Genomic DNA, 111,867 nt, shown 5'->3' on the forward strand with positions numbered 1-111,867 from the left:
CACCGGGCAAAAATGTGGCGCCTGGCGCCGGATGCCCATAACCGGGCAGCGCTGCGCATGCACCGGCCTGCAACTGCATGACCTGCAGTCCTTCCCCTTCCTGTCGAGTTCGTAGGCCCGGTAAGGCGCAGCCGCCACCGGGCAAAAATGTGGCGCCTGGCGCCGGATGTTCATTGCCGGGCGGCGCTGCGCTTGCACCGGCCTACCTTTCCGTGACCTTTGTCGCAGCCGCCACCGGGCAATGCGTTCAGCTTACCAGTCCTCCTCCTGGCCGAGGATGCGCAATATATCCTGACGATGCTGCAGCAGCTGCGGGTTATCGCGATGACGAGGAAAATCCAGCGGCAGCGCGAACTCGGCGATAATCCGCCCTGGACGCGGCGACATCACCAGTACCCGCTCGCACAGCAGCAGCGCCTCTTCGATATCGTGGGTCACCAGCAGGCTGGTATACCCCTGCTGCTGCCAGAGGGCGATCAGCTCCCGCTGCATGCTGATGCGAGTCAGGGAATCCAGCTTACCCAACGGCTCGTCGAGCAGCAGCAGGCGCGGTTCGTTCAATAAGGCGCGCGCCAGCGCCGCACGCTGCGCCATCCCCCCGGACAGCTGCCGCGGCCACGCCTCGCTGAAGGCCTGCAGCCCGATGCGGTCAATCAGCGCGTCGGCCTTCGCCTCCAGCCCCTTTTTGCCCTGTGCCTGCGGGCCCAGCAGCACGTTCTGCCGTACCGTCAGCCATGGGTAGAGCGTCGGATCCTGAAACACAAGGATCCGCTCCGGCCCCGGGGCGCCGGGCGCCGCGCCGTCGATCTGCATCTGTCCGCTCTGCGGCGCTTCCAGCCCCGCCAGCAGCCGCAGCAGGGTTGATTTACCGCAGCCGGAAGGGCCCAGCAGCGCCACGCTTTCCCCCGGGCGCAGCTGCAGACTGATATTCTCCAGCACCGGTACCGTCTGTTTGCCAAGTGTAAACGCATGATGAAGATGGCTGATGGATACCGCCGCGCCGCGCGCTATCGCCGGCGAATCTGGCGTCGCTGTTACCATTGCATTCCTCCTCGCTGCCAGCTCAGCAGCCGGTCACGCAGCATAAATAATCCGCTTATCAGGCCGGAGCATAACAACGCCATCACCAGCAGCGCGGCGTACATATTCGGATAGGCCGCCCAGCCCTGGGCCCACTGGAGGTAAAAGCCGATCCCTGACTTCACCCCGACCATTTCGGCGACAATCAGCACCGAAAACGACGCGCCGAGCCCCATAAACAGGCCGACAAAGACGTTCGGCAGCGCGGCGGGGATCGCCACCCGCAGGATCAGGAAACGCTGGCTGGCGCCGAGGGTCCGCGCCACGTCGTACCACGCCTTATCAATGCCCATCACTCCGGACCAGGTCAGCACCGTGACCGGGAACCAGGTGCTCAGCGCGATCAAAAACACGCTGGCGCCAAAGCTCGAGGGAAAAATAAACAGGCACAGCGGCAGCAGCGCGGTGGACGGCACCGGGCCCAGCAGACGTAACACCGGATGCACCCAGTAGCCAATCCGTTGCGACCAGCCGATGGCCAGACCGGTGATGAACCCGCTGCTGGTGCCCAGCAGCACGCCGAGCCCCAGCAGCCCCAGCGAGTGCAGCAGGCTGTCGAGCAGGCGCGGCCAGTCGTCGTGCAGTACTTCGATCAGCGCCTGCGGCGGCGCGAAAAACGGTACAGGCAGCACGGCACTCTTGGCGGTCAGCCCTTCCCAGACAGCAAACAGCACCGGCAACAGCGCCAGCCACTTGCCGGCATGCCGCACACGCGCGCCGCGCGCTCGCCAGTAGCGATAGCTCAGCGCCAGCAGCAGTAATCCACCGCCGAGGGTGAATTGCGCCAGCGCCCACCCTTCGCTAAACGGCCAGCGCCGCCCGGCATCGGGCCAGGCCAGGGTAAACAGACCGCCCAGCAGCCACAGCGCGGCGGCCAGCAGCCCTTCTCCCCACAGCGGCGCGCGGCCGGTGGAGCGCGCCAGAGCCTGCTCAGGCGAATACGTTGGCATAGATACTCTCCGCGAACTGATGGGGATCGGTACCCGGCTTGATCACCTGCACCCGCTGCAGGTCGACCGCGTACTGCGTCAGCTCTTTCACGAATGCTTCGCCCACCGCATGATGGCCGTGGCCCTGCCCGTGCAGGATGCCGCTCACCTCCGCTTCACTGGTGTTCAGGGCATGGGCGAGGAAGGATTGCGCCACGCTTTCCGGATGCGCAGCGGCATAGCTGTGCGCCTCAAGGATCGCCTGGGTGAGCGCGGCGGCGGCCGGTTTATGGTCCCGCGCCAGGCTCCCGCTCACCCCCAGCACGCAGCAGCTGAGGTTGGCATAATCCCCGGTCATATTGCTGGCGATCAGCTGATACTTGCCGGTCTCCAGCAGACGATAGCTGAATGGCTCGCTGCCGCTGATGGCGGCGATCTCGCGCTTGTCCAGCGCCACGCTGAGCAGATCCGCCGGGTAGACTTTCCACTGCACGTCGCTGATCGGGTCGATACCGTGGCGCTTAAGCAGAATGGCGAAGAAGTTTTTATCCGGCCCGGCCATGTCGGTGACGCCGATGGTTTGTCCCTTCAGGCTCTCGAGGCCGCCGAACGGCGAGTCTTTGGCCGTCAGCAGGTTCAGACAGCCGCCGTGGGTTCCGGCGGTGAGCTTGACGTCAAAGCCCTGCTCCAGCGCCTTCAGCCAGCGCAGCGCCATCCCCACCCCGGCGTCGGCCTTACCGGTGGCGATCGCCTCCAGCAGCACATCGGTGGAGTTGCCGAAGTTAACAAACTCAACGTCGAGGTTATATTTACTGAAAATCTTCTGCTGCTCGGCGACGGCGACCGGCGCGAGGCATACCGCGCTTTTATTGATCGCCAGCTTGATCTTGTAGGGCTCTGGCAGGCGCAGCGCCGGATGGGCATCGCCGCTGGCCATGTTCGCCATATCGTGAGCCCACAGCGGCAGAGAGACCCCGACCAGCGCCAGGCCGCCGCTGAGCTGTAAAAAACGGCGGCGGGAAAAAGTGTTTCTGGTCATGGTGTCACCTCGGCGGCGGGCACGCTAAAGCTGGGGTCAAAGGTCGGCTTCACGTCCAGCCGGGTGCGGATCAGGCCGTTGGCGAGATAAAAGTCCGCCGTTGCCTGCTGCTGGGTCACCGTTTCCTCTGCCAGCGGCTGCCACTGCGACTGGCGGTTGGCAAATTGCGCGCGGGCGATCTCCGCCGGGAAGCGGATGATCTCCCCCAGCGTTTTGCCGTAGCTGTCGAGATTGGCGTAGGCCCAGCGTTCGGCGCCGGCCAGGCGCTGGAGATAATCCTGCAGCGCGGCGCGTTTTTGCGGATCGTTCAGCGCGGAATCCGTTGCCGCGAGGAAGGTATTCCCCGGCAGCAGCCCTTTGCCGCTCACCAGAATCTGCCCCTCGTTGGTCTTCACCATCTGGGTGGTGTAGGGCTCCCAGGTCGCCCAGGCGTCCACCGAACCGTTAAGCAGCGCCACTTTGGCGTCCACCGGGCCGAGGAACACCCACTGCACCTCCTTCGGTGAAATCCCCGCCTGCTCCAGCGCTTTCAGCGCCACGAAATGACCAATCGACCCTTTACCGGTGGCGATGCGTTTGCCTTTTAAATCGGCGCCGCTTTTTAACGTGCTGCCGGGGGAAACGAGCACCGCGGTCCCCGCCGGGTTGCTTTTATCCACGGCAATGGCCTTGACCGGCGCACCGTTGGCCAGAGCAAACAGCAACGGCGCATCGCCGATAATCCCCGCGTCCACAGCGCCCGCGTTGAGGGCTTCCGCCAGCGGCGCGGCGGCCGGGAACTCGGCCCACTTAATGTCGTAAGGGAGATTTTGCAGGGCGTTGGCCGCCTCCAGCTGCGAACGCATGCCGCCTTTTTGATCGGCGATACGCAGGGTGATCCGCTCCTGCGCTGTCGCGTAGCCGCCCAGCGCCAGCAGCATCAGCGCTGCCGCCACCCGGCCTGAAAATGATAGACGCATCGTGATTATCCTTGTGATTGAAAGACGAAGTTGCCGGCTGCCAGCCAGGCGCTGTCGCTCTGTGGGGTATGTACCCGTCCGCAGAGCACGTTGCGGTAGTGGCGTTCCAGCGGGTTCTGTCGGCTCAGGCCATGATTGCCGGTCAGCTCGAGCGCAATATTCACCGCCTGAATGGCGTTGTCGGTGATGGTGACTTTCGCCAGATTGGCCTCGATAGCGGAAAAGCGCAGCGCGGCGGCCTGCTCCAGCAGGCTGCGGTTGACCAGCAGCAGCCCGGCGATCTGCCCGACTTTCTCCTGCACCCGTGGCAGACGAGAGAGCGGATGGCCGAGACCGGCGGGTACCCGTCCCGCCAGCCACCTCACCAGCCAGTCGTGAGCGGCGTGGGCAATGCTGTCATAGATCGCCGCCAGCAGCGCCGTCTGCCGGTTGGCGAACAGGCGAAACGGTTCGGCCTGGGCGGCGGGTGGCGCATCGGCCGGCCAGACATCCACCGCGTGCTCTGCCGCCACCCGCACGTGGTTAAAAATAACTTCATGGCTGCCGGTGGCCCGCATCCCGGCGTGATCCCAGCTTTTCACCACGCTGATGCCCGGGCTGTCGCCAGCCACCAGCCAGGTGCCCACCAGCGGCGGGTTATCATCGCTTCTGGCCCACACCGCCAGCCAGCGCAGCCCTTCAATGCCGGTGGTATAAATTTTATGGCCGCTGATGTCCCAGCCCTCCGCGCGACGGGTCGCCACGGTGTCCGGCAGGCCGCCCCGTGCCGGGGAGCCCAGCTCCGGCTCGACGCGCAGGCTGTTGATCAGGCCACCGTGTTCGACAGCATCGTGAAAAACCTGCTGGCGCAGCGGCGCGTGCCAGGCGTCATTTTCCGCCAGCCGCAAATGGTGCAGATACTGCATGCAGACAATCAGCGCTGTCGCCGGCTCTCCCCAGGCGATGGCGGCGATGACCTGCTGCAGCTGGGCCAGAGTGGCGCCCGCGCCGCCGCAGGATGACGGCACGGCGAGACTTAACCAGCCCCCCGCGCGCAGATGGTCGATATTACGCTGGGGAAAGTCGCCGCTGGCATCAAGGCTGGCCGCCTGCTCCGCCATCTGCTGGCGGAGCGCCGTCAGCTGCCGGGCCCAGTCGTCGCGCTCAGGATGGATCACGATGCGCGCTCCGCCACCGCACGCCGGGCAGCTTTTTCCCGGGCGATCGGCAGCAGCGCCCGGCCATAGTCGGCCGCGTCGTTCAGCGGATCGAAGCCGCGGATCAGGAAGTTACGCACGCCGAGGTCGTAGTAATCGAGCAGCGCATCCGCCACCTGCTCCGGGGTGCCCACCAGGGCGGTGGAGTTATGTCCGCCGCCCACCAGTTGGGCGATGCCGGTCCACAGACGTTTGTCCACCACCCTGCCCTGCGCCGCGGTGGCCCGCAGCCGCTGGGCGCCGATGCTGTCCGGTTTGGCTTTGAAACCCCCTCCGCGCTGTGCCGCCTGCTCGGTGGCGACGTGCAGGATATGCTCGGCTTTCTCCCAGGCTTCGGCTTCGCTGTCGGCGATAATCGGCCGGAACGAGACGCTGAAGCCGATATCACGCTGGTGTTTCGCCGCTTCGGCGCGCACGCGCTGGATGGTCTCTCCGGTTTGCGCCAGCGACTCGCCCCACAGAGCGAAGACGTCGGCATGTTTGCCGGCGACGGCGATTGCCGCTTCCGACGAGCCGCCGAAGTAGATCGGAAGATGCGGTTTTTGCAGCGGGCGAATGGCGGACCAGGCCTGCTCGGCCTGATAAAAATCGTTGTGAATATCCACCGGCTGCTCGCTGGTCCACACCTGGCGCACGGTGTCGAGGAAGGCGTCGGTGCGGGCGTAGCGCTGGTCGTGGTCGAGATAATCGCCATCCCGGCGCTGCTCGGCATCGTTGCCGCCGCTGATGATATGGACCGCCAGCCGGCCCCCCAACAGGTGCTCAAGGGTGGCGAATTTGCGCGCGGCGAGGGTTGGCGAAACAAAACCGGGGCGATGGGCCAGCAGGTAATGGATTTTCTGCGTCGACAGCCCGGCCAGGGCCGTCACCAGAAAGCCGTCGGGTTGATCGGACCAGTGGCCGACCAGCAGACGATCAAACCCGGCGGCTTCATGGGTTTGCGCAAAGCGAACGATATAGTCGCGGTCAAAGATCGGCCCCACCGGGGCAATCGTTTCGGAAGAGAGGCGGTGGCCAATCATGCCGAGAAACTGAATGCTCATGAACAACTCCTTGCGTCAGGGTAATGGAGTGGCCGCGACAGCGGCGCTGGTCATTACCCTATACAGAGTGTGTTAATGAGCAAAATGCATTTTTATCATATCTTAATATGCTTAATTAGCATTAAACAAAAATGCATAGTGCTTTCAGTCGGATACTGTCAGCTGCTGCACCACTTTGCTGGCGAAAAAGGTCAGCGGCGGCTGCAGGTTTGCCAGATACTGGGCGTGGATCAGCCACAGTGAGACCGCAGGCTGAAAATCGCTGAGATTGAGGACCGCGATCTCGTCCCGCCACGGGCTGCTGGCCAGCGCCGCCCGCGGCACCAGACCCAGCCCCTGTCCCTGCGCCACCAGCGCTATCTGCAGCTGCGCGCCCGCGCTTTCGACATTGAGCTTCAACCGCAATCCCTGACTCTGCAGCTGGCGAATAAGCCCGGCGCGCAGGCCACAGCCGTCGGGGTTAAGGATCCAGCCCTGTTCGGCGCACTCCCGCAGGGATGACGCGCGCAAATTCAAACGCCGGCCGACGATCGGCACCACCTCCAGGGGACACAGCAGCCGTCCGCTGTAGCCCTCGGCGAAGCTTTGCTGGGCGGGCCCCATCGCCAGCATGCCGTCCAGCTCGCCGTTTTCCAGCCGGCGCTGCAGCTGTCCGCTCCAGCCGCAGGTGATCTGCGGCGACAGTCCGGGAAACTGCTGGCTCAGCGCCGACAGCGCCGCCGGCAGGGCAATCTCGCTGAGACTCTGCGGCACGCCGAGACGCAGCGCGCCGCGCGGCTCGCCTTGCGGATCCAACAGGCTGTAGAGTTTTTTCGTCTCACGCTTAATGCTCAGACACTGCTCGTACACCCGGTGTCCGGCGGCGGTCAGGGTCAGCGGGCGGGTCTGGCGCTCCAACAGCGTCACGTTCAGCTCCTGTTCCAGACGCTGAAGACGCCGGGTGATGGCCGACTGGGTGATCCCCAGATATTCCGCGGCCTGATTGAGGGACGAAAACTGCACCGTGGCCAGCAAAGCGTCGATATCGTCAATGCGCATAGGATCCTTATGTGAAATTTGCATATTAATATATGCGTAAATTGCATTTAAATAATATTAACGCCTCTGTTAGCGTTTTGACCAGTCCCTCTCACAGGAACCGCACATGACTGCACCACGACTGGAAAAATTACGCCATTTCATTCATGAGGTAGACCGCCTGCACCGTGAGCACCACCAGACCGCCCCGCTGCTTGACGCCGTGGCGCAGCGGCTGGCGGCGCTGGTGCGTTACGACGACTGGCTGCCGGAAGAGTACACCCTGCCGCATCCGCACCATTACCAGCAGTATCTGCTGCATGCCGACTCCGGGGAGCGCTTCTCGATTGTCAGCTTCGTCTGGGGACCGGGGCAAGCGACGCCGATCCATGACCACCGGGTGTGGGGGGCCATTGGTATGCTGCGCGGCGCGGAGGAAAACCAGCGCTACCAGCTGGATGCCGATGGCATCCCGCGCGCGCTGGGCGCCGCCACGCTTCTGGAAGCAGGCCAGGTGGAGAAAGTCTCCGCTGACGATGGCGATATTCATCGCGTCAGCAATGCGCTGGCGGATCGCGTCTCCATCAGCATTCACATCTACGGCGGCAATATCGGCGCGGTGAAGCGCGCCGTGTATACCCCGGAAGGGCAGCAGAAACCGTTTATCTCCGGCTACTCTAACCGCCATTTACCCAATATCTGGGATTTGTCCCGCGAAAATCAAGGATAACCACTATGCCCACCTACGCTTATCGCCAGGCCGCCGGGATACGCCAGGCGCTGCTCGACCGTCGTGAACTGGCGCTGATCGACGTCCGTGAAGAGGCCGATTTCGCCACCGCTCATCCGCTGTTTGCCGTCAATCTGCCGCTCAGCAAACTGGAGCTGGAGGTCCGCCGGCGGATACCGCGCTTCACCACCCCGCTCACCGTCTACGACAACGGCGAAGGTCTGGCGGAGATCGCCGTCGAACGGCTACGGGCCTGGGGCTATCAGGATGTGGCCCTGCTGACAGAGGGGCTCGCCGGCTGGCGCCGCAGCGGCGGCGAGCTGTTTCAGGATGTCAACTCCGCCAGCAAAGCCTTTGGTGAACTGGTGGAAAGCGTGCGTCACACGCCGTCGCTCAGCGCCCAGGAGGTTCAGGCGCTCATCGACAGCCGGCAGGAGGTGGTGATCGTCGACGCCCGGCGCTTCGATGAGTACCAGACCATGAGCATCCCCGGCAGCATCAGCGTGCCCGGCGGCGAGCTGGCCCTGCGGGTGGAGAGCCTGACGCCCTCCCCGCAGACGCCGGTTATCGTCAACTGCGCCGGACGCACCCGCAGCATCATCGGCACCCAGTCGCTGATCAACGCCGGCGTGCCAAACCCGGTCCATGCCCTGCGCAATGGCACTATCGGCTGGACGCTGGCCGGCCAGACGCTGGCGCACCAGCAGCAGCGGCAATACGATCCCTCCGCCCGCGCCTCCGGCGTCCGGGCCGCTGAGGTGGCGCATCTTGCCGAACGGGCCGGGGTGGCGGTCATCGATGAGGCCACGCTGCAACGCTGGCTGCAGCAGAGCGACCGCACTACCTTCCTGTTTGATGTCCGCAGCCCCGAGGAGTACGCGGCGGGTCACTATCCCGGCAGCCTGAGCGCGCCAGGCGGCCAGCTGCTGCAGGAGACCGATCACTTCGCCAGCGTACGAGGGGCGCGAATTGTGCTGCTGGATGACGATGGCATCCGGGCGGCGATAACCGGCTCGTGGCTGGCGCAGATGGGCTGGGAGACGGCGCGGCTGAGCGCGCTGTCGGCCAGCCAGTTGAGCGAACGCGGGGTGCCGGCCGCCGAGGTGCCGCCCGGCCCGCAGGCGGAGGAGATAAGCCCGGCGCAGCTGGCGCAACAGCTGGACGAACCCGGTACGGTGGTGCTCGATTTTACCACCAGCGCCAACTTTGTCGCTCGCCATATCCCCGGCGCGTGGTGGCTAACGCGCTCGCAGCTGCGCCAGGCCCTGGATGTGATCCCTCCCGCACAGCGATACGTGGTGACCTGCGGCAGCAGTCTGCTGGCCCGCTACGCGGTGCCGGAGGTGGCGGCCTTGACCGGTAAACCGGTGCAGCTGCTTACCGGCGGGACGCTGGCGTGGATCGCCGCCGGTCTGCCGCTGGCGCATGGCGATAGCGGCCTCGCCGTCGAGCGCCGTGACCGCTATCGTCGTCCGTACGAAGGAACCGATAATTCCGCCGAGGCCATGCAGGCCTATCTGGAGTGGGAGTATGGCCTGGTGGATCAGCTGGCCCGCGACGGCACCCACGGTTTTCGGGTGCTCTAGCGCGAGCGCGCCTCAGGCCTCGCGCAGGATCCACGAATACTGAAAGCTCTTCGGCGCCGGAAAATGGGTCCGGCGTCGGTAGGAGCCCAGCGACTGCGGGGTGCAGTAGGTGCAACTCCCCAGCCATTCAACGCTCGCCGGCGACACTCCCGCCTCTGCGAAGATCGCTTCGGCAAAGGCGCGCAGATCAAACCACAGATTATCGCTGCCGCGTGCGGCGGCTTTGAGCGGATCGCTGACCGGGCCCGAACGGGAATGAAACAGCCGCTGGCGATGGCGGGCCACCCGATCACCGCCGGGCTGGTCCAGCAGTTGCTGATAAAATCCGGCGGAGACTTCGTAACAGCAAGGGTGAATATGCGGCCCCACGGCGATGACCAGATCGGCCAATGCCACCCCCTGCTGGCGAAAACAGGCCAGACTGTTGTCGACAATGCCGCTGACCAGCCCCTGCCAGCCGGCATGCACGCTGCAGACGAAGCGACCGTCGCGCGAGGCGATCAGCATCGGCAGACAGTCGGCGGTCACCACCCCCACCTTTTGCCCGGCCACCGCGGTAAACACCGCGTCGGCGTGCGGGCGCGTCGGCAGCGGCTGCTGATAATGATGAACCTCATTACCATGCACCAGCTTCACCGGAGCCAGCTCGGCATAGGGAAAGGCGGCGGTTTCGTGGACATCGAGAAAAGCGTGGCGGATGCCAGGGATAGCATTGAGCAAACGGGAGGTGTAAGCCATAGGGACGATAAGCGTCAGGGAATGATGTCTTACCATAGGCCAGGTGACGCGGACAGGCAAGGCGGCGGCCCGGCATTTTTTTGCCAGACCGCCGGATGCGTTTCAGACCATGGCCGCGCGCTGCTGGCGATGCATCAGCCAGAACACCGCCACGCCGGCCAGCACAATGCCGGGCGCCGAGGCCGCCATCACCCCGACGGTGCCGGTGCCGAGGGCCAGCATCTTGCCGGCCAGCAGCGGGCCGCTCATCGCCCCGAGACGGCCCACCGCCACGGCGGTGCCGACCCCGGTGGCGCGGATCGCTGCGGGGTAAAAAAGCGGCGCCAGGGCATAGAGTACGCTCTGGCCACCGGTGGCAAACAGCCCGGCGACAAACCCCGCCAGCAGCATTCCGTTCAGCGATGACGCGCTGCCCAGCGCCAGCAGGGAAGCCAGAATCCCGCTGTAGATCAGGAGCGACATCCGCAGCGGGGTGAGCTTATCCATTAGCGCTCCCAGCAGCAGCGTGCCGCAGGCGGCGCCGATCTGTAGAGAGAACATCACCCCCGCCGCCTGGCTGGCGCGGAATCCCTGGCCCACCAGCAGCATCGGCAGCCAGTTGATCAGCATATAGACCACCAGCAAGGTGAAAAAATAACCCAGCCACAACAGTAGGGTGGCGGCGGCATGCCCCGGGGCAAACAGGGTGCGCAGCGGCACGCTGGCCTCCGCGCGCTGAAACGCCTGTGACTCCGGTAGCCAGCGCATCAGCAGCGGGATCAGCAGTAACGGGACCACGCCGCCAATCCAGAAAATAGTCTGCCAGGCCGCGGCGAGACCGGAAAAGCCCAGCGCTGCCGCCAGCGCGGCGCCAATGGGCACGCCGCAGTACATCAGGCTTACCGCCCGGCCGCGGAAGCGTGAGCCAGCGGCTTCCGAGGTTAAGGCAATCAGGTTCGGCAATGCCGCCCCGAGCCCGACGCCGGTGAGCAGGCGCGCCAGCAGCAGCGTCGGGAAGCTCCATGCCACCGCGGTGGCCAGCGAGAACAGGCCAAACAGCAGCACCGACCCCAGCAGAATGCGCTTGCGCCCGTGGCGGTCCGCCAGCATGCCGCCCATCAGCGCGCCGGGCAACAGGCCGAGGATCCCGGCGCTGAAGATCCAGCCCATCTGCATTTTATCCAGCGCAAAGGCCTGCGCCATGCCGACGGCGGCGATCCCCGCCGCCTGCAGATCCAGCCCTTCCATCAGGGCCACCATAAAACAGAGCCCGATGGTAACCACCAGGCGCGAGGGGTTTGCAGTCGTTATCTTGGTCATAGGGTACCTTGGCGATAGCCGAACAAACGGAGCAGGTGACTGGCGGCTGATGCTTTGTCAGCCGCACGTTTTTCGTTATTTATTGCGGTTAAGCAGATCCAGTGCGACGTCGACGATCATATCCTCCTGACCGCCGACCATCCGCCGCTTGCCCAGCTCGACGAGAATATCCACCGCGCTGAGGCCATAGCGCTCGGCCGCCACTTCGCTGTGGCGCAGGAAGCTGGAGTAGACCCCGGCGTAGCCCAGCGCCAGCGTTTCGCGGTCGACACGCACCGGGCGGTCCTGCAGCGGCCGCACCAGCTCATCGGCCGCGTTCATCAGGGCGTAGAGATCAGTGCCATGCTGCCAGCCGAGCTTGTCGGCGGCGGCAATAAACACCTCCAGCGGCGCATTGCCCGCCCCCGCGCCCATCCCGGCCAGGCTGGCGTCAATGCGATCGCACCCCTCTTCCACCGCGGCGATAGAGTTCGCCACCCCGAGGCTCAGGTTATGGTGGGCATGCATCCCGGTGGCGGTCTCCGGCTTCAGTACCGCCTTCAGGGCACGGAAGCGGTCGCGAATGTCGTTCATGTTCATCGCCCCGCCGGAATCCACCACATAGATACAGGTCGCGCCATAAGATTCCATCTTCAGCGCCTGCTGCGCCAGTGCCTGCGGGGAGATCATATGGCTCATCATCAGAAAACCGACGGTGTCCATTCCCAGCTCGCGGGCATAGGCAATATGCTGCGCCGCGACGTCCGCTTCGCTGCAGTGGGTGGCGACCCGCACCACCCGCGCCCCGGCCTGATACGCCGCTTTCAGATCGTGCAGCGTGCCGATGCCCGGCAGCAGTAAGGTGGCGATTTTCGCCTGGCTGACCGCCGCCGCCGCCGCTTCAATCCAGGCGATGTCGCTGTGAGCGCCAAAGCCGTAGTTGAAGCTGGATCCCTGCAGGCCATCGCCATGGGCCACTTCGATGGAGTCGACCCCAGCCTTATCCAGCGCGCCGGCGATCTGCTGCACCTGCGCCAGGGAATACTGGTGACGAATGGCGTGCATGCCATCGCGCAGCGTCACGTCCGAGATATAAAGTTTTTTACCGTTCATGCTGTCGCTCCCGCCGCGCTGTGCATTGCCCCGGCCATTTGCTCCGCCGTCGCCAGCGCCGCCGAGGTCATAATATCGAGGTTGCCCGCGTACGCTGGCAGATAGTGCGCCGCCCCTTCCACTTCGAGGTAAACCGCGGTTTTCAGGCCGGAAAAACAGCCGACGCCGGGCAGGTTGACCGGCTTATCCTCGGGGATAACCTCAAACTGCACCTGCTGCTTCAGCCGGTAGCCTGGGACGTAAGCCTGCACTGCCGCCGCCATTTCGGCGATCGAGGCGGCAATCGCCTCCTGCGACGCCAGCTCGCTCAGGACGTAGACGGTATCGCGCATCATCAGCGGCGGCTCCGCCGGGTTCAGTACAATAATCGCTTTGCCCTTGCCCGCGCCGCCGACTTTTTCAATCGCCTGCGAGGTGGTTTCGGTAAATTCGTCAATATTGGCCCGCGTGCCCGGTCCGGCGGATTGGCTGGCGATCGAGGCCACGATCTCCGCGTAATGCACCTTCGCCACTCGCGAGACCGCGGCGACCATTGGGATGGTCGCCTGCCCGCCGCAGGTCACCATATTGACGTTGCCCTGATGGAGATTGGCCGCGAGGTTGACCACCGGTACGCAGTACGGGCCAATCGCCGCCGGCGTCAGGTCGATGACGCGGATCCCCGGCTTCGCTTCGCGCAGCGCGGCATCGTTTTTGATGTGCGCCCCGGCGCTGGTGGCGTCAAAAACAAAATCGATGTCGGCAAATTCCGCCATCTGCATCAGGCCGCCCACCCCTTCGTGGGTGGTCGCGACGCCCATGCGCCGGGCGCGGGCCAGGCCATCCGACTGCGGGTCGATGCCGACCATCACCGTCATCTCCAGATGCTGGCCGTGGCGCAGGATTTTAATCATTAAATCGGTGCCGATATTCCCGGAGCCGATAATGGCGACTTTACGTTTACGCATCACGATGTCCTTCTCCGGCGACGACGAAGCGTGCCGCAACTGAGCCAATACCTTCGATATGGGCGACAAAGCTGTCCCCCTCGTTAATCGCCACCATCGGGCCTAACGCCCCGGTCAGCACGATATCCCCCGCCCGCAGCGGTTCGCCGAGACTCGCCAGCTTGCGCGCCAGCCAGACTGCGGCGTTCAGCGGATGTCCCAGACACTCGCTGCCGCGACCGCTGGAGACCAGCTCCTGGTTGCGGGTCATGTGCATGGCGCACTGCTTCAGATCCAGTCCTGCCGGGCGCTGCGCTGGGCCGCCAATGACGTACAGGCCGCAGGAGGCGTTATCGGCGACGGTGTCGACAAAGCCGATTGACCAGTCGCGAATGCGGCTGCCCACCACCTCCAGCGCCGGCAGCACCCATTCGATGGCGTTATACAGCTCATCAAAGGTGGTATCGGCATGCGGCAGATCCTGCTTCAACACCAGGGCGATCTCGGCTTCCACTTTGGGCTGCAGCACGCGGCCAAACGGCACCTCGGCGTTGTCGCCGTAGCACATGTCGGCAAACAGAGTGCCGAAATCCGGCTGGTTGACCCCCAGCTGCTGCTGCACTTTGGGATGGGTCAGGCCCACCTTGCGGCCCACTACCCGCCGGCCATGGGCCACGTGGTGCTGGACGTTCAGACGCTGGATGGCATAGGCGGCGTCGGCATTGTCGACGCCGAGGATATCGCGCAGCGGGGCGATCGCCTGGCCGGTCTGTTCCGCGTCGCGCAGCTGCCGGGCCAGCGCGTCAAGAGAAAAAGTCATCATTTACTCCTTAAGCCCGTGCGAGGAAATTGAGCACCAGCTGATTAAAACTGTCGGCATGTTCCCACTGCGCCCAGTGGCCGCAGTCGCGGTAAATATGCAGTTCCGAACCGGCGATCCCAGCGAGCAGGCGCAGCCCGGCGTCCATCGGCACGAAGCGGTCGTTGCGTCCCCAGACGATCAGGGTTGGCGCGCTGATTTCGCCCAGCCGCGGGCCAAAGTCAGGAAACTGCTTCGGGTTGGCTTCGAGGCTCTTGACGAAGTTGTCCAGATGGTCGCGGCGCGACAGCATATTGTTGAGACGCGCCTCGAACAGCGCCTCGGTGAGGTCGCGGGTGTCGAAGACGAAGATGCTCATCATCTTCTTCAGGTTTTCTATGGTCGGCTCGCGGTACAGGGCGTTCAGCAGCTTGATGCCCTCCGTCGGCATCGGCGTAAACAGGCTCATGCCGCCGGTCCCCCCGCCCATCAGCACCAGCTTCGCCACCCGCTCCGGCCAGCTCAGAGTGAAGGCCACCGCGCTATGGCCGCCCATCGAGTTGCCCAGCAGATGGACTTTATCGATCCCCAGCTGATCGACCACGCTTTTCAGAATCCGGGCGTTGAGGTCCGAACGCGAGCCGCTGTTGACGATAGCATCGCTTTTGCCCCACCCCGGACAGTCGAGGAGCAGCACGCGATAGCCCGCCTCGACCAGCGGGTCAATGTTACGGCTGAAGTTGGCCCAGCCGGTGGCCCCCGGCCCGGATCCGTGCAGCATGACCACAGTCTCTTTCCCGTCGCCGCAGTCATTGATATGGATGCGCAGCGTGCGGCCCCCCTCGTCGACATTGAGGAATCGGCTGGTGGCGGCTTCGGTTTGCGGTTGATAGCTCATGTTAGTCTCCCGGTTAATCAAATCTCGGTGGTGGCGCTCAGCGAGCCGAACCCGGCGATCCACTCGGGGATCGGCCGGTAATAGCGGCCCTCACTGCGCCAGCGGCCAAAAGCGGATAGCGCGGCAAAAGCGGCCACCCAGGTCTTAATTTCGTGCGTCGATTTCCCGGCCATCGTCGACAGCTCGTCGTTGCCGATCGCATCCAGCTCCGCCAGCCGCCCCTGCTCCAGCAGGCTCATAAAGCGGTTGTCCCAGACCGGGTTGAGGGGATGGAGCGAGTGCGGATCTTCGGTAAACCGCCTGGCGGCGTTGATCACCCGCTGCTGGCGCAGTTCGCGTTCGTCCGGCGGCAGCTGTTTGCCACTGCCAAGCAGACGGTCACGCAGATGGGCGTCGGCTTTCGCCAGCTCCGGCACCGGCGGCTGGTGCGAGAGTCCGCCCGAGCCGAGGATCAGCACCCGCTTATTGAGGGTATTGAGAAAGCGGCCCATCGCCTCGCCCAGCAGCCGGGTACGTTGAAAACCCGGCAGCGGCGCGGCGACGCCGTTAATAAACACCGGCAGCACCGGCACACGGTCCAGGCCACCCAGCAGAAACTCCAGCGGCTGGGCGAAGCCATGGTCCACCTGCATGTTGTACGACACCGCCAGGTCGATACCGCTGTTGATCACGGCGTGGGCGCAGGCTTCCGCCAGCTCGGTCGGCACTGGCAGGTCGCCGGCGGCGCTGGCGAAGTCGCCGATGGCGGTGGCGCCGACGCCGAGGCAGAACGGCGGCATCACGTCATAGAAAAAACCGTTGTAGTGATCGGGAGCGAAGAGCACCACCAGCTCGGGCTCGAAAGCGGAGATCCGCCGCCGGGCGTCAGCAATCACCCCGTTCACTTCATCAAGGACCGCCTGCTCCGGGTCCACGAATCCCACCAGCGGAGTGTGGGAGAGACAGTGCAAATAGGCATCCATATCAGGCCACCTTCTCTTCAGTGCGGGCGGTATCCCCGGTTGCGAGGGTCATTTTTTCCGCCAGGGCGGTCAGCTGTGCGCCGAGGGTCTGCGGGATGGCGAGAGCGGCGACAAAGCGGTCCGGTCTGACCACGGCGATGGCGGTGTTATGCTGAGCAAACCAGCTCTTCAGGCGATTTTGCGTATCGCCTACCCGCAGCGTGCCGGGGGCGTTATCCTGCTCGCGATGGATCTGCACCGCCGGCACCACCTGGATAAAGCGCACGCCAATCGCGCGCCAGCGAGCGATCTGCCCGGCGTCGAGCCCCCACTGCGGGTTGCAGCCCCAGCCGATAATGGCGAAATTCGCGCCGATGACGTCGTCGAGCAGCACGCTCTCGCCGCTCTCCAGCGTCACCTGCGGTTGAATAAACATTTTGCCCACCGGCGAGGTCTTGCCGGCGGCGTCGATCAGCAGCGCCCCCTCGCGGTACTGCGGCATCGGCTTAAAGCGCATTTCGAGGAAGTAGCGCTTCACCGGCGGCAGGTAGTTCAGCAGCCAGGAGAGACCGTCGCGCACGGCCCCCTGCCAGCGCTTCGGCGGCGCCAGCACGTGGCCGGCGGTGACCGACAGATCAATCATCGCTTTCGCGTGGTCGCGGCGCTCCTGCTGATAGCTGTCGAGCAGCGCCTCTCCCGCTTTACCGTTGACCACCAGCGCCAGCTTCCACGCCAGGTTGAAGGCGTCGCGCATGCCGCTGTTGTATCCCTGCCCCTGCCAGACCGGCATGATGTGCGCCGCGTCGCCGGCCAGCAGCACCCGGTCAATGCGAAAGCGCTCGGCAAGGCGGGCATTATGGGTGTAGACCCGCTGGCGGATCAGCTCGACGCGGTCCGGGTCCGGCAGCACTTTGCTCAGCAGACGACGCATATTGTGCGGCTCGCTGAGCTGGGCTTCGGTTTCTCCGGGCATCACCATAAATTCAAAGCGGCGCACGCCATGGGGCAGCGCGGCGGAAACGTAGGGTCGCACCGGGTCGCAGCACAGGTAAACGTGCGGGGTGGCCAGCGGGTCGTTAGCGATATCGATGACGATCCACTGATTCGGCGCGGTCTTGCCTTCGAAGGGGACGTTCAGCGTACGACGAATAAAGCTGGCGCCGCCGTCGCAGGCCACCAGCCAGTCCGCGCGCACCGTCTCCCGCTCGCCGTCCGGTCCTTTAAGATTTAACGTGACACCGTCACCGTTCTGGCTAAAGGCTTCTACTTCGCGGGAGAAGAGGCAGCGGACCTGCGGGAAACGCTGCAGGCCGTTATACATCACCGCATCGACCTGCGGCTGAATGAAGGCGTTGCGCCGCGACCAGCCAAACTCATCGGTCATCGGTTGGATATCAGCAAAGCAGCGCCCCTTCGGGGTCAGAAAGCGCATGGCGTGCCACGGCGTGGTGTGCGGCAGCACGTCGTTCACCAGCCCTACCGCCTGCATCGCCCGCAGGGATTCATCGTCAATGCCGATGGCACGTGGGTAATCGATCAGTGTGTCGAGCTTTTCCACCAGCAGCACGCTGATGCCCATCTGGCCAAGGTAGTTGGCCATCATCAGGCCAACCGGACCGGCGCCGGCGATGGCGACCTGAGCGGTATGCTGCACGGCGGGTTGAATATCGGGTGTAGATGTTGTCATTTTCAGCGACCTCACGACTCGGAAACTGCCCGGCTGACAGGCAATTTGTTAATCATGTGTAAACGTATTTTTATAATGGGCTGAGTATAGGGCGGGGGTTTTCGGCTACAATCAAAACATCGCCGAATGTGCACCAGGTGCACAACACTGTTTATAAAGCATTTTAAGGAAGGATTTATGCGTGACGATGGGTCCACTGAGTACAAAACGGTGCGTGGGTTAAGCCGGGGTTTATTGTTATTAAAATTGTTAAATAAATTCGACGGCGGCGCGACGCCGGGCCTGCTGGCGGAGTTTAGCGGCCTGCATCGCACCACCGTGCGCCGGCTGCTGGAGACGCTGCAGGAGGAGGGTTTTGTCCGCCGCAGCCGCTCCGATGACAGCTTCCGGTTGACCATTAACGTCCGCCAGCTGAGCGATGGATTTCGTGACGAACATTGGATTTCTGCCCTCGCCACGCCGCTGCTCGGCGAGCTGCTGCGCGAGGTGCAATGGCCGACAGACATCACCACCCTCGACGTCGACGCCATGGTGGTGCGCGAGACTACCCACCGCTTCAGCCGACTGTCGTTTCACCGCGCGATGGTCGGACGGCGGCTGCCGCTGTTGCTCACCGCCTCCGGGCTGACGTGGCTGGCCTTTGCCCCCGACGCGGAGCGCGACGCCATCGTCAGCATGCTGGCCGCCCGTCCGGAAGCTGAGTATCAGCTGGCCCGCGAACCGGAACGGCTGGCGGCGATCCTCGCCCGCACCCGCCAGAACGGCTATGGCGAAAACTTCCGCGGCTGGCGGCAGGAGGAGAAAATCGCCTCCATCGCCGTGCCGGTCAGCAGCCAGCAGCGGGTTATCGGCTGCCTGAATCTGGTCTATATCGCCAGCGCAATGACCATTGAGCAGGCGGCGCAGAAGCATCTTTCCGCCCTGCAGAGGGTGGCGAGGCAGATAGAGGCCCGCATGGAAGAGGAAGAAGTGTGGTACGAAATGCCTTGATCGTGATGAGGGTAAATGCGATCACCCATTGCGCCCGGCTTCGTTATATAATTTAATACATAACGAATTTTTCACGCCATTCGGGCCACACCATGTCAAAACACCCCTTACTGCTGGGCCTGACGCTGCTCAGCGCCAGCCTGTTCACCGGCCAGTCCGTCGCCGACCGCACCGTCACCGACCAGCTGGGTCGCCAGGTCACGCTCCCCGACCACATCACCCGCGTCGTGGTTCTGCAACATCAGACGCTCAACCTGCTGGTGCAACTGCATGCCGCCGAGGATATCGTCGGCGTCTTAAGCAGCTGGCAGAAACAGCTCGGGCCGCAGTTCGCCCGCTTTATGCCTGAGATCGGGCAACTGGCGACCCCAGGCGATCTCACCCAGGTCAATATTGAAAGCCTGCTGGCGCTGCGTCCGCAGGTGGTTTTTGTCGCCAACTATGCGCCGCCGGCGATGATCGCGCAGATCCAACAGGCCGGGATCCCGGTGGTGGCCATCTCGCTGCGCCAGGACGCCGCGGGTGAAAAAAATAAAATGAACCCCACCATGGCAGACGAAGAGCAGGCCTATAACGCCGGGCTGGTGGAGGGGATCCGCCTTATCGGCGAGGTCGTCGAGCGCCAGCCCGAGGCCGAGGCGCTGATTCACTACACCTTTGCGGCGCGCAAACAAGCCAATGCGCCGGTGGCCGATATTCCGCCGAACCAGCGGGTGCGGGTGTATATGGCCAACCCCGATCTGAATACCTACGGCGCCGGTAAATACACCGGGCTGATGATGGCGCACGCCGGGGCGCTGAACGTGGCGGCCGCCAGCGTAAAAGGCGCCCGTCAGGTGTCGCTGGAGCAGGTGCTGGAGTGGAACCCGCAGGTGATCTTCGTCCAGGACCGTTATCCGCAGGTGGTCAAACAGATAGAGAACGACCCGCAGTGGCAGGCGATCGATGCGGTGAAACACCACCGCGTGTGGCTGATGCCGGAGTACGCCAAAGCCTGGGGTTACCCGATGCCGGAGGCCCTGGCGCTGGGCGAGCTATGGATGGCGAAAAAACTCTATCCTTCGCGCTACCAGAGCATCGATGTGGACAGTAAAGCCAGGGATTACTATCAGCGTTTTTACCGCGTGGCGTGGACGCCAGATGCGCGCTAACCACCATCCCTGGCGGTTGCAGGGTAGCCTGGCGCTGGCGACGCTGGCGATCGCGGTCGCCTCGCTCTGTTTCGGCCAGTACCCGTTAAGCCTGCGCGCCGTTGGCCACACCCTGGTCCATTTGCCGCCAGGTGAAGGGGTGATCGGGCAGATCGTCTGGTCGGTTCGCCTGCCGCGCGTGGTCATGGCTCTGCTGGCCGGGGGCGCGCTGGGGCTGTGCGGCGCCACCTTGCAGGGCGTGTTCCAGAACCCGCTGGTGGACCCGCACATCATCGGGGTGACCGCCGGCTCCGCCTTCGGCGGCACGCTGGCGATCCTGTTGGGCGTCGGCGGTCTGCTGATGATGGCCTCGACCTTTTTCTTCGGCCTCATCGCGCTGGGGCTGATTTACGCCCTCGCCGCCCTGCAGGGGCGGGACAGCACGCTGGGGCTGATTCTGTCCGGGATCATTCTCAGCGGCTTCTTCGCCGCGCTGGTCAGCCTGATGCAGTACCTCGCCGATAGCGAAGAGACGTTACCGAACATTGTTTTCTGGCTGCTCGGCAGCTTCGCGACCGCCAGCTGGCATAAGGTTCTGCTTATGTCCCTGCCCATGGCGCTAGCCGCCGGGGTGCTGTGGAAGCTGCGCTGGCGTATCAACCTGCTGGCGCTGGAGGAACGCGATGCCCGCAGTCTTGGCGTTCCGGTGGCCGCGCTGCGTCGCGGCGTGCTGGTGTGCTGTGCAGTGCTGGTGGCAGCCCAGGTGGCGGTCAGCGGCAGCATCGCCTGGATGGGGCTGGTGGTCCCGCACCTCGCCCGTCTGCTGGTGGGCGCTGACCATCGTCGCCTGCTGCCCACCGCCTTCTGGCTTGGCGCCGCGCTGATGCTGGTGGTGGACGATCTGGCGCGCACGCTGACCCAGGCGGAAATCCCGATCGGGATCATCACTGCCCTGCTCGGGGCGCCGCTATTTACCTTTTTACTGGTGCAATCCCGGCGCCGGAGTACCGCCCGATGAACAGCTCATTATCGCTGGAAGCGCTACGCTACGGCCACCGTCAGCCGCTCTTCGCCCCGCTCACGCTAACCTGCCGGCCCGGTGAGATCTGGGCGGTGCTGGGCGCCAATGGCCGGGGAAAAAGTACCCTGCTGGACACCCTGACCGGCGTGTTGCCGCCGCTGGGCGGCCAGGTGCAGTGCGAGGGGGGCGTCGCCCTGGTCCCGCAGTCGTTTCGTCCCGCTTTTCGCTGGCGCGTGAGCGATGTGGTGCTGATGGGCCGCGCCCGTCATGTGGATCTCTTTGCCCAGCCGGGCGAGGAGGATGCCCGGCGGGTTGAGAACGCGCTGGCGCAGCTGGGGATTGCCGCCCTGGCCGGGGATGACTTCGGCGCCCTCTCCGGCGGCCAGCAGCAGCTGGTGCTGATTGCCCGCGCGCTGGTCAGCGCCAGCCAGAATATCCTGCTGGATGAGCCCTGCTCGGCGCTGGACCTCGGTAACCAGCAGGTGGTATTGCAGCTGATCGGCGACCTCGCTCACCGCCAGGCACGCACCGTCCTGTTCACCACCCATGATCCAAACCATGCGCTGCAGGTGGCCAGCCATACGCTGCTGCTTCTGCCGGAGGGCCAGTGGCTGGCAGGCGAGACCGCCGACGTGCTGAGCGAAACGCACCTCCGGCAAGCGTACGGCCTGCCGGTACGTCTGATCTACCATCCAGCGTCCGCGTCCCCTCTGCTGGCGCCGGGGTTTACTCTGCGTCGCTGAACGGCATAAAACCCGCCTGCCGGAGATACCTCTGGCCAACGTCGCCGAGGATAAAGCGATACAGGGCCAGCGCGGCGGGATCCGCCCTGAGGCGCGCCAGCTGGTAATCGCAGCGAATATTCCACGGCGCCGGGATGGTCAGGGTACGCAGATCGTCGCAGGCGGCCAGCGCGGGGCCATAGTGCGCGTAGCCGATAAACAGATCCGCCAGATTCTGGCGAATAAGCCACGCGCCGGCTATCTCGCCCGGCGGCACGCTCAGTGAGTCTCTACCGCCGACCCGCGGCTGCGCCCGCCCGGCTATCGCGTTGCCCAACCCAGGATAGTGCGCCTCAATTCGGGCAAACAGTTGCCAGGTATAATCTCCCGACGGATCGCATCCCGGCGTGGAGGTCGCCAGCCGCAGGCGGGGCGTGCTGAGCAGCGCCAGCCAGTCCAGGCCATCGTTGTCCGGCGACCGCCGGGCGGTCAGCATCAGCTGGTTGCCGGCAAATCCCTGGCATTCCTGCGCCAGACCGGCCTGCAGCAGCGCCTGCGGGTGCGCCGCATTGGCGGACGCAAAAACCGCGCACGGCGCCCCGGCCTCGATCCGCTCGCGCAGCAAGCCGGCAGGGCCAAACTGCGCATCGACCGCCAGGCCAGTGTGCTGCTGAAAGTGCGCCACCAGCGGCAGGAAAGCGCTTCTCAGGCTTCCCGCCGCCAGCAGCGTGAGAGGAGTGGACATCATAGATAGTCGCTATAAACCGGATAATATAACGCTATATTACCCGGTTTGCCGTCGTGTCAGTAGCGAATTTCCGCCAGCGCGCGCAGCTGCTCAGGGGTGGCTACCGGCAGGTCGAAAAAGCGCAGATAGGCGGGGATCATTTCAAACAACATGTCGGTCCCGCGCTGGATGTGGCACTGTCGCGCCTGAGCGGCCCTCAGCAGCGGGGTGTACTCCTGGGTCATGACGACCTCCCCCACCCAGGTGCCTGGCGCCAGACGGTCAACGTCCAGCGGCAGCGGATCGCTGGCCTTCATCCCCAGCGGGGTGGCATTGACCACCAGCTCGTGTCCGACAGGATCGTGCTGCATCAGGGTGATATCGAGCTGCGGATAGTGCTGATGCAGCCGTCCGGCGAGGGCGTGCGCCACCTCGGGCCGGGTATCGTACAGGGTCAGGGCGCTGACTCCCGCCGCGGCGAGAGAGGCGGCGATAGCCGATCCCACCCCGCCGCTGCCGACCACCAGCGCCCGCGTCCCCTGCGGATTAAACCCTTTACGACGCAGGCCCAGCACAAAGCCGTCGCCATCGAACATATCCCCGGAGAGGCTGCCGTCGGCCTCGCGACGGATGGCATTGCAGGCGCCAGCGATGGCCGCCGTCGGGCTCAGGCGCTGGACCAGATCGCAGGTGGCGATTTTATGCGGCATCGTCACCAGCGCGCCGATGATGTTGGTCATCGTAAACAGCGGCGGAATAAACGCGGCGTAGTCCTCCGGCCTGACCCCCATCGGCACCACCTTTACGTCCACCTGCTGGTCGACGAACCACGGGTTATAGATCATCGGCGCCTTAAAACTGGCGGTCGGATAGCCAAGGTGCGCTATCAGCCGCGTATTTCCACTAATCACCATGCCTTGCTCCTTTGCTTACTGCGATAACTCGATACGTTTGACGTCGCCGAGGATAAACAGATAGGCCACCACGCCCAGCAGCGCGGCGCCGCCGATGTAGATCAACGCGTAGAAGAAATTGCCGAACCCGGCAACGATAAAGCCGATCACCAGCGGGGTGAGGATCCCCGCGAGGTTGGCGCAGAAGTTAAACAGGCCGCCGGTCAGGCCGCCCAGCCCCTTCGGGGCAATATCGGAGATCAGCGTCCAGCCAAGCCCCACCATTCCCTGACCAAAAAAGGCAAACGACATCACCAGGATCACCGCCAGGTCGCTCTGCAGCCAGTTGGCGGTGATAATGCAGCTGGCCATCAGCAGACCGGCGACGATCGGCAGCTTACGGCCAAGGTTGGCCGACCCGGTGGCCTTGAGCAGTTTGTCGGAGATCCAGCCGCCAAACATCACCCCGCCCGCGGCGGCGACAAACGGCAGGATGGAGAAGAAGCCGACCTTCAGCCAGGGCATATGCCGCTCGGTGGCCAGCCAGGTCGGGAACCAGGTGAGAAAGAACACCAGCACGGTATTGCCGGCAAACTGGCCGATGCTGGCGCCGATGATCTGCCGCTTGCTCAGCAGCTGGCGGACCAGCGGCCAGCTGAACGCCACCTGCTGGTCCGTCGGGGCGCTCAGGCCGCCGCCGTTTTCGATATGCTCGCGCTCCTGCTGGCTGAGGCGCGGATCTTCATGCGGTTCGCGGTAGCAGCGCCACCACACCAGGGCAAACAGAATACCGACCGCGCCGACGCTGACGAACAGCACCCGCCAGCCAAAGCCGTCCATGATCCAGAACAGCAGCGGCGCAAAGCAGGCCAGCCCGAGGTATTCCCCTACCGTGTACACCGCTGTGGCTTTCGCCCGCTCATGCTGCGGGAACCAGGCGCTGACCACCCGGCTGTTGACCGGAAAGCACGGCGCTTCGCTAATGCCGAGCCCGAAGCGGCACAGCAGCAGTGTTTTCAGCCCCACCGCCATGCCGTGGAACAGGGTAAACAGCGACCACAGGGTCAGCGACAGAAAATAGGTCACTTTGTTGCCAAAGCGGTCAAGAAACAGCCCGCCGGGGATCTGCGCCAGGGCATAGGTCCAGGCAAAGGCGGAAAAAAGGATACCCATGATCGCCGGGTCGATCCCCAGCTCACCGGTGAGCTTTGGGGCGGCGATCCCCAGCACGGTGCGATCGAGGTAGTTGATCATGGTACCAATGGCCAACAGCGCAAGGATGCCGATGCGCCGCCGGGAGCGGCGCACGGTGACGGCAGGCTGGGCGGCAGCCGTCGGGTTAGGGCTATATGAGCTCATAGTCAGTTCCTGTCTCGGGTACAGAGGATGTTGTTATTGTGTTTAAAGCATAATGAACCATTTGATTCGGGCTAACAATACTGCATCGCCGCCAGACGGACGGCGGCATTCGCCGCGCCATAGAGCGCGTAACCGGCCCGTCGTTCGGTTAACTCAAAGAAAAAGCGCCCGGCGGTAAAGGGGCGGGTATAAAGATGCAGGAAGGCCCCGCCCTGCGGATCGCGGTCGTAGAGGAGCTGCCGCCGCTGCAGTTGCCCAACGTCCAGCTCGCCGCCGAAGCGCGCCAGCAGATCCTCATAATAATTGGCCGGGATCGGCAGCGCATGGCGGGCAACGTCGGCAAGCTGGTCGCAGGTGGCCGGCAGATCGCGGCAGGCAAAGGCCGCATGCTGCAGCCCTGCCCCCTGGTAGCAGGCGACCGAGCGGGCAATCTGCGTCGCCCGGCTCTGCGAAATATTCAGCGCCAGACGGATATCGCCCTGCGGGCTGCGCACCGCCAGACTGCGCACCAGTCCATACGGGTCCGGCAGCGTCTGCTCATGCTCAAGGGTAAAACCAAACACCGTGCGGAAGAACATCACCCAGTTGTCGCGGCTGTCGGCCTCCATCCCCAGCGCCAGATGGTCGATACCGAGATAATCCTCGCGCACCGTCAGTCCGTCGCGCAGATGAAAATCGCGCTCATAGATCCCTTCCCCGGCCTCGATGAGATAGATAAGGCTACCGTCCGGGGCGCAGATCGCCGGGATCGGCGTTTCGTTCGGCCCGGCATCGCCCTGCCAGGTGGCATACCCCAGCGCCCGGGCGCGGGCCACAATCGGCGCACTGCGATCGACCCGCAGCGCCATGGCGCACAGCGATACGCCGTGGCGTTGATAGAAATGATCGGCCCAGCTGTGGGGCTGATGGTTGATGACGATCCGCGCCCCGCCGTTGCGCCACAGCGTCACCTGTTTGGAGCGGTGGCTTCCCTCGTGCTGAAAACCCAGCGCCTGCAGATGCTGCCCCAGGCGCTGCGCCTCGGCGGCGCTGGCGGCAAACTCGATAAACTCCAGCCCGTGATAGACCGGCAGCGGCGGCGGTGAAAACAGATCGGCATCGCACGTCGGGAGCCGACGGCGGGTTTGCTCCTCCAGCCACAGCAGCGAACGATAACCATCTTTGGCCGTCGCGCCGTTCGGCGAGGCGCGAAAACCGTCATTAAAGATCTCCAGCGACCAGGGGCCGCGATAGCCGCAGCGGGTGACCTGCTCGGCAAACGGCTCCAGCGGCAGCTCGCCCTGCCCGGGGAAGCAGCGGAAATGGCGACTCCATTCCAGGAGATCCATTTTCATGTACGGCGCATCGGCGAGCTGAACAAAGGTGATTTTCTCCACCGGCACCGACGGTAGCGCGTCCAGCGTGTCGCCGCGAGCCAGAATATGGAAGCTGTCGAGCACCAGGCCCAGCGCCGGGCTGTCCACCCGCCGCACCCGCTCCCAGGCCTGCTGCCAGCGGTTCACATGGGTTCCCCAGGCCAGGGCCTCATAGCCGATGGTGATCCCCTCTTCTTCCGCCAGCGTGGCCAGCGCCCGCAGATCCGCGACCTGCAATTCGCTATCCGCCGAGCAGTCCGGCTGCACATTGCTGCACAGCAGCAGCGTGTCGCAGCCCAGCTCGTGCATCAGGGCAAACTTGCGCCGAGCGCGGGCTATATTCGCCGCAAACTGCGCCCGGCTGGCGCCTTCAAAATCGCGAAAGGGTTGAAAAAGCGTGATTTTTAACCCTAAATCGGCGGCAAGCTGGCGGATTTCCGCCGGCGTCCCCGTATAATAGAGCAGATCGTTCTCGAAAATTTCCACACCCTGATAGCCCGCCGCCGCAATAGCGTGCAGCTTCTCAGGCAGGGTGCCGGAAATCGAAACGGTGGCGATAGAGCGCAGCATAAGGTCCTCGGGTCAACAACTGACGTGAGCCTTGAATATGTATCATTTGGTTCATTTGCGCCATACTAGGTTGCTAAATTGTGATCATTATGTGTATTTTTTGTCACCCAAGAAAAAGGAGTTGCCATGACCGTCGTTGCTCATGATGAAGCACAATCCCTGAAGGCGCGGATTTTCAGCGCCGCTATCGCTGTTTTTGCTGAACACGGGCTGTCAGGCGCCCGCATGGAGCAGATCGCCACCGAGGCGCAGACCACCAAGCGCATGGTGGTTTACTACTTCAAAAGCAAAGAGCAGCTCTATCAGGAGGTGCTGCAGTATGTGTATGCGCGGATCCGCGAAACCGAGCAGCAGCTGGGGCTGGAGAATGTGCCGCCGGTGGAGGCGCTGGTGCGGCTGGTGCGCTGGAGCGTGCGTTATCACGCCACCCACGCGGACTATATGCGGGTGATTTGCATGGAGAATATGCAGCGCGGCAAGTGGTTACAAACCTCGGGTGAACTGAAACCGCTGAATCGTACCGCCCTGTCGATTCTGGAAGACATTTTACAGCGCGGCCAGCAGCAAGGTGTCTTTCAGGCGGGGCTCGAAGCACGCGATGTGCACCGGTTAATCAGCAGCTTCAGCTTTTATCAGGTGTCGAATTTCTACACCTTCAGCAGCCTGTACCTGGACGACCCGTTGCCCGCCATCGACGACGAAGCGATGGTGGCCCACCACTGTGACATTGCCGTCCGGGCGGTGATCCGCTTCGTGATTTCCTGACCCGCCGGCGAAAGACGTTAATGCCCTGAAAGGGCGTGAATGACTTTCTCCATGGCCTCCACGGTGAGCGCCGAACGCTGAATTTTGGCGTTCGCCAGCGAGGTGCGCAGTACGCCGGCAATGACAATGTGTTTCGGCTCCTGGCCCAGGTCTCGCATTTCCAGCACCACTTTACCCACCACGCGGCACATTTCCTGGTACAGCTCGTCGTCTTTGGCTTTATTTCCCATCTGGTTTTGCTCGCACTTTATTATTATCAATCAATTCATTATTGATAGATTTTTTCCGCAACGCAAATTATCCCCGGCGGAATGGGCCAATGGCGCATTTTACTGGTTCATCACGCGAGAAAAAGCGCCTTCCGCTGCCCCTTTGCCTGCCCGGTGATGAAAAAATGTGTTGCGTACTTTTATGCATAACGTGCCGGTTTTGTTACGCGTTTTGTCCATAATTTGAAACGAGGTTTTTATTTTCCTTTTTGATTTCGGCAGCGTATAATGCGCTTCGATTCTTTCTTGAATGGTTTCAGCGCATTGGACTGCATGATAAAACGCATAACACCTTGCCACATTTCATGGGCTGAACCGCCAGCACACATTCTTCTGCACGCTCCGGGGTTGTCACCTATCCTTAGGGCGTGGCTTAGCAACTTTCGTAATACAGGTTTGGCTCCCCGGCAGTGCGCCCGCGGAGCGAGAATTCCATATCCTTCACAACTTAAAGACTAAAACTGTCATGAAAAAGACCAAAATTGTTTGCACCATCGGTCCGAAAACCGAATCTGAAGAGATGCTGACCAAAATGCTGGAAGCCGGCATGAACGTGATGCGTCTGAACTTCTCCCACGGTGACTATGCGGAACACGGTCAGCGCATCCAGAACCTGCGCAATGTGATGAGCAAAACCGGTAAGAAAGCCGCTATTCTGCTGGACACCAAAGGCCCGGAAATTCGTACCATCAAGCTGGAAGGCGGCAACGACGTCTCATTGAAAGCAGGCCAGACCTTCACCTTCACCACCGATAAATCCGTCGTCGGCAACAACGAAATCGTTGCAGTGACCTACGAAGGCTTCACGTCTGACCTCACCGTCGGCAACACCGTTCTGGTGGACGATGGCCTGATCGGCATGGAAGTGACGGCTATCGAAGGTAACAAAGTTATCTGTAAAGTGCTGAACAACGGCGACCTTGGCGAGAACAAAGGCGTAAACCTGCCGGGCGTCTCCATCGCCCTGCCGGCGCTGGCTGAGAAAGACAAACAGGATCTGATCTTCGGTTGCGAACAGGGCGTGGACTTTGTCGCGGCCTCCTTCATCCGTAAACGTTCCGACGTCGTCGAGATCCGTGAGCACCTGAAAGCCCACGGCGGCGAAAACATCCAGATCATCTCCAAAATCGAAAACCAGGAAGGCCTGAACAACTTCGACGAAATCCTCGAAGCTTCCGACGGCATCATGGTTGCTCGTGGCGACATGGGCGTTGAGATCCCGGTTGAAGAAGTTATCTTCGCCCAGAAAATGATCATCGAAAAATGTATCCGCGCGCGCAAAGTGGTTATCACCGCGACTCAGATGCTGGACTCCATGATCAAGAACCCGCGTCCGACCCGCGCTGAAGCCGGCGACGTGGCCAACGCCATCCTCGACGGTACCGATGCAGTGATGCTGTCCGGCGAATCCGCGAAAGGTAAATACCCGCTGGAAGCCGTCACCATCATGGCCACCATCTGCGAACGTACTGACCGCGTGATGACCAGCCGTCTGGACTTCAATAACGACAATCGTAAACTGCGCATCACCGAAGCGGTGTGCCGCGGCGCGGTAGAAACCGCTGAGAAACTGGAAGCGCCGCTGATCGTTGTCGCCACCCAGGGCGGTAAATCCGCACGCGCTGTGCGTAAATACTTCCCGGACGCCACCATCCTGGCCCTGACCACCAACGAAACCACCGCTCGCCAGCTGGTGCTGAGCAAAGGCGTTGTGCCGCAGCTGGTGGAAGAGATCGCCTCTACCGATGACTTCTATCATCTGGGCAAAGATCTGGCGCTGAAAAGCGGCCTCGCGCGTAAAGGCGACGTGGTGGTGATGGTTTCCGGCGCATTAGTGCCGAGCGGTACCACTAATACGGCTTCCGTACACGTGCTGTAATAATTTACAGGTTAATTGGTTTTTTTTAATAAAGCGCCTCTCGGGGCGCTTTTTTTATTCATTGATTAGCTCTTCCTATTAAAAATGCAAATCGGAATTTACTATTTAATAAGAGATTATCTAAGATGAATCCGATGGAAGCGCGCTGTTTTCACTCGCCTTTTTCAGCGATTTTGTCCAATTCGATGCTTCTTTGAGCGAACGATCAAAAATAAGTGCGTTCAGGTAAAAAAAATATTCTCATCCCAAAAAACTTTGTGTAATACTTGTAACGCTACATGGAGATTAACTCAATCTAGAGGGTATTAATAATGAATCGTACTAAACTGGTACTGGGCGCGGTAATCCTGGGTTCTACTCTGCTGGCTGGTTGCTCCAGCAATGCTAAAATCGATCAGCTGTCTTCTGACGTTCAGACTCTGAACGCTAAAGTTGACCAGCTGAGCAACGACGTGAACGCAATCCGTTCCGACGTTCAGGCTGCTAAAGACGACGCAGCTCGCGCTAACCAGCGTCTGGACAACCAGGCTCACTCTTACCGTAAGTAAGAGTTCTGGTAATAAAAATGGCGCACTCTGTGCGCCATTTTTTTTGCCCTCAGCATGAGGGCTACTGGGTAAGCAGGCTGTTGTCTGACGGCGTGTTCTGCGCCGACAGCGTAGCTGGCGCACTCCCCGTCCCCGTGGACACCACCACCGGATATCCCGCCCTTCTCGACATCGCTTTTTTCAGCTGTGCATCATCGACCGCTTTATCCTCTGCGAAGGCGTGAAACGCCGCAGGCAGCGTGTAGGCGATGGTCCGGGTGTTTTCCCCTTCCGTCTGCGAAAGCGGCCTGTGGACCTCGACATAGCGTTTACCATCCGGTTCGACGGCAAACTTCACCGGCTGATTGATAATCCGTACCGGCGTCCCGGTTTTCACCTGGTTGAACAGCGCTTTGATGTCATCGGCGTTCATTCGCATACAGCCTGAGCTGACGCGTAAACCGACGCTGTCCGGCGCGTTGGTGCCATGAATCAGATATTCGCCGTTGCCATAGGCCAGACGCAGCGCGTAGCGCCCCAGCGGGTTGTACGGCCCGGCCGGGACCACCGCCGGTAACGTCACCCCTTTCTCCAGCGAACGCGCGCGAATGCCCGCGGTGGGCGTCCAGGTCGGGTTGGGGATCTTCTGCCCGATGCGGGTGGTCATCTCAGGCGTTTCCAGCCCTAACTGGCCGATACCCAGCGGATAGACCTGCACCTGATTCTCTCCCGGCGGGAAGTAATACAGCCGCAGTTCCGCAAGGTTGACGACAATCCCCTCTCGCGGTACGTCGGGGAGCAGCATCTGGGAGGGGATCAGGACCTGAGTACCTGGCTTCGGCTGCACCGGCGCGATGGTATCGTTGGCTTCGAGGATCAGCATCGCCGCGGTATCGAAATGGCGGGCGATCGCCTGCAGGTTGCGGTCTCCCTCCTGTACGGTCCAGTACTGGTTCTGGCCAATCAGCCGGCTGTTGGCGGGAGGAAGCGGGTAGTCGACGGCCCAGGCGGCCGAGGAGGCGCCAAGCGCGCTGAGAAGGGCTAAGGTGATCATCGTTTTGCGTTTCATACTGAGATTCCTTCTTTCGCTGATAAAACGCCAGGAGACTGAACGGCGGCAGGAGCAGAACCCCTACCGGACGTAACAGAATGAAATCTGCCTGTTTATTCTAGCTAATATTTGCGGCTTTCGCGCGGATCGCACGGATCATGGCTTCAAGCCCTTGCGAGCGGGAAGGCGTCAGGTGTTGGGTGAGCGCCATTTTTTCAAACCACGGGCGCACATCGAACTCGATGATATCCTGGGCGGTCATCCGATCATAAAGGATAAACACCACCGCAATCAGCCCTTTGACGATCGCCGCATCGCTGTCACCGCGCAGGGTGATAACGCCGGAGGGGTCCTGCGCCATCACAATCCACACCTGGCTTTGGCAGCCCTGAATAATGTTCTGCACGCTATGTTCTTCCGGGCTTAGCGGCGCCAGCCGCTGGCCCAGCTCAATGATATAGAGATACTTCTCTTCCCAGTTGGCGCAACGGCTAAAATTGCGCAACAGTTTGTCTTTGTCTGGTAGTGCCGCCATCGTCACGTCCTTTACCCTAATAATTTGTGGATCCGCTGCAGGCCGGCCACCAGGCGGTCCACCTCTTCCGTGGTATTGTACATCGCCAGCGAGGCCCGACACATAGCCGGTACCTGATACCGGGCCATCAGCGGCATGGCGCAGTGGTGCCCGGTTCGCACCGCGATACCGTAGTTGTCGAGGAAGCTGCCGACGTCATAGGCGTGATGCTGGCCGAGGTTAAAGGCGATCACCCCTTTGCGCTGCGCCGGCCCGTAGAGGATCAGATCCGGCACGGCGCGCAGAGCCTCCAGCGCATAGCGCATCAGGGTCTGCTCGTACTCCGCGATCTGCGTCAGCCCCAGTTGGCTGACGTAGGTCAGCGCCGCGCCGAGGCCAATGATCCCCCCGGTATTCGGCGTACCGGCCTCAAAGCGCCACGGCGCCCGGTTCCAGGTGGTGCCTTCCGTCAGGCTGACGGTGGCGATCATCGACCCGCCGCCTTCCCATGGCGCCATCGCCTGCAGTAGCTCGGAACGGCCATAGAGCACGCCGATCCCGGTCGGGCCATACAGCTTGTGTCCGGAGAAGACGTAGAAATCGCACCCCAGCGCCTGCACATCTACCGGGTGGTGCATCACCGCCTGAGCGCCATCCACCAGCACTTTCGCGCCATGCTGATGCGCAAGGGCAATCAGCGCCGCCAGCGGGTTTTCCGTCCCCAGCACGTTGGAGACCTCGGTTATCGCCAGCAGGCGGGTGCGCGGGTCAAACAGTCCCGGGACAACATCCAGTTGCAGTGTGCCGTCCGGGTTCAGGGGGATCACCCGCAGCTCAGCCCCGACGCGGGCGCACAGCATCTGCCACGGCACAATGTTGGCGTGGTGCTCCATTTCGCTGATGATGATGTTATCCCCGGCGCCGACGTTGGCGTTTCCCCAGCTGTTGGCCACCAGGTTGATACCCTCGGTGGTGCCGCGGACGAACACCACTTCCTCCGCCGACCCGGCGTTAAGGAAGGTGGCCACCTGCTGACGCACGGCTTCCATCCGCGCGGTGGCTTCCGCGCTGAGGGTATGGATGCCGCGGTGCACCGCCGCGTAGCCGTGGCGATAGAATTCCGCTTCGGCGCCGATCACCGCCTCCGGCTTCTGGGCACTGGCGGCGCTGTCGAGATAGGCCAGTGGCTGACCGTTGACCTCCCGGTTCAGTACCGGAAAATCGGCGCGAACCCGTTCTACTGAAAATGTCATACAGTGCCTCCCGGCAAACGCTGTCCAATCCGCGCCAGCACCTGCTCTCTGAGCGCATCGCTGCGGATAGCCTCGGTGAGCTCGGCGGCGAAGGCGTAGAGGATCATCTGCTGCGCCGCCTGCTGTTCGATACCGCGCGAGCGCAGATAGAACAGCTGTTCTTCATCAATGCGCCCGACGGTCGCCCCGTGGCTGCATTTCACGTCATCGGCGTAAATCTCCAGCTGCGGTTTAGTGTCGACCTCCGCCAGCCGCCCAAGCAGCAGATTGTTATTGGTCATCTGGCCGTCGGTTTTCAGCGCGTGCGGCGCGACGTTGATCAGCCCGTTAAACACCGCCCGACCCTTATCGCTGACGATGGTTTTGTGCAGCTGGCGGCTGTTGCAGTAGCCGACCTGATGGTCGAGCCAGGTGCGGCTGTCGCAGACCTCATTTTTCACCGGCATCGCCAGCGAATTGAGGCGCAGGTTGCTGTTTTCACCGCCCAGGCGGGTGCTGGTGTGATGACGCAGCACCTGGCCGCCGAGCAGGAAACTGCTGCTGAAGGCCGAGGCGTCGCGGCCCAGCAGCAGGTCGTTATGGGCGAAGTGGTAGCTGAGCGCGTTCTCAAACGCCAGCTTGATATGCTGGAGGTGCGCGTTATCGGCCACCGTCATGGTCAGTCGCCCGCCGGTGAAGTGCGGCTGCTCATTAAAGCTGAGGTAATGTTCGACCACGGTCGCCTCCGCCCCGCTTTCCAGCGCCAGGTGATGGCGATAGTGGGCGGTATTCAGCGCATCGCCGGCCAGACCGCGGGTGATATGCATCAGCAGCAGCGGCTTATCCAGGCGGCGGTTGCGCGGTACGCGAAGGCGGGCCACCGTCTGCGCCAGGCTTTCGGTCAGATGGAGAAACACCTCCGGATGCAAAGCATCCGGCAGATGCTGGCGTTGGTTATCGACGCTGACCTCCACGCCGCTGGCGGCGAGATCGTCGCTCAGCTCAGGATGATAGCGGCCATCGATAAACACCAGCCGCCAGGCGTCCAGCGGCAGCGCCAGCGCATCACGCTGTTCAGCGCTGAGCGATGCCCCCTCGTCGGCGACAAAGTGACCGTTCAGTAGCGCATCCAGCGGGGTGTATTTCCAGTCCTCGTGCTTACGTGTCGGCAGCCCCAGGCGCAGCAGCTGCTGCAGATGCTGGGTGGCCTCCGCCGTACGCTGGCCGCCCTGCGCTTCAAACAGGTGGTGCCATTGCTGCAGCGCGTTACTGCTGTTCGGTAAGCCAGCCATAGCCCTGCTCCTCCAGCTGTTTGACGAGGGTGAAATCCCCCGACTTCACGATCCGCCCCTGATACAGAACATGGACGTAGTCCGGCTTGATATAGTCAAGAATGCGCTGATAGTGGGTGACAATGATGAAGGCGCGTTTGCCGTCGCGTAGCGAGTTGACACCTTCCGAGACAATCTTCAGTGCATCAATATCCAGCCCGGAATCTGACTCATCAAGAATGCACAGCTCCGGCTCCAGCACCGCCATTTGCAGAATATCGTTACGCTTTTTCTCACCGCCGGAGAAGCCAACGTTCACCGAGCGGGTCAGCAGATCTGCCGGCATCTGCAGCAGCCTGATTTTCTCTTCCATCAGATCCTGGAAGTCGAAGCGATCCAGCGGCTCCTGGCCGCGATAGTTGCGCACGGCATTCAGCGCGGTCTGCAGGAAGAACTGGTTGCTGACGCCGGGAATTTCCACCGGATACTGGAAGGCCATAAAGATACCTTCTCCGGCGCGATCTTCCGGGGCAAGTTCCAGCAGGTCTTTACCCTTAAATTCGACGCGGCCGCCGGTCACCTCGTAATCCTCACGCCCGGCCAGGGTGGCCGAAAGCGTACTTTTCCCCGAGCCGTTTGGCCCCATAATGGCGTGGACCTCCCCCGGGCGCACCTCAAGGTTCAGCCCGCGCAGGATCGCTTTATCTTCGACGGCGACGTGTAAATCTTGAATACTTAACATCTTTTTTCCTTAATTATCAGCCGACGCTATGTTCAAGGCTAATGGCCAGCAATTTTTGCGCTTCGACGGCGAACTCCAGCGGCAGTTCGGAGAAGACGTCTTTACAGAAACCGTTGACGATCATCGAGATGGCATCGTCTTCGCTGATCCCGCGCTGCAGGCAGTAGAACAGCTGATCTTCGCCAATCCGCGAAGTGGTCGCTTCATGTTCCAGCTGGGCGCTGTTGTTGCGGCATTCCACATACGGGAAGGTATGCGCCCCGCAGTCCGGGCCGATCAGCATCGAATCGCACTGGGTGAAGTTGCGGGCGTTAGTCGCGGTCGGCATGATTTTGACCAGCCCGCGATAGCTGTTCTGGCTGTGTCCGGCGGAGATCCCTTTCGAGATGATGGTCGAGCGGGTGTTCTTGCCGATATGGATCATTTTGGTGCCGGTGTCCGCCTGCTGGTGACCGCTGGTCAGCGCTACCGAGAAGAATTCGCCGATCGAGTTATCGCCGCGCAGGATGCAGCTGGGGTATTTCCAGGTGATGGCCGAGCCGGTTTCCGACTGGGTCCATGACATCTTGCTGTTCTCCCCTTCGCACAGCGCGCGCTTGGTGACGAAGTTGAGAATGCCGCCGGTGTTGTTGTCGCCGGGGAACCAGTTCTGCACTGTGGAGTATTTCACTTCCGCATCTTTATGAATGATGACTTCAACGACCGCCGCATGCAGCTGATAGCTGTCGCGCACGGGCGCCGAGCAGCCCTCAATATAGCTGACGTAGCTGCCTTCATCGGCCACCAGAATGGTGCGTTCAAACTGCCCGGTCTTTTCGGCGTTGATGCGGAAATAGGTCGACAGCTCCATCGGGCAGCGGACGCCCTTCGGCACATAGATAAAGGTGCCATCCGAAGCCACCGCGGCGTTCAGCGCGGCGAAGAAGTTGTCATTGCCTGGCACCACGGTACCCAGATACTTTTTCACCAGTTCCGGATGGTCGTGGATCGCCTCGCCGAAAGAACAGAAGATGATCCCCTGCCCCGCCAGCTTTTCGCGGTAGGTGGTCGCCACCGACACGGAGTCGAATATGGCGTCCACCGCCACCTCGCGCCCTTCACGTACCGGCACGCCCAGCTGGTTAAAGGCTTCTTCCACCTCGCTGGTCAGGAAGGTGTTGGCCCCGGTCTGCTGCACCGCGCCCGGCTCTGAAGCGCAGGTCTCATCGCAGTTGCCGCAGGAGGGGGCGGAATAGTAGCTGTAGTCCTGATAATTCAGCTTATCGTAATGCGCCTTCAGCCAGTGCGGCTCCTCCATCTCCAGCCATGCCCGGAAAGCATTGAGCCGAAACTCCAGCATCCACTGCGGCTCATTGCGACGGGCGGAAATGGCCCGGACCACCTCTTCATTAATCCCTTTGGCCAGCTCATCGGTCTGCAGCCGGGTGAAAAAGCCCTCTTTATAATTGAGCGGGCCGCCGGTCCAGGTTTTGACATCGTCAGTTGCTTCAGTATTACGCGACATAGTTACTCCGCCTGCACCCCAAAACTTTCGCCACAACCGCACTCGTGCTGTGCTTTCGGGTTATGAAATTTAAAGATTTCATTTAAACCTTCCCGGACGTAATCGAGCTCCGTACCGTCAATGAACGGCATCGCCTGCAGCGGCGCCCACAGTTTCGCCCCGTCATGTTCAAAGAGCAGATCGTCGGCTGCCGGCTCGGCAATCATTTCGAGCACATAGCCAAAACCGGCGCAGCCGCTGGTTTTTATCCCCAGCCGCAGCCCTTTTTTGTCCGGTTGCTTGCGCATCAGATCGCGAATATGCGCGGCAGCGGCCGGCGTCATGGTCAGTCCCTGCCAGCTAAAATCGGCGGGATTAAAGGTTCCTGCTTGTACTTCCATCGATAGACCTCCAGGTTGGCGCCATCAAGGCATACCGCCATGTTAGTGATAATGATTATCACTTCAACCCATCTGCAGCAGGGGTATTGCCCCATTTAGCGCTTTTTATAAGCATAGACCCTCGCCCGGGGATTATCAGGGTGTGCAGGGTGAACTTAATCTTTTGATTTATAATATGTTATTCTGAAATCGTTCTATATTCGCACGCAATGGTAAAGATGTATCGAAAATACCGATTTATGCAATAGCAGATGACCCGGTTCCTGTTTATCGCACAGCCTGGAGAAGGAAAAGTGACAGTGTCACCTAAAGGCCAACAAGGCCGAGAAGGCGCAGGTCCGGTGGTCAGGATAAGAAAGCGCCAGTCCGTGACGCTTTCGGAAAGCAACAATCGCCGCTCGCCAGGCCGCGATCCAGGGAATGAAAACTGTGATGAAACGGGTAAATGGATTGCCAGGCAGGGTCGCGGTTGGCTAGGTGCCTTTTCTGACCAGGCGGGCGGCCTGAACAAAAACCTCATCTTCCACCCCGTCCCCCTTCTGTCTGCCCAGTCTCACCAGTTCATCCACGATACTCCCCTGATTAATCTGCTTCTGTGTAGCCACTAAGCTAATGACCGCCGCGCCGATGGCCATGCCAATCAATGCCGTTTGTTCATCTTTATCTTTCATGGTGTCGCTCCGTCTGTCCTCCAGAGAAAGGCTAGCAAAAGATACCACCAGCTCAATTTCAAATTCATCTTCTTTACACCTCCCGGAAAACGCAGGCGCCGCGCTGACCTCTCCTTCCCCCTGGTGGCGATGGCGCAAAGCGCTGCCGCCTCATACCGGGTCTTTATTTTGCCAGCTTCACGTTGCGCGGAAATAAATAAAAATAACGCGCGCGCCGAAGAGTAAAAAAAGGAAATAACAGCCTCAGCGATAAAACCAGATTATTCCAGCAGGGAATAGCTGGGATGCTAATATTTCATTTCCCCACCGGTTTTTAGAAGCCTATAGTTTTTTTGCCTGCAGAACATCCACTTAGGTTAAAAGACATAAGGACATAATAATGATTGTTTCAGCCCCCAGCGATTATCGCGAAGCCGCTCGTCGCCGTCTGCCCCGCTTCCTTTTTGATTATATTGACGGTGGCGCGGTGGCGGAAAATACCATGAACGCCAACGCCACCGAGCTTGCTTCGGTAGCCCTTCGCCAGCGCGTGCTGTGCGGGGCGGGCGAACCGACGCTGGCCACCACGATCCTTGATGCCTCATGGGCGATGCCCGTGGCGCTGGGGCCCGTCGGCGCCACCGGGATGTACGCCCGCCGCGGCGAAGTTCAGGCGGCCCGCGCCGCCTCCCGCGCCGGGATCCCGTACACCCTGTCCACGGTGTCGGTCTGCTCGATTGAAGAGGTCGCGAGCCAGGCCAGCGGCGCGCTCTGGTCCCAGCTGTACGTGCTGAAAGATCGCGGCTACATGCGTAATGCGCTGGAGCGCGCGTGGGCCGCCGGCATGAAAACCCTGGTATTCACCGTCGATATGCCGATCCCCGGCTCGCGGTATCGGGATAATCGCTCAGGCATGTCCGGGCCGCACGCCACCCTGCGACAGTATCTCCAGGCCTGTACTCATCCACGCTGGGCAATGAACGTCGGGCTGGCGGGCAGGCCCCTGTCGTTCGGTAATATCGAAGCCTACACCGGACACAAAATGACCATGGACGACTATATGGGGTTCATCAGCAACAATTTCGACCCGTCCATCGCCTGGCACGATCTGGAGTGGATCCGCGACAGCTGGCAAGGGAAATTAATCATCAAAGGGATCCTCGATGCCGACGATGCGCGCAATGCCGTGCGCCTCGGCGCCGATGGCATTGTGGTGTCGAATCATGGCGGCAGACAGCTCGATGGCGCCATCCCCACTGCCCGGGCGCTACCAAGGGTGGTGGATGCGGTTGGCGACGATCTGACGGTGCTTGCTGATTCCGGGGTGCGCTCCGGCGTGGACGTCATTCGCCTGCTGGCCCTCGGCGCGAAGGGCGTACTGCTCGGACGGGCCTATATTTATGCCCTGGCCGCGGCGGGCGAAGCGGGCGTGGCGCATCTGCTGCGCTTATTTGCCGAGGATATGAAGGTCACCATGACCCTCACCGGCGCGACCTCGCCATCGGCCATCAGCCTCGATTGCCTTGACCGTCTCGAACAGGATCAACATCGCACTCATGCGGTGCCGGTATCCTTACCCGCCTGACGCTGCCCAGGGCCGGGCCTGACCGCGTTTATCGGCCAGGTCCGGCAAGAGGGAATTACCCCTGCGGGTGCAGCGCCGGGTGTTGCACAGCGTCAGCCGGGGGCTGAGGTCGGATGCGGAACCAGATCGCGTACATGGCCGGCAGGAAAATAAGGGTCATGATGGTTCCCCCCAGCGTCCCGCCAATCAGCGTATAGGCGAGCGTTCCCCAGAAGACCGAATGGGTGAGCGGAATGAACGCCAGGATCGCCGCCAGCGCGGTCAGCAGAACCGGGCGGGCGCGCTGCACCGTCGCCTCCACCACCGCGTGGAACGGATCGAGCCCTGCCTGTTCGTTGTGGTGGATTTGGCCAATCAGGATCAGCGTATTGCGCATCAGGATCCCCGACAGGGCGATCAGACCCACAAGGGCATTGATGCCAAACGGCTGATTGAACAGCAGCAGCGTCGGCACCACGCCAATCAGCCCCAGCGGCGCGGTCAGGAAAACCATGACCATCGCCGACAGCGAACGCACCTGCAGGATAATGATCAGCAGCGTGAGGGCGATCATGATGGGAAATAACGGCATCATCGCCCGGGTGGCTTTGCCTGACTCCTCGATCGACCCCGCCGTCTCGATGCGATACCCCGGCGGCAGCGAGTCGATAATGGGTTGCAGCGGTTTCATCAGCGCGCTGGAGACATCCGGCGGCTGCAGGGTATCCGCGACATCTCCGCGGACGGTGATGGTCGGCGTGCGATCGCGACGGCGAAGCAGCGGGTCCTCCATTCTGATCGACACGTCGCCAATCTGTGACAAGGGAACCCGCTGCCCGCCGCTGCCCACCAGGGTGAAGTCGGCGATTTTCGCCGGATCCAGACGGATATCGCCCGCCGCGCGGCCGATGACCTGCACGGCGCGAATATCTTCCCGAACGGTGGTGATGGGGATCCCTGACAGCAGGAACTGCAGCTGCTGGGCGACGGACTGGGAGCTGAGTCCGCTCGCCTGCAGCCGGTCCTGATTGAGGCTGAAATGCATCACCGGCACCCGCGAACCCCAGTCGGTATTGACGGTGCGCATCAGCGGACTGGTCTGCAGCACCGATTTAACCCGTTCGGCGATGTCGAGCAAGGTGTGCGGATCGGGCCCCATCACCCGCCAGGCAACCGGATAGGGCGAATAAGGGCCAAAGACCAGCTGAGTGACGCGCACCCGCGCTTCCGGCGCCAGGCCATTGGCCACCGCCTCCCGCAGCCGCCGCTTGAGCGCCTCGCGGGCGTCCTGACCGTCGGTCAACACCACCAGTTTGGCAAAGGAGGGATCGGGCAACTCCGGGGCCATCGCCAGGTAAAAGCGCGGCGCGCCCTGGCCAATATAGCTGGTGACAATCTTCGCCTCCGGCTGCTGCTGCAGCCAGTGCTCAATTTTCGCCGTCGCGGCGCTGGTCTGGATAATCGACGACCCGTAAGGCATCTGTACTTCAACCAGTACTTCCGGACGATCGGAGGTGGGGAAAAACTGCTTTTTCACCGCGCTCATTCCCAGTATCGCCACCATAAACAGCACCACCACGCTGGCGGCCACGCGCCATTTGCGGGCGATAACCCGGGTCAGCAGCCGACGGAAACGCTGATAGCGTGGGGTGTCATACAGCGCGGCGTGGCCTGCCGCCGCGGGCTTTCTGTCCGGCAACAGGTGCACCCCCAGCCAGGGGGTAAAAATCACCGCCACGATCCAGGAGGCAATCAGCGCGATACCGACGATCCAGAACACGTTGCTGGCGTACTCCCCGGCGGTGGACTGCGCAAATCCATTGGGCATAAAGCCCACGGCCGTCACCAGGGTACCGGCCAGCATGGGCGCCGCGGTATGGCTCCAGGCATAGGCGGAGGCTTTGAGGCGGTCGTACCCCTCCTCCATTTTGACCACCATCATTTCGATGGCAATGATGGCATCATCCACCAGCAGGCCCAGGGCGAGGATCAGCGAGCCGAGAGTGATGCGGTCGAAGTTTTTGCCGGTCGCCTCCATCACCACAAACACCACGGCCAGGGTTAAAGGCACCGCCGCCGCGACCACCACCCCCACGCGCCACCCCATGCTGACAAAGCACACCGCCATCACCACCAGCAGGGCGACAAAGAATTTGATCATGAACTCATCGACCGCGGCGCTGATATTCACCGACTGATCGGTCACCTTGGTCAACGACATGCCGAGCGGCAGGCTCTGATTGATGCTGGTCGTTTCGGCGTCCAGCGCTTTCCCCAGCGCCAGACCATTCCAGCCCTCGCGCATCACCACCCCCAGCAGCAGCGCCGGTTCGCCCTGATTGCGGATCAGGAAGGTCGCGGGATCTTCATACCCTCGCTCAACCGTGGCGACATCGGCCAGTTTCAGCGTTCTGCCCCCGGCAGTAATCGGCGTGTCGCGGATCTGCTGCAGGCGGTCGAACGCCCCGTCGAGGCGGATAAAGATCTGCCCGCCCCGGGTCTCAATGGCCCCGGCAGCGGTCAGCACATTCTGGCTGTTCAGCGCGGCAAAAATCGCCTCTGGCGAAAGGCCCAGGGTGGCGAGACGATCATGAGAAAAGGAGAGATAAATGCGCTCCGCCTGTTCGCCGAGGATATTCACTTTTTTCACTCCGGGTACATGCAGCAGCTGCTGGCGCAGGGCTTCAGCGTCACGCACCAGCTGCCGCGGCGGCTCTCCCCGCGCTTTCAGAGCAAAGAGGGCAAAGGTGACATCGGCGAATTCGTCATTCATCATCGGGCCGGAGACGCCGGCAGGCAGGTTTTTCGCCTCATCCCCGAGCTTTTTGCGCGCCTGATAAAACTGCTCCGGCACCTCGGACGGCGGGGTCTGATCCTGCAGCGATAACGTGATCAACGCCATACCAGGGCGGGTATAGGTCTCCGTGCGATCGTACCACTTCAGCTCCTGGAGCCGTTTTTCCAGCGGCTCGGCGACCTGATCCTGCATCTCCTGCGCGGTGGCGCCGGGCCAGACGGTAATGACCGTCATTTGCTTGACCGTGAAGGGCGGATCTTCCGCCCGCCCGAGTCCGAAGAACGCCACCAGCCCGGCGACGGAGATGAGGATAATCAAAAACAGGGTCACCGACCGCTCGCGGACGGCCAGCGCGGAGAGATTAAAACGCCCGGCGCTCATGGCTGGCTCCCGGCGGCATTATGCTCGCGTCGTTCCGCCAGACGCACCGCCTCGCCCTGGTGCAGAAGATGGGCGCCCAGGGCGACGATGGGCTCGCCGGGCTTCAGCGGGCCGGTCACCCGCGCCGTTTCATCATTCAGGCCGAGCACGGTCACCGGTTGCCAGGAGACGGTGGCCGGACGCGAGGCAATGCGCCAGACGCCAGGGCCGTTGCCCGGATCGTAGAGCGACGCCAGGGGCACCTCCAGCACCTGGCCTGGCGCCAGGTCGCTGCCGATACGTAGGGTCACGGTAGACCCCAGCGGCGCATTCGCCAGCGCCCCGTTCAGCACATAGCGCGCTTCAAAGGTGCGGGTGGTGGCGTCAGCCGCGTCCGAAAGCAGTCGCAGGGTCGCCGTGACCGGCTGAGATTCGCTGCCATAGCGTGTCGCCAGCGCCTCGCTGCCGACCGCCGGGCGCAGCGTCTCCGGAAGCTGCACCCGCGCTTCGCGCTGCCCCGCCCGCGCCAGGCGGATCACCACCTGTCCGGCGCTGACCACCTGCCCCGGTTCGGCAAGCGTTTCCACCACCACGCCGTCAGCGTCCGCCAGCAGTCCGGCATAGCCGGTGGCGTTTTGCGCCACATTGGCCTGCGCCTGGGCCGCGCTCAGGTCGGCTCTCGCCGCCTCTGCCGCTGCGTTAACCTGGTCGAATTCCGCGGCCGAGACGGCGCCACTCGCCACCAGGCCGCGATAGCGGGCCAGATCGTTGGTCGCCTTTTTGGCTCGCGCCCGCGCGGCATCCACGGCCCGCTGTTGAGACTGCGCCTGCAAGGTTAAATCAGCCGGATCCAGACGCAGCAGCAGTTGACCGCGCTTGACGCTCTGCCCGGTCTCCACCAGCCGGGCAAGGATTTTTCCCGATACCCGGAAGCCGAGATCGCTTTGGGTACGAGCGACCACCACGCCGGTAAAGGCCCGCGAGCTGGCCTCCGCGCGCTCGACGGTCGCCACCCGGACCAGCGGCGGCCGGGTGCGGGGATCGTCATGATCGGCAGGTTCGCCGCAGCCCGCGAGGGCCAGCGGCAGGAGGCAGACGGCAAGATGGACGGCATTGAGCCTGAGCATGGGTCACCTTAATGAAAAGACCGGACAGTGACCGCATTCTCAGACGAGTGACCAATAAAGTCAATAGTCACTAATCAGGGGGAGAGACTTCTCAGGATCAGGGAGGCAAGCAGCACCGCCGCGGTGGGCGCGGTGTCGAGATTGTATTGCAACTGCACCGGGTTGATGAAAGGACACATCACCATATAGACCGCCAGGGTCGCCTCATCCAGCGGGGTTTTGCGCTCGAACTCACCCGCCTGGCGGCCTTCGACAAGGATTTGACCAATCAGCTGCTGCAGATGACCGGCATACTGTTCCGTTGAAGGCCATTTATCGCGCGCTGCGACGGCGGCGATGTCGTACAGTTTGCGATCCTCGAAAAACAGTTCACTGCCGGCCTCGGTCAGTGCCCGGAACAGGCGGCGCAGTTTCTCGCTGGCGGACGGCGCATCGGCGATAGCCGCGCTGACGGCCACCATGATCTTCTCCAGCCGGCTGGCGCAAATCGCCTCGCCAATCGCCTGCTTGGAGTCAAAGAATTTATAGATATAGGCTTTGGAAAAGCCTATCGCTTTGGCGAGATCGGTGACCGTCGTTTTCTCATAGCCATAGCGACTAAAGTGCGCCATGGCCGCGTCAAGAATCTGGTCCCGAACGCTGTGGTCATGGGGACCACGGCTTGCAGGGGTGGGGGTATTTTTCGTCATCCGTTTAGCTTAATGCGATCGCTATCGTTTGACAACGAGTGACGTTATTATGATTTGGTCACAATAACGCCCCGCTCTGTGATCCTCTTGCCGCGTTACGCCTCGCGCACCTCGGTGTTTATCGCGCCGGCGGGCAGACAACCCAGGCCTTGCAGCGTCTGAAGCACCGCGCTGTCGAGTGGGGTATGCGGCTCCGCGCCTAAAAAATCAACCAGTTTATCGTTGCGCAGGCGTACCGGCAGACGCCAGAGATAGTGCATCTCGACCATTTCCCGCAGGGTGGCGTTGAAGGGCGCCGCCAGCTTTACCAGCCACCAGGGAAAAGACTTCACTGCCGCTCGGCCGCCATAGCGGGCGACCACCCGCTGGATCGCCTGACTCATTTCGCTGCCGTCCGGGTCCCAGTGGCCCTGCATATGAAAGCGAGCAAACGGCTCAAGCTCATGCCTGCGGGCCAGCAGCGCGGCGATGGTGTCGGCGACGTCGGGCAGATAAGCCCACTGATGCCCGACGCCGATCGCCCCCGGGCGGCTAATGACGCGGGGAAGCTGCCCGGGCTTGACCAGCCCCTGAGAAAACCAGTTATTTCCGGCGCGTGGACCAAAAAAATCGCCCGCCCGAACAATCAACGCCCGGCCACCACGCTGCACGTAATCCTCCAGCGCCTGCTCCATCTCTACCCGAATAGCGCCTTTACGGGTCACCGGTTGCTGAGGGGCCGCTTCATCAATCAGCGGAAAGGCATCCGGTCCATAGTTGTAGACCGTGCCGGGCAGAACAACTAACGCCCGCTGTTGTTCGGCGGCCTGCAGGGTGTTGTGCAGCATGGGCAGTACCTGCTGCCGCCAGTGCCGGTAGCCCGGCGGATTGACCGCATGGACGATAACGTCGCAACCGGCAGCCGCCGCGGCAACCTGCCCGGCATTCAGCGCGTCGCCGGCTATCCACTGCATGCCATCTGCGGGACCGCGAATCTGAGCGCCGCGCTTCAGCGCCCGAACCTGCCAGTTGTCCGCCACCAGCCGGCGCGCCACTTCCCCGCCAATCCCCCCGCTTGCTCCCAGAATAAGTACTTTGCCGCTGCTGTTCATCCTCTTTCCCCGTTCGCTAATGGATGCTTGACAGCCTACCTGCCGCTCATATCAAATGAAATTGCATACCATCATCGAGCAGCTATACATTTTTGTATGAATACCTCTATTCCCTGGGAGTGGTACCGAACCTTTCTCGCCGTCCTGCAGGAAGGTTCCTTATCGGGCGCATCACGCACCCTGAACATCACCCAGCCGACGGCGGGGCGCCATATTGCCGGGCTGGAGGCCGCGCTCGGCCAGGCCTTATTTACCCGCTCGCAGACCGGCCTGCTGGCGACCGACGCGGCGCTGGCGCTGCGGGTGCACGCCGAGGCGATGGACAATACCGCCCGGGCGCTGGAACGCACGGCGGCTAACTTTAGTCGCGACCGAACCGAACTGCGTGGCGTGGTGCGGGTGGCCGCCAGCGAGGTGGTCGGCGCCGAGGTGCTGCCGCCGCTGGTTGCCCGGCTCAGGCAGGCGTGCCCGAATATCGTCATCGAACTGATGCTCTCCAATCGGTTTCAGGATCTGCTTCACCGGGAGGCGGATATTGCGGTGCGGATGGTCGCCCCGCAGCAGGAGCAGCTTATCGCCCGCCGTCTCGGCAGGATCGAGCTTGGGTTACATGCCACCGCCGCCTACCTGACGCGCCAGGGCCTGCCCGCTACCCTCGACGATCTGGCCAGCCACGCGCTAATTGGTTTCGATAGCGCCACCCCACTTGTTCGCCGGGCCCTGCAGGCTTACCCCCGATTTCAGCGCGAAGCGTTCGCGATGCGGACCGATAGCGACCTCGCCCAGTTGAGCCTGATCCGCGCCGGGGCGGGGATCGGCATCTGCCAGGTGCCCCTTGCGGATGGCATTATTCCCCTGCAGCGAGTACTGGCGGCCGACTTTTCCCTGAATCTCGATACCTGGCTGGTAATGCATGAGGATCTGCGCCACAGCCCTGCCTGTAAGCGGGTATTTGATTTTCTCGCCCAGGGGTTGCAGGCGTATATTCGTGGCCCACTGGCGAGCTGACCCGCCCCATCGCGCGGGCATTTCATTGCCTGCCGAAATAGTCACTCATTGACACTGTAAATATGGCATTGTATAAAACCCCGCCCCAATAATGAGTTTCATTTGCATTACTCCCATTTGCTGGTCATCCACTCGCCTGTTTACAAGGATAGCGTTTAATGAAGAAGGTCCTCTGCGCGTTAGGCTTGATGTTCACCGCCGTCAGTTCCGCGCTGGCAACAACCTACCCCCTGACGATTGAAAACTGTGGCTATCAGGAGACCTTCACCCGGCCGCCGGAGCGCGTGGTCGCGCTGGGGCAAAATACGGTCGAAATTCTGCTGCTGCTCGGGCTGCAAAAGCAGGTGGTCGCCAGCGCCTTCTGGCCGACCAGCGTTTTACCGCAGCTGGCTGAGCAAAACGCGAAGATTAAAACCCTGACGGTGGAAATTCCGAGCCTGGAATCCGTGCTGGCGCAAAATCCCGATTTCGTTCCCGCCCAGTTGCCGCTGCTGCTGGGGCCGGAAAGCAAAGTCGCTAAGCGTGAAGATCTCGCTACCGTCGGCGTAAACAGCTACGTCTCACCGGGGATGTGCGCCACCAAAAAGGCCACCGGCGATATGTACGGCAGCCGGCAAAAGCTGTGGGATATGACCTGGCTGTATCAGGAAATTAGCGATTTTGCTCGCATTTTCAACGTCGAAGATCGTGGTCAGGCGCTGATTGCCGATTTCAAAAAACGTGAAGCCGACCTGCGCCAGGAGTTTGGTAAAAGCAAAAAGGATCTCTCCTTCGTCTTCTGGTTCTCCAGCGCCTCACCTTCGGCCGATGCCTATGTTGGCGGCAAAAACAGCGCCTCCGGATTTATCGCCAGCGTGCTGGGCGGACATAATGCGATTACCTCGGAAACCGAGTGGCCCACGGTGAGCTGGGAGAGCATTATTGCCGCCAACCCGGATGTGATCGTGGTCTCCAGCCTGGATCGTAACCGCTGGGCGCTGGATAAGGCCGAGGAGAAGATCAAATTCCTCAAAAGCGATCCCGCCGTCAGCCAGCTGGAGGCCGTGAAAAAAGGCCATATCGTGGTCATGGACGGTCAGGCGATGAATCCGACCATTCGCACGCTTTATGGCGCGGAACAGGTGGGCGAACAGCTGAGAAAAATGGGGCTGAACTGATGAGCGTCGCCGTGCTTCAGACGCGCCGCAGCATGCTGCTCACCGGCTGGTGTTTACTGGCCGTGATCGTGCTGGCGCTGGTGATAGCGGTGGGCGTCAGCGTCGGCGAGCTGGCCATCCCGCTGCAGAATGTCTTTTACGCTATCAGCAACAGAACCGGCTTAACCGCTGAGCCTCTCAACCGTATCTATGAGAGCGTGATCTGGGATTTCCGCCTCAGCCGCGCGCTGGTCGCCGCCTGCTGCGGCGCAGGCCTCGCTATCTGCGGCGTCGTGCTGCAAAGCCTGCTGAAAAATGCCCTCGCGGAACCCTACGTCCTCGGCGTCTCCGCCGGGGCCTCCACCGGCGCGGTGTCGATCGTGGTGCTGGGCCTTGGCGCTGGCGCGATTTCCCTCTCGGCAGGCGCCTTTGCCGGGGCCTTCGCCGCCTTCGCCTTTGTCGCCTTGCTGACTAATGGCGCGCGCGGCGGCAATGAGCGTACGATTCTGGCGGGCGTTGCCGCGTCACAGTTATTTAACGCCATCACGGCTTACACCATCAGCACCTCCGCCAGCGCGCAGCAGGCGCGCGATGTGATGTTCTGGCTGCTGGGCAGCTTCAGCGGCGTCCGCTGGCCCGAATTCCAGCTGGTCATCGTGGTGGTGCTCGCGGGCCTGGCGGTCTGCCTGTGGTATGCCCGGGCGCTGGATGCATTCACCTTCGGCGATGATGCCGCCGCCTCGCTGGGGATTGCCGTGCCACAGGTACGCCTGATCCTCTTCACCACCGCGGCGCTGATCACCGCCACCATCGTCAGTATGGCCGGCTCGATCGGCTTTGTCGGCCTGGTGGTGCCGCACGTGATGCGCTTCTTCTTTGGCCCGCTACACCGGACGTTGCTGATCGCCAGCGCGCTGGCAGGGGCGATATTGATGGTACTGGCGGACATTGCGTCGCGCCTGCTGATTGCCCCGCAGAGTCTGCCCGTTGGGGTGGTAACCGCCCTGGTTGGGGTGCCTTTCTTTGCCGTGATTATCTACCGCTCAAGGAATAAGTGATGAGTATTTGCGCTGAAAATATCACCTGGAAGGCAGGCAAAAAGGTCATCGTCAATAATGTCTCGCTGCGGGTGTCGCGCGGCGAAACGGTCGGACTGCTGGGGCCCAACGGCTGCGGCAAATCCTCGCTGCTGCGCGTTCTGGCGGGCCTGCGCCGCCCGGATGCGGGTCGCGTCACCCTCGACGGCCAGGACATCACCCGGATGGCGAAAAAGCAGCTCGCCCGCCGCGTGGCTTTCGTCGAGCAACACGGCATGACCGAGGCCAATATGCGGGTGCGCGACGTCGTGCGCCTGGGGCGCATTCCCCACCACTCCCCGTTTTCAAACTGGAGCGCTCAGGATGATGAGGCGATCACCGCCGCGCTGCAGCGGGTAGCGATGCTGGAGAAAAGCGAGCAGGGATGGTTAAGCCTCTCCGGCGGCGAGCGGCAGCGGGTGCATATCGCCCGCGCGCTGGCGCAGAGCCCGAGCGAAATCCTGCTGGATGAGCCTACCAACCATCTGGATATACACCATCAGATGCAGTTAATGCAGTTGATCAGCGAGCTGCCGGTGACCAGCATTGTGGCCATTCACGATCTTAACCATGCCGCGATGTTCTGCGATTCGCTGATCGTGATGCAGCAGGGGCAGATCCTCGCCAGCGGGACGCCGGAGGAGATTTTGTCCGAAGCGCTGCTGTGGGACGTTTTCCGGGTGAAAACCAAAATCGAGATCTCCCCTTACCACGGTAAAAAACACATTCATTTCATCGTTTAGGTTGGGCGGATATGCCTCTCTTCTCCCTGCGCCCTGCGGCAACCCTCTGGCCTCCCGTGTTACTGGGAAGCCAGTTCGTTTTTAATATTGGCTTTTACGCGGTCGTTCCTTTCCTCGCCCTCTTCCTGCGCGACGACATGCTGCTCTCGGGGGGACTTATCGGCCTGATCCTCGGGCTGCGCACCTTCTCTCAGCAGGGCATGTTTATCATCGGCGGGACGCTGGCCGACCGCTATGGCGCTAAGGCCATCATCCTCGCCGGCTGCGTCATTCGCGTCGCCGGTTATCTGCTGCTGGCGTGCGCTACGTCGCTGTGGCCCATTATCCTCGGCGCCTGCCTGACCGGCGTCGGCGGCGCTCTGTTTTCCCCGTCGATCGAGGCCCTGCTGGCGCGGACCGGTACCCACAGCCAGGCCAACGGGAAACGCAGCCGCGCCGAGTGGTTTGCGCTGTTTGCGGTGTGCGGTGAGCTGGGGGCGGTTATCGGCCCGGTGGCCGGAGGGCTGCTGAGCGGGATCGGCTTTCGGCATATCGCCCTCGCCGGCGCGGGAATCTTTCTCCTGGCGCTGCTGGTGCTCTTTTTCTGTCTGCCCGCCGACGGGCACACGACAACAACGCGCAGACGAGTCCCATGGTGGATGCCTTTGCGCCAGCCGCGCTTTGTCGCGTTTATTCTCGCCTACAGCTCCTGGCTGTTGAGCTACAACCAGCTGTACCTCGCCCTGCCGGTGGAGATCCAACGTTCCGGCGGTCGTGAGCAGGATCTGGCGCCGCTCTTTATGCTGGCCTCGCTGTTGATTATCACCCTGCAGCTCCCTCTCGCCCGCGTCGCCCGACGAATTGGCGCCGTGCGCATCCTGCCGGTGGGCTTTCTGCTGCTGTCGGCTTCTTTTGTCAGCGTGGCGTTATTTGCCGCCACCCCGCCCGCCGAAGGCTGGCTGCGATTATTGCCGTCGGCCTGCTTTGTCACGCTGCTCACCCTCGGCCAGATGCTGCTGGTGCCCTCAGCCAAGGATCTGATCCCGCTGTTCGCCGATGAGTCGACGCTGGGCGCCCACTACGGGGCGCTCGCCACCGCGGGGGGTTGCGCGGTGTTAGCCGGAAATTTACTGCTCGGTCATTTGCTTGACCAGGCGCTCACCCCCTCGCCGCAGGCGGTTTATCCCTGGCTTCTGCTGGCGCTGTTTCCGCTGTGCAGTGCCGTCGCCTTGCGGGCGATCTGCCGCCCGCTGGCGGCAACATGACGCTGAGCGGGCAACAGCCCGCTCAGGAGGTGAACCGGCGATGAGTGACACCGCCAGAGGAAGATAACGGGAATGCGCCCCGCCTTACTTTGCCGCCAGCTCGCGGCGAACGATCTCGGCGCCGGCGCTCAGGGCATGCAGTTTGCCGGTCGCGACATGGCGCGGCAGCGGCGCCATACCGCAGTTGGTGGACGGGTAGAGTTTGTCGGCATCGACGAACGCCAGCGCCTTGCGCAGGGTTTCAGCCACCTCTTCCGGGGTTTCGATAGCATGACTGGCGACATCGATCGCCCCGACCATCACCTTTTTACCGCGGATCAGTTCCAGCAGATCCATCGGCACCCGCGAGTTGTGGCACTCGAGAGAGATAATATCGAGGGAGGATTTCTGCAGCTGCGGGAAGGCCTCCTCATACTGTCGCCACTCAGAACCCAGCGTTTTTTTCCAGTCGGTATTCGCCTTGATGCCGTAGCCGTAGCAGATATGCACCGCCGTTTCACACTTCAGCCCTTCGGTCGCTCTTTCTAAGGCGGCGATCCCCCAGTCGTTGACTTCATCAAAGAAGACGTTGAAGGCCGGCTCATCGAACTGAATAATATCGACCCCGGCGGCCTCTAACTCTTTCGCTTCCTGATTAAGGATTTTGGCGAACTCCCAGGCCAGCTTTTCCCGGCTTTTATAGTGGTTGTCATACAGCGTGTCGATCATGGTCATTGGGCCTGGCAGCGCCCATTTGATCGGCTGACTGGTGAGCTGACGCAGATAGCGCGCGTCCTCCACGAAGACCGGTTTCTGGCGCTCCACGGCGCCCACCACGGTTGGAACACTGGCCTCATAGCGGTTACGAATTTTCACGATCTCGCGTTTGGCAAAATCAACGCCGCTGAGGTGCTCAATAAAGGTGGTGACAAAGTGCTGCCGCGTTTGCTCGCCGTCGCTGACAATATCGATCCCGGCACGCAGCTGGTCGTCGAGGGACAAACGCAGGGCATCGCGCTTGCCGGCCAGTAATTCCTCGCTGGACAGTTTCCAGGGCGACCACAGGGTCTCTGGCTGCGCCAGCCAGGACGGTTTCGGTAAACTGCCGGCGGTCGATGTCGGAAGCCATGTTTTCATAATAAGTAGCCTTTTATTTTGGTTTAGCAAAGCGCGAAGTTAGCAGACCATTGCTCAAGCAACGTCTTGTGCGGGTTGATAAAATGTTGTTGTGTAAATTTACCCTGCTCTATCGCCAACAGGCTGCGCTCTTCCCGGTCATAAACAATTTTTGTTAATGAATGATCCAGGTGGTTGAGATTGGGTTGATAGTATTGCCCCGCCGCGGAATTGGCATTGTAGATCTCCGGGCGGTATATTTTCTGGAACGTCTCCATCGTGCTGATGGTCGCGATCAGCTCCAGGCTGGTGTAATCGCTAAGCAGATCGCCGGTAAAATAAAAGGCTAACGGCGCGACACTGTGCTTCGGCATAAAATAGCGCACCTGCAGGCCCATTTTGCTGAAATAGCGCTCCGTCAGCGACACGCCATCCTGAGCATATTCAATGCCGAGGACCGGATGTTCATTACCGGTACGCCGGTAAACATCTTTGCTGGAGACGCTCAGGCAAATCACCGGCGCCTTGCTGAAGCTGGCCTTATAGGCGCTGGATTGCACGAAATCCTTAAAGATATTGCCATGCAGCTCGCCAAAGTTATCGGGCACGCTAAAGCTACCCCGGTTTTTATTATGTTCCAGCAGCAGCACGCTAAAATCATAATCCCGCACATAGGAGGAGAAGTTATTACCGGCGATACCGGCATGGCGCTCTCCGCTCTTTTTATCGACAATATGCGTTTGCAGGATCTCTATCACCGGGAAGCTGGCGCCATCCTGAGCAATATTCATCTCGACAGAAATAATATCCAGTTCCACCGCATAGCGATCGTTATGAGGATTATCCCAGTGCGCCAGGGTATTAAACCGGTTATTCATCATGATTAACGTATTGCGCAGATTTTCCTGACGGTTCTCCCCTCTGGCTAAATTGGCAAAGTTGGTGGTAATACGCGTATTTTCCGCGGGGTTATAGTTTTCATCAAAACGACTGCGCTTAATCGTATAGGTAAATTCGTTAGTCATGGCGATTGTCCATTCTGGTGTTGGGTATGAAGCTGAATGAGCAGATTGCCATTCCACAAGCAACGCGGGGTCAGGCCTGGCGCGCTTCAACCGATAAATGTTGTTGATTCGTTAATGAGTCTATTTTTGCCAGAGTCGGCGGTGGAGGGAAAGCGACTTAAATTCATTGCAACATGAGCCATCCTCATGTTGCTCCGCTGAACGCTGGTTGCAAGGTGTGGAACCGGTCGTGGTCATGGCGCTATGGTCAGGCGCGGGCAACTCAGGCAACGTCTGGCGAATAATCATTTGTCCAGTGAATATATGCCAGGGTACAATCTTTAACCACTATAATACGTGCTTTGACGTCGCCGCCGTGCCGTACCCGTTTGCTGGAGCTTTTGTCGTAAAGAATGATTGTTGATATCAGTATTATGTCGATGTGCATGGCCGTGCTGCTGATTATGAGCGTACTGCTGAACTAAAATGCTTCCCCAATGACACAAGCTCTCATCTGACCTTCACATTCGCGAAGAAAAAAGGAGATTCAGAGGATTCGCGTCGCATGGGATTGTCCCGCCTGCCGCCGCCCTCTACTCTTTTGGTACTTGCTAATCGAGGAATACCAGATGAAAAAAGCTTTGACTGCCCTGTTCGCCATCGCCGCGGTTGCCGCCGCCAGCGCCTTTGCGGCCGATAAAACCGACGTCCCGGCGCCCGCCGTTGATAACGGGGCCCGCCCCCCGCTGGAGATGGGCCGTGGCCCCCTGCCGCCGTTCCCGCCGCAGCTTCCGCCGCACAGACCGGTGCTGTTTTCGGCCACGGTAGCGACCGATACGCCGGCAGAAACCATTAACAAACTGACCGCGCTGATCCCGGCCAGCCCGGCGAAGCACTACGAAGTTCACGTTGAGGTGGTGCCCGTTACCGGGGATGCCGACGGGCAATAGCCCTTGCGCGGGTCGCCTGACCTGGGCACTGCAATAAAAAAAGCTGCCGCTTATCGCGGCAGCTTTGTTAACGAGAATGAAACAGAATGGCAGAGATTTAACTGCGCACTTTCCGGTAGATAAACAGCACGACCAGCGCGCCGATTACCGCGACCACAAAGCTGCCGAAATTAAACCCGTCGACCTTGCCAAAACCAAACAGGGTACTGATCCAGCCGCCAACCACGGCGCCGATGATCCCCAGAATAACGGTCACAATAAACCCGCCGCCGTCTTTCCCCGGCATAATCCACTTGGCTAAAATACCGGCAATAAGTCCAAAAATGATCCAGGAAAGAATACCCATGGTTAACCGTCCTCTTGTTACCTTTAAGCATTTAGTATTGAAAAGAGTAGCATATATAACGCGAGTGGATCGGCAATAATATATTTATTAGATAATTCCTTGCCGCTGCAGGGTGGTCCGTGCGACAAAATCTCTGGTCCTGACAAACCCGTTACCGTTTATTACCCTGAAAAAAGGGAGGCTACTCGCCTCCCGGTCATGGCTTATATTACTGCGGTGGTTAGCCGCGATGAACAGCATAATCGCGACTGTTCGTCGAAGATTTCGATTTGCCAGACCTGATGACGAGTGCCGACATGCAGCGCTTTACAGACCCCCCGCACCCGGCCCCCGCGCGCCGAACGAATGTGGTTGGCGTTAACCTCCAGCCCCACCACCTTCTGTTCGCCTTCGCTGCACAGATAACCCGCTACCGACCCCAGGGTCTCCGCCAGCACCACCGAGGCCCCGCCGTGCAGCAGGCCAAACGGCTGCTGCGTACGGCTATCCACCGGCATCGTGGCCTCCAGCGTATCGTCGGTAAAGGTCTCAAAGCGAATATCGAGCAGCCCTACCATGTTTCCCTCACCGAGCCGGTTGAGCTGCTCCAGCGTGGCCTGACGTTTCCAAATCATCCTATTATCTCCAGTAACGCCTGCAGCGGATGGCGAACGCCGCTGCCTTCAATGCGCTTCACCTGACTGCGGCAGGAGTAGCCCGTCACCAGACAACGGTTACGCGGCAGCCGCTGCATCGCCTGCTGCCAGGAGAGCGCGTAAATGGCCAGCGAGTTGGCATGGTTTTTCACTTCATGGCCATAGGTCCCTGCCATCCCGCAACACCCAACGCTGACGTTTTCCAGTTTCGCGCCAAAGTGGGCAAAAATCTCTGCCCACTGTTTTGTCGCCGCCGGTAGCGCGGTCACTTCCGTACAGTGACCGAACAGGTACCAGGGCTCGCCTCCCTGTTCGGGACGGGCGGCGGTCGTCAACGCCTTCGGCAACCACTCATGGACTAACAGCACCTGGAAATCGCCGCGCTTGTCGCCGAGGGTTTGCTTATACTCATCGCGGTAGCAGAGCACCAGCGCCGGATCGACGCCGACCAGCGGCATGCCAAGCTGCGCCACGCGATTGAGGAAGTCAGCCGTCTTCTGCGCGGTGCGAGCAAAGCGGGTGAGGAACCCTTTGATATGCTGCGCTTTGCCGTTCGGCGAGAATGGCAGCAGCACCGGCTGATAGCCTAGCGCTTCGACGAGGCGAATAAAGTCAGCCACCACCTGGGCGTCGTAGTAGCTGGTGAACGGATCCTGCACCACCAGCACCATCTTCGCTTTCTGCTCAGCGCTCAGCGCTTCGAGCTGCTCCAGCGTCATGTTGGCAGAGCGGTGGCCGGCCATCTGCTGCTTCAGCGACGGCGCCGAAAGCAGCGGCAGATCGACCATCCCGATGTGCTTCTCCGACAGCTTTTTCAGCCACGGCTGGTTAATAAAAAAGTTAAAGGTCTTCGGCGCCTGCGCCATCAGCGGCGCATAGGATTCGACCGAGGCCACCAGATGGTCGCGTACCGGGCGCAGGTAGCGGCTGTGATACAGCTGCAGGAAGCGCGAACGGAACTCGGGCACATCGATTTTGATCGGGCACTGGGTCGAACAGGCTTTGCAGGCCAGACAGCCGGACATCGCCTCTTTGACCTCGTGCGAGAAGTCATATTCCCCTTTACGCGCATGCCAGCTGTTCCGCGTGCGCGCCACCAGCGAACGCAGGCTGACGCCCTGCTCCGGCAGCGCCTTCTCCAGCTGGTTGGGATCGACGCCGCGGTCGGCCAGCAGGCGCAGCCATTCACGCACCAGCGTCGCGCGCCCTTTCGGCGAGTGGATGCGCTGGTTGCTGACTTTCATCGACGGACACATCGGACTCTTGACGTCAAAGTTGAAGCACAACCCGTTGCCATTACACTCCATCGCCCCGCGCCAGCTGCTGCGCACCGCGATGGGGATCTGCCGATCCCAGGTGCCGCGCTTCACCGCATCGACTTTTATCATCGGCGCGTCGACCCCTTCCGGAGGACAGATTTTCCCTGGGTTCAGGCGGTTATCGGGATCGAAGACTGCTTTGATCTTCCTAAGTTCGCCGTACAGCGCCTCGCCAAAGAAGGCCGGGCTGTACTCCGCGCGGAAGCCTTTGCCGTGTTCGCCCCACAGCAGGCCGCCATACTTCGCCGTCAGCGCCACCACGTCGTCAGAGATCTGCTTCATCAGCACCTCCTGCTGCGGATCGCACATATCCAGCGCCGGGCGCACGTGCAGCACCCCGGCATCAACATGGCCAAACATGCCGTAGCTCAGGCCGTGGCTGTCGAGCAGCGCGCGGAACTCGACGATATAATCCGCCAGATGCTCAGGCGGTACGCAGGTGTCTTCAGCGAAAGGAATAGGCTTGGCGGCGCCTTTGGCATTGCCCAACAGGCCGACGGCCTTCTTGCGCATGGCGTAGATCCGCTCTACGCCATCGAGATCGTGACAGACCTGCCAGCCGATGACGCCCGCCTCGCTGCCGGCCATCAGCTCATCCAGCCGCTGGCACAGGGTAGTGACCTGCTGGTCAATCAGCGTAGCGTCATCCCCGGCGAATTCGACGATATTGAGCCCGAGCATCTCTTTATCCGGCACGTCGGTGATCAGTTCGCTTACCGAGTGCCAGACGATATCCTCGCGCGCCAGATTCAGTACCTTGGAGTCGACAGTCTCCACCGACAGCGCTTTCGCCTGCACCATAAAGGGCGCATTACGCAACGCGGAGTCAAAGGAGTCATATTTAACGTTGACCAGACGGCGCACCTTCGGCAGGCGGGTGATATCCAGCCGCGCTTCGGTAATAAACGCCAGCGTGCCTTCCGAACCGGTTAAAATACGGGTCAGATCGAACTCGCTCATCTCATCGTTAAAGACATGGCGCAGATCGTACCCGGTGAGGAAGCGGTTAAGTTTAGGAAACTTATCAATGATCAGTTCACGCTGCGTCTTGCAGCGCTGGTAGACCGTGTTATAGATCCGGCCAATCGTCGATGGGGTGTTGCCCAGCGTCTCCGCCAGCGCTACTGGCACCGCCTGGGTGTCGAGGATATCGCCGCCCATCAGCACAGCTCGCAGACCGAGCACGTGATCCGACGTTTTACCGTACACCAGCGATCCCTGTCCGGACGCGTCGGTGTTTATCATCCCGCCCAGCGTGGCGCGGTTGCTGGTGGAAAGCTCAGGTGCAAAGAAGTAACCATAGGGTTTAAGAAACTGGTTCAGCTGATCTTTGATGACCCCGGCTTCAACGCGCACCCAGCCCTCTTCGGGGTTAATCTCGATGATGCGATTCATATAGCGGGACATATCGACAATAATCCCGCCGTTCAGCGCCTGGCCGTTGGTGCCGGTGCCGCCGCCGCGCGGCGTGAAGACCAGCGATGTAAAGCGCGGTTCGGCGGCGACGCGCGCCAGCAAGGCCACGTCCGCCGTAGAACGCGGGAAAAGGACCGCATCCGGCAGCAGCTGATAGACGCTGTTGTCGGTGGCCATCGTCAGCCTGTCGGCATAGCTGGTGGCGGTATCGCCGGTAAAACCCTGTTGCTCCAGTACCTGCAAAAAATTCAGCACCAGCTGAACTACCCCTGGTGCCTGAGAAATTTGTGGGATCATCACACTTGACCCTGCCTGACTATGTTGTGTTTGAAAATATTGTGTTGGTGCTAACTAAACGTTTGCGTAGCGCATTCAACTTTTTATCACATTTTTTTCATATGCGCCCACGTGTTTTCTGTGCAAAATCAGCCCGGCAATATTATTGATATTATTATCAGTACATGGATTTACGCGGCGCCAGCTTTTTGGCGCGACTGGAAAGGTAAAATTTCTCTATGATAAACCCCCATCAGCCTCGGGACATTCCGCAAATACTGCTGTCGGTGCTGTTCCTGGCCCTGATTATCATATCCTGCCTGTGGGTTGTGCAGCCGTTTATTCTGTCCTTCGCCTGGGCCGGTACGGTGGTGATCGCCACCTGGCCGGTGCTACTGCGTCTGCAGCGCGTGCTGTTCGGCAAACGGATGCTGGCGGTGCTGGCGATGACCCTGCTGCTGTTTTTGCTATTCGTTATTCCTATCGCTCTGCTGGTCAACAGCCTGGTGGATAACAGCGTCCCGCTGATCAAACTTATCAGCAGTGGAAATGTGACGCTGCCGGATTTCGCCTGGCTGAACAGCGTGCCGCTGGTCGGCGATAAGCTGTACTCCGCCTGGCATGGTCTGCTGGATATGGGCGGCTCGGCGATTATGGCCAAGGTTCGCCCCTATATTGGCACTACCACCAGCTGGTTTGTCGGGCAAGCGGCGCACATCGGCAAGCTGCTGGTCTACTGCGGTCTGATGCTGTTGTTCAGCGCGCTGCTCTACTGGCGCGGCGAGCAGGTGGCCTACGGTTTCCGCTACTTCGCTACACGCCTCGCAGCCAAACGCGGCGATGCGGCGGTGCTGCTGGCCGGCCAGGCCGTGCGCGCCGTGGCTCTGGGCGTGGTGGTGACGGCCCTCACTCAGGCGGTGCTGGGCGGGATCGGCCTTGCCATCTCCGGCGTCCCCTACGCCGCTCTGCTGACCGTGGTAATGATCTTTACCTGTCTGGTCCAGCTCGGCCCTTTGCTGGTTCTGGTGCCGTCGATTATCTGGCTTTACTGGAGCGGGGACACCACCTGGGGGACCGTGCTGCTGGTGTGGAGCTGCGTGGTTGGCACCATGGACAACGTCATTCGTCCGGTGCTTATCCGCATGGGCGCCGACCTGCCGATGATCCTCATTCTTACCGGCGTCATTGGCGGACTGATCGCCTTCGGCATGATCGGTCTGTTTATCGGTCCAGTGCTGCTGGCCGTCTCCTGGCGTCTGTATGACGCCTGGGTACACGAAGTGCCGCCGCCGCCGAAAGACCCCGATGTCGTCCTCGAAGAGCTTAGCGAGCTGGAGGCTGGGCGCAAGTAATGCCCTGGCAGGCGGGGAGACCCGCCTGTTTCCTTGCCCGCCTATTGTTAAGCAAAATTTATTGATCGCCGGCAAAGCGCTGGCCCTGAGCGCCATTCCCCTCGCTTTCCTCCCCCGGTCCTTCACAACAATTTAACTATTGAGAGGAATCTGATCGACGGCAAAGGCCCCGCTGCCTACTATTAGCTCACGGTTATAAATCAACACCTTGATTTATAAGCATGGAAATCCCCTGAGTGAAACAACGAATTGCTGTGTGTAGTCTTTGCCCATCTCCCACGATGGGCTTTTTTTTGTCCTGCGCATCGCCACACCGGACAGCCTGCAACAGGCAAAAAAAATCCCCGGCATCGCTGCCGGGGATCGGTGCTGTCAGGGCAAACTTATTTTTTCAGTTCCGCCAGACCTAACCAGGTTTGCACCACGGTATCCGGGTTGAGGGACAGACTGTCGATCCCTTCTTCCATCAGCCAGGCGGCAAAATCTTCATGGTCAGACGGCCCCTGGCCGCAGATGCCGACGTATTTGCCCTGTTTTTTCGCTGCGCGGATCGCCATCGACAGCAGGGCTTTCACCGCGTCGTTGCGCTCATCAAACAGCTCAGAGACCACGCCGGAGTCGCGATCCAGACCGAGCGCCAGCTGGGTCATGTCGTTCGAACCGATGGAGAAGCCGTCGAAGTACTCGAGGAACTGCTCGGCCAGCAAGGCGTTCGATGGGATCTCACACATCATAATGATCTTCAGCCCGTTCTCGCCGCGCTTCAGCCCCTGGCGCTCCAGCTCTTCGACCACCGCTTTCGCCTGGGCGACGGTACGCACAAACGGCACCATCACTTCAACGTTGGTCAGCCCCATGTCGTTACGCACGCGCTTCATCGCTTCACACTCCAGCGCGAAGCAGTCGCGGAAGCTTTCGGAAACGTAGCGTCCGGCGCCACGGAAGCCGAGCATCGGGTTCTCTTCTTCCGGCTCATAACGCTCGCCGCCCACCAGGTTGGCATATTCGTTCGACTTGAAGTCCGACAAACGCACGATGACGCGTTTCGGGTAGAAGGCGGCGCCAAGGGTAGCGATCCCTTCGGTCAGACGGCCGACGTAGAACTCTCTCGGCGAATCGTAGCCTTTCATCAGCTCACGGATTTCGTTCTGCAGGCCCGGCTCCTGGTCGTCAAACTCCAGCAGCGCGCGCGGGTGAACGCCAATCATGCGGTTGATGATAAATTCCAGCCGCGCCAGCCCCACGCCTTCGTTCGGCAGGCAGGCGAAGTCAAATGCACGATCCGGGTTGCCGACGTTCATCATCACCTTCAGCGGCAGATCCGGCATCTCGCCAACGCTGGAGCTCTTGACGCTGAAGTCCAGCAGCTCGGCGTAAACGTAGCCGGTGTCGCCTTCGGCGCAGGAGACGGTCACGTTCTGGTTTTCCTGAATGCGATCGGTGGCATCGCCGCAACCGACCACCGCCGGGATCCCCAGCTCACGGGCGATAATCGCCGCGTGGCAGGTACGTCCGCCGCGGTTGGTGACGATCGCCGAGGCTTTCTTCATGATCGGTTCCCAGTCCGGGTCGGTCATGTCGGTGACCAGCACGTCGCCAGGTTCGATGCGGTTCATCTCGCTGATATCGTGGATCACCTTCACCGGGCCGGCGCCAATGCGGTGGCCGATGGCGCGCCCTTCGGCGATGATCTGCCCCTGAGCGTGGAGGGTATAACGCTCCATCACCTGGCCGCGGGAACGCACGGTTTCCGGACGCGCCTGGACGATAAACAGCTTACCGGTGTGGCCATCTTTCGCCCACTCGATATCCATCGGACGGCCGTAGTGCTTCTCGATCTGCACCGCCTGCTTCGCCAGCTCCTGCACCTCCTCGTTAGTTAACGAGAAAACATCGCGCTGCGCCTGCGGCACATCTTCGATACGCACCTGCTTGCCGTGCTCCTGAGTCGGCGCGTATACCATGCGGATCTTTTTCGACCCCATGGTACGGCGCACGATGGCCGGGCGGCCAGCGGCCAGCGTCGGCTTGTGGACGTAGAATTCATCCGGGTTCACCGCGCCCTGCACCACCATCTCGCCGAGGCCCCACGCCGAGGTGATAAACACCACCTGGTCAAAACCGGACTCGGTATCGATAGAGAACATGACGCCGGAGGAGGCCAGATCGGAGCGGACCATCCTCTGCACCCCGGCGGAAAGCGCCACGCCGCGGTGATCGTAACCCTGATGCACGCGATAGGAGATCGCGCGATCGTTAAACAGTGAGGCAAACACGTGCTTCACGGCAACGAGCACGGCGTCAAAGCCCTGCACGTTGAGGAATGTCTCTTGCTGCCCGGCGAAGGAGGCGTCCGGCATATCTTCCGCAGTAGCGGAAGAGCGCACGGCAAATGAGGCCTCGGCGTCATCGGCGGACAGCAGGTCATAAGCATCGCGAATCGCGTTTTCCAGTTCGCTCTGGAAAGGGGTGTCGATGATCCACTGACGGATCTGCGCGCCCGCTTTCGCTAATGCGGAAACGTCGTCAATGTCGGTTTCATCCAGCAGTGCATAAATGCGCTGGTTAACACCGCTTTGGTCCAGGAACTGATCAAAAGCATCAGCGGTGGTGGCAAACCCGTTAGGCACGGAAACACCCATACCGGACAGGTTTGTAATCATTTCACCAAGGGAGGCATTTTTGCCCCCAACTCTGTCTACATCATTCATGCCGAGTTGGTTATACCAAAGCACCAGCGGTGACGAGCCATTGTTGGACATCGAGACAATCCTTTTGTGATTTAATACCAGTGAAAAAAATTTCACGATCGACTGCAGGATTATCCTGACATATTTATGGGGCTGAAAAAAACGGTGAATCGTTCAAGCAAATTATTTTTTCATTTTTCGGACTGTTCCCGCGATATAGCTAACTTGATGATTTTTAGGAATTATGACGAAAAACGCTGGAAATAACGGCAAAAAGAAGAAAATGAACCACCCTTTTCATAAAAAACAAAAATAGCGTTTCAATTTTAACAAGAGACAAATCAAACAGGGATATGCTTAAATTTAATATCCGTATTCAGGCAATTAAACTCATTATACCGGATGGTCAAAATGGAAAGTGCTGTAGATCGCCACGTATTTTATATTTCTGACGGTACCGCCATTACGGCAGAAGTGCTGGGGCATGCCGTGATGTCGCAATTCCCGGTTGCCATCAGCAGCGTGACTCTGCCGTTTGTCGAAAACATCAGCCGCGCGCGGGCGGTAAAGGAGCAGATCGACGCCATCTACCAGCAAACGGGTATTCGCCCGCTGGTGTTCTATTCCATCGTCATCCCGGAAATCCGCGACATTATTCTGCAAAGTGAAGGTTTTTGTCAGGACATCGTGCAGGCGCTGGTGGCCCCGCTGCAGCAGGAGCTCAACCTCGACCCGACGCCAGTGGCCCACCGTACTCACGGCCTGAACCCCGGGAACCTGATCAAATACGATGCGCGTATCGCCGCCATCGATTACACCCTCGCCCACGACGATGGCATCTCCCTGCGTAACCTCGATCAGGCCCAGGTGATCCTCCTCGGTGTGTCGCGCTGCGGCAAGACGCCCACCAGTCTGTACCTCGCCATGCAGTACGGCATTCGCGCCGCCAACTATCCGTTTATCGCCGACGATATGGACAATCTGGTGCTGCCGGCGTCGCTGAAGCCCCTGCAACATAAGATGTTCGGCCTGACCATCAACCCCGAACGGCTGGCGGCCATCCGCGAAGAGCGTCGGGAAAACAGCCGCTACGCCTCTCTGCGTCAGTGTCGGATGGAGGTGACCGAAGTGGAGGCCCTGTATCGCAAAAATAAAATCCCGTGCCTGAACAGTACCAATTATTCTGTTGAGGAAATTGCGACAAAAATCATGGACATCATGGGGCTGAATCGCAGAATGTACTAACACACTAGTACATTATTAAAAATTTGTTTATGCTATCACCCGTGGCCTATACAGGATCATGCCCTGCTCTTGCAATAAGCAGGGATTGGTTTATCGTGATGCGCATCACTTCCCGGCATTTTCGCCGCGGAAGAAACAGATTTTTGAGACCCCAATGAATAAAACAGACGAATTGCGTACCGCGCGCATTGAAAGCCTGGTAACGCCCGCGGAACTGGCCCAGCGCCATCCCGTCACGGCCGACGTGGCCGCCCACGTTTCGGCCTCCCGCCGCCGAATTGAAAAAATCCTCAACGGGGAAGACCGCCGCCTGCTGGTGATTATCGGCCCCTGCTCCATTCACGATACCGACGCGGCGCTGGAGTATGCCCGCCGCCTGCAGGGCATGCGCGAGCGCTACCAGCCGCAGCTGGAGATCGTGATGCGCACCTACTTTGAAAAACCGCGTACCGTGGTGGGCTGGAAAGGCTTAATCTCCGATCCGGACCTCAACGGCAGCTACCGGGTCAACCACGGAATTGAGCTGGCGCGGCGCCTGCTGCTGCAGGTTAATGAGCTGGGGGTACCGACGGCCACCGAGTTTCTCGATATGGTGACCGGTCAGTTTATCGCCGATCTCATCAGCTGGGGTGCCATCGGGGCGCGCACCACCGAAAGCCAGATCCACCGTGAGATGGCCTCAGCGCTCTCCTGCCCGGTCGGGTTTAAAAACGGCACCGATGGCAATACGCGCATCGCGGTGGACGCCATCCGCGCCTCCCGCGCCAGCCATATGTTCCTCTCCCCGGACAAGCAGGGGCAGATGACGATTTACCAGACCAGCGGCAACCCGTACGGGCATATCATTATGCGCGGCGGCAAACAGCCAAACTATCATGCCGAGGATATCGCTGCCGCCGGCGAGGCGCTGCGTGAATTCGATCTGCCGGAACAGCTGGTCGTTGATTTCAGCCATGGCAACTGCCAGAAGCAGCACCGCCGTCAGCTGGAGGTGTGCGCCGATATCTGTCAGCAAATTCGCGCGGGCTCCACCGCCATCGCCGGGATTATGGCAGAGAGCTTCCTGCAGGAAGGCACCCAGAAAGTGGTCCCCGGCCAGCCGCTGACCTGGGGCCAGTCGATCACCGACCCCTGCCTGAGCTGGGATGACAGCGAAAGGTTATTGAGCGAGCTGGCCGCCGCCGCCGCTACCCGTCTGTAACCGCTCCGCCCGTCGCGCCTGCGGCGGGCAATTTCCTTCGGTGACTCCCCTACCAAATCCGGTAACACGATAAATAACGCTTGCCGTCAAAAACAACATTATTGATAATGATTATCATTGTTGCTTTGATTTTTATTTTGAGAGCTATGACGCGTATGGATAACACTGCCACAGCTGAAAAACCAAAAGACAATGCCCCCTATCCCGTGGCGACGGACAGGCAGATTAGCAGTCGGGTGCTGTTAGGTAGCGAAGGACGGGTAGTCATTGAACATGGCGGCCAGCGCTATCTGCTGCGCCAGACCAACGCCGGGAAGTTAATTCTGACCAAGTAAGCGCCCCGCTGAGCGCGGGGCGAGGCGAGTTAGCTCGAGCAGCTGACTTCCAGACGTTTCCCCCAGTCCGGAGGGCGGCGGACGTAGTCGTCCTCGCGATCGGTAAAGGGGTCTGCCAGCGCGGCATGCAGGCGCTCCAGCTCGCCCATATCGCCCGCCTCGGCCTGCTCTATCGCCCGCTGCGCCAGCCAGTTGCGTAACACCAGCGCCGGATTAACGCCCTGCATCCGCTGCTGGCGCTGCGCGTCATCTACCTGTTCATCACGCAGGCGCGCACGATACCCGGCAAACCAGCTGTCGAAAGCCGCCCGATCGATAAACTCGTCGCGCAGCGGCGAGGCGGCGCTGAGCTGTTCGCTGTGGCTCAGCAGGCGGAACGTTCGGGTATAATCGCTCTTCTCACGGATCATCAGGGCAAACAGCCCGTCCAGCAGGTCATTATCCCCTTTCTGCTGGCTGAACAGGCCGAGTTTATCGCGCATCCGCTGGCCATAAGCGGTCAGCAAGGCGTGCTGATAATCATCCAGCGCCGCGTTCAGCGCTTCGGCGCTGATAAACGGCGACAGCGACTGGGCCAGACGCTGCAGATTCCACAGCCCCACCGCCGGCTGGTTTTCAAAACTGTAGCGCCCCTGATAATCGGAGTGGTTGCAGATGAAGTCCGGCTGAAAATCGTCAAGGAAGCCATACGGGCCGTAGTCGATGGTCAGACCGAGAATTGACATATTGTCGGTATTCATCACCCCATGGGCAAAGCCCACGGTTTGCCAGCTGGCGATGGTCTGCGCGGTGCGCGTGACAACGTCACGGAACCATAACAGATACTTGTCTGCCTCATCCTGCAGCTGCGGCCAGTGGTGGCGAATGACATAGTCGGCCAATTGCTGGACCTTCTGCGGCTCGCGACGATAGTAAAAATGTTCGAAATGGCCGAAGCGGACATGGCTCTCGGCCACCCGCATCAACATCGCGCCAGGCTCCACGCGTTCGCGGTAGACCGGGGTATCGCTGGTCACCATCGCCAGGGCGCGCGTCGTCGGGATCCCCAGGGCGTGCATCGCCTCTGACGCCAGACTTTCCCGGATCGTCGAGCGCAGTACAGCGCGCCCGTCCCCCATCCGCGAATAGGGGGTCAGGCCGGCGCCTTTCAGATGCCAGTCGTAACGGCGACCATCCGCCAGCTGCTGCTCACCGAGCAGGATCCCGCGTCCGTCGCCCAGCTGGCCGGCCCAGGCGCCAAACTGATGGCCGCTGTATACTTGCGCCAGCGGCGACATGCCCGGAAGCAGCGCTTCGCCGCCCCAGACACCGGCTCCATTTTCAGGCGCGAACAGGGCGTCGGGCACCCCCAACTGTTGCGCCAGCGGGGCGTTACGCCAGATGAGTCGGGCGTTATCCAGCGGCGTCGGTGACAGGGAAGTGTAAAAATCCGGCAGTTCATCCCGCCAGTGGGTGGTAAAAGAAAGGGTCATGGTTCCTCCTTCCTTCAGTGTAGTGCCTCAAACAGCGGATTAACACGGGCGGAGTGCAGGGTTATCGGCATAAAAAAGGGAAGCGCTCGCTTCCCTCTTGCTTCTGAATGACGTCAGATACGCCGCGCCTGCCAGAACTTTTTGTTCCAGTAGACGTTATCCAGCGAGGAACGGGTGACGCCCTGGCTGGTGGAGGCATGGATAAACTGGTTGTCGGTATCGTAGATGCCAACGTGCAAACCGCTCTCCCCTGAGCCGGTTTTGAAGAACACCAAATCGCCGGGCAGCAGATCGCGCTTATCGATACGGGTGCCGATTTCCGCCTGCTCGCGGGTTTCACGCGGCAGCTGGAGGGCAAATTTATCGCGAAACGTGCGCACCACGAAGCCGGAGCAGTCGACGCCGCGCGGCGTCATGCCGCCGTAGCGATACGGTGCGCCACGCCAGCTACGCAACTGCTCGTTCAGATTCGCCACCACCGTGATGGAGTCAGCCAGCCGTGGATTCGGCGGCGGTGCCCGATGGCTGCTGCAGCCGGCTAAAATTAACGCCGCCGCCAACATGAACCAGAAGCGCATTTCAGATGATCCCTCTGTCCCTAGTCTCTTTATCGCAATAATTTAGCTTGTTTATCAATACAGTGACAAGATAACTGCGTGCTACTGTGACGCGATGAGCATAATATGACCGGCCACCTCCACGCGCTGGAACGGGATCGCATAGGCAGCGGTTAAATTTTCCTCATTCAGCACCTCGGCGGTCTCTCCGCAGGCGATGGCTTCCCCCTGGCAGAGCAGCCAGCTTTGTCCGGCATGGCGCAGGGTATGGTTGAGATCGTGGCTGCTCATCACCACCGCAATCCCCGCCGCGCTCAGCTCACGTAACAGCCGATCCAGCGCCGCCTGCTGGGCCACATCCAGACTGTTCATCGGCTCATCCAGCAGCAGCAGTTGACCCGCGGGATGACTCAAGGGATCGATCTGCAGGATCACTGCCGCCAGCCGCACGCGCTGCCACTCACCGCCCGAAAGCTGATTAACCTGACGGTCCAGCTTATTGTCCAGACCAAGCCTGGCCGCGATATCGCTCAGACGGGCGCTATCGCCCTGCTGCTGCATATGCAGCGCCAGGTAGTGCCACACCGGCATGGCGAACGGCGGGGTCTGGTGTTGACATAGATATCCGCGACGGCGCGCCAGCTCCGTCGCCGGCCACTCGTCAAGCCGCCGTCCGTTAAAATGAACCGTGCCGGGGCCGTCGGACAGCCCCGCCATGCGGGTCAGCAGTGTGCTCTTCCCTGCGCCGTTCGGCCCCACCAGGTGGACGATCTCCCCGGCGCGAAAGGCCGCAGAAAACGGGGCCAGACGCCCCGCCGCTTCTACATCCTGTAGCTGCATCAGAAACGCCATTATTTCGCCAGCGCTCCTTTAATCGCCGCCACCAGCTGCGGATCGTCCGGCGTCATATCCGGAGAGAAGCGCTCAATAACGTTGCCCTGGCGATCGACGAGGAATTTTTCGAAATTCCACAGAATGTCGTCCACATACAGCGGCGCCCGGCCTTTGCTGGCCATCCGCTCATAAAAACCGCTGCCTTCCGGGGCCACCGCTTTCGGCGCGGCGGCAATCAGTTTTTGATACAGCGGCGCGCGATGTTCACCGTTGACGTCAATTTTGCTGAACAGCGGGAAGGTGACGCCGTAGGTGGTGCTACAGAAGGTCTTAATCTCTTCTTCACTGCCCGGCTCCTGGCCGAGGAACTGGTTGCAGGGGAACCCCAGTACGCTAAAGCCCTCGCCGGCAAATTGCTTTTGCAGATCCTCGAGTTGCTCATACTGCGGCGTCAGGCCGCATTTCGAGGCCACATTGACGATCAACAGCACCTTGCCGGCAAAGGATGCCAGGGTGGTTTTCTCGCCATCAATGGTCGTCACTTCGGTATTCAGAATGTCATGTTGCATAGCCTGTCCTCAATGGATAAACCGGTTTCCGGTGAAGGTGATCCCTATCTACTGTAGCGGATTCAGCGGCCGCCATTCTACTGCCAATCCCCCCGAGTTGTCGCATGATGTAACAGCGCTTCGCTGGCCGTCGGCAACATGAAATCCTCTCAATTGGGCAGTCGACCATTTCCGTGTACAGTGTCCCGGTAATGTAATATGGTTTCGTTACTTGTTAATTTAAGAGAGTTTTATTGATGAAGAAGTTGTTTAGCCTGGCGTTAATCGCCACCTCTGTCGCCCTGCTGAGCGCCTGCTCTCCGGATGAAGATAATAAAGTGAAAGTCGCAATCAATACCGGGCCGGACGAAGCCATCTGGAAAGTGGTGGAGCAGGTGGCGAAGGATAAATATCATCTCGACGTCGAAGTGGTCTCCTTCAATGATTATGTGCTGCCCAACGAAGCACTGAACAACAAAGATGTGGATGCCAACGCCTTCCAGACCCTGCCGTACCTTGAGGCGCAGTCGAAAGAGCGCGGCTATAAATTTGCGGTGGTCGGTAAAACCTTTGTCTTCCCTATCGCCGCCTATTCTCACCGGATCAAAAACATCAGCGAACTGCCCGAAGGGGCGACGGTGACCATTTCTAATGAAACCACCACCCTGGGCCGCAGCCTGCTGCTGCTCCAGGCGCAGGGGTTACTCAAGCTGAAACCGGGCGTCGGCTATTTACCCACCACGCTGGATATCATCGACAACCCGAAACAGCTGAAAATTGTTGAAGTGGATACTCCACAGCTGACCCGTACCCTTGATGATCCGAACGTTAGCTTGTCAATCATTAACACCAACTTCTCCGCCCAGGCGGGCCTGTCGGCCGCCCGCGACGGTCTGTTTATGGAGGGGCCGGATTCCCCTTACGTGAATGCGATTGTCGCCCGCGAGGATAATAAGGACAGCAAGAAAATTCAGGAGCTGAAAGCCGCCTTCCAGACCAGCGAAGTCGCGGAAAAAGCGAAGGAAGTCTACAAAGGCGACGCGATCAAAGGCTGGTAAGCCTGAACCGGCGCCGTCCCTGCCGACGGCGCCGCGCTATCCCCGCACCCGCGAACGCAGCAGCAACCAGATAAAGACCGGCGCGCCCAGCGTCGCCGTCACCACGCCAATCGGCAGCTCTGCGGCGGAAAGCGCCAGTCGGGCAATGATATCCGCCCCCAGCAAGGCGCTCGCTCCGGCCAGCATGCAGGCCGGGAGCAACACCCGGTGATCGCTTAAACCGCATAGCCGCAGAATGTGCGGGATCACCAGGCCGATAAAGCCAATTGCCCCCGCCAGCGCGACGCTAACGCCGACCAACCAGCCGGTCGCCACCACCAGCAGCTTGCGCCATAGCCACAGTGGCAGCCCGAGCTGACGAGCGGAGATCTCACCCAGCGCCAGTAAATTCAGGGGTTGCGACTGCAGACAAACCCAGCAAAGCACCGGCAGGAGGGCTATCATCAGCCACAGCTGCTGCCAGTCGACGCCGCCAAACCCGCCCATCATCCAGTACATCAGCTGACGCAGGTCAAAAGAGGTGGAGAAGTAGACCGCCCAGGTCATCAGGGCGCTGCAGATGATCCCCAGCGCCACCCCCGCCAGCAGCAGACGGCTGGTAGAGAGATGGCGGCGGGCAAAACGCAGCAAAATAAAGGTGATCAGCAGCGCGCCGAGGATCGCGCACAGCCCGAGCGCCCAGCCGGGCAAGACTCCTTTGCCCAGCAGGACGGCGGCAATCAGCCCGACGCCCGCCCCGTTGGAGACGCCCAGCAGACCCGGCTCCGCCAGCGGATTTTCAAACAGCGCCTGCATAATCGCCCCGGAGAGCGCCAGCGCCGCCCCCACCAGCACCACCGCCAGGGTTCGCGGCAGGCGGATCTGCCAGATGAACAACTGGCCTTTCGCGCTCAGCCATTCCCCAGGCGGGATCCATTGATCGCCCGCGCACAGGCTGATCAGTAGCGTAACCAGGAGCAACAGCGTTAATCCAAAGAGCCAACGCCGGCTGCGGCGCTGTTGAAGATGGGCGAGAGTCAGCATAGATTCCATTACGCAGTGGGAACAAGAGGCTGATTTTACGGTGGGTGTCGCGGTGAGAAAAGGAAAACCTCGCGCCCGAATGTCGACGCGGAGGAGGCCTCCCCCGCGTCTGCGGTCATTCGTTACACCAGGATCTGAAACAGCAGCGCAAAGAGAATGATATTCGCCACCACGATTGCCCAGCCGTTATAGAGCATATATTTCAGATGCGTGGACTGCGCCAGCCCCATCTGGCCGAACATGTCCGATGAGGGAAACGGACCGAACCAGTCCACCTGAGACGAGGCGAGCAGCACCGCGGTGGTCCCCTGCGGCGGCACGCCGGCGGCCATCAGCATCGGGCCAAAGATTTTATGGGTAAACGTCATTTGCGCCACCGCCGCACCGGGCACATGGCCGATAATATTGAACGCAAAGATGCTAAAGCACAGCCAGGCCGGGGAGATCCCCTCGAGCAGCGGTTGGGTATACTCCAGCAGCCCCTGATAGGCATGCAGACCATCCATCAGTTCAAGGATTGGGTTATACAGCCAGTAGAGGATAAACATCCACACCAGACGGCCGCAGCCGTGATACAGCGCCTGCAGGATCTGCGTCGGTCGCAGGCCGCCTACCAGCCCGGTCATCAGCGCCACCAGCAGCATCACGATAATCGCAAAGCTGAAGCCAGCTTTGATCACCACGCCAACCACCGCCATCACAATGATCGTCGCGGCGAAGGCCAGCGCGCTTAATTTACGCCGACGCTGCTGCGCGGCGCTGAGATCCTCTTTTGGCTTCTCCGAAAGATCGACGTCATAGCGCAGTTTGCCTTCAGTCATCTTCTGGATCCGCCCCGCCATTATCCAGCCGGCCAGCAGCGTCACCGCACTCATCGGCAGACCGACGTACAGCAGATAATCCGGATAGCTCAACCCGCCGAGGCTGAGGATTGTCACGGTGCTGGGGGTGAAGGGCCCGGTAAAGAGCCCAACGGAGCCGGCGGTCATCATCAGCGCGGCGACCGTCGGCGGCGTTAAGCGTACCGCTGCCGCCACCGGAATGATCACGGCCACGATAATGGCGTTACCACCGGCCATGGTGCCCAGCGAACCACAAATTAAAATCGATGACACCACAATGCCGAACTTAACCCGCGTCTGGCTCGACAGCCCAATACGATGAACCACGAATTTCACCAGCTCAACCGCTGCGCCGGTGCGGGTGGCCACTTCCCCCACGCCGGCGCCGAGCATAATGATAAGCCCTACCGTGGCGATAAATGACCCGGTGGATTTCGCCAGCATCGTGCCCATTTCCGGCAGGCCGGTCGAGGTCATTATCATGGCGATAATAATCGAGGAGATCACCGCCAGCACAATATCAACGCCGATCAGCGATAATATCGCTAGTGCCACCAGCGGCGTAAATCCCAGCAGGCCAAGCTCACTGCCCGGTCGACCGTGGCACCACAGCGCGATCAACACGAACAGCAGCAATAACAGACCAGTAATAACGTTTTTCCGCGTGATATTTCGTCTGACAGGCGCATTGCCTGTGAGCGTTGAGTCACTCATAACACTCCTTAATGCCAATCAATCCGACCGTAAGGGTCAGGAGGTGTATTGGGACCTGCTCAGAAAACATCCCCCCTCTTTTTCATTATTGGCCGCGAGCCTGAGGGTGCGTTTGGGTACAAAGGAATAGATTCTGAGAGCGTAATATTCCGCCATCAGGCGGGGTCTACAGCACAATATGTAACCGGAGCGCTGATTGGAGATTAAATTTATGTTAACTTTGTGTTAGTGAATAATGACTTTTTATCGGTAGGCTATAACCCTGAGTTAACTGTTCATGAAACTGCGTCATCTGGAAATCTTTCACGCCGTAATGACCTGCGGCTCGCTGTCACGGGCGGCGGAAGCGCTCAATATCTCTCAGCCAGCGGCCAGCAAAGCGCTAAAAAGCGCCGAGATGAAACTGGGTTTTACCCTCTTTCAGCGGGTGCGCGGCAAGCTGCTGCCGACCAGCGAGGCGATCACACTTTTCGAAAAAGCGCAGAGCATTTATCAGGACCTCGATAACCTGCGCCTGTTGGCCGACAATCTGGCCCGCGATCCGCGCGCCAAAATCACCTTAGGCTGCCTGCCGAGTCTGGGATTAAGCCTGGTGCCAGAGCTGGTGACCGACTTTTATCAGCAAAACAGCAACCTGGTGATGACGCTCACCACCGAGCACACCGAGACGCTGGTCAGAAAACTGGATTTGCGCGAGATAGATTTGGCGCTGACGCTACAGCCGGTGCAGCAGGGAGAGATCCTGACCACCCTGATTGCCGAAGTACCGCTGGTGTACATCGACCGTCATTATCGTCAGGGGGCGGTGGACATCGGCCAGATCGACCAGCAGCGCTGGATCTCGCCAGGGCCGCACTCGCTCTCTGCCGCCATCGCCACCCGTCGCGACTTTTCCACCACCCGGCTTAACGTTCAGACCTACTATATGGCTACCGAGTTCGTGAAGCGCGGCATGGGCTGCAGCATCACAGATATCTTTTCCGCCCAGCACAACCTGGCTCCAGAGATGATCCACCCCATTACGCCGCCGATTGCCATCAACCTCTGCCTGCTGCGCCGGGCCGATGTTTCGCTGAGTCCAATGGCGCAAAAGTTCGTCGATTTTCTCTGCCAGCGTCTGCGCCAGCAACTCAAGGAGATTAACCTGCGGTTATACCCTGACCATAAAAAGTCAATTGCGCCGCTGGGGTAAATGCTTTGACATAACCCGATAAATTGATTAGCGGTGGATATATCGGGTTATGAACAAACGCATTGTCATTATCGGCGGCGGCGTGGTCGGTCTGGCCACGGCCTGGGAACTGATTAAGCGCGGCCATCAGGTGCAATTACTGGAGCGCAATGCTGAACCGGGCAGTGCCACCAGTTTTGCTAACGGCGGACAATTAAGTTATCGCTACGTTGCCCCCCTTGCCGATAGCGGCGTTCCCCTGCAGGGGATTAAATGGATGGGCAAAGCCGATTCGCCGCTGAATATGCGTCTTAAGATGTCTTTCCAGCAGTGGCGCTGGCTGCTGCAGTTCCTGCGTGCCTGTAATAGCCAGACCAATAAAATGAACGGCGATCATATTTTGCGCCTGTCGTTGCTCAGCCGTCAGGTCATGCAGTCGTGGCTGGATGAGGATAATCTTGCCGATTTTCACTGGCGGCGCAGCGGTAAATTAATTATCCATCGCCGCGAATATGATTTTAATAAAGCGGCAAAAGGGATAGATCCTCAGTATCAACAAGCGCTGAATGCTGACGCCTGTCTGCAACTGGAGCCGGCACTCAGACATATCAGCCCTTCGCTGCAGGGCGGGATTTATTCGCCGGGCGATGAAACGGCAGATTGCCATCAGTTCTGCCTTGCCCTGCTCGACAAGCTCAATGCCAGCAACGACTTTAGCCTGCTGACGCACTGTGAGGTGCAGCGGCTCAATAAGCGCGGCGGACGCATCATCGCCCTGGAGACCAACCGGGGAACCATCACCGGCGATGATTATGTCGTTGCCGCCGGTAACGGCAGTGGTCCTCTGCTTGGGCATCTGGGAGTTCGCGTGCCGCTGTGCGCCCTGAAGGGGTACAGCCTGACCCTGCCCTATCCTGAAAAAGCAGGTATTGCCCCTGACATCAGCGTCACCGACTACGGGCACAAAATCGTTTATGCCCGCCTTGGCCAACAACTGCGCATCGCGGCGATGGTGGACATCGGCTACGACGGCGACCAACTGCGCGAGAGCCGCATTCAGGCGCTGAAAAACATCGTCGCCCGCAGCTTTCCCGAACTCGAAGGGCTGGACAAGGCCGAAGCCTGGACCGGCATGCGCCCGTCAACACCAGCAGGCCCGCCGATGCTGGGTCGCGCCGGATACCCCAATCTGTGGATGAACCTCGGCCAGGGTAGTCTCGGCTTTACCCTCGCCGCCGGCAGCGCGGTGGTGCTGGGCGCGTTAATCGACAATCAGGCACCCACTATTTCTTTAGAAGGTCTCACATGGAAACAAACCGCATGACCATTATTCGCAATAATCCACAACCTCGCCTTTCCGCCAGCGTTGCGTATGGCAATCTGTTGTTCCTCTCCGGGCAGACGCCAAAAAGCAGCGAAGACGATATCGTTTTACAAACCCGTGAAGTGCTGGAGAAGATCGATGCCCTGTTGGCGGCTGCCGGGAGCGATAAGCGGCAAATTCTCTCCGCGCAGATCTGGCTGAAAGATATCGAACGTGATTTTGTCGCATTCAATGACGTGTGGGTACAGTGGATGCCGGAAGGCCAGAGCCCGGCGCGAGCAGCAGTACAGGCGGAGATGGCGCGACCGGATATCCTGGTGGAGATCATGCTCACCGCCGTCAAAGCGTAAGGACGTATAGAAAAGAAAAAGGCCGCAATGCGGCCTTTTTAATTAGTTCAGATTATTTGTCTTTCGGCGACGCGTTTTCGACACGGCTTTTCAGTTTCTGACCGGGTCTGAAGGTCACCACGCGCCGGGCTGTAATGGGAATATCCTCCCCCGTCTTCGGGTTACGTCCCGGGCGTTGGTTTTTATCCCGCAAATCGAAGTTGCCGAACCCGGAGAGTTTGACCTGTTCTCCGTTTTCCAGAGCACGACGGATCTCTTCGAAAAACAACTCGACCAGTTCTTTGGCATCCCGCTTGCTAAGCCCAAGCTTATCAAACAGATATTCTGACATTTCAGCTTTTGTAAGCGCCATAGGTTCAATCCCTCAATGATGCCTGGAATCGCTCTTTTAATGCCTCTACACATCTGGCAACGGTAGCGGCAATCTCCTCTTCTTCGAGTGTACGGCTGGTATCCTGCAGGATCAGGCTAATCGCAAGGCTCTTATACCCTTCCGCCACACCTTTACCACGGTACACGTCAAATAAGTTTACGCCAACTACCTGATTTACGCCAACTTTCTTACATTCGGCTAAAACATCGGCAGCAGCCACGTTTTCCGCGACCAGTACCGCGATATCGCGACGGTTCGCCGGGAAGCGGGAAATATCGCGCGCCTGAGGCACCACGCGGTCTGCGAGCTTGTTCCACTCCAGTTCGAACACCAGAGTGCGGCCGTTCAGATCCAGTTTACGTTCCAGTTCCGGATGAACAACCCCAATGAAACCAATGCGTTCACCTTTAAGATAAATCGCTGCGGATTGGCCTGGATGCAGCGCGGCGATCGCTTCGCCACGGAACTCGATGTCGGCCAATTTACCGGTTAAATCCAGTACGGATTCCAGATCGCCCTTCAGATCATAGAAATCGACCGTCTCTTTCGCCAGCGTCCAGTGCTCTTCGTAGCGGTTACCGCAGATCGCCCCGGCCAGCATCACATCCTGACGAATGCCCAGCGGCGCCTGAGTATCCGGCACGAAGCGCAGGCCACTCTCAAAGATGCGCACGCGGCTCTGCTGACGGTTCTGGTTGTAGACCACGGTACCCAGCAGGCCGGTCCACAGCGACAGACGCATCGCCGACATTTCGCTGGAGATCGGGCTTGGCAGGATCAGCGCCTCTTCCCCGGCGTGGATCAGCTGCTGGATTTTCGGGTCAACAAAGCTGTAGGTGATCACTTCCTGATAGCCTTTGTCGTTCAGCAGCGTTTTTACGCGCTTCAGCGACAGGTCGGCTTCACGATGGGTACCCATGATCAGACCCGCCTGTACTGGCGCATCAGGAATGTTGTTGTAGCCATAAACGCGAGCCACTTCTTCGACCAGATCTTCTTCGATCTCCATGTCGAAACGCCAGCTCGGGGCGACTGCCTGCCATTCGTCCTGACCCACCGTCACTTCGCAGCCGAGGCGCTGCAGAATGTCGGTGACCTGCGCGTCATCGATATGGTGGCCAATCAGGCGATCCAGTTTGCTACGACGCAGGGTAATGGTGGCGCGTTTTGGCAAGGTCTCTTCGTTTGTCACGTCGATCACCGGGCCGGCTTCACCGCCGCAGAGGTCGATCAGCAGACGCGTGGCACGCTCCAGCGCTTTATACTGCAGCGCCGGATCGACGCCGCGCTCATAGCGATGAGAGGCATCGGTGTGCAGGCCATGACGGCGCGCGCGGCCGGTAATGGACAGCGGGCTGAAGAACGCGCATTCCAGCAGCACGTTCTGGGTTTCGTCGTTAACGCCGGAGTGTTCCCCGCCGAAGATCCCGCCCATCGCCAGCGCTTTGTTATGGTCAGCAATAACCAGGGTGTCACTGTCGAGCTTCGCTTCAGAGCCATCGAGCAGCACCAGGGTTTCACCCTCTTTCGCCATGCGCACCACGATCCCGCCTTCGATACGGTCGCGGTCAAAGGCGTGCATCGGCTGGCCCAGCTCAAGCAGGACATAGTTAGTCACGTCAACCACCGCGTCGATGGAGCGGATCCCGCAGCGGCGCAGCTTCTCTTTCATCCACAGCGGGGTCGGCGCTTTGACGTTGATGCCTTTCACCACGCGGCCCAGATAGCGCGGGCACGCCTGCGGCGCGTCAACCTGAATCGGCAGCACGTCGTCAATGGTTGCGGCAACCGGATTGATTTCAGGCGCGTTTAGCGGCGCTTTGTTCAGCACAGCGACATCGCGCGCCACGCCGATGATACCCAGGCAGTCGGCACGGTTTGGCGTGACGCTGATTTCGATAGTGTTATCGTCAAGCTTGAGGTATTCACGAATATCAGTGCCGATCGGCGCATCCGCCGGCAGTTCGATGATACCGCTATGGTCGTCGGAAATACCCAGCTCGGAGAAAGAGCACAGCATCCCTTCTGACGGTTCGCCGCGCAGCTTCGCCGCTTTAATTTTAAAATCGCCTGGCAGCACGGCGCCGATGGTCGCCACGGCGACTTTCAGCCCCTGACGGCAGTTTGGCGCGCCGCACACGATGTCCAGCAGGCGTTCACCGCCCACGTTGACTTTGGTGACGCGCAGTTTGTCAGCATTTGGATGCTGGCCGCACTCCACCACTTCACCGACCACTACGCCGTTGAAGCTGCCGGCAACCGGCTCAACGCCGTCGACTTCGAGGCCCGCCATGGTGATCTGATCGGAAAGCGCTTCGCTGTCGATCGCCGGGTTAACCCACTCGCGTAACCACAGTTCACTGAATTTCATTGTTCTGTCCTGCCCTTATTTAAACTGTTTGAGGAAACGCAGATCGTTTTCGAAGAACGCGCGCAGATCGGTCACGCCATAACGCAGCATGGTCAGACGCTCCATCCCCATACCGAAGGCGAAGCCGGAGTAAACTTCCGGATCGATACCGACGTTACGCAGCACGTTCGGGTGTACCATCCCGCAGCCCAGCACTTCCAGCCATTTGCCGTTTTTACCCATCACGTCAACTTCTGCGGACGGCTCGGTGAACGGGAAGTAGGACGGACGGAAGCGCACCTGCAGGTCTTCTTCAAAGAAGTTGTTCAGGAAGTCGTGCAGCGTCCCTTTCAGGTTGGTGAAGCTGATGTTTTTATCAACAATCAGACCTTCCATCTGGTGGAACATCGGGGTATGGGTCTGGTCGTAGTCGTTACGATAGACGCGGCCCGGCGCGATAATGCGGATGGGCGGCTGCTGGTTTTCCATGGTGCGGATCTGCACGCCGGAGGTCTGAGTACGCAGCAGGCGAGTGGCATCGAACCAGAAAGTGTCGTGGTCAGCGCGCGCCGGATGATGACCCGGAATATTCAGCGCATCAAAGTTGTGGTAATCATCTTCGATTTCCGGGCCAGTCGCCACGGTAAAGCCGAGCTCACCGAAGAAACTTTCAATACGGTCGATGGTGCGAGTGACCGGATGCAGGCCGCCATTTTCAATGCGGCGTCCCGGCAGCGAGACGTCAATGGTCTCTGCGGCCAGACGCGCATTCAGCGCTGCGCCTTCCAGATCAGCTTTGCGCGCGTTCAGCGCCTGCTGCACCTGCTCTTTCGCTTCGTTGATGACCGCGCCGGCTGCCGGACGCTCTTCCGGCGGTAACTCACGCAGGGTGGTCATTTGCAGGGTCAGATGCCCTTTTTTACCCAGGTATTCCACGCGGACGTTGTCCAGCGCAGCAACATCTGATGCCTCGTTAATGGCTGCCTTGGCACTGGCAACCAGCTCTGCGAGATGTGACATGGTTTTCCTCATTATGTCGGTGCAGACACCGGTTATAGTGAAATTAATATCCCGAATCCATATACGAAAAAAGCCTCCACAGGGGAGGCTTTCTGGCGCTGTTTTCCGTTTCTTCTTTCACGCGCTAGCCTCCTGAGTTCAGGTGCTAAAGTAAAAAAAGAAGCGGAAAATAGCAGCATTCATGCTTGCATTACCTTGTCTGGTAAGAAACGTCAGACCTGTATTGAAAAGCCTGCGCCGATAAAAGTCAATGTATTGATGGTGTTGAAACGAAAAGAGGGAGACAAGCTCCCTCTTTCAACTGGCTTATGCCAGAGCTGCTTTCGCTTTTTCGACCAGAGCGGTGAACGCTACTTTGTCGAATACGGCGATGTCAGCCAGGATCTTACGGTCGATTTCAACAGAGGCTTTTTTCAGGCCATTGATGAATTTGCTGTAAGAAATACCGTTCTGACGTGCTGCTGCGTTGATACGTGCAATCCACAGTTGACGGAACTGACGTTTACGTTGACGACGGTCACGGTAAGCGTACTGACCAGCTTTGATAACAGCCTGGAAGGCAACGCGGTATACGCGAGAACGCGCACCGTAGTAGCCTTTAGCTTGTTTCAAAATTTTCTTGTGACGTGCACGTGCAATTACACCACGTTTTACGCGAGCCATGTGTGCTCTCCTGTATCTATTCTAAGTTAAAAAAGTTAAACGTTAACGACTTATGCGTACGGCAGGCACGCGATAACCAGGCCCAGATCGCCTTTGGAAACCATGGCTTTCGGACGCAGGTGACGTTTACGCTTGGTAGCTTTTTTAGTCAGAATGTGACGCAGGTTAGCGTGCTTGTGCTTAAAACCACCTTTACCGGTTTTTTTGAAGCGCTTAGCAGCACCGCGTACGGTCTTAATTTTTGGCATCTTAATAACTTCCACTTCGCATTGTTAATAAACGAAACATAGGCGAACAACATCAGTGAAGCCCTAAGGCTCCACTGACATCGCTACTTGAAGGCCTTACTGTTTCTTCTTAGGAGCGAGCACCATGATCATCTGGCGGCCTTCGATCTTCGTAGGGAAGGATTCGACTACTGCCAGTTCACTCAGATCGTCACGGACGCGCGTAAGCACTTCCATACCGATCTGCTGGTGGGCCATCTCACGACCGCGGAAACGCAGTGTGATCTTAGCCTTATCGCCATCTTCGAGAAAGCGAACCAGGCTGCGGAGTTTTACCTGGTAATCACCATCATCGGTCCCAGGACGGAATTTAATTTCCTTAACCTGGATAACTTTTTGCTTTTTCTTCTGTTCCTTAGAAGACTTACTCTTTTCATAAAGGAACTTGCCGTAGTCCATGATACGACAAACTGGCGGTTCGGCGTTAGGGCTGATTTCAACTAAATCTACTCCGGCCTCTTCAGCCTTTTCGAGAGCTTCTCTCAGACTCACAATACCCAAAGCTTCGCCTTCCAGACCTGTCAAGCGAACTTCCAGGGCGCGAATCTCGCCATTGATACGATTCGGACGTGCCGTTTGAACTCGTTTTCCGCCTTTAATACCTTATTCCTCCAGTTGTTGAAGACTGCGGCTGCGAATCTCTTGTTGCAGCTTCTCAATCACTTCACTTACGTCCATGCTGCCGAGGTCTTTCCCGCGACGGGTGCGCACGGCCACTTTGCCGGCTTCGACTTCTTTGTCGCCACAGACCAACATATACGGGACACGACGTAAAGTGTGCTCGCGGATTTTAAAGCCAATCTTCTCATTTCTCAAGTCTGCTTTTACACGAATGCCCGCATTTTGTAGTTTACGCGTCAATTCGTTAACGTATTCAGCCTGAGAATCGGTAATATTCATGACCACTACCTGCACTGGTGCAATCCAGGTTGGGAAGAATCCGGCGAACTCTTCGGTCAGGATGCCAATGAAGCGCTCCAGAGAACCGAGAATCGCACGGTGAATCATGACCGGTACCTGACGCTCGTTGTTTTCGCCCACATAGGAGGCGCTTAAACGCTGCGGCAGAGAGAAGTCCAGCTGTACCGTTCCGCACTGCCATGCGCGATCGAGGCAGTCATACAGGGTAAATTCAATTTTCGGGCCGTAGAACGCCCCTTCTCCCAGTTGATACTCAAATGGGATGTTATTTTCTTCCAGCGCCACCGCCAGATCCGCTTCCGCGCGATCCCAGGTCTCATCGCTACCGATACGTTTTTCCGGGCGAGTTGACAGTTTGACGACGATCTTCTCGAAGCCAAAGGTGCTGTACATATCGTAGACCATACGAATACAGGCGTTCACTTCATCGCGAACCTGATCTTCAGTACAGAAGATATGCGCATCATCCTGGGTAAAGCCGCGAACGCGCATCAGACCGTGCAGCGCGCCAGACGGTTCGTTACGGTGGCAGCTACCGAATTCCGCCATACGCAGCGGCAGATCGCGGTAGGATTTCAATCCCTGGTTGAAGATCTGCACGTGGCCCGGGCAGTTCATCGGCTTGATGCAGTATTCACGGTTCTCAGAAGAGGTGGTGAACATCGCATCTTTGTAGTTGTCCCAGTGGCCGGTTTTTTCCCACAGCACACGGTCCATCATGAACGGACCTTTGACTTCCTGATACTGGTACTCTTTCAGTTTAGAACGAACAAAGGTTTCCAGTTCACGGAAGATAGTCCAGCCGTCGTTGTGCCAGAACACCATCCCCGGCGCCTCTTCCTGCATATGATACAGGTCAAGCTGCTTGCCAATTTTACGGTGGTCACGCTTGGCGGCTTCTTCAAGACGCTGCAGATAGGCATTCAGCGCTTTTTTATCTGCCCACGCGGTGCCGTAGATACGCTGCAACATTTTATTGTTGCTGTCGCCGCGCCAGTAGGCACCGGCGGTTTTCATCAGCTTGAAGTGATGACAGAAGCGCATATTCGGTACGTGCGGGCCGCGGCACATATCGATATATTCTTCATGATGATACAGACCCGGCTTATCATCATGAGCAATGTTTTCGTCAAGAATAGAAACTTTATAGGTTTCGCCGCGCTTCACGAAGGTTTCACGCGCTTCGTGCCAGCTGACTTTCTTCTTGATGACATCGTAGTTTTTCTCGGCGAGCTCATGCATACGTTTTTCGAGCGCGTCGATATCTTCCTGAGTCAGGGTGTGGTCGAGGTCTACGTCATAGTAGAAGCCATTATCAACAACCGGACCGATAGCCATTTTGGTGTTGGGCCACAGCTGTTTAATGGCATGGCCTAACAGGTGCGCACAGGAGTGACGAATGATCTCCAGCCCTTCTTCATCTTTCGCAGTGATAATAGAGAGAGTGGAATCGGTTTCGATCGGGTCGCAGGCGTCTACCAGTTCACCGTTTACCCGCCCGGCAATGGTGGCTTTCGCCAGGCCTGGACCGATATCCAGCGCAACATCCATGGGGCTAACAGCGTGGTCAAAATGGCGTTGACTGCCATCAGGAAGCGTAATTACAGGCATTTTATGTCCTTATTTGCAGTGGTGCCCCACACGAAAGAGCACATACAAAACTATATAATCATAATTATCATCAGGTTAAGGCGCAGTTCCCGCTTCACTCTGCGAAAATAGGAGGACGACCGGATAGACCGTTCCCGCCTGCCACCGCCTGCTGATAACACCGGGGAGTAGTTTACACATCATTGGTACGTGATTAAAGCCGCAAGCGTATAAATGATGGCGGAATGTGGAGAAAACAAGAGAGATTGAGATAAAAAGACGAATATCCTGCTACTGCAGGCGAGAATAATCCCCGGCAAAGCCGGATAATATTATTCGGACGTGATAGTAGAGACGCAATGATATTGCATACTTAATCTTTAACACAGCGCGTTAAACCGGTACCGCTCCACCCGGCTTAATTGACGTATGACGAAATAAAGGTCTGGTATATTATGACCACTCGCCGGCCACCAGCGTATGCACATTAAAGGCATCGCTCATGGATTGTCCGGTAGTTCGGGAACCGGGGGCGATATTCGAGCCAGCCTCAACGTCAGTCGCTTTGGCGATGCCAACCTGAGTATGGTCCTGGTTGCCTGATGGCGGAGCGGGCGTGGCAGCGGATGCGCCAAAAGAAAGCACGCACAGCGCCAGGGCTGCGATGGTAAATGAAGTGTTTTTCATGATATTCATTCTCTTATTACGGAAGACAGACCGCGCGATTTCTTCGCCCGGACAGTGCATATCATTATAGATCCAGATCACATATTTGTCCGTCGAATATTTAGCTTTTCGTGTCAAATAGAATGAATATTTGTCAACAAACCGGGAATAATGGAGAAAAGATGGAGGGCTATTTCTTTTTATAAAAACTAAAACGAAAGGCCAGAAAAATAATGGCACTCATTGCTAAATTTAAAACGAACAGGCCGGGGAAACCCGGCCTGAAAATATTACATTTTATACCCAAGGGACAGCGACGTCCGGCGATCGGTATGCTCCGGCGCAGAGGAAGGCGGCGCCGAGTTCCAGGTCACGTTGTAGGCGACCTTCAGCGCGAAATGGGCGTTAATCGCCACGTTTAACGCGCTCTCAGAGTTGACGGTGGTGTCCTCAGCGCCAAACACCGAGACCCCTTGCGTAAATTTGGCGTTATCGGTCATCTGCCAGGCCCAGGTGCCGGAGGCGTAACCCAGCGGCTGAGTATCGGTTTCTCCATCGGTAAACTCGTCATAGCGAACGCCAGGACCGAATTCAAACCGCAGGCTGTGCACCGGACCGTTGAGGATCTGACGACCATAACCCGCCGTCAGGACATCACGCTGCTGATAGCCATTATAGCGGTCGGTCAGCCAGCTCCCCTGACCAAAGATATAGTTCATATCGGTCAGGTTGTAGCGGCTACGCCCACCGACTGCATATTTTTCTGAGGATCGCTCATCGTTGGAAGAGGTGTTGCTGGCATTCCCCCACAGCGACCAGGCGGTGGTATTACCATACCAGGTCAAGGTGGAATCTGCCGTCATCGAGGAGTTTTTGGTGTTGCCGGACTGCGCCAGGTAGCCTGCGTTAACCACACCTTCGAAAGGTTTTTTAGCAGCGGAAGGGTCATCCATGACGGTAAATACAGAATCATCGGCCATTGCGCCAACAGACGCAAAAAGCCCCCCCGCCAGCATAACCGCTGCGGGTACTGTCTTTAAAAGCTTCATTATAACTCTCTAAAATACATTTTTTAGGACAGTACAAATGATGAACAGACACAACCTGCCCGCTCATTGAATTTAGCGTCCGTACAACATAAAAGAGACCTGAGGGTCCCGGAAACTTTCGCGAGGATCGCGGTGTGCAGGTCCTAAGAAAGGTAGCAAATTATAAAAAAGCACGAATAACATAGCAATCACTTACTCTTTCGTTTTTTGAATAAGACAGCTCCGGAAACAATCTTTATTTCATAATGAAAATACAGGCTTCTTTGCAAATCTCTCAGGAACATCACTTTCCCTCCCGGAGCCATCGTGCCATGCTTAAATAAAGCACAGTCGCCGTATTAAGGAGGAGAAGGAATGACCAAAATTTATACGTTAACGCTGGCCCCCTCGCTGGATAGCGCCACGCAGACCCCACAGATTTATCCCGAAGGTAAACTCCGCTGCAGCGCGCCAGTATTTGAGCCCGGCGGCGGCGGGATCAACGTTGCCCGTGCCGTGACCTTTCTTGGCGGCAAAGCCACCGCCATTTTCCCGGTTGGCGGCGCCACCGGCGAGCACTTAGCAGCCCTGCTGGCCGATGAGCAGGTGCCGGTCGAGACCGTCGAAACCCGCGACTGGACGCGGCAAAACCTGCACGTTCACGTGGCCGCCAGCGGCGAACAATATCGTTTTGTCATGCCCGGCGCAGCGTTGACGGATGATGAGTTCCGTCGGCTGGAAGAGAAAGTCCTGACTATCGAACCCGGCTCACTGCTGGTGGTAAGCGGCAGCCTGCCGCCAGGTATCAGCGTCGAAAACCTGATGCAACTGGTGAAAAATGCGCAACAGCAGGGACTGCGCTGCATTATCGACAGTTCCGGCGACGCGCTGGCTGCGGCGCTGGACGTCGGCAATATTGAGCTGGTGAAGCCGAACCAGAAAGAGCTCAGCGCCCTCGTACAGCGCGATCTGAGCCAACCCGATGACGTACGCCTTGCCGCCCAGTCGTTGATCCAGTCCGGTAAAGTACGCCGGGTGGTGGTTTCGCTCGGGCCGCAGGGGGCGTTAGGCGTTGACGCCAGCGGCAGCGTTCAGGTGGTGCCGCCTCCGATGAAAAGCCAGAGCACCGTCGGCGCCGGCGACAGCATGGTGGGCGCCATGACCCTGCGTCTGGCGGAAAACGCCGGGCTGGAAGATATGGTTCGCTTTGGCGTCGCTGCCGGTAGCGCCGCGACAATCAATCAGGGCACCCGTCTCTGCTCGCAGGCCAATACGCAAAAAATCTACGATTATCTCTGCGGTCGCTGATCTTCCCTGCCCCTCCGCGCTGGCGGAGGGAGCCACGATATTGGCTGGATGGTCTATGCTGGAAAGGCTATGGATAACAATGGGGTGTAGAGATGAGCAATGAGATAACCGCCTGGGTCGTCAGCGTCACCTTTCACGAACAGGCGCTGACGGAGATCAACGAGGTCAGCAACCACTTTACCCGCGCCGGGTTCGTACTGACGCTCAATGATGAAGACGGCAATCCCCATGAGCTGGGGACCAACACCTTTGGCCTGCTCAGCGCCCAGGATGCTGATGAAGTTAAGGCCCTCAGCGCAGGGCTGGCGGAATCGGCTCTGGGCCGCCCGGCAGAGATTACGGTCAGCACATTCGCCGAGTGGTTAAAAGCTCAATAAGTGCGTTTAACGCAACGGAAAGCGTCAGTTGTGCGTCAGTTCCAGGTTTACCCGGTAGCAGTGCGCTAACCTTATGATATGGTGGAAAACATGGGGAGAGACAGCATGTGGCAAGCAATCAGTACACTTTTACGCGATTGGCATTCCGAAAACGCTGAAATCGAACTGAAAACCGAGCTGCCCGGTGGGGAAATCCATTCGGCCTGGCATTTACGCTTCGGCGGGAAAGATTACTTCGTGAAATGCGACGAACGTGAGCTTCTGCCCATCTTCACCGCCGAGGCCGATCAGCTGGAACTGCTGTCGCGAAGCAAAACCGTTCGCGTGCCGCAGGTCTATGCGGTCGGCAGCGACCGTGACTACAGTTTTGTGGTCATGGAATACCTCCCTCCCCGTCCGCTGGATGCGCATAATGCCTTCCTGCTCGGCCAGCAGTTAGCGCATCTGCACCAGTGGAGCGATCAGCCGCAGTTTGGTCTGGATTTCGACAACGATCTTTCCACCACGCCGCAGCCCAACGCCTGGCAGCGTCGCTGGTCGGTGTTCTTTGCCGAGCAGCGTATCGGCTGGCAACTGGAGCTGGCGGCGGAGAAAGGGCTGCACTTTGGCGATATCGATACCTTAGTCGATGTGGTTCAGCAGCGGCTGGCCAACCATCAGCCGCAACCTTCACTGCTCCATGGTGACCTGTGGTCCGGTAACTGCGCCTTAGGACCAGATGGCCCCTATATCTTCGATCCGGCCTGCTACTGGGGCGATCGCGAGTGCGATTTAGCCATGCTGCCGATGCACCCGGAACAACCGCCGCAGATCTATGACGGCTACCAGTCCGTTTCACCGCTGCCAGCAGGTTTTCTCGATCGCCAGCCCATCTATCAGCTGTACACCCTGCTGAACCGGGCGATTTTGTTTGGTGGCCAGCACCTGGTGACGGTCCAGCAGGCGCTGGACGATGTATTGACGGAAAAAACGCGTTAGACAAGACTCACGGCGGACCCCTGGTCCGCCGCAACGCATTATCAGTTGATCTCGACCCCACTCAGACGGAATTTGATAGTCATCGTCACGCCGGTTCCCGGTCTTGCCTGCTCGTAACGCCATCTGCGCATCGCGCTTTTCACTTCGCGCTCAAACATATTGGCCGGCTGGGCAGAGAGGATCTGTAGGTTGTCGATTCGGCCATCTGGCGTCACGTCAAACTTCACCCGTACCGTCCCTTCGATGCGCAGCGCCTGGGCGCGGGCCGGATAGGTCGGCTGGACACGGCTGATCGCCCGCGGGCCGCTCGGGGCAGTAACGGTGGGTTTGGCGGCCGCGGTCGAGGTGCTTGGCGCGGTGCGCGCTGGCGTCGTGTTGTTGTTTTCAAACGGCGAGGCCGGACGCGGCTCTGCTGCCGGCTTCACGTCCCGCTTCGGCTGCTCAACCTTTTTCTCCGGCTTGGGTTTCGGTTTGGGTTTAGGCTTCGGCTTCGGTTCCGGTTTATGGATCACCACCGGCGCCTCTTTCGGCGGTTCAGGCACCACCTCGGGTTCCGGCTCAGGATCAGGTTCGACAACGGGCTCCACGACTGGCTGTGCCGCCGGGGGCGGTTCAAGATCGGCCGGCGCGACCATCGTAATCTCAATCGGCTGCGTCGGAGAAGGCTGTTCAATAACCTGATGTACCGAGGTATAAAGCAGCCCCGCCACAACGGCACCGTGGATAGCCACGGACAGCAGCGTTGGCCACGGGAAGCGGCGAGGTAAATCAAGGGTCATTGCGCTCATAGTCGTTTCTGTTGAAAAATGATGCTCCGATTTTAAATGCAAATAGCAATCATATTCAATAAGGCGTCTTAACCTGAGTCAATTTTTGCCACCATTTGCAGAAAAAAGCCGCGTCGGCAGCGCATTCGACACCGGTATGCATCTTTGCATTGCAGTCCAGGGCGGTTTAACTTAACGTAATTCGCCTGATTATTGATAAGGAGCTTTGCCGTGCTTTACGTTATCTACGCTGAAGATATCGCCGATTCTCTGGAAAAGCGGCTCTCGGTTCGCCCTGCGCATCTCGCGCGTCTGCAACTCTTACACGATGAAGGCCGGCTGCTTACCGCCGGGCCAATGCCGGCCGTTGACAGCAACGAACCGGGCGCAGCAGGGTTCAGCGGCTCAACGGTGATTGCCGAGTTTGAGTCGCTGGAAGCGGCGCAGTCCTGGGCCAATGATGATCCGTATATTGCGGCTGGCGTCTACCGCCAGGTCTCTGTTAAGCCTTATAAGAAAGTGTTTTGATAAATATTCCCTGCTATTTTTCTGGTTAGCCATAAAAAAGACACCAGGCCATCAGATTAAAGGGCGCATTTTGGTACACAACATTAAAATGTCGCCCTTTTCCATCACGCGAAAAGTTTGGCTGTTCTCTCACTGACATGTCCTGTACAGGGTCAGATCCCCTCTCCTGCCTCAACATCGTCGCCTAACGCCTCACCATCCCTGCATTAATATCAAAAGCCCCCGCTGTCCGGCGGGGGCCTCTGATCGTTATCGCTGATCCAATTATCTGTTACTTATCGAGCGCATAGGCAATCACGTAGTCACCGCGATCCGGCGACTGGCGGGCTCCACCGGCGGAAATCAAAATGTATTGTTTGCCGGTCTTCGGCGAAACATAGCTGATGGGTCCCCCCTGGCTTCCTACCGGAAGACGGGCTTTCCAGACTTCTTCACCCGTAGATGAATCGAAGGCGCGCAGGTAATAGTCCTGGGTTCCGGCAATGAACACCAGGCCGCCCTGAGTTGCCAGGGTTCCACCCAGCGTCGGCATACCGATCGGCATCTGAGCACGCATTTTTATGCCAAACGGACCGGTATCCTGGACGGTACCGACCGGCACCTGCCAGACGATTTTCTGTGTTTTCAGGTCAATCGCGGACAGCGTACCAAACGGCGGTTTCTGACATGGGATCCCCAGCGGCGACATGAAACGGTTTTTGTTGACCGAGTACGGTGTTCCTTTCATCGGGACCGCCCCCATCCCGGCGTTCACCGCTTCACCACCGGTGTTAGCCACCGCGCTTTGTGGGTCCTGCTTAATCAGCTGCACCCACAGACCCAGACGCATATCATTGACGAAGATATAGTGGTTGTTCGGATCGGTAGACAGGCTGCCCCAGTTCATTCCTCCCAAAGAGCCCGGGAAGCTGAGGGAAACATCGGTCCCCGGCATGGTGTACAGCCCGTCATAACGCATCGATTTGAAGCTGATACGACAGACCAGCTGATCAAACGGCGTTGCCCCCCACATATCAGATTCTTTCAGGGTTTCCGCCCCAATCTGCGGCATCCCAACAGAGCGCGGCTGCGTCGCCGGATATTGTTCATTTGGGATATCAGCCGGTTTCACCGGGACCTCTTTCACTTCGGTAAGCGGTTGACCCGTCAGGCGATCAAGTACATAGATTTGACCCGCTTTGGTCCCCACCACCACGGCGGGTTTGTTGCCCTCTTTGGTCGGGAAATCGACCAGGCTTGGCTGCATCGGGACATCGAAGTCCCACAGATCGTTACGCACGGTCTTGTATACCCACTTCTCTTTCCCGGTGGTCGCATCCAGCGCCAGGATTGAAGTGGCGTATTTGTGATCGCCCTGAATACGGTCCGCGCCCCACAGGTCAACAGAGGAGCTCCCCATCGGAATAAAGAGGGTATTCATCGACGCATCCCATGACATGGGCGCCCAGGAGTTAGCGGAACTGCGTTTGTAATGTTCCCCCGGTTGCAGAACATGATTGGGATCCGGATTACGCGGATCAAATGCCCAGCGCTGCTGGCCGGTAATCACGTCATAACCGCGCACCACGCCGCCAGGCATGTCAGTACTGACGTTATCCGCCACGCGGCCTCCAACCACCACCGTGGTGCCAGCCAGCGTCGGGGCTGAAGTCAACACATAGCTTGGATCTGCCGCAGCGCCCATCCCTTCCCGCAGATTCACGCTGCCGTTCGTCCCGAAGTCCGGGCAGAATTGGCCGTTATCTGCGTCTAAGGCGATCAATCTGTCATCAATCGTATTCATCAGGATGCGACGCTGGCATGCTGCACCTGGCGCGACCTGTGCCGGCAGAACCGGGGAGGAGCCTGCCACAGTGGGCTGCGTCAGTGGCTTCGTCGCATCAAAATACGCCAGGCCTCGGCAGCGCATCCAGATGGCGGATTTCGCATTAATTTCCGCTCTCCAGATCTCTTTTCCACTATCGGCATCGACGGCGATCACATTGTTATGCGGGGTACAGAGGAAAACACGATCGCCTACCTGCAGCGGTGTTTGCTGATCTTCTGCGCCATTGCCATCCGGGCTTAACGGGGTGTCGCCAGTATGGAAGGTCCAGACGGGTTTCAGGTTTTTTACATTGTCACGCGTGATCTGGTCCAACGCCACAAAGCGGCTACCGCCGGCAGTATTGCCGTAGTGGTCCCAGTTTTGCTGTTTAGCGTCTTCTTTTACCGGCACCAGCGGTAATTTCTCGCCGCTGAACGCCACTGTGGGATGGGGCTGAAACATCTGAACAAAGGTGACGCCCATGGCGATAACCAGAACAACGCAGACCCCCCATGCCCCTTTGGTGCTGTAAGGCTTTCCTTCATGCTTACGTAGCGCAGGCCAGGTGGCCGCCGCCAGCAGCATCAACCCGGCGGGTACCATCAAACGGGAAACGAGCGGCCAGAAGTCGAAGCCGGCATCAAACAGTGCCCAAATCAGGGTACCCACGAATACCAGAGCAAACAGCCACACCGCGGACGACCTGCGGCGGAAAAACTGAATCGCGGCGAGCAGGGTAATAACCCCGGCAATAAGGAAATACCAGCTTCCCCCCAGGGAAACCAGTTTATAACCGCCGATGACAAAGAACAGGCCTGTCGCAAGCAGTATCACACCGACCAGCAGGCACCACAGGCCTAACCAGCCGGATGAGCGGGGATTCGTATTTGACATAATAACTCTCCTGATAACACCATGAAATAAAACTATTTCTTATTTAACTATCGATGTTTTCCCCGCAGTAAGCCAAACGGCATAAATGAAGCATAATGCCGGGATAGAAAATGGCGATAAAACATCGATGTCGGGAATTATATTTAATTGTTAATAAATTGTGTAAGTACGTTATGTAAGATCTTGTATTTTATTTATTTATTGATTGTTTTTTGCGCGACACTATTGTGATAAAGCTAAAAAAACGCCAGGAAGAATTAAAAAGAAATGACTACAAAAAAATAAATAACACAGAATAATATATCGACATTTATTCGTTTAACATCGACATTAGATTGGATAAATGCCTAATTTATGGTTATTGCTCTTTTTTACATTGACTGGATAAGCATGTTGATGCGGGTAATTTCTCCCTGCCGATATTAAGCCATGGAATAAACGGGGATTAATGTCCGGTTTTCGCAAGGTACTGAACCGGTCTTAAACAACCTTCCTGCATTCAGGCTCGCGGTGATTTCTCTCCCCAGGGAAAATAGCCCCGCAATGATATAACCACACACAATATCCTGACATGGCCCAATAAAAATCTCACCGTCAGGTTAAAATTGCCGATGATCATTTTTTAACTTCTATTAATTGCCTTGCGTAAAGTTCACGCTGCGTTACTGTAGGGTTATTCGTGCTTGATTAAAAATTTTGAAAGGGAATAACAAATGTTTTCAATAAGACTTCCCTCTTTTTAAGCTACCCTTTGTGTACTTGCTCATTTTGAGGACTTTTTTGTGAACGTTCTGAAAAAAACAGTATTTCTTTCTCTGCTTGCCTTATATATCCCTGTATCACAAGCTGCGGCGACGGAATATAACCTGGATCCGCAGCACACGTCGGTGGTGATTGCCTGGAATCATTTCGGTTTCTCTAACCCTACCGCCTATATCTCTGATGTTTCAGGGAAATTATCTTTTGACAAAGAGAACCCTGAAAAATCTTCTGTTAGCGTTACTCTGCCGGTAAAAACCATTGACACGCATGTTAAAGCGTTAACCGATGAATTTTTAGGCAAAGAATACTTTGATGTCAAAACGTTTCCCGAGGCTACTTTCCGGAGTACCAAAGTGGAAAGCAAGGGCGACAATAAATATGATGTCGAAGGTAACCTGACCATTAAAGGCATCACCAAACCGGTAGTTCTGCATGCAACCCTCAATAAGCAGGACATGCATCCAATGGTGAAAAAAGAGGCGATTGGATTTGATGCAACAGGGGTAATCAAACGTTCAGACTTCAAGCTTGATAAGTATGTGCCCGCGGTAAGTGATAACGTGACCATCACTTTATCCACTGAAGCCTATGCAAAATAAAGTAATGCACGCGTAATAGCGTGCATTTTATTCAGGCGCGTTATCCAGACAACCGTTCTGAAAGGCAAACAAACAGGCGCAGATTATTTAAGACCAGGAGCGGCACGCTTAGCCTCATGCGCCATGATCTGACTGCGCCTGTTTCATCATTCTTCTCAACTTACTTCAGGCTGCATCTGCTGGCCAATGTGGGCATGCATTCGACAGCGCCGCTCCTGTCTGGGTAACAATAAATACTGCATGGCAATTAATTCCTGTGGCGGCAGGAATAGGTTCTGCCTGAAACAAACCGCCCGGAATAACGTGACATGCCTATTTTAATGAGACGTGAAAGCAAGCCAGGCGCAAACTGTCGTTGCACCGCAGTCGAGCAAAATAATGATGTCAAGATGGCAATGATAACGATAATTCAGCGCAGGGCTAATAAAACGACAACGGCACCGCTCACGGTGCCGTTAATCTGCTCACTTAACAGTCGGGGAAAATAAACAGCAGAGCATGACGCTGCCGTTTCACCAGTCCCTTCCTGATAGCAAGGATCCGCATATTGCGGCGCGATTGGGCTTCCAGCCAGCGCGCTTTACGGCGATTCACCTGTCTCAGCATGCGCCAGCGCCCTACTTCCGTTCTACTACGCTTCATTGCAACGACTCTACGAGTGAAAACAGCCTCCATTATAAACCTCTGCCAGCAACTGACTACCGCTTTCGCTGCGTTTTTATTTGCCAGAAAAATACTGATGCGTAAACTCATCACATAACGTCATTCAAAAGGATTTTACATCTATGACAACCTTTTACACGGTGGTGAACTGGCTGGTCATTCTGGGGTACTGGCTGTTGATCGCCGGTGTAACATTACGAATTCTAATGAAACGCCGCGCTGTCCCGTCCGCCATGGCATGGTTACTGATCATTTATATCCTGCCGCTGGTGGGGATTATCGCCTATCTCTCCTTTGGCGAACTGCATCTCGGCAAACGCCGGGCGGAACGCGCCAGGGCGATGTGGCCCTCGACGGCCAAATGGTTAAACGACCTCAAAGCCTGCAAACATATCTTCGCGGAAGATAACAGCCCGGTGGCAGAATCCCTGTTCAAGCTGTGTGAACGGCGTCAGGGCATTGGTGGCGTAAAAGGCAACCAGCTGCAGCTGCTGACGGAATCTGACGACGTGATGCAGGCTCTGATCCGCGATATTCAACTGGCCCGCCACAATATCGAGATGGTCTTTTATATCTGGCAGCCAGGCGGTATGGCCGACAGCGTCGCCGAATCGCTGATGGCCGCCGCGCGTCGTGGGGTTCACTGTCGGCTAATGCTCGATTCTGCGGGCAGCGTGGCCTTTTTCCGCAGCCCATGGGCGGCGATGATGCGTAACGCCGGTATTGAAGTCGTCGAGGCCCTCAAAGTTAACCTGATGCGTGTGTTCCTGCGCCGGATGGATTTGCGTCAACATCGCAAGATGGTGATGATCGATAACTATATTGCCTATACCGGCAGCATGAATATGGTCGATCCGCGCTACTTTAAGCAGGACTCGGGGGTCGGCCAGTGGATTGACCTGATGGCGCGGATGGAAGGCCCGGTGGCGACCTCGATGGGCATCGTCTACTCCTGCGACTGGGAAATCGAAACCGGAAAGCGCATTCTGCCGCCGCCACCGGACGTCAATATCATGCCGTTCGAAGAGGCCAGCGGGCATACCATCCACACGATCGCCTCCGGCCCGGGCTTTCCGGAAGATCTGATCCATCAGGCGCTCCTCACCGCCGCCTACGCGGCGAAAGAGCATCTGATCATGACGACACCTTACTTCGTGCCCAGCGACGACCTGCTGCACGCAATCTGTACCGCCGCCCAGCGCGGCGTTGACGTGAGTATTATTTTACCGCGCAAGAACGATTCACTGCTGGTGGGCTGGGCCAGCCGGGCCTTTTTCACCGAGCTGCTGGCGGCCGGGGTCAAAATTTATCAGTTTGAAGGCGGATTGTTGCATACCAAGAGCGTGCTGGTGGATGGCGAACTGAGCCTGGTGGGGACGGTGAATCTGGATATGCGCAGCCTGTGGCTCAATTTTGAGATTACGCTGGTCATTGATGACGCCGGTTTTGGCAGCGATCTGGCGGCGGTCCAGGATGACTATATCTCGCGTTCGCGCCTGCTTGACGTCCGTCGTTGGCTAAAACGACCGCTCTGGCAGCGGATCGTCGAGCGACTGTTTTACTTCTTCAGCCCGTTGCTGTAAAACGTGCCCATCAGATACCGAATGAGTAGCAATCATGGATATGGATTTAAACAACCGCCTGACCGAAGACGAAACGCTTGAGCAGGCTTACGATATCTTCCTCGAGCTGGCGGCCGACAACCTCGACCCGGCGGACATCATTCTGTTTAACCTGCAGTTTGAAGAGCGCGGGGGCGCCGAACTGTTCGACCCGTCCGCAGACTGGGAAGAGCATGTGGATTACGATCTGAATCCGGATTTCTTCGCCGAAGTGGTGATTGGCCTGGCGGATACCGATGGCGGGGAAATTAATGACATTTTCGCCCGTGTTCTGCTGTGCCGTGAAAAAGATCATAAGCTGTGTCATATTTTGTGGCGTGAATAACGCTCACTATCCAGTGAAAAGCCTGCCGCGGTTCACCCGGCAGGCTTTTTTTATGCTGGCAGCTTATTTCGGCAACGCATGGCCGCAGGCGTGACAAAAACGGGCGTTATCGTCATGGTCGCCCTGCTGGCACTGCGGACACAGGCGACGCTGACGCCGACGGTTCAGGGCGCTGGTCATATGGGTAGTGATAAGCCCGGTCGGTATCGCAATAATGGAGTAGCCGATCAGGATGAGGATCGACGCCAGAATGCGGCCCAGTGGGGTATGCGGGGTGATATCGCCATAGCCAACGGTGGTGATGGTCACGATGGCCCAATAGACCGAGGCGTTGAGCGTTGTAAAGCCGTACTCCGGCCCCTCGATCAAATACATTAGCGAACCGAAAATTACCATCACAATGGCGATAAACGAATAGAACAGAATCAGCTGGTGACGCGCACTGACGATTGCTCGCCAGAACACGTTGAGCGAAGGCATAAAGCGCAACAGTTTGAGAATACGCAGCGCGCGGATCGCTCGCATTGCTCGCCAGGCAAAGACATAATTCAGACTAATCTCCGGCCACAGCCACATCACATACAGCGGCAAAATCGTCGCCAGGTCAATCAGTCCCCAAAAGCTAAAAATATAGTGGAGCGGATTGGGCCAGGTGGCGATACGCAGCAGGTACTCCACGGTAAAAACCGCGGTCACCAGCAGCTCCAGCCAGACGAAAACATGCCATTCATCTAATGTCAGATGATATTGCGTGCCCAGCCCCGACTCGATAAAAATCACCAGCACGCTGAGCAAGGCGAAAAGTCCGCACAGCCCTTCGAAGCGGCGGCCGGAACGTCGGTTCTGATCGAAAAGTAAATGATAAAGCCGCAGACGAGCGGCAGAAAGCATACCCACTTCGTTAACCTCGCAAAAGAAAGGGCTGACCTGCGTCAGCCCCTGAGATTATAACGGGTCTACCTTAAGGCAGGAAACCGCATGGCGGAAACTGCCCTCCAGTACGGGGCGGGTTTTCGCACACTCTGGCCCGGCGAGCGGGCAGCGGGTGCGGAACACGCAGCCCGACGGAGGGTTAATTGGCGAGGGTAATTCGCCCTCCAGCAACTGAATAGTTTTCGCTTTCTCGAGATCAGGATCGGGGATCGGTACCGCCGACATCAGCGCTTTGGTATAGGGATGCAGCGGATTATGATACACCTCGTCGTAGGTGCCCAGCTCCACCGCATGGCCCAGATACATCACCAGGACGCGGTCGGAGATATGTTTAACCACCGCCAGATCGTGGGCGATAAATATCAGCGACAGCCCCATCTCACGCTGCAGCTGCTGCAGCAGATTGACCACCTGAGCCTGAATCGACACGTCAAGCGCAGATACTGGCTCATCGCAGATAATCAGCTTCGGCTCAAGGATCAACGCCCGCGCGATGCCGATACGCTGGCACTGACCGCCGGAGAACTCATGCGGATAGCGGTTAATCAGATTAGGCAGCAACCCGACCTTCATCATCATCGCTTTGACGCGATCACGAACTTCCTGACGCGACATCTTCGGATGATAGGTGCGCAGCGGTTCAGCGATAATCTCCCCGATGGTCATGCGCGGATTCAGCGAGGCCAGCGGATCCTGGAAGATCATCTGGATATCGCTGCGCACATCGCGCCACTCTTCCTGCTTCATACCCAGCAGATCTTTCCCAAGCCAGGCCACTTTGCCATCGGTCGCTTTCACCAGGCCAATAATGGCGCGGGCGAAGGTCGATTTGCCGCAGCCTGACTCCCCTACCACACCGAGGGTTTCCCCCTCATAGAGGCGCAACGTCACGCCATCCACTGCTTTCAGCGTTTTCGACGGCTGCCAGAACCACTGCTTGCCATCTTTGATATCGAAGTGCACCTTCAGGTCGGCAATTTCAAGCAGGACTTTTCGTTGTTCAGTTACGGCGTTCATAGCAGATCCCCCACCGGTTTAAAGCAGGCGCGCAGGCGGCCTGGCGCGAACGACTCCAGCGGCGGTGCGCTGCTACACTGCTCCATGGCGTGCGGGCAGCGCGGCTGGAATGGACAGCCTTTCGGCAATCGCAGCAGGTTTGGCGGGTTGCCAGGGATGGTTAACAACGCATCGCCCTCGGCATCCAGACGAGGAACTGCATTCAACAGGCCAATAGAGTATGGATGTGACGGTTGATAGAAGACATCACGCGCCTGACCGTACTCCATGGTGCGCCCGGCGTACATCACCAGCACTTTATCGCAGATCCCGGCCACCACCCCGAGGTCGTGGGTGATCATGATGATAGCCGTATTGAATTCGCGTTTAAGCTCATTCAACAGCGTCATGATCTGCGCCTGCACGGTGACGTCCAGCGCGGTGGTGGGTTCATCCGCAATCAGCAGCCGCGGCCGACACAGCAGCGCCATGGCAATCATCACGCGCTGGCGCATCCCGCCGGAAAACTCGTGCGGAAACATCTTCATGCGCTTGCGCGCTTCCGGCATTTTTACCGCATCGAGCATCTTCACCGACTCTTCAAACGCTTCGGCTTTGCTCAGTCCTTTATGCAACATCAGGACTTCCATTAACTGCTCGCCCACCCGCATATACGGGTTAAGAGAGGTCATCGGATCCTGGAAAATCATCGAGATTTGCTCGGCGCGCAGTTTGTTCAGTTCACGCTCGGGCAAATTGAGGATCTGCCGACCGTTAAAGGTGGCGGATCCTCCGATGCGGCCGTTAGCCGCCAGCAGCCCCATCAGAGCGAAGGCGGTTTGCGATTTACCGGAGCCAGATTCGCCCACAATGCCGAGCGTCTCGCCCGCCTGCAGGGTGAAGTTCAGGTCATTGACGGCGGTGACATCGCCATCCGGCGTTTTAAAGGTGACGCGGAGATCTTTCACGTCCAGCAGCAAGCCGCTGTGACTCTGCGCTTGCGGCGCCTTTGCCGTTTCAATCATGGTCATGGCAGCGCTCCTTAGCGGTCTTTCGGGTCGAGGGCATCACGCAGACCATCGCCGATAAAGTTGAAACAGAACAGGGTCACCACCAGGAAACCCGCCGGGAACAGCAGCAGCCAGGGCGAGACTTCCATTGAGTTGGCGCCATCGCTGAGCAATGCTCCCCAACTGCTGAGCGGCTCCTGGGTTCCCAGCCCGAGGAAGCTGAGGAAGGATTCGAAGAGGATCATGCTGGGGACCAGCAGCGAGGCGTACACTACCACCACCCCCAGTACGTTGGGGACGATATGGCGCAGCACGATGCTGGCCGTGGAGACCCCACCGACCTGCGCGGCTTCGATAAACTCTTTACGCTTCAGGCTCAAGGTCTGTCCGCGCACGATACGCGCCATATCCAGCCAGGAAACCATGCCGATGGCAACAAAGATCAGCAGGATATTCTGACCAAAAAAGGTCACCAGCAGGATGACGAAGAACATAAACGGGAAGGAGTTGAGGATCTCCAGCAGACGCATCATCACCGAATCCACTTTGCCGCCGAGATAACCGGAAAGCGAACCGTACAGCGTGCCGAGGATCACCGCCACCAGCGCCGCCGCCACCCCGACCATCAGCGAAATGCGCCCGCCAATCGCCACGCGCACCAGCAGGTCGCGCCCGGAGGAGTCGGTTCCGAAGTAGTGGCCTGAAGCCATATCCGGGGCATTGGACATCATGCCCCAGTCGGTATCGAAGTAGGAGAACGACGACACCATCGGCGCAAAGGTGACAAACAGCGCAATAAGCACCAGCATGATCAGGCTGGTCACCGCAGCGCGGTTGTGCATAAAGCGGCGACGCGCGTCCTGCCAGAGGCTACGCCCCTCCACTTCCAGCTTCTCACTGAAGTTTTCCAGCGCCTCGCTATTTTTCTTACTTAACATCATGGCGAACTCCGGCTTCAGTAGCGAATCTTCGGATCGATAACGGCGTACAGCACGTCAACGATGGCGTTGAACAGGATAGTCAGGGCGCCAACGAGGATCGTCAGGCTCAGCACCAGCGAGTAGTCGCGGTTAAGCGCCCCGTTAACGAACAGCTGGCCGATCCCCGGCAGGCCGTAAATGGTTTCAATGACCATTGAGCCGGTGATGATGCCCACGAAAGCTGGCCCCATATAGGAGAGCACCGGCAGCAGCGCCGGCTTCAGCGCATGGCGCAAAATAATGCGGCGCATCGGCAGCCCTTTTGCCCGCGCGGTGCGGATAAAGTTAGAGTGCAACACTTCTATCATCGAGCCGCGGGTGATACGGGCGATACTGGCGATATAGGCCAGGGAAAGCGCCACCATCGGCAGGATCATAAATTTCAGCGCTCCGCCGTTCCAGCCGCCGCCCGGCAGCCAGTGCAGGGTAATGGCAAAAATCATCACCAGCAGCGGCGCCACCACAAAGCTCGGAATAACCACGCCGGTCATGGCTACCCCCATCACCGCGTAGTCCCATCGGGTGTTTTGCTTCAGAGCGGCTATCACCCCGGCGGCTACGCCGATCACCACCGCGAGTAAAAAGGCGGCGAAGCCCAGTTTCGCTGAAACCGGGAAGCTGGCGGCCACCAGATCGTTGACCGAATAATCTTTGTATTTAAAGGAGGGACCAAAATCGCCATGCGCCAGTTGCTTCAGATAATTGAAGTACTGCGTCATGATAGGGTCGTTTAAATGGTATTTTGCTTCAATATTCGCCATGACTTCCGGCGGCAGGGTGCGCTCCCCGGTAAAAGGGCTTCCCGGTGCCAGACGCATCATGAAGAATGAGATGGTAATAAGAATAAATAGCGTCGGAATCGCTTCCAGACAGCGACGTAAGATAAATTTTAACATTGCCCGTACCTTCTGGCGTGTGCCTTTGCACTGCTCTCAAATAAGACACGATGGAGCGAGCACAGGCCCGCCCCACGTATTGCCATTAATGTTTGATAACGTAAAGATCTTTGGTATAGACGTTATCCATCGGGTCTTTACCGGTATAGCCCCCAACCCACGGTTTCACCAGGCGGGCGTTGACGTAGTAATAGACCGGTACGATCGCGCTGTCTTTGTCCAGCTGCTGTTCCGCTTTCGCATAGGCTGCCGTACGCTGCGCTTCATCAGACGCTTTTACGGATTCAGCCATAATCTTGTCGAACGCCGGGCTCTTATAGTGCGCAGTGTTCATTGAGCTGTCAGAGAGCATGGTATTCAGGAAGGAAGTTGGCTCGTTATAGTCGGCGCACCAGCCTGCGCGTGCCACGTCATAGGTGCCCTGGTGACGGGTATCGAGGAACGTTTTCCACTCCTGGTTAACCAGCTTCACGTCAATGCCCAGGTTTTTACGCCACAGCGAGGCGGCGGCAATCGCCAGCTTCTTGTGCAAATCGGAGGTGTTATACAGCAGGTTAAAGGTCAACGGTTTATCCGCGGTATAGCCGGCTTCGGCCAGCAGTTTTTTCGCTTCTTCGTTGCGTTTTTCCTGCGACCACGTAAACCATTCCGGCTCGCTCAGCTTCGCACCATCGGTGTACGGCGGCGTGTAGCCGTAGGCCGGCAGATCGCCCTGTCCTTTCACTTTATTAGCAATAATGTCGCGATCCAGACCCAGCTTCAGCGCGGTACGGACGCGTACGTCGGTAAACGGCGCTTTCTGGTTGTTGATTTCGTAATAATAGGTACACAGATACGGGTCGACGTGCAGCTCGTTGGGGATCTCTTTTTTCAGCTTCTGGAAGAGTTCGATCGGCAGCTGGTTATAGGTCATGTCCAGTTCACCGCTGCGATAGCGGTTAACATAGGTCACTTCGGAAGAGGTCGGCAGCCAGGTAACGGTGTTAATGACGGTTTTAGCATTATCCCAGTAGTGCGGGTTGCGCTCCATCACGATACGTTCGTTGACCACCCAGTCTTTCAGAGTATACGCCCCGTTGGTGACGATATTGCCAGGCTGTGTCCATTTCTCGCCAAATTTTTCAATAGCCGGTTTGTAGACAGGAGACATCGCCGGGTTAACCAGCAGCTTATAAAAATAAGGGACTGGCTCGCTGAGGGTAACTTCCAGCGTGTGGTCGTCAATGGCTTTTACGCCCAGTTCGCTCGGCGCTTTCTTGCCATCAATGATGTCGTCGACGTTAACGATATGACCATATTGCGGATAGCTGGCATAAGGAGAAGCGGTTTTCGGATCCACCAGACGCTGCCAGCTGTAGACGAAGTCCTGAGCAGTAACCGGCTCGCCGTTAGACCATTTCGCATCTTTACGCAGATGGAAGGTCCAGACTTTAAAATCTTTATTATCCCAGCTCTCTGCTACGCCAGGGATCGGGTGGCCATCTTTCGGCGAAGTATTCAGCAAGCCTTCGAAGAGGTCGCGGCTAATATTGGCCTCGGGTACCCCTTCAATTTTATTCGGGTCCAGCGATTGCGGCTCAGCGCCGCTATTTCGCACCAGCGTTTGCTTATCCGACAACTGCACACCGGCCGGGACATCCGCTGCCATAGCCATATTGCCGGCAAGCAGTGCGGATAGCACTCCCGCGGCGATCAAACGTTTTTTAGTGATGATGGTCATTGTGTTGTAACTCCAGTCATTATAATTACTGGTTTTTTAACCAGCCTGTTTTTTTCCCGTTTGCGGGGATCTGTCCAACGCAGGAGCGTTTGCGATTGGCAGATTGCTATCACCGACTTATTTATTACGACCGCTCGAACGGCAGCCTTAACGTCGATTCTTTGCCCCCTCGCTGGAGGGCAGTTCCGGCGCAGTGAGATTATTAATAATAATTCTCATTTACGCATATAATTCAGCAGACGATAACGGCGGAAATTACCAAAAGGTAAACACCTCCGCCAATGCAATTTGCAAATATGTTACCGGATTCTCTTTTATCGCCGATATTGCCCGCGATGCTCAAGATCTTCGCGGACTACCGACAAAAAAATATCATTGTTAATCATAGTGATATGATTTTTTAATCGCGTTGAGAATCGAGCATCGGCTAAAAGGTGCTTTTTTGTACAAAAATTTAACAACAGGTTACTTTTTAGCACATTCATCTACTGCCTTGTTAAAATTACTAATATCATTTCGATGATCCGACAGCAAGTGCCAGAGAATGATGTGAAGAAAATAACATCGCAGGCAGGAAGAGCGTGAGGGGAAAACAATGAACAAAAACAGATATCTTAATGAAAAATATGGATTTAAAGATATTATCGCAAAACGTTATCTCAACAGCCGATCTCGCGCTGGTTAATAGGTTTTGCTAATAATCGCGCAAGCGCGAAGTGAAGCCTCCACGCTTGCATGGTGTTCCACTAATTAAGCAGTCCGGGGAACAGCGCTTTAATACCGGTTACGATAAACTCGATCCCCAGGGCCATCAGCAGCAACCCCATGATACGGGTGATGACGTTGATTCCCGTCTGTCCCAGCAGACGAACCAGCCACGGCGCCATTCGGAAAATGCCCCAGCAGCAAAGAGCGAATACCGCTATCGCCAGTGAGAACCCGACCAGGTGCACCCAGGAATGATATCGGGTGCCCCAGACAATGGTTGAACTGATTGCCCCCGGTCCGGCCATTAAAGGGAGCGCGAGAGGCACGACGCCGATGCTCTCCCGGACCGCCGTCTCCGACTTCTCCTGCTTGTTCTGCTTATCTTCGCCGAGCTTGCCGCTGATCATCGACATCGCAATGGTCACCACCAGGATGCCGCCGGCAATGCGGAAGGAATCAATCGAGATGCCAAAAATCTGCAGAATGCCATCGCCGAGAAACAACGACGTCAGGAGGATGATCGCCACCGACAGGTTTGCGGTCAGGTTGGTCTTGTTGCGCACCGCTGCCGGTTGGTAGCTGGTCATACTGATAAACACCGGAATGATGCCGACCGGGTTGACCAGGGCAAATAAGCCAATGAAAAACTTGAAATAGGTAGCAAAATCGAACAGTGGTTGAGTCACAATGGGCTCCGCAGCATCATCAAAATTGGCGGTTGACTATTAACAGCATAAAATAACTGCGCGAAACATACGCTTTTTGCATGCAATATTCATTATAAATATGCATAACCCGGTGATATGTATCGAATGTTAGTTATTTGTAGCTTTAATGCTAATCGTTTTTTTAATTTCAAAACCCTTCCATTACACTTGATCGAATCGGTTAAAAAGCAGCCAGCTGAAAGGTATCAGCCACGCCAATACTTGATCTAAATCACGTATTTTGTACTCAGAAGTGAGTAATCTTGATGACACCAACAGAGTGGAAGGCAGCATGACCTGAAAGTTAAAGTAATAGAGCTTTTTTAGTAAATCGGTAAAACAGTGTCCTGATTTTTCTACATAAACATTTACATGCAAGCTGTTAACAGCCTGTCTATAATGTCGAATCGAGCGACTGATTTACTAAAAAAGTTTAACATTATCAGGAGAGCATTATGGCTGTTACTAATATCGCTGAACTGAACGCGCTTGTTGAGCGTGTCAAGAAAGCCCAGCGTGAATATGCCAGTTTCACTCAAGAACAAGTCGATAAAATCTTCCGCGCTGCCGCTCTGGCCGCTGCAGATGCTCGAATCCCTCTCGCTAAAATGGCCGTTGCCGAATCCGGCATGGGCATCGTTGAAGACAAAGTGATCAAAAACCACTTCGCTTCCGAATACATTTACAACGCATATAAAGATGAAAAAACCTGTGGCGTCCTGTCAGAAGACGACACCTTTGGTACCATCACTATCGCTGAACCGATCGGCATCATCTGCGGTATCGTACCGACCACTAACCCGACTTCAACAGCCATCTTCAAATCGCTCATCAGCCTGAAGACACGTAACGCCATCATTTTCTCTCCGCACCCGCGTGCAAAAGAAGCCACCAACAAAGCGGCTGATATCGTACTGCAGGCTGCCATCGCGGCTGGCGCGCCGAAAGACCTGATCGGCTGGATCGATCAGCCGTCCGTAGAACTGTCTAACGCGCTGATGCATCACCCGGACATCAACCTGATCCTTGCGACCGGTGGTCCAGGTATGGTGAAAGCGGCGTACAGCTCCGGTAAACCAGCTATCGGCGTTGGTGCCGGTAACACCCCGGTGGTCATTGATGAAACGGCTGATATCAAACGTGCTGTTGCTTCCGTTCTGATGTCTAAAACCTTCGATAACGGCGTTATCTGTGCTTCTGAGCAGTCTGTTGTCGTCGTTGATTCAGTGTATGACGCGGTTCGCGAACGTTTCGCCAGCCACGGCGGCTATCTGCTGCAGGGTAAAGAGCTGAAAGCGGTTCAGGACATCATCCTGAAAAATGGCGCGCTGAACGCTGCTATCGTTGGTCAGCCAGCGGCAAAAATCGCGGAACTCGCAGGCTTCACCGTTCCGGCTACGACTAAGATCCTGATTGGCGAAGTGACCAACGTTGACGAAAGTGAACCGTTTGCTCACGAAAAACTGTCTCCGACGCTGGCGATGTATCGTGCGAAAGATTTCGAAGACGCGGTCACCAAAGCAGAAAAACTGGTTGCCATGGGCGGTATCGGTCACACCTCTTGCCTGTACACCGACCAGGACAACCAGCCGGCTCGCGTGGCTTACTTCGGCCAGATGATGAAAACCGCACGTATCCTGATCAACACCCCGGCTTCTCAGGGTGGTATCGGTGACCTGTACAACTTCAAACTCGCGCCTTCCCTGACTCTGGGTTGTGGTTCCTGGGGTGGTAACTCCATCTCTGAAAACGTTGGTCCGAAACACCTGATCAACAAGAAAACCGTTGCTAAGCGAGCTGAAAACATGTTGTGGCACAAACTTCCGAAATCTATCTACTTCCGTCGTGGCTCCCTGCCAATCGCACTGGATGAAGTGATTACTGATGGTCACAAACGCGCGCTGATCGTGACTGACCGCTTCCTGTTCAACAACGGCTATGCCGATCAGATCACTTCCGTACTGAAAGCAGCGGGCGTTGAAACCGAAGTCTTCTTCGAAGTTGAAGCTGACCCGACCCTGACCATCGTACGTAAAGGTGCCGATCTGGCGAACTCCTTCAAACCAGACGTCATCATCGCGCTGGGCGGCGGTTCCCCGATGGATGCGGCGAAAATCATGTGGGTCATGTACGAACATCCGGAAACCCACTTCGAAGAACTGGCGCTGCGCTTTATGGATATCCGTAAACGTATCTACAAGTTCCCGAAAATGGGCGTCAAAGCCAAGATGGTCGCCATCACCACCACCTCCGGTACCGGTTCTGAAGTGACGCCGTTCGCCGTAGTGACCGATGACGCAACCGGTCAGAAATATCCGCTGGCAGACTACGCGCTGACCCCAGATATGGCCATCGTCGATGCCAACCTGGTGATGGATATGCCGAAATCGCTGTGTGCGTTCGGTGGTCTGGATGCGGTGACTCACGCCCTGGAAGCTTACGTTTCCGTGCTGGCTTCTGAGTTCTCTGACGGCCAGGCTCTGCAGGCGTTGAAACTGCTGAAAGAGTACCTGCCGGCTTCCTACCACGAAGGTTCCAAGAACCCGGTTGCCCGTGAGCGCGTACACAGTGCTGCGACTATCGCCGGTATCGCGTTTGCGAACGCCTTCCTCGGCGTGTGTCACTCCATGGCGCACAAACTGGGCTCTCAGTTCCATATTCCGCACGGTCTGGCCAACGCCCTGCTGATCTGCAACGTTATTCGCTACAACGCGAATGACAACCCGACCAAGCAGACTGCGTTCAGCCAGTACGACCGTCCGCAGGCTCGTCGTCGCTACGCTGAAATCGCCGATCACCTGGGTCTCTCTGCACCGGGCGACCGCACCGCAGCGAAGATCGAGAAACTGCTGGCATGGCTGGAAAGCATCAAAGCTGAGCTGGGAATTCCGAAATCTATCCGCGAAGCTGGCGTTCAGGAAGCTGACTTCCTGGCTAACGTTGATAAGCTGTCTGAAGATGCATTCGATGACCAGTGCACCGGCGCTAACCCGCGCTACCCGCTGATCTCCGAACTGAAACAGATTCTGCTGGATACCTACTACGGCCGCGAGTTCGTCGAAGGCGAAACTGCTGCGAAAACCGACGCGGCTCCGGTGAAAGCTGAGAAAAAAGCGAAGAAATCCGCTTAATCAACAACGGTAAACATACTGCAAGCCCCGTCAGATGACGGGGCTTTTTTATGCCTGCTTGTCAGCCAATCCCGAGCTCCAGCCTTCCAGAGTATAAAAAAGGCGCCCACAGGCGCCTGTATGAGCTTCTGAGCAACTCAGCAGGAATAACGCTGGTTTTGTACCTGGGTTAAAGAACCCACGCTCAGCGCCTCTTTATAATGCTTACGACAGACGGACACATACCGCTCATTGCCGCCGATGACAACCTGCTCGCCTTCATTATAAGGTCGCCCCTCTTGATCGAGACGTAGCACCATGCTCGCCTTACGGCCGCAGAAGCAAATGGTTTTCAGCTCCACCAGTTTATCGGACCATGCCAGCAAATACTGGCTACCGGTAAAGAGCTCGCCGCGAAAATCCGTCCGCAGTCCATAGCACAGCACCGGAATATCCAGTGTATCGACAACTTCGGACAGCTCATGAACCTGTTCGCGCGTCAGAAACTGGCTTTCATCCACCAGCACGCAGTGAATCGGCTTAAGCTTGTGCTCTGCCGCAATATCGTTAAATAGCGACGTCTGCGGATTATACAACCGGGCCGGCGAGGAGAGGCCGATACGCGAGCTGACTTTTCCAGCACCGAAGCGGTCATCTATCTCAGCGGTATAAACGATGGTACGCATCCCCCGCTCCTGGTAATTGTACGAAGATTGCAACAGAGCGGTCGACTTACCTGCATTCATTGCAGAGTAGTAGAAATAAAGTTGTGCCATCGGCTGCGTGACCCCAATCAAAGTGTTTTATCGCGGCGGCGATTGTACCATATTTTATGCGTACAGCCGCCCTTTCCGCAGGGGTATTGTCGCAGCGCTGAAGGGCATGGAAACGGAAAGGGTGACGTGGATGAATTGAATTTACAGGGCCATTATTTGTACGCCCCGTTACGCTATCGGTGAGGTAACCATTGTCTTTTCGTGCTTATAGGACCAGTATCCATGCACTATAAGCGGGCTTGCGGGTTGTTTTATATTAAGGCGCGTAACCAAAAATGCGCTAATACTGACGAGGGTTATTTACCCATGCAAAGGATAATTTTTCTCACTGAACCTCAGAAAAAGCATATGGTCTCAGTGTTTTAGCTGGCCCCCTGCTCATGGCTATAAGGAGCAAAGATGTGAAGCGGCACGAGAATTTTAACTTAAATTAATTAATTCCCGCGACAAATAACCAGTAATTTTGAATTCCTTACATTCTCCCCTATTGCACAACGCATTTTATCGCTCTATTATTAGTTCAACAAACCACCCCACAATATAAGTTTGAGATTACTACAATGAGCGAAGCACTTAAAATTTTGAACAACATCCGTACTCTTCGTGCGCAGGCAAGAGAATGCACCCTTGAAACGCTCGAAGAAATGCTGGAAAAATTAGAAGTCGTTGTTAACGAGCGCCGTGAAGAAGAAAACGCCGCCGCAGCAGAAATTGAAGAGCGTACGCGTAAGCTGCAGCAATACCGTGAAATGCTGATTGCTGACGGTATTGACCCGAATGAACTGCTGAGCACTATGGCTGCCGTTAAAGCCGGTACCAAAACTAAGCGTGCTGCACGTCCGGCTAAATATAGCTATGTAGACGAAAACGGCGAAACCAAAACCTGGACTGGCCAGGGCCGTACTCCTGCGGTGATCAAAAAAGCAATGGACGAACAAGGTAAATCACTGGACGATTTCCTGATCTAATCTCCGTTGTCGCAATATTAAAAATCCCGCTCCGGCGGGATTTTTTTTGCCCTCAGGCTCGATAAACAAAACCGGGAGTCGCTGACGCGCTCCCGGTTTCTGGCTTTTAATCGCGCTGCGGATTACTTCGTCACCGCGGTTTCCAGCCAGGCTTTAAAATCGTCACCAAGCGTCTTGTGACGAATACCATATTCGACAAACGCCTGCATGTAGCCAAGCTTATTGCCGCAGTCATGGCTCTTGCCTTTCATATGATAAGCTTCAACCGTTTCTTTCTCGATCAGCATATCAATCGCGTCAGTCAGCTGAATTTCATCACCGGCGCCCGGAGGGGTCTTCGCCAGCAGCGGCCAAATATCTGCGCTGAGGACATAGCGCCCCACTACCGCCAGGTTGGACGGCGCAACGTCAGCTTTTGGCTTCTCGACCACGCCCACCATCGGCACGCTTTCGCCCGGCTTCAGGGATTCGCCTTTGCAATCGACCACGCCATACGCGGTCACATCCTCGACAGGCTCAACCATAATCTGGCTGGCGCCAGTCTCATCAAAACGAGAGATCATCTCCGCAAGGTTATCACGGCTCAGATCGGACTCAAATTCATCCAGAATAACGTCTGGCAGAATAACCGCTACCGGCTCATCACCCACTACCGGATGGGCGCACAGCACGGCGTGACCAAGGCCTTTCGCCAGGCCCTGACGAACTTGCATAATTGTCACGTGCGGCGGGCAAATAGACTGCACTTCTTCCAGAAGCTGGCGTTTTACACGTTTTTCCAGCATCGCTTCCAGCTCAAAACTGGTATCGAAATGGTTTTCGATAGAGTTTTTCGATGAGTGCGTTACCAGAACAATTTCAGTAATTCCTGCAGCGATACATTCATTAACAACGTACTGAATTAACGGCTTATCTACCAGCGGCAGCATTTCTTTTGGAATTGCTTTGGTGGCAGGCAGCATCCTGGTGCCTAATCCCGCTACCGGGATAACCGCTTTTTTGACTTTAGAATTAAGGGCAGCCATTGAAATCTCCTGGACTGTTTGTTTTTTAAACTTCTCGTTACAAATAACGTGTCGAGTATATCAGTCAACCGCGTATTCACTGGTCTGAAAAGGTTCCGATAGCCTCGAATTAGGACTTTTACGCATAAAACTGCTCGATGGTACCACCAGTATAGGGCTGCAGGTAATGCCGTCTGCTTAGATATTAACGCAATTGCTCATTCCGCAGACAACATTAAGCGTAAACGCCCCCCGGCCCCCCAAATTTGGCACTGCCATGAGGCGCAGCGCTGGCTAATTTGGTTAAGATAGGCATCGCCCAGCGTCCCTAAAGGAACGCCATTACTTATCTGAATTTGATGCTCACCAGTATTCAACGTGCCATTGAGCCCTGCGGACACCAGAATTAAATTTTTCAGTCCACTGTGGTAATAACCCACCAGCAAAGGGAACTGACCGGGAAGATTCGCCTGGCGGAGTAACTGATTGACCTGTTTTAACAGACTCCCCATTTCAGGTAGCCGTTGCCCCTGATGCGCCAGTTGCTCTTGCAGCAGGCTATTGAATAGCGCGCGCAGTAATAAAGCCGCCAGCACGCCATTATCCCCTGCTCGTGTGACATCCAGACAATAGAAAGCCAAATCATTTTCCGAGAGCGGCGCAATATCGAGCACCAGCCCCGGCTTATCCGCCGATACCAGCTGTCGATAATGAATGCGGCAATGTGACATTTCCTGTTGCACCGGAGGCTGTAGCTCCTGCAGCAGTCTCGATGCGGCGGTCGGATTACTGACCAGCGCGTCCCAGTCCTCAAATAAACGCTCTTCCTCTTCCACACGTGAACTAAACATCGCGGGATACAGGCAGGCATAAACGGTCTCACGCAGGCGATCGAAATCTTTCACTGGTTTTAACAGCACATCCTGGACGCCCAGCCGTAACGCTTTGGCAATATCCGCCATATTTTCGGTGGCGGAAATCATCAGAATCGGTAGCTGCTCGCCGCGGTTACGCAGCGTCTCGACCAGTTCCAGACCGTTCATTCTCGGCATTGAAATGTCGCAAATCATCAGGTCCGGACGTACCTCGGTCATTTTATGCAGGGCATCCATGCCATCTTCCGCCAGCCAGGTCGTTGCTCCCAGCGAGGCCAGCCATCCATGCAAGAGTGAGCGGAAAACGGGTTCGTCTTCAACTATCAGAATCTGTTTTCCCGCCAATGGCTGCGTCATGATATCTCCCCTGGCTGACGATAATTCAATAGTGGCACGCTATTCTCACTATCGCCTGTCAGATTTTACTTAAGTCAGGTACTTGTACGTCAAACCGCTGTACGCACTAAGGGTAATAGTTCATCCATTTTCTTTTCCACGGCCAATTGGCCCGCGGCAATCGCCTCTCCTGCGCGATGGAAGTCGAGCGTCGACACTTGCGGACAGTATGGCTGCAGCAGGATATCCGGCGGGTCACCCGCCATGCGGTTGCGTTTAAGACGGTTCTCCAGAACCTGGATAGACGTGGTCATGATCTCCATCGCCGTCGGCGTCACGGCCGTACGACGGGAGCTCATTTGCGTCAATCGCGCGCGCAGACGAGTATGCCATGGGCCCTCCTTCTCTTCAGCTTCCGGCCGCGGCGTTTCGAGGGAAAATAAATCTTGCTGCATGAGATGGGCATCATGTTGCAGGTCAACGGCAATCACGATATCGGCCCCCATTGCCCGCGTCAGCGACACGGGAACCGGGTTGACCACTGCGCCATCGACCAGCCAGTAACCATTATGCCTCACCGGCGCCATCAGTCCAGGCATGCTGCAGGAGGCTCGAACGGCTAAATGCAGATCGCCTTCAGTAAACCACAGTTCCCGGCCGGTACTTAAATTGGTCGCGACGGCAGCAAACCGACGCTCGCAGCGTTCGATATCGGTCACCGGCATAATACGACGGTAATGATTGAATACCTTTTCACCGCGCAGCAGGCCCCCACGTCGCCAGGAGAGGTCCATCAGCTTCAGGACATCCCAGTTGCTGAATGAGCAGATCCATGACTCGAGCGCCGGGAGCCGGTTGCAGGCATACGCCGCCCCTACCAGCGAACCGATAGAACACCCCGCGACGATATCAATCTCGATACCAGCCCGACGGAGGGCGTTGATGACGCCAATGTGCGACCATCCTCGGGCAGCTCCCGCCCCTAACGCCAGACCAATTTTAAGCTTTCTCATTATTACTGATAACTATCCTTCCACTCTGAGCGTGGCAACATTGTCACGGCTCAGTTAACATAAACACCTTTGGCGTTGAAGCGCCGTAATTCTTTCTTCCATGGAGGCAGTTTTGTCGCAATTATGCCCCTGTGGCAGCGCACTGGAGTATAGCTCATGTTGCCAGCGATATCTGTCCGGCGCAGAGCTTGCGCCAGGCCCGTCACAGCTTATGCGCTCCCGCTATAGCGCGTTCGTCATGAAAGATGCCGACTATCTGATCAAAACCTGGCATCCGTCCTGTCAGGCGCAGACGTTTCGCGCCGAGCTGGAGAAGGGGTTCAGCCAGACCGAGTGGCTGGGTTTAACCCTGTTCGCCAGTGATGAAGGGCGAGTCCCAAATGAAGGCTTTGTCAGCTTTGTCGCCCGCTTTAATGACAATAACCGTCCGGGCGCCATTATTGAACGTTCCAGATTCTTAAAAGAAAATGGACAGTGGTACTATATCGACGGGACACGACCGCTGATTGGTCGTAATGACCCCTGCCCTTGCGGCTCAGGTAAAAAATTTAAAAAATGCTGCGGCCAGTAACGCTGCCGTAGCGCTTGCAAACACTACAGGATTTTCCTCGCGATGCATTCATTACAACGTAAAGTACTACGCACTATTTGCCCTGATCAGAAAGGCCTCATCGCGCGTATCACCAATATCTGCTACAAACACGAACTTAACATTGTGCAGAACAATGAATTTGTTGACCACCGTACCGGTCGTTTCTTTATGCGCACCGAACTGGAGGGCATTTTTAACGACGCTATTCTGCTGGCCGATCTGGATAGCGCCCTACCGGAAGGTTCCATCCGCGAACTGAATCCGGCAGGCCGTCGCCGGGTGGTCATTCTGGTGACCAAAGAGGCGCACTGCCTCGGCGATCTGCTGATGAAAGCCAACTACGGCGGACTGGATGTCGATATCGCCGCGGTTATCGGCAACCATGACACGCTGCGCCCGCTGGTGGAGCGTTTTGGTATTCCGTTTGAGCTGGTCAGCCACGAAGGGTTAAGCCGCGAAGAACACGACAAGCAGATGGGGGATGCCATTGCGGCACATGAGCCGGATTACGTGGTACTGGCCAAGTATATGCGCGTCCTCACCCCGGAGTTTGTCGCCCGCTTCCCGAACAAAATCATCAATATTCACCATTCATTTTTGCCGGCGTTTATCGGCGCCCGTCCTTATCATCAGGCCTATGAGCGCGGCGTGAAGATCATTGGCGCCACCGCCCACTATGTGAATGACAATCTGGATGAAGGCCCAATCATCATGCAGGACGTGATTCATGTCGATCATACCTATACTGCAGAAGATATGATGCGCGCTGGCCGCGATGTCGAAAAAAACGTCTTGAGCCGGGCGCTGTATCAGGTACTGGCGCAGCGCGTCTTCGTTTACGGTAACCGGACGATTATTCTTTAATCGACTGAGAAATGAATTGGTTAGCTTTACGGCGTTACGCGTAAAAATCAGGCAACCAGTTTATTTTTGTCAAACGAATGCTTTACAGGGGCGCATCATTTGGTATGATGCGCCCCGCTTCCCGAGAAGGAAGCAGGCCAGTACCAAGCATTACCCCGTGGTGGGGTTCCCGAGCGGCCAAAGGGAGCAGACTGTAAATCTGCCGTCATCGACTTCGAAGGTTCGAATCCTTCCCCCACCACCATTATTCACTACAGTGATATGGTTTCCGCGACAAGCGTAAACGATGTTTGCACTTTGCGGGAAGGGTAAGAACCTTCGACTAAGGTTCGACTCGAGCGCCAGCGAGAGAACGTTGCCGCAGGCAACGGCCCGAAGGGCGAGGAGCGATAGCGACGAGTTATCCTTCCCCCACCACCATTCATTTTGCTGAATAGCCTACAATGTGATTTTACCCCTGGTGGGGTTCCCGAGCGGCCAAAGGGAGCAGACTGTAAATCTGCCGTCATCGACTTCGAAGGTTCGAATCCTTCCCCCACCACCATCTCCCCATGTCATGCCCAGCTTAATCAACCTACGATATTTTATATTCTACCCTACGGGGAAGGATGAGAAGCTTCGACCAAGGTTCGACTCGAGCGCCAGCGAGAGAACGTTGCCGCAGGCAACGGCCCGAAGGGCGAGGAGCGATAGCGACGAGTTATCCTTCCCCCACCACCATTCTCTTAAAAAACACCGCAATCCAATTA

At 58.2% G+C, this 111,867-nt stretch carries 106 protein-coding genes, 2 tRNA genes, 3 other RNA genes, 1 pseudogene and 1 other annotated feature; of the genes and pseudogenes, 42 read left to right on the forward strand and 70 right to left on the reverse strand.

Annotated elements, in window-relative coordinates:
* Nucleotides 1-252: 252 nt before the first annotated feature.
* The 7 genes and pseudogenes from HMPREF3142_RS06630 to HMPREF3142_RS06660 all read right to left on the reverse strand — a co-directional run bounded on the left by HMPREF3142_RS06630 (nucleotide 253) and on the right by HMPREF3142_RS06660 (nucleotide 7,284).
* A complete protein-coding gene (locus tag HMPREF3142_RS06630; protein ID WP_012541422.1) occupies nucleotides 253-1,041 on the reverse strand; it encodes an ABC transporter ATP-binding protein in 789 nt (262 codons plus the stop codon).
* A complete protein-coding gene (locus HMPREF3142_RS06635; RefSeq protein WP_032730625.1) occupies nucleotides 1,035-2,030 on the reverse strand; it encodes an ABC transporter permease in 996 nt (331 codons plus the stop codon). The genes HMPREF3142_RS06630 and HMPREF3142_RS06635 overlap by 7 nt, the downstream gene beginning before the upstream one ends.
* Nucleotides 2,011-3,048, reverse strand: coding sequence for an ABC transporter substrate-binding protein (locus HMPREF3142_RS06640; RefSeq protein ID WP_070611874.1), 1,038 nt, complete (start codon nucleotides 3,046-3,048; stop codon nucleotides 2,011-2,013). Before HMPREF3142_RS06640 ends, HMPREF3142_RS06635 begins: the two co-directional genes overlap by 20 nt.
* Nucleotides 3,045-4,007, reverse strand: a complete 963-nt coding sequence (locus tag HMPREF3142_RS06645; RefSeq protein WP_008804495.1) for an ABC transporter substrate-binding protein — start codon at nucleotides 4,005-4,007, stop codon at nucleotides 3,045-3,047. The genes HMPREF3142_RS06640 and HMPREF3142_RS06645 overlap by 4 nt, the downstream gene beginning before the upstream one ends.
* Before the next feature lie 5 nt (nucleotides 4,008-4,012).
* A complete protein-coding gene (locus tag HMPREF3142_RS06650; protein WP_070611876.1) occupies nucleotides 4,013-5,164 on the reverse strand; it encodes an acyl-CoA dehydrogenase family protein in 1,152 nt (383 codons plus the stop codon).
* Nucleotides 5,151-6,246 (reverse strand): annotated as a pseudogene (locus HMPREF3142_RS06655) (LLM class flavin-dependent oxidoreductase). The gene HMPREF3142_RS06650 and the pseudogene HMPREF3142_RS06655 overlap by 14 nt, the downstream one beginning before the upstream one ends.
* 144 nt (nucleotides 6,247-6,390) lie before the next feature.
* Nucleotides 6,391-7,284: a LysR family transcriptional regulator gene (locus HMPREF3142_RS06660; protein ID WP_038431397.1), complete on the reverse strand. Its 894-nt coding sequence runs from the start codon at nucleotides 7,282-7,284 to the stop codon at nucleotides 6,391-6,393.
* 106 nt (nucleotides 7,285-7,390) lie between these two features.
* Between HMPREF3142_RS06660 and HMPREF3142_RS06665 the strand changes: the two genes are divergently transcribed.
* Both HMPREF3142_RS06665 and HMPREF3142_RS06670 read left to right on the forward strand, forming a co-directional pair.
* On the forward strand, nucleotides 7,391-7,993 hold the full coding sequence (locus HMPREF3142_RS06665) for a cysteine dioxygenase family protein (RefSeq protein WP_016161279.1): 603 nt from the start codon (nucleotides 7,391-7,393) through the stop codon (nucleotides 7,991-7,993).
* 5 nt (nucleotides 7,994-7,998) lie between these two features.
* Nucleotides 7,999-9,579, forward strand: coding sequence for a rhodanese homology domain-containing protein (locus HMPREF3142_RS06670; protein WP_032730630.1), 1,581 nt, complete (start codon nucleotides 7,999-8,001; stop codon nucleotides 9,577-9,579).
* A 12-nt stretch (nucleotides 9,580-9,591) separates the two neighbouring features.
* On the opposite strand, the gene HMPREF3142_RS06675 is transcribed toward HMPREF3142_RS06670, so the two are convergent.
* The 8 genes from HMPREF3142_RS06675 to HMPREF3142_RS06710 all read right to left on the reverse strand — a co-directional run bounded on the left by HMPREF3142_RS06675 (nucleotide 9,592) and on the right by HMPREF3142_RS06710 (nucleotide 17,959).
* Complete coding sequence (locus HMPREF3142_RS06675) at nucleotides 9,592-10,317, reverse strand: purine nucleoside phosphorylase YfiH/LACC1 family protein (protein ID WP_023297809.1); 726 nt, start codon at nucleotides 10,315-10,317, stop codon at nucleotides 9,592-9,594.
* Nucleotides 10,318-10,419: 102 nt separating this feature from the next.
* A complete protein-coding gene (gene mhpT, locus HMPREF3142_RS06680; protein WP_070611878.1) occupies nucleotides 10,420-11,616 on the reverse strand; it encodes a 3-(3-hydroxy-phenyl)propionate transporter MhpT in 1,197 nt (398 codons plus the stop codon).
* A gap of 75 nt (nucleotides 11,617-11,691) precedes the next feature.
* Nucleotides 11,692-12,708, reverse strand: coding sequence for a 4-hydroxy-2-oxovalerate aldolase (gene mhpE, locus HMPREF3142_RS06685; protein ID WP_070611882.1), 1,017 nt, complete (start codon nucleotides 12,706-12,708; stop codon nucleotides 11,692-11,694).
* Complete coding sequence (mhpF, locus tag HMPREF3142_RS06690; RefSeq protein ID WP_039103795.1) at nucleotides 12,705-13,655, reverse strand: acetaldehyde dehydrogenase; 951 nt, start codon at nucleotides 13,653-13,655, stop codon at nucleotides 12,705-12,707. Before mhpF ends, mhpE begins: the two co-directional genes overlap by 4 nt.
* Nucleotides 13,648-14,454 carry a 2-keto-4-pentenoate hydratase gene (gene mhpD, locus HMPREF3142_RS06695; protein ID WP_070611883.1) on the reverse strand — a complete coding sequence of 269 codons (807 nt, stop codon included), beginning with the start codon at nucleotides 14,452-14,454 and terminating at the stop codon, nucleotides 13,648-13,650. The genes mhpF and mhpD overlap by 8 nt, the downstream gene beginning before the upstream one ends.
* 10 nt (nucleotides 14,455-14,464) lie before the next feature.
* On the reverse strand, nucleotides 14,465-15,331 hold the full coding sequence (gene mhpC, locus HMPREF3142_RS06700) for a 2-hydroxy-6-oxonona-2,4-dienedioate hydrolase (protein ID WP_004151837.1): 867 nt from the start codon (nucleotides 15,329-15,331) through the stop codon (nucleotides 14,465-14,467).
* A 17-nt stretch (nucleotides 15,332-15,348) separates the two neighbouring features.
* Entirely contained in the window at nucleotides 15,349-16,293 is a 945-nt protein-coding gene (mhpB, locus tag HMPREF3142_RS06705) for a 2,3-dihydroxyphenylpropionate/2,3-dihydroxicinnamic acid 1,2-dioxygenase (RefSeq protein WP_064176251.1), read from the reverse strand.
* Between the two features lies 1 nt (nucleotide 16,294).
* Complete coding sequence (locus HMPREF3142_RS06710; RefSeq protein WP_032735870.1) at nucleotides 16,295-17,959, reverse strand: bifunctional 3-(3-hydroxy-phenyl)propionate/3-hydroxycinnamic acid hydroxylase; 1,665 nt, start codon at nucleotides 17,957-17,959, stop codon at nucleotides 16,295-16,297.
* Nucleotides 17,960-18,136: 177 nt separating this feature from the next.
* Here HMPREF3142_RS06710 and HMPREF3142_RS06715 point away from each other — a divergent pair, with 177 nt between their 5' ends.
* The 4 genes from HMPREF3142_RS06715 (at nucleotide 18,137) to HMPREF3142_RS06730 (ending at nucleotide 21,843) form a co-directional block, all read left to right on the forward strand.
* Entirely contained in the window at nucleotides 18,137-18,949 is an 813-nt protein-coding gene (locus HMPREF3142_RS06715) for a DNA-binding transcriptional regulator (RefSeq protein ID WP_064176250.1), read from the forward strand.
* A 92-nt stretch (nucleotides 18,950-19,041) separates the two neighbouring features.
* The gene (locus HMPREF3142_RS06720) at nucleotides 19,042-20,100 is read left to right on the forward strand and encodes an ABC transporter substrate-binding protein (protein WP_032735874.1); all 1,059 of its coding nucleotides are present in this window, start codon (nucleotides 19,042-19,044) and stop codon (nucleotides 20,098-20,100) included.
* Nucleotides 20,090-21,097: a FecCD family ABC transporter permease gene (locus HMPREF3142_RS06725; protein WP_016161290.1), complete on the forward strand. Its 1,008-nt coding sequence runs from the start codon at nucleotides 20,090-20,092 to the stop codon at nucleotides 21,095-21,097. The genes HMPREF3142_RS06720 and HMPREF3142_RS06725 overlap by 11 nt, the downstream gene beginning before the upstream one ends.
* On the forward strand, nucleotides 21,094-21,843 hold the full coding sequence (locus HMPREF3142_RS06730) for an ABC transporter ATP-binding protein (protein WP_038422714.1): 750 nt from the start codon (nucleotides 21,094-21,096) through the stop codon (nucleotides 21,841-21,843). The genes HMPREF3142_RS06725 and HMPREF3142_RS06730 overlap by 4 nt, the downstream gene beginning before the upstream one ends.
* Here the strand turns inward: HMPREF3142_RS06730 and HMPREF3142_RS06735 are convergent.
* From HMPREF3142_RS06735 to HMPREF3142_RS06750, 4 genes are all read right to left on the reverse strand, one after another.
* Nucleotides 21,827-22,570, reverse strand: coding sequence for a substrate-binding domain-containing protein (locus HMPREF3142_RS06735; RefSeq protein ID WP_023340342.1), 744 nt, complete (start codon nucleotides 22,568-22,570; stop codon nucleotides 21,827-21,829). The two genes, HMPREF3142_RS06730 and HMPREF3142_RS06735, sit on opposite strands and share 17 nt — an antisense overlap.
* A gap of 56 nt (nucleotides 22,571-22,626) precedes the next feature.
* Nucleotides 22,627-23,463, reverse strand: a complete 837-nt coding sequence (locus HMPREF3142_RS06740) for a shikimate dehydrogenase family protein (RefSeq protein ID WP_008804475.1) — start codon at nucleotides 23,461-23,463, stop codon at nucleotides 22,627-22,629.
* A 15-nt stretch (nucleotides 23,464-23,478) separates the two neighbouring features.
* A complete protein-coding gene (locus HMPREF3142_RS06745) occupies nucleotides 23,479-24,801 on the reverse strand; it encodes an MFS transporter (protein WP_012541401.1) in 1,323 nt (440 codons plus the stop codon).
* Between the two features lie 71 nt (nucleotides 24,802-24,872).
* Nucleotides 24,873-26,726: a bifunctional sugar phosphate isomerase/epimerase/4-hydroxyphenylpyruvate dioxygenase family protein gene (locus HMPREF3142_RS06750; protein WP_070611884.1), complete on the reverse strand. Its 1,854-nt coding sequence runs from the start codon at nucleotides 26,724-26,726 to the stop codon at nucleotides 24,873-24,875.
* Between the two features lie 126 nt (nucleotides 26,727-26,852).
* On the opposite strand from HMPREF3142_RS06750, the gene HMPREF3142_RS06755 reads away from it, so the two are divergent.
* Nucleotides 26,853-27,491, forward strand: coding sequence for a TetR/AcrR family transcriptional regulator (locus HMPREF3142_RS06755; protein WP_008804472.1), 639 nt, complete (start codon nucleotides 26,853-26,855; stop codon nucleotides 27,489-27,491).
* Between the two features lie 17 nt (nucleotides 27,492-27,508).
* Here the strand turns inward: HMPREF3142_RS06755 and fumD are convergent, their stop codons facing one another.
* Together fumD and HMPREF3142_RS29330 are read right to left on the reverse strand one after the other, a co-directional pair.
* Nucleotides 27,509-27,721 (reverse strand): fumarate hydratase FumD, encoded by a 213-nt coding sequence (fumD, locus tag HMPREF3142_RS06760; RefSeq protein ID WP_012541399.1) that lies wholly within the window; start codon nucleotides 27,719-27,721, stop codon nucleotides 27,509-27,511.
* 236 nt (nucleotides 27,722-27,957) lie between these two features.
* On the reverse strand, nucleotides 27,958-28,089 hold the full coding sequence (locus tag HMPREF3142_RS29330) for a hypothetical protein (protein WP_004217210.1): 132 nt from the start codon (nucleotides 28,087-28,089) through the stop codon (nucleotides 27,958-27,960).
* Between the two features lie 137 nt (nucleotides 28,090-28,226).
* On the opposite strand from HMPREF3142_RS29330, the gene pykF reads away from it, so the two are divergent.
* Nucleotides 28,227-29,639, forward strand: a complete 1,413-nt coding sequence (pykF, locus tag HMPREF3142_RS06765) for a pyruvate kinase PykF (protein WP_012541397.1) — start codon at nucleotides 28,227-28,229, stop codon at nucleotides 29,637-29,639.
* 311 nt (nucleotides 29,640-29,950) lie between these two features.
* Entirely contained in the window at nucleotides 29,951-30,187 is a 237-nt protein-coding gene (locus tag HMPREF3142_RS06770) for a major outer membrane lipoprotein (RefSeq protein WP_007374746.1), read from the forward strand.
* 61 nt (nucleotides 30,188-30,248) lie between these two features.
* Here HMPREF3142_RS06770 and ldtE read toward each other — a convergent pair whose 3' ends face one another.
* The 8 genes from ldtE to HMPREF3142_RS06810 all read right to left on the reverse strand — a co-directional run bounded on the left by ldtE (nucleotide 30,249) and on the right by HMPREF3142_RS06810 (nucleotide 37,531).
* A complete protein-coding gene (ldtE, locus tag HMPREF3142_RS06775) occupies nucleotides 30,249-31,235 on the reverse strand; it encodes a L,D-transpeptidase LdtE (protein WP_012541396.1) in 987 nt (328 codons plus the stop codon).
* Nucleotides 31,236-31,335: 100 nt separating this feature from the next.
* Nucleotides 31,336-31,752: a cysteine desulfuration protein SufE gene (gene sufE / locus HMPREF3142_RS06780; RefSeq protein ID WP_008804468.1), complete on the reverse strand. Its 417-nt coding sequence runs from the start codon at nucleotides 31,750-31,752 to the stop codon at nucleotides 31,336-31,338.
* A gap of 11 nt (nucleotides 31,753-31,763) precedes the next feature.
* Nucleotides 31,764-32,984, reverse strand: coding sequence for a cysteine desulfurase SufS (gene sufS, locus HMPREF3142_RS06785; RefSeq protein ID WP_070611886.1), 1,221 nt, complete (start codon nucleotides 32,982-32,984; stop codon nucleotides 31,764-31,766).
* Complete coding sequence (gene sufD, locus HMPREF3142_RS06790) at nucleotides 32,981-34,255, reverse strand: Fe-S cluster assembly protein SufD (RefSeq protein ID WP_070611889.1); 1,275 nt, start codon at nucleotides 34,253-34,255, stop codon at nucleotides 32,981-32,983. The genes sufS and sufD overlap by 4 nt, the downstream gene beginning before the upstream one ends.
* Complete coding sequence (gene sufC, locus HMPREF3142_RS06795) at nucleotides 34,230-34,976, reverse strand: Fe-S cluster assembly ATPase SufC (RefSeq protein ID WP_004184415.1); 747 nt, start codon at nucleotides 34,974-34,976, stop codon at nucleotides 34,230-34,232. Before sufC ends, sufD begins: the two co-directional genes overlap by 26 nt.
* Nucleotides 34,977-34,992: 16 nt before the next feature.
* Nucleotides 34,993-36,480 (reverse strand): Fe-S cluster assembly protein SufB, encoded by a 1,488-nt coding sequence (gene sufB, locus HMPREF3142_RS06800; protein WP_070611891.1) that lies wholly within the window; start codon nucleotides 36,478-36,480, stop codon nucleotides 34,993-34,995.
* Nucleotides 36,481-36,482: 2 nt separating this feature from the next.
* Complete coding sequence (gene sufA / locus HMPREF3142_RS06805) at nucleotides 36,483-36,860, reverse strand: Fe-S cluster assembly scaffold SufA (protein ID WP_008804464.1); 378 nt, start codon at nucleotides 36,858-36,860, stop codon at nucleotides 36,483-36,485.
* Between the two features lie 473 nt (nucleotides 36,861-37,333).
* Nucleotides 37,334-37,531: a hypothetical protein gene (locus tag HMPREF3142_RS06810; protein ID WP_004203090.1), complete on the reverse strand. Its 198-nt coding sequence runs from the start codon at nucleotides 37,529-37,531 to the stop codon at nucleotides 37,334-37,336.
* 379 nt (nucleotides 37,532-37,910) lie between these two features.
* On the opposite strand from HMPREF3142_RS06810, the gene lldD reads away from it, so the two are divergent.
* Nucleotides 37,911-39,095, forward strand: coding sequence for an FMN-dependent L-lactate dehydrogenase LldD (lldD, locus tag HMPREF3142_RS06815; RefSeq protein WP_008804462.1), 1,185 nt, complete (start codon nucleotides 37,911-37,913; stop codon nucleotides 39,093-39,095).
* 55 nt (nucleotides 39,096-39,150) lie between these two features.
* On the opposite strand, the gene HMPREF3142_RS06820 is transcribed toward lldD, so the two are convergent.
* The 4 genes from HMPREF3142_RS06820 to HMPREF3142_RS06835 form a co-directional block, all read right to left on the reverse strand.
* Nucleotides 39,151-42,252, reverse strand: coding sequence for an efflux RND transporter permease subunit (locus HMPREF3142_RS06820; RefSeq protein ID WP_070611893.1), 3,102 nt, complete (start codon nucleotides 42,250-42,252; stop codon nucleotides 39,151-39,153).
* The gene (locus HMPREF3142_RS06825) at nucleotides 42,249-43,358 is read right to left on the reverse strand and encodes an efflux RND transporter periplasmic adaptor subunit (RefSeq protein ID WP_070611895.1); all 1,110 of its coding nucleotides are present in this window, start codon (nucleotides 43,356-43,358) and stop codon (nucleotides 42,249-42,251) included. Before HMPREF3142_RS06825 ends, HMPREF3142_RS06820 begins: the two co-directional genes overlap by 4 nt.
* 74 nt (nucleotides 43,359-43,432) lie before the next feature.
* The gene (locus tag HMPREF3142_RS06830) at nucleotides 43,433-44,047 is read right to left on the reverse strand and encodes a TetR/AcrR family transcriptional regulator (RefSeq protein WP_004143215.1); all 615 of its coding nucleotides are present in this window, start codon (nucleotides 44,045-44,047) and stop codon (nucleotides 43,433-43,435) included.
* A 95-nt stretch (nucleotides 44,048-44,142) separates the two neighbouring features.
* Nucleotides 44,143-45,138, reverse strand: coding sequence for an NAD-dependent epimerase/dehydratase family protein (locus tag HMPREF3142_RS06835; protein ID WP_070611897.1), 996 nt, complete (start codon nucleotides 45,136-45,138; stop codon nucleotides 44,143-44,145).
* A gap of 96 nt (nucleotides 45,139-45,234) precedes the next feature.
* Between HMPREF3142_RS06835 and HMPREF3142_RS06840 the strand changes: the two genes are divergently transcribed.
* The 5 genes from HMPREF3142_RS06840 (at nucleotide 45,235) to HMPREF3142_RS06860 (ending at nucleotide 50,345) form a co-directional block, all read left to right on the forward strand.
* Complete coding sequence (locus HMPREF3142_RS06840) at nucleotides 45,235-46,146, forward strand: LysR family transcriptional regulator (RefSeq protein WP_012541385.1); 912 nt, start codon at nucleotides 45,235-45,237, stop codon at nucleotides 46,144-46,146.
* 158 nt (nucleotides 46,147-46,304) lie between these two features.
* Nucleotides 46,305-47,303, forward strand: a complete 999-nt coding sequence (locus HMPREF3142_RS06845) for a siderophore ABC transporter substrate-binding protein EitA (RefSeq protein ID WP_012967850.1) — start codon at nucleotides 46,305-46,307, stop codon at nucleotides 47,301-47,303.
* Nucleotides 47,303-48,340: a FecCD family ABC transporter permease gene (locus HMPREF3142_RS06850; protein WP_012541383.1), complete on the forward strand. Its 1,038-nt coding sequence runs from the start codon at nucleotides 47,303-47,305 to the stop codon at nucleotides 48,338-48,340. Before HMPREF3142_RS06845 ends, HMPREF3142_RS06850 begins: the two co-directional genes overlap by 1 nt.
* The gene (locus HMPREF3142_RS06855; RefSeq protein WP_008804455.1) at nucleotides 48,340-49,101 is read left to right on the forward strand and encodes a siderophore ABC transporter ATP-binding protein EitC; all 762 of its coding nucleotides are present in this window, start codon (nucleotides 48,340-48,342) and stop codon (nucleotides 49,099-49,101) included. Before HMPREF3142_RS06850 ends, HMPREF3142_RS06855 begins: the two co-directional genes overlap by 1 nt.
* Nucleotides 49,102-49,157: 56 nt before the next feature.
* Entirely contained in the window at nucleotides 49,158-50,345 is a 1,188-nt protein-coding gene (locus tag HMPREF3142_RS06860) for an MFS transporter EitD (protein ID WP_176747611.1), read from the forward strand.
* Nucleotides 50,346-50,429: 84 nt separating this feature from the next.
* Here HMPREF3142_RS06860 and HMPREF3142_RS06865 read toward each other — a convergent pair whose 3' ends face one another.
* Both HMPREF3142_RS06865 and HMPREF3142_RS06870 read right to left on the reverse strand, forming a co-directional pair.
* Nucleotides 50,430-51,461 carry a methionine synthase gene (locus HMPREF3142_RS06865; protein ID WP_008804453.1) on the reverse strand — a complete coding sequence of 344 codons (1,032 nt, stop codon included), beginning with the start codon at nucleotides 51,459-51,461 and terminating at the stop codon, nucleotides 50,430-50,432.
* 23 nt (nucleotides 51,462-51,484) lie between these two features.
* Nucleotides 51,485-52,465: a DUF1852 domain-containing protein gene (locus HMPREF3142_RS06870; protein WP_032730651.1), complete on the reverse strand. Its 981-nt coding sequence runs from the start codon at nucleotides 52,463-52,465 to the stop codon at nucleotides 51,485-51,487.
* Between the two features lie 608 nt (nucleotides 52,466-53,073).
* Between HMPREF3142_RS06870 and HMPREF3142_RS06875 the strand changes: the two genes are divergently transcribed.
* A complete protein-coding gene (locus tag HMPREF3142_RS06875; protein WP_012967847.1) occupies nucleotides 53,074-53,394 on the forward strand; it encodes a hypothetical protein in 321 nt (106 codons plus the stop codon).
* A 97-nt stretch (nucleotides 53,395-53,491) separates the two neighbouring features.
* Here HMPREF3142_RS06875 and HMPREF3142_RS06880 read toward each other — a convergent pair whose 3' ends face one another.
* The 3 genes from HMPREF3142_RS06880 to HMPREF3142_RS06890 all read right to left on the reverse strand — a co-directional run bounded on the left by HMPREF3142_RS06880 (nucleotide 53,492) and on the right by HMPREF3142_RS06890 (nucleotide 57,407).
* Entirely contained in the window at nucleotides 53,492-53,740 is a 249-nt protein-coding gene (locus HMPREF3142_RS06880; RefSeq protein ID WP_002909014.1) for a GlsB/YeaQ/YmgE family stress response membrane protein, read from the reverse strand.
* A gap of 203 nt (nucleotides 53,741-53,943) precedes the next feature.
* A complete protein-coding gene (gene menI / locus HMPREF3142_RS06885) occupies nucleotides 53,944-54,354 on the reverse strand; it encodes a 1,4-dihydroxy-2-naphthoyl-CoA hydrolase (protein ID WP_008804450.1) in 411 nt (136 codons plus the stop codon).
* Complete coding sequence (locus HMPREF3142_RS06890; protein ID WP_070611901.1) at nucleotides 54,351-57,407, reverse strand: D-2-hydroxyglutarate dehydrogenase YdiJ; 3,057 nt, start codon at nucleotides 57,405-57,407, stop codon at nucleotides 54,351-54,353. The genes menI and HMPREF3142_RS06890 overlap by 4 nt, the downstream gene beginning before the upstream one ends.
* Before the next feature lie 218 nt (nucleotides 57,408-57,625).
* On the opposite strand from HMPREF3142_RS06890, the gene ydiK reads away from it, so the two are divergent.
* A complete protein-coding gene (gene ydiK / locus HMPREF3142_RS06895; RefSeq protein ID WP_004203114.1) occupies nucleotides 57,626-58,738 on the forward strand; it encodes an AI-2E family transporter YdiK in 1,113 nt (370 codons plus the stop codon).
* A gap of 189 nt (nucleotides 58,739-58,927) precedes the next feature.
* Nucleotides 58,928-59,035: antisense sRNA RprA (gene rprA, locus HMPREF3142_RS06900), an RNA gene on the forward strand.
* Nucleotides 59,036-59,121: 86 nt separating this feature from the next.
* Here rprA and ppsA read toward each other — a convergent pair.
* On the reverse strand, nucleotides 59,122-61,500 hold the full coding sequence (gene ppsA, locus HMPREF3142_RS06905; protein WP_012541376.1) for a phosphoenolpyruvate synthase: 2,379 nt from the start codon (nucleotides 61,498-61,500) through the stop codon (nucleotides 59,122-59,124).
* Nucleotides 61,501-61,575: 75 nt separating this feature from the next.
* Here ppsA and HMPREF3142_RS29335 point away from each other — a divergent pair, with 75 nt between their 5' ends.
* The 4 genes from HMPREF3142_RS29335 to hemP all read left to right on the forward strand — a co-directional run bounded on the left by HMPREF3142_RS29335 (nucleotide 61,576) and on the right by hemP (nucleotide 64,209).
* Entirely contained in the window at nucleotides 61,576-61,695 is a 120-nt protein-coding gene (locus HMPREF3142_RS29335) for a hypothetical protein (protein ID WP_012541375.1), read from the forward strand.
* 144 nt (nucleotides 61,696-61,839) lie between these two features.
* The gene (locus tag HMPREF3142_RS06910) at nucleotides 61,840-62,673 is read left to right on the forward strand and encodes a posphoenolpyruvate synthetase regulatory kinase/phosphorylase PpsR (RefSeq protein ID WP_002909061.1); all 834 of its coding nucleotides are present in this window, start codon (nucleotides 61,840-61,842) and stop codon (nucleotides 62,671-62,673) included.
* Nucleotides 62,674-62,827: 154 nt separating this feature from the next.
* The gene (gene aroH, locus HMPREF3142_RS06915) at nucleotides 62,828-63,874 is read left to right on the forward strand and encodes a 3-deoxy-7-phosphoheptulonate synthase AroH (RefSeq protein WP_012967844.1); all 1,047 of its coding nucleotides are present in this window, start codon (nucleotides 62,828-62,830) and stop codon (nucleotides 63,872-63,874) included.
* A 155-nt stretch (nucleotides 63,875-64,029) separates the two neighbouring features.
* A complete protein-coding gene (gene hemP / locus HMPREF3142_RS06920; RefSeq protein WP_012967843.1) occupies nucleotides 64,030-64,209 on the forward strand; it encodes a hemin uptake protein HemP in 180 nt (59 codons plus the stop codon).
* Nucleotides 64,210-64,238: 29 nt separating this feature from the next.
* Here hemP and selO read toward each other — a convergent pair whose 3' ends face one another.
* The 4 genes from selO to HMPREF3142_RS06940 all read right to left on the reverse strand — a co-directional run bounded on the left by selO (nucleotide 64,239) and on the right by HMPREF3142_RS06940 (nucleotide 67,641).
* Nucleotides 64,239-65,681 carry a protein adenylyltransferase SelO gene (gene selO, locus HMPREF3142_RS06925; RefSeq protein WP_070611903.1) on the reverse strand — a complete coding sequence of 481 codons (1,443 nt, stop codon included), beginning with the start codon at nucleotides 65,679-65,681 and terminating at the stop codon, nucleotides 64,239-64,241.
* Nucleotides 65,682-65,794: 113 nt separating this feature from the next.
* Nucleotides 65,795-66,259, reverse strand: coding sequence for an NlpC/P60 family protein (locus HMPREF3142_RS06930; protein ID WP_002909082.1), 465 nt, complete (start codon nucleotides 66,257-66,259; stop codon nucleotides 65,795-65,797).
* Between the two features lie 81 nt (nucleotides 66,260-66,340).
* The gene (gene btuD, locus HMPREF3142_RS06935) at nucleotides 66,341-67,090 is read right to left on the reverse strand and encodes a vitamin B12 ABC transporter ATP-binding protein BtuD (RefSeq protein ID WP_023297831.1); all 750 of its coding nucleotides are present in this window, start codon (nucleotides 67,088-67,090) and stop codon (nucleotides 66,341-66,343) included.
* Complete coding sequence (locus HMPREF3142_RS06940; protein WP_008804442.1) at nucleotides 67,090-67,641, reverse strand: glutathione peroxidase; 552 nt, start codon at nucleotides 67,639-67,641, stop codon at nucleotides 67,090-67,092. Before HMPREF3142_RS06940 ends, btuD begins: the two co-directional genes overlap by 1 nt.
* Before the next feature lie 236 nt (nucleotides 67,642-67,877).
* Here HMPREF3142_RS06940 and HMPREF3142_RS06945 point away from each other — a divergent pair, with 236 nt between their 5' ends.
* Nucleotides 67,878-68,678 (forward strand): MetQ/NlpA family ABC transporter substrate-binding protein, encoded by an 801-nt coding sequence (locus HMPREF3142_RS06945; protein ID WP_002909085.1) that lies wholly within the window; start codon nucleotides 67,878-67,880, stop codon nucleotides 68,676-68,678.
* A gap of 36 nt (nucleotides 68,679-68,714) precedes the next feature.
* On the opposite strand, the gene btuC is transcribed toward HMPREF3142_RS06945, so the two are convergent.
* Both btuC and HMPREF3142_RS06955 read right to left on the reverse strand, forming a co-directional pair.
* The gene (gene btuC, locus HMPREF3142_RS06950) at nucleotides 68,715-69,701 is read right to left on the reverse strand and encodes a vitamin B12 ABC transporter permease BtuC (RefSeq protein WP_032735934.1); all 987 of its coding nucleotides are present in this window, start codon (nucleotides 69,699-69,701) and stop codon (nucleotides 68,715-68,717) included.
* Between the two features lie 122 nt (nucleotides 69,702-69,823).
* A complete protein-coding gene (locus HMPREF3142_RS06955) occupies nucleotides 69,824-71,257 on the reverse strand; it encodes a citrate transporter family protein (protein WP_022065337.1) in 1,434 nt (477 codons plus the stop codon).
* Nucleotides 71,258-71,534: 277 nt separating this feature from the next.
* Here HMPREF3142_RS06955 and HMPREF3142_RS06960 point away from each other — a divergent pair, with 277 nt between their 5' ends.
* Genes HMPREF3142_RS06960 through HMPREF3142_RS06970 form a run of 3 tightly spaced genes read left to right on the forward strand, consistent with a single transcriptional unit; the run spans nucleotide 71,535 to nucleotide 74,102 of the window.
* On the forward strand, nucleotides 71,535-72,449 hold the full coding sequence (locus tag HMPREF3142_RS06960) for an HTH-type transcriptional regulator AdmX (protein ID WP_023340350.1): 915 nt from the start codon (nucleotides 71,535-71,537) through the stop codon (nucleotides 72,447-72,449).
* 49 nt (nucleotides 72,450-72,498) lie between these two features.
* A complete protein-coding gene (locus tag HMPREF3142_RS06965; protein ID WP_012541370.1) occupies nucleotides 72,499-73,752 on the forward strand; it encodes a D-amino acid dehydrogenase in 1,254 nt (417 codons plus the stop codon).
* Nucleotides 73,749-74,102 (forward strand): RidA family protein, encoded by a 354-nt coding sequence (locus HMPREF3142_RS06970; protein ID WP_008804437.1) that lies wholly within the window; start codon nucleotides 73,749-73,751, stop codon nucleotides 74,100-74,102. The genes HMPREF3142_RS06965 and HMPREF3142_RS06970 overlap by 4 nt, the downstream gene beginning before the upstream one ends.
* Before the next feature lie 52 nt (nucleotides 74,103-74,154).
* On the opposite strand, the gene ihfA is transcribed toward HMPREF3142_RS06970, so the two are convergent.
* The 10 genes from ihfA to HMPREF3142_RS07015 all read right to left on the reverse strand — a co-directional run bounded on the left by ihfA (nucleotide 74,155) and on the right by HMPREF3142_RS07015 (nucleotide 83,021).
* Entirely contained in the window at nucleotides 74,155-74,454 is a 300-nt protein-coding gene (gene ihfA / locus HMPREF3142_RS06975; RefSeq protein ID WP_002909098.1) for an integration host factor subunit alpha, read from the reverse strand.
* A 4-nt stretch (nucleotides 74,455-74,458) separates the two neighbouring features.
* Nucleotides 74,459-76,846, reverse strand: a complete 2,388-nt coding sequence (gene pheT / locus HMPREF3142_RS06980; protein ID WP_032735936.1) for a phenylalanine--tRNA ligase subunit beta — start codon at nucleotides 76,844-76,846, stop codon at nucleotides 74,459-74,461.
* 15 nt (nucleotides 76,847-76,861) lie between these two features.
* Complete coding sequence (pheS, locus tag HMPREF3142_RS06985; protein ID WP_008804435.1) at nucleotides 76,862-77,845, reverse strand: phenylalanine--tRNA ligase subunit alpha; 984 nt, start codon at nucleotides 77,843-77,845, stop codon at nucleotides 76,862-76,864.
* A gap of 63 nt (nucleotides 77,846-77,908) precedes the next feature.
* Nucleotides 77,909-78,033 (reverse strand) — a sequence feature (Phe leader region).
* Nucleotides 77,984-78,028 (reverse strand): pheST operon leader peptide PheM, encoded by a 45-nt coding sequence (gene pheM / locus HMPREF3142_RS29340; RefSeq protein ID WP_001386830.1) that lies wholly within the window; start codon nucleotides 78,026-78,028, stop codon nucleotides 77,984-77,986. It overlaps the preceding feature by 45 nt.
* A gap of 118 nt (nucleotides 78,034-78,151) precedes the next feature.
* On the reverse strand, nucleotides 78,152-78,508 hold the full coding sequence (gene rplT / locus HMPREF3142_RS06990; protein WP_000124850.1) for a 50S ribosomal protein L20: 357 nt from the start codon (nucleotides 78,506-78,508) through the stop codon (nucleotides 78,152-78,154).
* A gap of 50 nt (nucleotides 78,509-78,558) precedes the next feature.
* Entirely contained in the window at nucleotides 78,559-78,756 is a 198-nt protein-coding gene (gene rpmI, locus HMPREF3142_RS06995; RefSeq protein WP_001124225.1) for a 50S ribosomal protein L35, read from the reverse strand.
* Between the two features lie 96 nt (nucleotides 78,757-78,852).
* Nucleotides 78,853-79,395, reverse strand: coding sequence for a translation initiation factor IF-3 (infC, locus tag HMPREF3142_RS07000; RefSeq protein ID WP_012967832.1), 543 nt, complete (start codon nucleotides 79,393-79,395; stop codon nucleotides 78,853-78,855).
* 3 nt (nucleotides 79,396-79,398) lie between these two features.
* On the reverse strand, nucleotides 79,399-81,327 hold the full coding sequence (thrS, locus tag HMPREF3142_RS07005) for a threonine--tRNA ligase (protein ID WP_008804433.1): 1,929 nt from the start codon (nucleotides 81,325-81,327) through the stop codon (nucleotides 79,399-79,401).
* Between the two features lie 432 nt (nucleotides 81,328-81,759).
* Entirely contained in the window at nucleotides 81,760-81,993 is a 234-nt protein-coding gene (locus HMPREF3142_RS07010) for a hypothetical protein (protein ID WP_064171109.1), read from the reverse strand.
* 269 nt (nucleotides 81,994-82,262) lie between these two features.
* Nucleotides 82,263-83,021 (reverse strand): DUF481 domain-containing protein, encoded by a 759-nt coding sequence (locus HMPREF3142_RS07015; protein WP_008804431.1) that lies wholly within the window; start codon nucleotides 83,019-83,021, stop codon nucleotides 82,263-82,265.
* A gap of 354 nt (nucleotides 83,022-83,375) precedes the next feature.
* Here HMPREF3142_RS07015 and pfkB point away from each other — a divergent pair, with 354 nt between their 5' ends.
* From pfkB to HMPREF3142_RS07030, 3 genes are all read left to right on the forward strand, one after another.
* The gene (gene pfkB / locus HMPREF3142_RS07020; protein WP_008804430.1) at nucleotides 83,376-84,308 is read left to right on the forward strand and encodes a 6-phosphofructokinase II; all 933 of its coding nucleotides are present in this window, start codon (nucleotides 83,376-83,378) and stop codon (nucleotides 84,306-84,308) included.
* Between the two features lie 92 nt (nucleotides 84,309-84,400).
* Complete coding sequence (gene ghoS, locus HMPREF3142_RS07025) at nucleotides 84,401-84,685, forward strand: type V toxin-antitoxin system endoribonuclease antitoxin GhoS (RefSeq protein WP_008804429.1); 285 nt, start codon at nucleotides 84,401-84,403, stop codon at nucleotides 84,683-84,685.
* 105 nt (nucleotides 84,686-84,790) lie between these two features.
* A complete protein-coding gene (locus tag HMPREF3142_RS07030; RefSeq protein ID WP_012541366.1) occupies nucleotides 84,791-85,663 on the forward strand; it encodes a fructosamine kinase family protein in 873 nt (290 codons plus the stop codon).
* A 41-nt stretch (nucleotides 85,664-85,704) separates the two neighbouring features.
* Here HMPREF3142_RS07030 and tonB read toward each other — a convergent pair whose 3' ends face one another.
* Nucleotides 85,705-86,451 (reverse strand): TonB system transport protein TonB, encoded by a 747-nt coding sequence (gene tonB, locus HMPREF3142_RS07035; RefSeq protein ID WP_022065331.1) that lies wholly within the window; start codon nucleotides 86,449-86,451, stop codon nucleotides 85,705-85,707.
* Nucleotides 86,452-86,661: 210 nt separating this feature from the next.
* Between tonB and HMPREF3142_RS07040 the strand changes: the two genes are divergently transcribed.
* Nucleotides 86,662-86,958, forward strand: a complete 297-nt coding sequence (locus HMPREF3142_RS07040) for a YciI family protein (protein ID WP_008804420.1) — start codon at nucleotides 86,662-86,664, stop codon at nucleotides 86,956-86,958.
* A 271-nt stretch (nucleotides 86,959-87,229) separates the two neighbouring features.
* On the opposite strand, the gene HMPREF3142_RS07045 is transcribed toward HMPREF3142_RS07040, so the two are convergent.
* Nucleotides 87,230-89,659 carry a glucose/quinate/shikimate family membrane-bound PQQ-dependent dehydrogenase gene (locus tag HMPREF3142_RS07045; protein WP_048964213.1) on the reverse strand — a complete coding sequence of 810 codons (2,430 nt, stop codon included), beginning with the start codon at nucleotides 89,657-89,659 and terminating at the stop codon, nucleotides 87,230-87,232.
* Nucleotides 89,660-90,441: 782 nt separating this feature from the next.
* Here HMPREF3142_RS07045 and HMPREF3142_RS07050 point away from each other — a divergent pair.
* Nucleotides 90,442-91,020 (forward strand): YceI family protein, encoded by a 579-nt coding sequence (locus tag HMPREF3142_RS07050; RefSeq protein WP_016161315.1) that lies wholly within the window; start codon nucleotides 90,442-90,444, stop codon nucleotides 91,018-91,020.
* 468 nt (nucleotides 91,021-91,488) lie between these two features.
* Here the strand turns inward: HMPREF3142_RS07050 and HMPREF3142_RS28970 are convergent, their stop codons facing one another.
* Nucleotides 91,489-91,662 (reverse strand): YciY family protein, encoded by a 174-nt coding sequence (locus HMPREF3142_RS28970; protein WP_023290120.1) that lies wholly within the window; start codon nucleotides 91,660-91,662, stop codon nucleotides 91,489-91,491.
* A gap of 143 nt (nucleotides 91,663-91,805) precedes the next feature.
* On the opposite strand from HMPREF3142_RS28970, the gene cls reads away from it, so the two are divergent.
* Both cls and HMPREF3142_RS07065 read left to right on the forward strand, forming a co-directional pair.
* Nucleotides 91,806-93,266: a cardiolipin synthase gene (gene cls / locus HMPREF3142_RS07060; RefSeq protein WP_070611906.1), complete on the forward strand. Its 1,461-nt coding sequence runs from the start codon at nucleotides 91,806-91,808 to the stop codon at nucleotides 93,264-93,266.
* A gap of 34 nt (nucleotides 93,267-93,300) precedes the next feature.
* Nucleotides 93,301-93,630, forward strand: a complete 330-nt coding sequence (locus HMPREF3142_RS07065) for an HI1450 family dsDNA-mimic protein (protein WP_002910079.1) — start codon at nucleotides 93,301-93,303, stop codon at nucleotides 93,628-93,630.
* A 63-nt stretch (nucleotides 93,631-93,693) separates the two neighbouring features.
* On the opposite strand, the gene HMPREF3142_RS07070 is transcribed toward HMPREF3142_RS07065, so the two are convergent.
* The 8 genes from HMPREF3142_RS07070 to HMPREF3142_RS27535 form a co-directional block, all read right to left on the reverse strand.
* Nucleotides 93,694-94,521, reverse strand: a complete 828-nt coding sequence (locus HMPREF3142_RS07070; RefSeq protein WP_032730668.1) for an ion transporter — start codon at nucleotides 94,519-94,521, stop codon at nucleotides 93,694-93,696.
* A gap of 54 nt (nucleotides 94,522-94,575) precedes the next feature.
* Nucleotides 94,576-95,580, reverse strand: a complete 1,005-nt coding sequence (gene oppF, locus HMPREF3142_RS07075) for a murein tripeptide/oligopeptide ABC transporter ATP-binding protein OppF (protein WP_008804414.1) — start codon at nucleotides 95,578-95,580, stop codon at nucleotides 94,576-94,578.
* Nucleotides 95,577-96,590, reverse strand: coding sequence for an ABC transporter ATP-binding protein (locus HMPREF3142_RS07080; protein ID WP_004151853.1), 1,014 nt, complete (start codon nucleotides 96,588-96,590; stop codon nucleotides 95,577-95,579). Before HMPREF3142_RS07080 ends, oppF begins: the two co-directional genes overlap by 4 nt.
* A gap of 11 nt (nucleotides 96,591-96,601) precedes the next feature.
* On the reverse strand, nucleotides 96,602-97,510 hold the full coding sequence (gene oppC, locus HMPREF3142_RS07085) for an oligopeptide ABC transporter permease OppC (protein WP_004145396.1): 909 nt from the start codon (nucleotides 97,508-97,510) through the stop codon (nucleotides 96,602-96,604).
* Between the two features lie 14 nt (nucleotides 97,511-97,524).
* The gene (gene oppB / locus HMPREF3142_RS07090) at nucleotides 97,525-98,445 is read right to left on the reverse strand and encodes an oligopeptide ABC transporter permease OppB (protein ID WP_002910089.1); all 921 of its coding nucleotides are present in this window, start codon (nucleotides 98,443-98,445) and stop codon (nucleotides 97,525-97,527) included.
* 85 nt (nucleotides 98,446-98,530) lie between these two features.
* Nucleotides 98,531-100,165 carry an oligopeptide ABC transporter substrate-binding protein OppA gene (gene oppA / locus HMPREF3142_RS07095; RefSeq protein ID WP_008804413.1) on the reverse strand — a complete coding sequence of 545 codons (1,635 nt, stop codon included), beginning with the start codon at nucleotides 100,163-100,165 and terminating at the stop codon, nucleotides 98,531-98,533.
* 746 nt (nucleotides 100,166-100,911) lie between these two features.
* Entirely contained in the window at nucleotides 100,912-101,559 is a 648-nt protein-coding gene (locus tag HMPREF3142_RS07100) for a YchE family NAAT transporter (RefSeq protein ID WP_008804412.1), read from the reverse strand.
* A gap of 183 nt (nucleotides 101,560-101,742) precedes the next feature.
* Entirely contained in the window at nucleotides 101,743-101,958 is a 216-nt protein-coding gene (locus tag HMPREF3142_RS27535) for a hypothetical protein (protein ID WP_012541357.1), read from the reverse strand.
* A gap of 77 nt (nucleotides 101,959-102,035) precedes the next feature.
* On the opposite strand from HMPREF3142_RS27535, the gene adhE reads away from it, so the two are divergent.
* A complete protein-coding gene (gene adhE / locus HMPREF3142_RS07105; protein WP_008804411.1) occupies nucleotides 102,036-104,711 on the forward strand; it encodes a bifunctional acetaldehyde-CoA/alcohol dehydrogenase in 2,676 nt (891 codons plus the stop codon).
* A gap of 137 nt (nucleotides 104,712-104,848) precedes the next feature.
* Here adhE and tdk read toward each other — a convergent pair whose 3' ends face one another.
* Complete coding sequence (gene tdk, locus HMPREF3142_RS07110) at nucleotides 104,849-105,466, reverse strand: thymidine kinase (protein ID WP_008804410.1); 618 nt, start codon at nucleotides 105,464-105,466, stop codon at nucleotides 104,849-104,851.
* Between the two features lie 7 nt (nucleotides 105,467-105,473).
* Here tdk and HMPREF3142_RS29345 point away from each other — a divergent pair, with 7 nt between their 5' ends.
* Both HMPREF3142_RS29345 and hns read left to right on the forward strand, forming a co-directional pair.
* A complete protein-coding gene (locus HMPREF3142_RS29345) occupies nucleotides 105,474-105,605 on the forward strand; it encodes a hypothetical protein (RefSeq protein ID WP_048271801.1) in 132 nt (43 codons plus the stop codon).
* Nucleotides 105,606-106,026: 421 nt separating this feature from the next.
* Nucleotides 106,027-106,434: a histone-like nucleoid-structuring protein H-NS gene (gene hns, locus HMPREF3142_RS07115; RefSeq protein ID WP_002910103.1), complete on the forward strand. Its 408-nt coding sequence runs from the start codon at nucleotides 106,027-106,029 to the stop codon at nucleotides 106,432-106,434.
* 122 nt (nucleotides 106,435-106,556) lie between these two features.
* On the opposite strand, the gene galU is transcribed toward hns, so the two are convergent.
* The 3 genes from galU to rssA form a co-directional block, all read right to left on the reverse strand.
* Entirely contained in the window at nucleotides 106,557-107,459 is a 903-nt protein-coding gene (gene galU, locus HMPREF3142_RS07120) for a UTP--glucose-1-phosphate uridylyltransferase GalU (RefSeq protein WP_070611908.1), read from the reverse strand.
* A 197-nt stretch (nucleotides 107,460-107,656) separates the two neighbouring features.
* A complete protein-coding gene (rssB, locus tag HMPREF3142_RS07125) occupies nucleotides 107,657-108,670 on the reverse strand; it encodes a two-component system response regulator RssB (RefSeq protein WP_008804408.1) in 1,014 nt (337 codons plus the stop codon).
* Nucleotides 108,671-108,759: 89 nt separating this feature from the next.
* Entirely contained in the window at nucleotides 108,760-109,662 is a 903-nt protein-coding gene (rssA, locus tag HMPREF3142_RS07130; RefSeq protein WP_008804407.1) for a patatin-like phospholipase RssA, read from the reverse strand.
* A 112-nt stretch (nucleotides 109,663-109,774) separates the two neighbouring features.
* Here rssA and HMPREF3142_RS07135 point away from each other — a divergent pair, with 112 nt between their 5' ends.
* From HMPREF3142_RS07135 to HMPREF3142_RS07160, 6 genes are all read left to right on the forward strand, one after another.
* Entirely contained in the window at nucleotides 109,775-110,233 is a 459-nt protein-coding gene (locus tag HMPREF3142_RS07135) for a YchJ family protein (protein ID WP_008804406.1), read from the forward strand.
* Nucleotides 110,234-110,275: 42 nt separating this feature from the next.
* Nucleotides 110,276-111,118, forward strand: a complete 843-nt coding sequence (purU, locus tag HMPREF3142_RS07140; RefSeq protein WP_004203178.1) for a formyltetrahydrofolate deformylase — start codon at nucleotides 110,276-110,278, stop codon at nucleotides 111,116-111,118.
* 159 nt (nucleotides 111,119-111,277) lie between these two features.
* Nucleotides 111,278-111,362: transfer RNA gene (locus HMPREF3142_RS07145), tRNA-Tyr, on the forward strand.
* Between the two features lie 43 nt (nucleotides 111,363-111,405).
* A non-coding RNA gene (locus HMPREF3142_RS07150) (RtT sRNA) lies at nucleotides 111,406-111,538 on the forward strand.
* Nucleotides 111,539-111,577: 39 nt separating this feature from the next.
* Nucleotides 111,578-111,662 (forward strand) — tRNA-Tyr (locus HMPREF3142_RS07155).
* 43 nt (nucleotides 111,663-111,705) lie between these two features.
* Nucleotides 111,706-111,838, forward strand: a non-coding RNA gene (locus HMPREF3142_RS07160) — RtT sRNA.
* Nucleotides 111,839-111,867 lie beyond the last annotated feature (29 nt).

The organism is Klebsiella sp. HMSC16C06, assembly GCF_001808325.1.
Taxonomy (GTDB): Bacteria; Pseudomonadota; Gammaproteobacteria; order Enterobacterales; family Enterobacteriaceae; genus Klebsiella; species Klebsiella variicola.

Bases quoted from the DNA above. Each gene is read 5' to 3' on its own strand.
- HMPREF3142_RS06630 (WP_012541422.1), bottom strand. From the start codon at position 1,041: ATGGTAACAGCGACGCCAGATTCGCCGGCGATAGCGCGCGGCGCGGCG.
- HMPREF3142_RS06635 (WP_032730625.1), bottom strand. From the start codon at position 2,030: ATGCCAACGTATTCGCCTGAGCAGGCTCTGGCGCGCTCCACCGGCCGC.
- HMPREF3142_RS06640 (WP_070611874.1), bottom strand. From the start codon at position 3,048: ATGACCAGAAACACTTTTTCCCGCCGCCGTTTTTTACAGCTCAGCGGC.
- HMPREF3142_RS06645 (WP_008804495.1), bottom strand. From the start codon at position 4,007: ATGCGTCTATCATTTTCAGGCCGGGTGGCGGCAGCGCTGATGCTGCTG.
- HMPREF3142_RS06660 (WP_038431397.1), bottom strand. From the start codon at position 7,284: ATGCGCATTGACGATATCGACGCTTTGCTGGCCACGGTGCAGTTTTCG.
- HMPREF3142_RS06665 (WP_016161279.1), top strand. From the start codon at position 7,391: ATGACTGCACCACGACTGGAAAAATTACGCCATTTCATTCATGAGGTA.
- HMPREF3142_RS06670 (WP_032730630.1), top strand. From the start codon at position 7,999: ATGCCCACCTACGCTTATCGCCAGGCCGCCGGGATACGCCAGGCGCTG.
- HMPREF3142_RS06675 (WP_023297809.1), bottom strand. From the start codon at position 10,317: ATGGCTTACACCTCCCGTTTGCTCAATGCTATCCCTGGCATCCGCCAC.
- mhpT (WP_070611878.1), bottom strand. From the start codon at position 11,616: ATGACCAAGATAACGACTGCAAACCCCTCGCGCCTGGTGGTTACCATC.
- mhpE (WP_070611882.1), bottom strand. From the start codon at position 12,708: ATGAACGGTAAAAAACTTTATATCTCGGACGTGACGCTGCGCGATGGC.
- mhpF (WP_039103795.1), bottom strand. From the start codon at position 13,655: ATGCGTAAACGTAAAGTCGCCATTATCGGCTCCGGGAATATCGGCACC.
- mhpD (WP_070611883.1), bottom strand. From the start codon at position 14,454: ATGACTTTTTCTCTTGACGCGCTGGCCCGGCAGCTGCGCGACGCGGAA.
- mhpC (WP_004151837.1), bottom strand. From the start codon at position 15,331: ATGAGCTATCAACCGCAAACCGAAGCCGCCACCAGCCGATTCCTCAAT.
- mhpB (WP_064176251.1), bottom strand. From the start codon at position 16,293: ATGGATGCCTATTTGCACTGTCTCTCCCACACTCCGCTGGTGGGATTC.
- HMPREF3142_RS06710 (WP_032735870.1), bottom strand. From the start codon at position 17,959: ATGACAACATCTACACCCGATATTCAACCCGCCGTGCAGCATACCGCT.
- HMPREF3142_RS06715 (WP_064176250.1), top strand. From the start codon at position 18,137: ATGCGTGACGATGGGTCCACTGAGTACAAAACGGTGCGTGGGTTAAGC.
- HMPREF3142_RS06720 (WP_032735874.1), top strand. From the start codon at position 19,042: ATGTCAAAACACCCCTTACTGCTGGGCCTGACGCTGCTCAGCGCCAGC.
- HMPREF3142_RS06725 (WP_016161290.1), top strand. From the start codon at position 20,090: ATGCGCGCTAACCACCATCCCTGGCGGTTGCAGGGTAGCCTGGCGCTG.
- HMPREF3142_RS06730 (WP_038422714.1), top strand. From the start codon at position 21,094: ATGAACAGCTCATTATCGCTGGAAGCGCTACGCTACGGCCACCGTCAG.
- HMPREF3142_RS06735 (WP_023340342.1), bottom strand. From the start codon at position 22,570: ATGATGTCCACTCCTCTCACGCTGCTGGCGGCGGGAAGCCTGAGAAGC.
- HMPREF3142_RS06740 (WP_008804475.1), bottom strand. From the start codon at position 23,463: ATGGTGATTAGTGGAAATACGCGGCTGATAGCGCACCTTGGCTATCCG.
- HMPREF3142_RS06745 (WP_012541401.1), bottom strand. From the start codon at position 24,801: ATGAGCTCATATAGCCCTAACCCGACGGCTGCCGCCCAGCCTGCCGTC.
- HMPREF3142_RS06750 (WP_070611884.1), bottom strand. From the start codon at position 26,726: ATGCTGCGCTCTATCGCCACCGTTTCGATTTCCGGCACCCTGCCTGAG.
- HMPREF3142_RS06755 (WP_008804472.1), top strand. From the start codon at position 26,853: ATGACCGTCGTTGCTCATGATGAAGCACAATCCCTGAAGGCGCGGATT.
- fumD (WP_012541399.1), bottom strand. From the start codon at position 27,721: ATGGGAAATAAAGCCAAAGACGACGAGCTGTACCAGGAAATGTGCCGC.
- HMPREF3142_RS29330 (WP_004217210.1), bottom strand. From the start codon at position 28,089: ATGTGTGCTGGCGGTTCAGCCCATGAAATGTGGCAAGGTGTTATGCGT.
- pykF (WP_012541397.1), top strand. From the start codon at position 28,227: ATGAAAAAGACCAAAATTGTTTGCACCATCGGTCCGAAAACCGAATCT.
- HMPREF3142_RS06770 (WP_007374746.1), top strand. From the start codon at position 29,951: ATGAATCGTACTAAACTGGTACTGGGCGCGGTAATCCTGGGTTCTACT.
- ldtE (WP_012541396.1), bottom strand. From the start codon at position 31,235: ATGAAACGCAAAACGATGATCACCTTAGCCCTTCTCAGCGCGCTTGGC.
- sufE (WP_008804468.1), bottom strand. From the start codon at position 31,752: ATGGCGGCACTACCAGACAAAGACAAACTGTTGCGCAATTTTAGCCGT.
- sufS (WP_070611886.1), bottom strand. From the start codon at position 32,984: ATGACATTTTCAGTAGAACGGGTTCGCGCCGATTTTCCGGTACTGAAC.
- sufD (WP_070611889.1), bottom strand. From the start codon at position 34,255: ATGGCTGGCTTACCGAACAGCAGTAACGCGCTGCAGCAATGGCACCAC.
- sufC (WP_004184415.1), bottom strand. From the start codon at position 34,976: ATGTTAAGTATTCAAGATTTACACGTCGCCGTCGAAGATAAAGCGATC.
- sufB (WP_070611891.1), bottom strand. From the start codon at position 36,480: ATGTCGCGTAATACTGAAGCAACTGACGATGTCAAAACCTGGACCGGC.
- sufA (WP_008804464.1), bottom strand. From the start codon at position 36,860: ATGGAAGTACAAGCAGGAACCTTTAATCCCGCCGATTTTAGCTGGCAG.
- HMPREF3142_RS06810 (WP_004203090.1), bottom strand. From the start codon at position 37,531: ATGAAAGATAAAGATGAACAAACGGCATTGATTGGCATGGCCATCGGC.
- lldD (WP_008804462.1), top strand. From the start codon at position 37,911: ATGATTGTTTCAGCCCCCAGCGATTATCGCGAAGCCGCTCGTCGCCGT.
- HMPREF3142_RS06820 (WP_070611893.1), bottom strand. From the start codon at position 42,252: ATGAGCGCCGGGCGTTTTAATCTCTCCGCGCTGGCCGTCCGCGAGCGG.
- HMPREF3142_RS06825 (WP_070611895.1), bottom strand. From the start codon at position 43,358: ATGCTCAGGCTCAATGCCGTCCATCTTGCCGTCTGCCTCCTGCCGCTG.
- HMPREF3142_RS06830 (WP_004143215.1), bottom strand. From the start codon at position 44,047: ATGACGAAAAATACCCCCACCCCTGCAAGCCGTGGTCCCCATGACCAC.
- HMPREF3142_RS06835 (WP_070611897.1), bottom strand. From the start codon at position 45,138: ATGAACAGCAGCGGCAAAGTACTTATTCTGGGAGCAAGCGGGGGGATT.
- HMPREF3142_RS06840 (WP_012541385.1), top strand. From the start codon at position 45,235: ATGAATACCTCTATTCCCTGGGAGTGGTACCGAACCTTTCTCGCCGTC.
- HMPREF3142_RS06845 (WP_012967850.1), top strand. From the start codon at position 46,305: ATGAAGAAGGTCCTCTGCGCGTTAGGCTTGATGTTCACCGCCGTCAGT.
- HMPREF3142_RS06850 (WP_012541383.1), top strand. From the start codon at position 47,303: ATGAGCGTCGCCGTGCTTCAGACGCGCCGCAGCATGCTGCTCACCGGC.
- HMPREF3142_RS06855 (WP_008804455.1), top strand. From the start codon at position 48,340: ATGAGTATTTGCGCTGAAAATATCACCTGGAAGGCAGGCAAAAAGGTC.
- HMPREF3142_RS06865 (WP_008804453.1), bottom strand. From the start codon at position 51,461: ATGAAAACATGGCTTCCGACATCGACCGCCGGCAGTTTACCGAAACCG.
- HMPREF3142_RS06870 (WP_032730651.1), bottom strand. From the start codon at position 52,465: ATGACTAACGAATTTACCTATACGATTAAGCGCAGTCGTTTTGATGAA.
- HMPREF3142_RS06875 (WP_012967847.1), top strand. From the start codon at position 53,074: ATGAAAAAAGCTTTGACTGCCCTGTTCGCCATCGCCGCGGTTGCCGCC.
- HMPREF3142_RS06880 (WP_002909014.1), bottom strand. From the start codon at position 53,740: ATGGGTATTCTTTCCTGGATCATTTTTGGACTTATTGCCGGTATTTTA.
- menI (WP_008804450.1), bottom strand. From the start codon at position 54,354: ATGATTTGGAAACGTCAGGCCACGCTGGAGCAGCTCAACCGGCTCGGT.
- HMPREF3142_RS06890 (WP_070611901.1), bottom strand. From the start codon at position 57,407: ATGATCCCACAAATTTCTCAGGCACCAGGGGTAGTTCAGCTGGTGCTG.
- ydiK (WP_004203114.1), top strand. From the start codon at position 57,626: ATGATAAACCCCCATCAGCCTCGGGACATTCCGCAAATACTGCTGTCG.
- ppsA (WP_012541376.1), bottom strand. From the start codon at position 61,500: ATGTCCAACAATGGCTCGTCACCGCTGGTGCTTTGGTATAACCAACTC.
- HMPREF3142_RS29335 (WP_012541375.1), top strand. From the start codon at position 61,576: ATGGGGCTGAAAAAAACGGTGAATCGTTCAAGCAAATTATTTTTTCAT.
- HMPREF3142_RS06910 (WP_002909061.1), top strand. From the start codon at position 61,840: ATGGAAAGTGCTGTAGATCGCCACGTATTTTATATTTCTGACGGTACC.
- aroH (WP_012967844.1), top strand. From the start codon at position 62,828: ATGAATAAAACAGACGAATTGCGTACCGCGCGCATTGAAAGCCTGGTA.
- hemP (WP_012967843.1), top strand. From the start codon at position 64,030: ATGGATAACACTGCCACAGCTGAAAAACCAAAAGACAATGCCCCCTAT.
- selO (WP_070611903.1), bottom strand. From the start codon at position 65,681: ATGACCCTTTCTTTTACCACCCACTGGCGGGATGAACTGCCGGATTTT.
- HMPREF3142_RS06930 (WP_002909082.1), bottom strand. From the start codon at position 66,259: ATGCGCTTCTGGTTCATGTTGGCGGCGGCGTTAATTTTAGCCGGCTGC.
- btuD (WP_023297831.1), bottom strand. From the start codon at position 67,090: ATGGCGTTTCTGATGCAGCTACAGGATGTAGAAGCGGCGGGGCGTCTG.
- HMPREF3142_RS06940 (WP_008804442.1), bottom strand. From the start codon at position 67,641: ATGCAACATGACATTCTGAATACCGAAGTGACGACCATTGATGGCGAG.
- HMPREF3142_RS06945 (WP_002909085.1), top strand. From the start codon at position 67,878: ATGAAGAAGTTGTTTAGCCTGGCGTTAATCGCCACCTCTGTCGCCCTG.
- btuC (WP_032735934.1), bottom strand. From the start codon at position 69,701: ATGCTGACTCTCGCCCATCTTCAACAGCGCCGCAGCCGGCGTTGGCTC.
- HMPREF3142_RS06955 (WP_022065337.1), bottom strand. From the start codon at position 71,257: ATGAGTGACTCAACGCTCACAGGCAATGCGCCTGTCAGACGAAATATC.
- HMPREF3142_RS06960 (WP_023340350.1), top strand. From the start codon at position 71,535: ATGAAACTGCGTCATCTGGAAATCTTTCACGCCGTAATGACCTGCGGC.
- HMPREF3142_RS06965 (WP_012541370.1), top strand. From the start codon at position 72,499: ATGAACAAACGCATTGTCATTATCGGCGGCGGCGTGGTCGGTCTGGCC.
- HMPREF3142_RS06970 (WP_008804437.1), top strand. From the start codon at position 73,749: ATGACCATTATTCGCAATAATCCACAACCTCGCCTTTCCGCCAGCGTT.
- ihfA (WP_002909098.1), bottom strand. From the start codon at position 74,454: ATGGCGCTTACAAAAGCTGAAATGTCAGAATATCTGTTTGATAAGCTT.
- pheT (WP_032735936.1), bottom strand. From the start codon at position 76,846: ATGAAATTCAGTGAACTGTGGTTACGCGAGTGGGTTAACCCGGCGATC.
- pheS (WP_008804435.1), bottom strand. From the start codon at position 77,845: ATGTCACATCTCGCAGAGCTGGTTGCCAGTGCCAAGGCAGCCATTAAC.
- rplT (WP_000124850.1), bottom strand. From the start codon at position 78,508: ATGGCTCGCGTAAAACGTGGTGTAATTGCACGTGCACGTCACAAGAAA.
- rpmI (WP_001124225.1), bottom strand. From the start codon at position 78,756: ATGCCAAAAATTAAGACCGTACGCGGTGCTGCTAAGCGCTTCAAAAAA.
- thrS (WP_008804433.1), bottom strand. From the start codon at position 81,327: ATGCCTGTAATTACGCTTCCTGATGGCAGTCAACGCCATTTTGACCAC.
- HMPREF3142_RS07010 (WP_064171109.1), bottom strand. From the start codon at position 81,993: ATGAAAAACACTTCATTTACCATCGCAGCCCTGGCGCTGTGCGTGCTT.
- HMPREF3142_RS07015 (WP_008804431.1), bottom strand. From the start codon at position 83,021: ATGAAGCTTTTAAAGACAGTACCCGCAGCGGTTATGCTGGCGGGGGGG.
- pfkB (WP_008804430.1), top strand. From the start codon at position 83,376: ATGACCAAAATTTATACGTTAACGCTGGCCCCCTCGCTGGATAGCGCC.
- ghoS (WP_008804429.1), top strand. From the start codon at position 84,401: ATGAGCAATGAGATAACCGCCTGGGTCGTCAGCGTCACCTTTCACGAA.
- HMPREF3142_RS07030 (WP_012541366.1), top strand. From the start codon at position 84,791: ATGTGGCAAGCAATCAGTACACTTTTACGCGATTGGCATTCCGAAAAC.
- tonB (WP_022065331.1), bottom strand. From the start codon at position 86,451: ATGAGCGCAATGACCCTTGATTTACCTCGCCGCTTCCCGTGGCCAACG.
- HMPREF3142_RS07045 (WP_048964213.1), bottom strand. From the start codon at position 89,659: ATGTCAAATACGAATCCCCGCTCATCCGGCTGGTTAGGCCTGTGGTGC.
- HMPREF3142_RS28970 (WP_023290120.1), bottom strand. From the start codon at position 91,662: ATGAAGCGTAGTAGAACGGAAGTAGGGCGCTGGCGCATGCTGAGACAG.
- cls (WP_070611906.1), top strand. From the start codon at position 91,806: ATGACAACCTTTTACACGGTGGTGAACTGGCTGGTCATTCTGGGGTAC.
- HMPREF3142_RS07065 (WP_002910079.1), top strand. From the start codon at position 93,301: ATGGATATGGATTTAAACAACCGCCTGACCGAAGACGAAACGCTTGAG.
- HMPREF3142_RS07070 (WP_032730668.1), bottom strand. From the start codon at position 94,521: ATGCTTTCTGCCGCTCGTCTGCGGCTTTATCATTTACTTTTCGATCAG.
- oppF (WP_008804414.1), bottom strand. From the start codon at position 95,580: ATGAACGCCGTAACTGAACAACGAAAAGTCCTGCTTGAAATTGCCGAC.
- HMPREF3142_RS07080 (WP_004151853.1), bottom strand. From the start codon at position 96,590: ATGACCATGATTGAAACGGCAAAGGCGCCGCAAGCGCAGAGTCACAGC.
- oppC (WP_004145396.1), bottom strand. From the start codon at position 97,510: ATGATGTTAAGTAAGAAAAATAGCGAGGCGCTGGAAAACTTCAGTGAG.
- oppB (WP_002910089.1), bottom strand. From the start codon at position 98,445: ATGTTAAAATTTATCTTACGTCGCTGTCTGGAAGCGATTCCGACGCTA.
- oppA (WP_008804413.1), bottom strand. From the start codon at position 100,165: ATGACCATCATCACTAAAAAACGTTTGATCGCCGCGGGAGTGCTATCC.
- adhE (WP_008804411.1), top strand. From the start codon at position 102,036: ATGGCTGTTACTAATATCGCTGAACTGAACGCGCTTGTTGAGCGTGTC.
- tdk (WP_008804410.1), bottom strand. From the start codon at position 105,466: ATGGCACAACTTTATTTCTACTACTCTGCAATGAATGCAGGTAAGTCG.
- hns (WP_002910103.1), top strand. From the start codon at position 106,027: ATGAGCGAAGCACTTAAAATTTTGAACAACATCCGTACTCTTCGTGCG.
- galU (WP_070611908.1), bottom strand. From the start codon at position 107,459: ATGGCTGCCCTTAATTCTAAAGTCAAAAAAGCGGTTATCCCGGTAGCG.
- rssB (WP_008804408.1), bottom strand. From the start codon at position 108,670: ATGACGCAGCCATTGGCGGGAAAACAGATTCTGATAGTTGAAGACGAA.
- rssA (WP_008804407.1), bottom strand. From the start codon at position 109,662: ATGAGAAAGCTTAAAATTGGTCTGGCGTTAGGGGCGGGAGCTGCCCGA.
- purU (WP_004203178.1), top strand. From the start codon at position 110,276: ATGCATTCATTACAACGTAAAGTACTACGCACTATTTGCCCTGATCAG.